The organism is Streptomyces tsukubensis, assembly GCF_003932715.1.
GTDB classification, from domain to species: domain Bacteria; phylum Actinomycetota; class Actinomycetes; order Streptomycetales; family Streptomycetaceae; genus Streptomyces; species Streptomyces tsukubensis.
On record NZ_CP020700.1, the window covers coordinates 7,878,974 to 7,963,742 of the forward strand.

Annotated in this window: 61 protein-coding genes and 6 pseudogenes (1 of these 67 only partly in view); 41 read left to right on the forward strand and 26 right to left on the reverse strand. The window is 72.6% G+C overall.

Annotated features, from left to right (window positions below):
* Window positions 1-364, reverse strand: the 5' portion of a protein-coding gene (locus B7R87_RS32345) for an IclR family transcriptional regulator (RefSeq protein WP_006344743.1). Its footprint begins 389 nt before the window's first position; the window shows 364 of its 753 coding nt (coding positions 1-364); it begins with the start codon at window positions 362-364; the stop codon falls past the left edge of the window.
* A gap of 97 nt (window positions 365-461) precedes the next feature.
* On the opposite strand from B7R87_RS32345, the gene B7R87_RS32350 reads away from it, so the two are divergent.
* Window positions 462-1,628, forward strand: a complete 1,167-nt coding sequence (locus B7R87_RS32350) for a pyridoxal-phosphate-dependent aminotransferase family protein (protein ID WP_006344742.1) — start codon at window positions 462-464, stop codon at window positions 1,626-1,628.
* 40 nt (window positions 1,629-1,668) lie between these two features.
* Window positions 1,669-4,683, forward strand: coding sequence for an FAD-binding and (Fe-S)-binding domain-containing protein (locus B7R87_RS32355; RefSeq protein ID WP_006344741.1), 3,015 nt, complete (start codon window positions 1,669-1,671; stop codon window positions 4,681-4,683).
* Here B7R87_RS32355 and B7R87_RS32360 read toward each other — a convergent pair.
* On the reverse strand, window positions 4,638-6,263 hold the full coding sequence (locus tag B7R87_RS32360) for an acyl-CoA synthetase (protein ID WP_006344740.1): 1,626 nt from the start codon (window positions 6,261-6,263) through the stop codon (window positions 4,638-4,640). The genes B7R87_RS32355 and B7R87_RS32360 overlap by 46 nt on opposite strands.
* 334 nt (window positions 6,264-6,597) lie before the next feature.
* Between B7R87_RS32360 and B7R87_RS32365 the strand changes: the two genes are divergently transcribed.
* The 5 genes from B7R87_RS32365 to B7R87_RS32385 are packed head-to-tail and all read left to right on the forward strand — an operon-like array spanning window position 6,598 to window position 11,313.
* Window positions 6,598-7,518 carry a crotonase/enoyl-CoA hydratase family protein gene (locus B7R87_RS32365; RefSeq protein WP_006344739.1) on the forward strand — a complete coding sequence of 307 codons (921 nt, stop codon included), beginning with the start codon at window positions 6,598-6,600 and terminating at the stop codon, window positions 7,516-7,518.
* A 27-nt stretch (window positions 7,519-7,545) separates the two neighbouring features.
* Complete coding sequence (locus tag B7R87_RS32370) at window positions 7,546-8,529, forward strand: Zn-ribbon domain-containing OB-fold protein (protein ID WP_006344738.1); 984 nt, start codon at window positions 7,546-7,548, stop codon at window positions 8,527-8,529.
* Window positions 8,526-9,587: a thiolase domain-containing protein gene (locus B7R87_RS32375; protein ID WP_006344737.1), complete on the forward strand. Its 1,062-nt coding sequence runs from the start codon at window positions 8,526-8,528 to the stop codon at window positions 9,585-9,587. Before B7R87_RS32370 ends, B7R87_RS32375 begins: the two co-directional genes overlap by 4 nt.
* 8 nt (window positions 9,588-9,595) lie before the next feature.
* The gene (locus B7R87_RS32380; protein ID WP_006344736.1) at window positions 9,596-10,762 is read left to right on the forward strand and encodes a thiolase domain-containing protein; all 1,167 of its coding nucleotides are present in this window, start codon (window positions 9,596-9,598) and stop codon (window positions 10,760-10,762) included.
* 50 nt (window positions 10,763-10,812) lie between these two features.
* Complete coding sequence (locus B7R87_RS32385; RefSeq protein ID WP_006344735.1) at window positions 10,813-11,313, forward strand: hypothetical protein; 501 nt, start codon at window positions 10,813-10,815, stop codon at window positions 11,311-11,313.
* 86 nt (window positions 11,314-11,399) lie between these two features.
* Here B7R87_RS32385 and B7R87_RS32390 read toward each other — a convergent pair whose 3' ends face one another.
* Window positions 11,400-13,583, reverse strand: a complete 2,184-nt coding sequence (locus tag B7R87_RS32390) for a terpene synthase family protein (RefSeq protein WP_006344734.1) — start codon at window positions 13,581-13,583, stop codon at window positions 11,400-11,402.
* Between the two features lie 455 nt (window positions 13,584-14,038).
* Here B7R87_RS32390 and B7R87_RS32395 point away from each other — a divergent pair, with 455 nt between their 5' ends.
* Window positions 14,039-14,614: a hypothetical protein gene (locus tag B7R87_RS32395; protein ID WP_130585122.1), complete on the forward strand. Its 576-nt coding sequence runs from the start codon at window positions 14,039-14,041 to the stop codon at window positions 14,612-14,614.
* A 112-nt stretch (window positions 14,615-14,726) separates the two neighbouring features.
* On the opposite strand, the gene B7R87_RS32400 is transcribed toward B7R87_RS32395, so the two are convergent.
* On the reverse strand, window positions 14,727-15,845 hold the full coding sequence (locus B7R87_RS32400; protein ID WP_006344732.1) for an aminoglycoside phosphotransferase family protein: 1,119 nt from the start codon (window positions 15,843-15,845) through the stop codon (window positions 14,727-14,729).
* A gap of 230 nt (window positions 15,846-16,075) precedes the next feature.
* Between B7R87_RS32400 and B7R87_RS32405 the strand changes: the two genes are divergently transcribed.
* Entirely contained in the window at window positions 16,076-17,572 is a 1,497-nt protein-coding gene (locus B7R87_RS32405; protein WP_006344731.1) for a DNA-binding protein NsdB, read from the forward strand.
* A gap of 48 nt (window positions 17,573-17,620) precedes the next feature.
* Here the strand turns inward: B7R87_RS32405 and B7R87_RS32410 are convergent, their stop codons facing one another.
* The 3 genes from B7R87_RS32410 to B7R87_RS32420 form a co-directional block, all read right to left on the reverse strand.
* Entirely contained in the window at window positions 17,621-19,129 is a 1,509-nt protein-coding gene (locus B7R87_RS32410) for a PP2C family protein-serine/threonine phosphatase (RefSeq protein ID WP_006344730.1), read from the reverse strand.
* 391 nt (window positions 19,130-19,520) lie between these two features.
* Complete coding sequence (locus B7R87_RS32415) at window positions 19,521-20,147, reverse strand: GNAT family N-acetyltransferase (RefSeq protein WP_006344729.1); 627 nt, start codon at window positions 20,145-20,147, stop codon at window positions 19,521-19,523.
* Window positions 20,137-22,227, reverse strand: coding sequence for a penicillin acylase family protein (locus B7R87_RS32420; protein WP_006344728.1), 2,091 nt, complete (start codon window positions 22,225-22,227; stop codon window positions 20,137-20,139). The genes B7R87_RS32415 and B7R87_RS32420 overlap by 11 nt, the downstream gene beginning before the upstream one ends.
* A 109-nt stretch (window positions 22,228-22,336) precedes the next feature.
* Between B7R87_RS32420 and B7R87_RS32425 the strand changes: the two genes are divergently transcribed.
* Together B7R87_RS32425 and B7R87_RS32430 are read left to right on the forward strand one after the other, a co-directional pair.
* Complete coding sequence (locus tag B7R87_RS32425; RefSeq protein WP_006344727.1) at window positions 22,337-23,065, forward strand: siderophore-interacting protein; 729 nt, start codon at window positions 22,337-22,339, stop codon at window positions 23,063-23,065.
* Window positions 23,066-23,122: 57 nt separating this feature from the next.
* Window positions 23,123-23,629 carry a GNAT family N-acetyltransferase gene (locus B7R87_RS32430; RefSeq protein ID WP_233168993.1) on the forward strand — a complete coding sequence of 169 codons (507 nt, stop codon included), beginning with the start codon at window positions 23,123-23,125 and terminating at the stop codon, window positions 23,627-23,629.
* Between the two features lie 147 nt (window positions 23,630-23,776).
* Here B7R87_RS32430 and secD read toward each other — a convergent pair whose 3' ends face one another.
* Both secD and B7R87_RS32440 read right to left on the reverse strand, forming a co-directional pair.
* On the reverse strand, window positions 23,777-26,119 hold the full coding sequence (gene secD, locus B7R87_RS32435; protein ID WP_006344725.1) for a protein translocase subunit SecD: 2,343 nt from the start codon (window positions 26,117-26,119) through the stop codon (window positions 23,777-23,779).
* A 264-nt stretch (window positions 26,120-26,383) separates the two neighbouring features.
* The gene (locus B7R87_RS32440) at window positions 26,384-26,800 is read right to left on the reverse strand and encodes a hypothetical protein (RefSeq protein ID WP_130585121.1); all 417 of its coding nucleotides are present in this window, start codon (window positions 26,798-26,800) and stop codon (window positions 26,384-26,386) included.
* 1,294 nt (window positions 26,801-28,094) lie between these two features.
* Between B7R87_RS32440 and B7R87_RS32445 the strand changes: the two genes are divergently transcribed.
* Window positions 28,095-28,934: a nitroreductase/quinone reductase family protein gene (locus tag B7R87_RS32445; protein WP_006344724.1), complete on the forward strand. Its 840-nt coding sequence runs from the start codon at window positions 28,095-28,097 to the stop codon at window positions 28,932-28,934.
* A gap of 84 nt (window positions 28,935-29,018) precedes the next feature.
* On the opposite strand, the gene B7R87_RS32450 is transcribed toward B7R87_RS32445, so the two are convergent.
* The 6 genes from B7R87_RS32450 to B7R87_RS32475 form a co-directional block, all read right to left on the reverse strand.
* Window positions 29,019-30,269: a glycosyltransferase gene (locus B7R87_RS32450; protein WP_078901992.1), complete on the reverse strand. Its 1,251-nt coding sequence runs from the start codon at window positions 30,267-30,269 to the stop codon at window positions 29,019-29,021.
* 286 nt (window positions 30,270-30,555) lie between these two features.
* On the reverse strand, window positions 30,556-31,827 hold the full coding sequence (locus tag B7R87_RS32455) for an MFS transporter (RefSeq protein WP_233168995.1): 1,272 nt from the start codon (window positions 31,825-31,827) through the stop codon (window positions 30,556-30,558).
* Between the two features lie 198 nt (window positions 31,828-32,025).
* Entirely contained in the window at window positions 32,026-34,506 is a 2,481-nt protein-coding gene (locus tag B7R87_RS32460; RefSeq protein ID WP_045852714.1) for a SpoIIE family protein phosphatase, read from the reverse strand.
* A gap of 298 nt (window positions 34,507-34,804) precedes the next feature.
* Window positions 34,805-35,920 carry a FecCD family ABC transporter permease gene (locus B7R87_RS32465; RefSeq protein WP_006344719.1) on the reverse strand — a complete coding sequence of 372 codons (1,116 nt, stop codon included), beginning with the start codon at window positions 35,918-35,920 and terminating at the stop codon, window positions 34,805-34,807.
* Entirely contained in the window at window positions 35,917-36,951 is a 1,035-nt protein-coding gene (locus B7R87_RS32470) for a FecCD family ABC transporter permease (protein WP_006344718.1), read from the reverse strand. The genes B7R87_RS32465 and B7R87_RS32470 overlap by 4 nt, the downstream gene beginning before the upstream one ends.
* Window positions 36,952-36,974: 23 nt before the next feature.
* On the reverse strand, window positions 36,975-38,021 hold the full coding sequence (locus B7R87_RS32475) for an iron-siderophore ABC transporter substrate-binding protein (protein WP_006344717.1): 1,047 nt from the start codon (window positions 38,019-38,021) through the stop codon (window positions 36,975-36,977).
* Window positions 38,022-38,253: 232 nt separating this feature from the next.
* Here B7R87_RS32475 and B7R87_RS32480 point away from each other — a divergent pair, with 232 nt between their 5' ends.
* Window positions 38,254-39,066 carry an SAM-dependent methyltransferase gene (locus B7R87_RS32480; RefSeq protein WP_006344716.1) on the forward strand — a complete coding sequence of 271 codons (813 nt, stop codon included), beginning with the start codon at window positions 38,254-38,256 and terminating at the stop codon, window positions 39,064-39,066.
* 72 nt (window positions 39,067-39,138) lie between these two features.
* Here the strand turns inward: B7R87_RS32480 and B7R87_RS32485 are convergent, their stop codons facing one another.
* Window positions 39,139-40,050, reverse strand: coding sequence for a helix-turn-helix domain-containing protein (locus B7R87_RS32485; RefSeq protein ID WP_040912764.1), 912 nt, complete (start codon window positions 40,048-40,050; stop codon window positions 39,139-39,141).
* A gap of 86 nt (window positions 40,051-40,136) precedes the next feature.
* Window positions 40,137-40,388, reverse strand: a complete 252-nt coding sequence (locus B7R87_RS32490; protein ID WP_040912762.1) for a DUF397 domain-containing protein — start codon at window positions 40,386-40,388, stop codon at window positions 40,137-40,139.
* A gap of 309 nt (window positions 40,389-40,697) precedes the next feature.
* On the opposite strand from B7R87_RS32490, the gene B7R87_RS32495 reads away from it, so the two are divergent.
* Together B7R87_RS32495 and B7R87_RS32500 are read left to right on the forward strand one after the other, a co-directional pair.
* Window positions 40,698-41,969 (forward strand): serine hydrolase domain-containing protein, encoded by a 1,272-nt coding sequence (locus B7R87_RS32495; protein ID WP_045852713.1) that lies wholly within the window; start codon window positions 40,698-40,700, stop codon window positions 41,967-41,969.
* Window positions 41,970-42,173: 204 nt separating this feature from the next.
* Window positions 42,174-43,286, forward strand: coding sequence for an amidohydrolase family protein (locus B7R87_RS32500; protein WP_233168997.1), 1,113 nt, complete (start codon window positions 42,174-42,176; stop codon window positions 43,284-43,286).
* 15 nt (window positions 43,287-43,301) lie between these two features.
* Here B7R87_RS32500 and B7R87_RS32505 read toward each other — a convergent pair whose 3' ends face one another.
* Window positions 43,302-44,645, reverse strand: a complete 1,344-nt coding sequence (locus B7R87_RS32505) for a helix-turn-helix domain-containing protein (protein ID WP_040912755.1) — start codon at window positions 44,643-44,645, stop codon at window positions 43,302-43,304.
* Window positions 44,646-44,837: 192 nt separating this feature from the next.
* On the opposite strand from B7R87_RS32505, the gene B7R87_RS32510 reads away from it, so the two are divergent.
* The 3 genes from B7R87_RS32510 (at window position 44,838) to B7R87_RS32520 (ending at window position 47,797) form a co-directional block, all read left to right on the forward strand.
* The gene (locus B7R87_RS32510; RefSeq protein WP_233168998.1) at window positions 44,838-46,172 is read left to right on the forward strand and encodes a M64 family metallopeptidase; all 1,335 of its coding nucleotides are present in this window, start codon (window positions 44,838-44,840) and stop codon (window positions 46,170-46,172) included.
* A 187-nt stretch (window positions 46,173-46,359) separates the two neighbouring features.
* Window positions 46,360-46,701: a hypothetical protein gene (locus tag B7R87_RS32515; protein ID WP_006344708.1), complete on the forward strand. Its 342-nt coding sequence runs from the start codon at window positions 46,360-46,362 to the stop codon at window positions 46,699-46,701.
* Between the two features lie 112 nt (window positions 46,702-46,813).
* The gene (locus B7R87_RS32520; protein ID WP_006344707.1) at window positions 46,814-47,797 is read left to right on the forward strand and encodes an aldo/keto reductase; all 984 of its coding nucleotides are present in this window, start codon (window positions 46,814-46,816) and stop codon (window positions 47,795-47,797) included.
* A 64-nt stretch (window positions 47,798-47,861) separates the two neighbouring features.
* On the opposite strand, the gene B7R87_RS32525 is transcribed toward B7R87_RS32520, so the two are convergent.
* On the reverse strand, window positions 47,862-49,406 hold the full coding sequence (locus tag B7R87_RS32525) for a glycoside hydrolase family 6 protein (RefSeq protein ID WP_130585118.1): 1,545 nt from the start codon (window positions 49,404-49,406) through the stop codon (window positions 47,862-47,864).
* A 202-nt stretch (window positions 49,407-49,608) separates the two neighbouring features.
* A complete protein-coding gene (locus tag B7R87_RS32530) occupies window positions 49,609-50,538 on the reverse strand; it encodes a hypothetical protein (protein WP_006344705.1) in 930 nt (309 codons plus the stop codon).
* Between the two features lie 270 nt (window positions 50,539-50,808).
* On the opposite strand from B7R87_RS32530, the gene B7R87_RS32535 reads away from it, so the two are divergent.
* Window positions 50,809-51,789, forward strand: a complete 981-nt coding sequence (locus B7R87_RS32535) for an alpha/beta fold hydrolase (protein ID WP_006344704.1) — start codon at window positions 50,809-50,811, stop codon at window positions 51,787-51,789.
* 109 nt (window positions 51,790-51,898) lie between these two features.
* On the opposite strand, the gene B7R87_RS32540 is transcribed toward B7R87_RS32535, so the two are convergent.
* A complete protein-coding gene (locus tag B7R87_RS32540) occupies window positions 51,899-52,330 on the reverse strand; it encodes a hypothetical protein (RefSeq protein ID WP_006344703.1) in 432 nt (143 codons plus the stop codon).
* A 148-nt stretch (window positions 52,331-52,478) separates the two neighbouring features.
* On the opposite strand from B7R87_RS32540, the gene B7R87_RS32545 reads away from it, so the two are divergent.
* From B7R87_RS32545 to B7R87_RS32555, 3 genes are read left to right on the forward strand one after another with little or no spacing between them, the layout of a single operon-like run.
* Complete coding sequence (locus tag B7R87_RS32545; RefSeq protein WP_006344702.1) at window positions 52,479-53,111, forward strand: class I SAM-dependent methyltransferase; 633 nt, start codon at window positions 52,479-52,481, stop codon at window positions 53,109-53,111.
* Between the two features lie 59 nt (window positions 53,112-53,170).
* The gene (locus tag B7R87_RS32550; protein WP_040912740.1) at window positions 53,171-53,512 is read left to right on the forward strand and encodes a PadR family transcriptional regulator; all 342 of its coding nucleotides are present in this window, start codon (window positions 53,171-53,173) and stop codon (window positions 53,510-53,512) included.
* The gene (locus tag B7R87_RS32555) at window positions 53,509-54,402 is read left to right on the forward strand and encodes a hypothetical protein (RefSeq protein WP_006344700.1); all 894 of its coding nucleotides are present in this window, start codon (window positions 53,509-53,511) and stop codon (window positions 54,400-54,402) included. The genes B7R87_RS32550 and B7R87_RS32555 overlap by 4 nt, the downstream gene beginning before the upstream one ends.
* Window positions 54,403-54,425: 23 nt before the next feature.
* On the opposite strand, the gene B7R87_RS32560 is transcribed toward B7R87_RS32555, so the two are convergent.
* The gene (locus B7R87_RS32560; RefSeq protein WP_040912745.1) at window positions 54,426-55,019 is read right to left on the reverse strand and encodes a GNAT family N-acetyltransferase; all 594 of its coding nucleotides are present in this window, start codon (window positions 55,017-55,019) and stop codon (window positions 54,426-54,428) included.
* Window positions 55,020-55,062: 43 nt separating this feature from the next.
* Window positions 55,063-55,341: a hypothetical protein gene (locus B7R87_RS32565; RefSeq protein WP_130585117.1), complete on the reverse strand. Its 279-nt coding sequence runs from the start codon at window positions 55,339-55,341 to the stop codon at window positions 55,063-55,065.
* A 384-nt stretch (window positions 55,342-55,725) separates the two neighbouring features.
* On the opposite strand from B7R87_RS32565, the gene B7R87_RS32570 reads away from it, so the two are divergent.
* The 4 genes from B7R87_RS32570 to B7R87_RS32585 all read left to right on the forward strand — a co-directional run bounded on the left by B7R87_RS32570 (window position 55,726) and on the right by B7R87_RS32585 (window position 59,936).
* Entirely contained in the window at window positions 55,726-57,363 is a 1,638-nt protein-coding gene (locus tag B7R87_RS32570; protein WP_006344697.1) for an ABC-F family ATP-binding cassette domain-containing protein, read from the forward strand.
* A 137-nt stretch (window positions 57,364-57,500) separates the two neighbouring features.
* Complete coding sequence (locus B7R87_RS32575) at window positions 57,501-58,184, forward strand: pyridoxine/pyridoxamine 5'-phosphate oxidase (RefSeq protein WP_006344696.1); 684 nt, start codon at window positions 57,501-57,503, stop codon at window positions 58,182-58,184.
* A 502-nt stretch (window positions 58,185-58,686) separates the two neighbouring features.
* Complete coding sequence (gene melC1 / locus B7R87_RS32580; RefSeq protein WP_006344695.1) at window positions 58,687-59,094, forward strand: apotyrosinase chaperone MelC1; 408 nt, start codon at window positions 58,687-58,689, stop codon at window positions 59,092-59,094.
* Between the two features lie 17 nt (window positions 59,095-59,111).
* Window positions 59,112-59,936 carry a tyrosinase family protein gene (locus B7R87_RS32585; RefSeq protein WP_006344694.1) on the forward strand — a complete coding sequence of 275 codons (825 nt, stop codon included), beginning with the start codon at window positions 59,112-59,114 and terminating at the stop codon, window positions 59,934-59,936.
* A gap of 19 nt (window positions 59,937-59,955) precedes the next feature.
* Here B7R87_RS32585 and B7R87_RS33950 read toward each other — a convergent pair whose 3' ends face one another.
* Window positions 59,956-60,477: an NUDIX hydrolase gene (locus B7R87_RS33950; protein WP_233168999.1), complete on the reverse strand. Its 522-nt coding sequence runs from the start codon at window positions 60,475-60,477 to the stop codon at window positions 59,956-59,958.
* Window positions 60,478-60,849: 372 nt separating this feature from the next.
* Between B7R87_RS33950 and B7R87_RS32595 the strand changes: the two genes are divergently transcribed.
* Together B7R87_RS32595 and B7R87_RS32600 are read left to right on the forward strand one after the other, a co-directional pair.
* Window positions 60,850-61,647: an endonuclease/exonuclease/phosphatase family protein gene (locus B7R87_RS32595; protein WP_006344692.1), complete on the forward strand. Its 798-nt coding sequence runs from the start codon at window positions 60,850-60,852 to the stop codon at window positions 61,645-61,647.
* 133 nt (window positions 61,648-61,780) lie between these two features.
* Entirely contained in the window at window positions 61,781-62,506 is a 726-nt protein-coding gene (locus tag B7R87_RS32600) for a hypothetical protein (protein ID WP_006344691.1), read from the forward strand.
* Between the two features lie 190 nt (window positions 62,507-62,696).
* On the opposite strand, the gene B7R87_RS32605 is transcribed toward B7R87_RS32600, so the two are convergent.
* Window positions 62,697-63,641, reverse strand: coding sequence for a hypothetical protein (locus tag B7R87_RS32605; RefSeq protein WP_040912737.1), 945 nt, complete (start codon window positions 63,639-63,641; stop codon window positions 62,697-62,699).
* Window positions 63,642-63,690: 49 nt separating this feature from the next.
* The gene (locus tag B7R87_RS32610; RefSeq protein WP_006344689.1) at window positions 63,691-64,611 is read right to left on the reverse strand and encodes a LysR family transcriptional regulator; all 921 of its coding nucleotides are present in this window, start codon (window positions 64,609-64,611) and stop codon (window positions 63,691-63,693) included.
* 227 nt (window positions 64,612-64,838) lie between these two features.
* Between B7R87_RS32610 and B7R87_RS32615 the strand changes: the two genes are divergently transcribed.
* The 13 genes and pseudogenes from B7R87_RS32615 to B7R87_RS34240 all read left to right on the forward strand — a co-directional run bounded on the left by B7R87_RS32615 (window position 64,839) and on the right by B7R87_RS34240 (window position 84,618).
* Window positions 64,839-65,522, forward strand: coding sequence for an NAD(P)-dependent oxidoreductase (locus B7R87_RS32615; RefSeq protein WP_006344688.1), 684 nt, complete (start codon window positions 64,839-64,841; stop codon window positions 65,520-65,522).
* Between the two features lie 698 nt (window positions 65,523-66,220).
* Window positions 66,221-67,051 (forward strand): proline iminopeptidase-family hydrolase, encoded by an 831-nt coding sequence (locus tag B7R87_RS32620; protein WP_233169000.1) that lies wholly within the window; start codon window positions 66,221-66,223, stop codon window positions 67,049-67,051.
* Window positions 67,052-71,773 (forward strand): annotated as a pseudogene (locus B7R87_RS34330) (type I polyketide synthase); the annotation flags it as partial. It lies immediately after the preceding gene.
* A gap of 696 nt (window positions 71,774-72,469) precedes the next feature.
* Window positions 72,470-72,550: pseudogene (locus B7R87_RS34530) on the forward strand (acyl carrier protein); the annotation flags it as partial.
* Between the two features lie 149 nt (window positions 72,551-72,699).
* Window positions 72,700-73,907 (forward strand): annotated as a pseudogene (locus tag B7R87_RS34535) (beta-ketoacyl synthase N-terminal-like domain-containing protein); the annotation flags it as partial.
* Window positions 73,866-77,326 (forward strand): annotated as a pseudogene (locus B7R87_RS34540) (KR domain-containing protein); the annotation flags it as partial. The pseudogenes B7R87_RS34535 and B7R87_RS34540, both read left to right, overlap by 42 nt.
* Window positions 77,309-77,961, forward strand: a pseudogene (locus B7R87_RS34470) (beta-ketoacyl synthase N-terminal-like domain-containing protein); the annotation flags it as partial. The pseudogenes B7R87_RS34540 and B7R87_RS34470, both read left to right, overlap by 18 nt.
* A gap of 36 nt (window positions 77,962-77,997) precedes the next feature.
* Window positions 77,998-78,810, forward strand: a complete 813-nt coding sequence (locus B7R87_RS33975) for a hypothetical protein (protein WP_408647347.1) — start codon at window positions 77,998-78,000, stop codon at window positions 78,808-78,810.
* A 34-nt stretch (window positions 78,811-78,844) separates the two neighbouring features.
* The gene (locus tag B7R87_RS32660) at window positions 78,845-79,510 is read left to right on the forward strand and encodes an acyltransferase domain-containing protein (RefSeq protein ID WP_157997834.1); all 666 of its coding nucleotides are present in this window, start codon (window positions 78,845-78,847) and stop codon (window positions 79,508-79,510) included.
* 7 nt (window positions 79,511-79,517) lie between these two features.
* Window positions 79,518-80,663 (forward strand): acyltransferase domain-containing protein, encoded by a 1,146-nt coding sequence (locus B7R87_RS32665; RefSeq protein WP_157997835.1) that lies wholly within the window; start codon window positions 79,518-79,520, stop codon window positions 80,661-80,663.
* Window positions 80,552-81,295 carry an SDR family NAD(P)-dependent oxidoreductase gene (locus B7R87_RS32670; protein ID WP_157997836.1) on the forward strand — a complete coding sequence of 248 codons (744 nt, stop codon included), beginning with the start codon at window positions 80,552-80,554 and terminating at the stop codon, window positions 81,293-81,295. Before B7R87_RS32665 ends, B7R87_RS32670 begins: the two co-directional genes overlap by 112 nt.
* A 163-nt stretch (window positions 81,296-81,458) precedes the next feature.
* Window positions 81,459-83,915: pseudogene (locus B7R87_RS32675) on the forward strand (type I polyketide synthase); the annotation flags it as partial.
* Window positions 83,916-83,988: 73 nt separating this feature from the next.
* Window positions 83,989-84,618: an acyltransferase domain-containing protein gene (locus B7R87_RS34240; protein ID WP_198965105.1), complete on the forward strand. Its 630-nt coding sequence runs from the start codon at window positions 83,989-83,991 to the stop codon at window positions 84,616-84,618.
* Window positions 84,619-84,769: the final 151 nt, after the last annotated feature.

Below are 84,769 nucleotides of genomic sequence, written 5' to 3' on the forward strand. Positions count from 1 at the left end.
CGATCCGTACCGGCTTGCTGGTCTCCAGCCGCTCGACCAGCACCACCTTTCCGCCCTCCGGCACCGCCAGATGCACGGTCTCGTCGGTGAGCCGGCGCAGCTCCTCCATCACCGGGACCGCGATATCGCGCAGGTCCAGCTCGCCCGTCGCGCGCCGGCCCACGTGCAGTGCCTTGGTGGTGACGGTCCATCGCGTGGGGGTTCCGGCGGCCGGCCGGATCCACCCCGCCTCGTGCAGCGTGACCAGCGCCCGCTGCACGGAACTCTTCGGCAGGCCGAGGGCCCGCGCCAGCTCGGCGACCCCCGCGGGCTGCCGCTCCGCGACCTCTTCGAGGGTGCGCAGGGCATTGAGAACGTTCTGCATCTATTGACTCCCGGGTAGGGCCGTGCCATTCTCCCCGTGCCATCCCACGGTACAGCGTGCCGCTACACGGCACAAGAGTTTTGGAGGAGTCCCTCCCATGACGGTTCGCACCGGCCGGCACTTCCTGCAGATCCCCGGCCCCACCAACGTCCCCGACCAGGTGCTCCGGGCCATGTCCGCCCCCACCTGCGACCACCGCGGCCCCGAGTTCGCCGCCCTGACCACCCGTCTGCTCGATGTGATCAAGCCGGTCTTCGGCACCTCGGGCCCCGTCGTGATCTACCCGTCCTCCGGCACCGGAGCCTGGGAAGCCGCCCTGGTCAACACCCTCGACCCGGGTGACCGGGTGCTCTGTTTCGAGACCGGCCACTTCTCGACCCTCTGGGAGGAGATGGCCCGCTCCCTGGGCCTGCGGACCGAGATCGTCCCCGGCGACTGGCGGCACGGCGCCGACCCCGAGGAGCTGGCGCGCCGGCTCGCCGCCGACACCGACCACTCCGTCAAGGCGGTCTGTGTGGTCCACAACGAGACGTCGACCGGTGTCACCAGCCGGATCGCGGACATCCGCCGCGCCATCGACGAGGCCGGCCACCCCGCCCTGCTGCTGGTCGACACCATCTCCTCCCTCGGGTCGATCGACTACCGCCACGACGAATGGGGCGTCGACGTCACCGTCTCCTGCTCCCAGAAGGGCCTGATGCTCCCGCCCGGACTGGGGTTCAACGCCGTCAGCGCCAAGGCGCTCGCCGCCCGCGAGCAGGCCGGACTGCCGCGCTCGTACTGGGACTGGGGGCCGATCCTGGAGGCCAACCGCCGCGGCATGTACCCCTACACCCCGGCCACCAACCTGCTCTACGGACTGGTCGAGGCCGTGGAGATGCTCAACGCCGAGGGGCTGCCCGAGGTGTACGCCCGGCACGCCCGGCACGCGGAGGCGACCCGCGCCGCCGTCCGCGGCTGGGGCCTCGAAGTCCTCTGCGCCGACGAGCGCGAGCACTCCGGGTCGCTCACCGCCGTCCTCCTGCCCGAGGGCCACGACGCCGACAAGGTCCGCAGGATCGTCCTGGAACGGTTCGACATGTCCCTCGGCGCCGGGCTCGGGAAGCTCGCCGGGAAGGTCTTCCGGATCGGGCACCTCGGCCACTTCAACGACCTCACCCTCGCCGGAACCCTCGCCGGGGTGCAGATGGGACTCCACCTCGCGGGAGTCCCCGCCGACCCGGCCGGGCTCCCCGCCGCGCTGGAGGTGCTCAGCACCCCGTGACGCCCCACCGCCCGACCGCATCCTTCCGGGAGCACCGCCCATGACCTCCGTCCACGAAAGCCCCGGAGCCGTGCCCCCGGCCCCGGCCGCAGACCGAACCACCGCCGACCGCGATCTCGAACACCGCCTGCGCCGCGAACTGGACGGCGAGGTCGCCTTCGACGACTACACCCGCAGGCTGTTCTCGCGCGATGCCAGCATGTACGCCATCACACCCCGCGGCGTCGTCTTCCCCCGACACGAGGACGACGTCCGGGCGGCCGTCGCCGCGGCCGCCGAACACGGCCTTCCGGTACTGCCCCGGGGCGCCGGCACCAGCCTCGCCGGGCAGACCGTCGGCCCCGGGCTCGTCCTCGACCTGTCCCGCCATATGAACAAGATCATCGAGCTCGACCCCGGCAGCCGTACCGCCCTGGTGGAGACCGGCGTCGTCCAGGACCAGCTCAACCGGGCCGCCGCCCCCCACGGGCTGATGTTCGGCCCCGACACCTCCACCAGCAACCGCGCCACCCTCGGCGGAATGATCGGCAACAACTCCGCGGGCAGCGGCTCGCTGCGCCACGGAATGACCATCGACCACGTCCGCGCCCTCGACGTCGTCCTCTCCGACGCCACCACGGCCCGCTTCGAACCCGTCGACGAGGCCGAACGCGCCCGCCGCGCCGGACGCGCCACCCTCGAAGGCCGGATCTACCGCGAACTCCCGGAGATCATCCGGGCCGACGCGGCGGCCATCGCCGACGGCTTCCCCCGCTTCTGGCGGCGCGCCTGCGGCTACCGCCTCGACCGGCTCGCCCGCGACGACATCCCCTTCGACCTGGCGAAGTTCGTCGTCGGTTCCGAAGGCACCCTGGTGATCGCCACCCGGGCCCTGGTCGATCTGGTGCCCAAACCCCGGCACACCGTCTTCGCCGTCGGCCACTTCACCTCCGTCGCCGGAGCCATCGGCGCCACCGAATCCGCCCTCTCCCTCAACCCGTCGGCCGTGGAGCTGATGGACCGCACGATCCTGGACCTGTCCCGCCGCAGGATCGAATACGCGTCCCTCGGCTCCCTCCTCGAAGGCGACCCCGAAGCACTCCTGTTCACCGCCTTCACCGGCGACGACGAGGCCGAACTGAAGGACCGGCTGGCCAAGCTGACCGAGCTGTGGCGGGCCGAGGGCCACGGCTACCACACCCTCCAGGCCGTCACCCCGGCCGAACAGACGGCCCTGCTGAAGGTCCGCAAGGCCGGACTCGGACTGCTGATGGCGGCGGGCGAGGGCACCCGGCGTCCGCTGGCCTTCGTCGAGGACACCGCCGTCGACCCCGTCCACCTCGCCGAGTACACCGCCCGCTTCAAGGACATCCTCGACGCCCATGGACTGACCGCCGGGTTCTACGGCCACTGCTCCGTCGGCTGCCTCCACATCCGGCCCTTCCTCGACCTCACCGACCCCGACCAGATCACCACCATGCGGACCGTCGCCGAGGAGATCAAAGACCTGGTCACCGAGTACGGCGGGGTCAACTCCAGCGAACACGGCGACGGACTCGCCCGCAGCGAGTTCAACCGGGAGATCTTCGGCGACGACCTGTACGAGGCGATGCGCCGGGTGAAGCGGGTCTTCGACCCCGACAACCGGATGAACCCCGGCAAGATCGTCGACGCCCCGTCGATGACCGACCATCTGCGCGATCCCGCCCTGCCGCCCGCCCCCGAACTCCGCACCCGCCTCGACTTCGAGGTGCTCGGCGGAATGCGCGGCGCCGCCGACCGCTGTATGAACATCGGACTCTGCCGCAAGAGCGGCACCGGCACCATGTGCCCCTCCTACATGGCCACCCGCAACGAGGAGGACTCCACCCGCGGCCGGGCGGGCGCCCTGGTCAAGGCGCTCTCCGAACCCGACCCCCGCAAGGCGCTCGGCGACGAACGCCTCCACGAGGTCCTCGACCTCTGCCTGATGTGCAAGGCCTGCAAGAGCGAATGCCCCCTCGGCGTCGATATGGCCACCCTCAAGGCCGAGGCCCTCTCCCACCACCACGACCTCCACGGCACCCCGCTGCGCTCCCGGATCTTCGGTTCGATCCGCTTCCTCAACAGACTGGGCTCCGCCACCGCGCCCCTGTCGAACCTGCCGGGCCGGATCGGCCCCGTACGGAAGCTGATGGACCGCCTGCTCGGCATCGCCCCCGCCCGGCCGCTGCCCCGCTTCGCCCGCCGCAACCTCGTCCGCTGGTTCCGCCGCCACCGGCGGACCGCGGCCGCCCCCGGCAGCCAGGGCGTCCTCACCTATCTCGCCGACTCCTTCACCACCTACACCGAACCGGAGATCGGCCGGGCCGCCATCGAAGTCCTGGAACGCGCGGGCTGGGACGTCCGGCTGGAGAGCGGGGGCTGCTGCGGCCGCTCCAGCCTCTCCAAGGGGCTGGTCGAGGACGCCGCGAACAAGGCGTTCGCCCTGGTGCACCTGCTCGCCGAGTCCACTCCACCGGGCTCACCCGTCGTCGGCTGCGAACCCTCCTGCCTGATGACCCTGCGCGACGAACACCGCGCCCTGCTCCCCGGTGACTCCGCCGTCGAGGACATCGCCGGCCGGGTCCAGCAGGTCGAAGAACTGGTCACAGCCGCCATCGACGACGGCAGGCTGACGCTCGGCGCCGACACCTGGCCCGCCGGACGGCGCCTCCTCTACCACGGCCACTGCCACCAGAAGGCGGAGGTCGGCACCGCCGCCACCGTCGAAATGCTGCGCCGCATCCCGGGCGCCGAGGTGGTCGAGGTCGACGCCGGCTGCTGCGGAATGGCAGGCTCCTTCGGTTTCGAGTCGGAGCACTACGACGTCTCCCTGACCGTCGGTGAGGACCGGCTCTTCCCGGCGGTACGGGCCGAGGGCGACGACACGGTCATCGTCGCCACCGGGGTCTCCTGCCGCCAGCAGATCTTCCACGGCACCGAGCGCACCGCCTGGCACCCCGTCCAGCTGATCCGCGCCGCCCTGGCCGAAGGCCCCGGGGACCCCGCTCACCCCGCGGCGGCCTCCGACGCCACCGACCGAGCCCAGCGGTAGTCCGCCTTTCCGCTGGGGGAGCGCCGGATCTCCCCCGCCACCACCAGTTGACGGGGGAGCTTGTACCCGGCCAGCCGGTCCCGGCAGTGGTTCCTGATCTCGTCCAGCGTGGGCGGCACCACCCCGTCGCGCACCTGGACGACGGCCGCGACCCGATGCCCCCACCGGGCGTCGGGTACCCCGGCGACCAGGGCGTCGTAAACACCCGGATGGGCCTTCAGGGCCTGCTCGACCTCCTCCGGATACACCTTCTCGCCACCGGTGTTGATGCACTGCGAACCCCGGCCCAGGACGGTGACCACCCCGTCTTCGTCCACCGTCGCCATGTCCCCGAGCAGCACCCACCGCTCGCCGCCCCGCCGGAAGAAGGTCTCCGCGGTCTTGGCCGGATCGTTGTAGTAGCCCAGCGGCACATGGCCGCGCTGCGCGATCCGGCCGGGTTCGCCCACCGCGACCGGTTCATACGTCACGGGGTCGACCACCGCCGTCCGCGCGTTGACCCGGAGCCGGAAACCCTTCTCCGGCCCCGAGTCCTCCGTGGCCGTCCCGTTGAAACCCGACTCCGACGAACCGAAGTTGTTCAGCAGCACGACGTGCGGCGCCAGCGCCGCGAACTCCGCCCGTACCGAATCCGACATGATCGCCCCCGACGACGAGACGCTGAACAGCGACGACAGATCCGTGCCCGCCATCGGCCCGGACAGCGCGTCGATGAGCGGCCGGAGCATCGCGTCGCCGACCAGCGACACCGTGCTCACCCGCTCCTTCTCCACCGTACGGAGCACGTCATCGGCCGTGAACCGGCGGTGCAGCACCACCCGCTGGCCGAAGTGGAAAGCGATGAACGCGGTCAGGGTGGACGTGCCGTGCATCAGCGGGGGAGCGGGGAAGAAAGTGAGCCCGTCACCGCCCGCGGCCACCCGCTCGGCCAGCTCCTCCGGCCGCCCCACCGGCACCCCCGTCGGCGCGCCGCCACCGAGCCCCGAGAAGAACAGGTCCTCCTGGCGCCACATCACCCCCTTCGGCATTCCGGTCGTACCGCCCGTGTAGACGATGAACAGATCGTCCGCCGACCGGGCGGGAAAACCGCGCTCCGGGGACGCCGCGGCCGTCGCTGCGGCGAAGTCCACCGCGCCCGGTACACCGCCCGCACCCGTGCCCGGCCCACCGACCCGCAGCAGATGCCGCAGCTTCTCCGTCCGCGGCAGCGCGCCCGCCACCCGCCCGCCGAACTCCGCGTCGAAGACCAGCGCCGCGAGATCCGCGTCCCGGTAGAGATAGACCAGCTCCTCCTCCACGTACCGGTAGTTGACGTTCACCGGCACGATCCGGGCCTTCAGGGCGCCCAGGAGCGTCTGCACATACTCCACGCCGTTGTACAGATGGAGCCCGAGGTGCTCGCCGGGCCGGATCCCCGCCGCGGTCAGATGGTGCGCGACCCGGTTGGCGGCCGCGTCCAGTTCCGCGTACGTCAGCCTGCGCTCCGCCCCCGTCCCGGGACGGTCGGCATAGACCAGCGCCTCCCGGTCCGGCACCGCGTCGACGACGGACTCGAACAGGTCGGCAAGGTTGTACTCCACCGTTCCTCCTGACCCTGGGCGCGTCCCGCGCGGCGCGGCGGACTCGGTCCGAGCCGCCCGCCGGAGTCCGGGTGCGCGTCCCGGCGTCCGGGACAGACGCCGGGACGCGCACCGGACGGTCGTCGGCCCGGACCGTCGGGCCGCGGGGCCCGGCCTTCGGGGCGGCCGGTCCGGGCGAACGCCCGGCGAGGCGCTCAGGCGGTCATTAGAGCGCCCGCCGCGGGAACTGGGAAGAGGCGCCGCACAAATTATCTGACTAACTGTCAGGAAACTATTGAACCGGCCGCCGGGCTCCTGCACCCTGTTCCCCGGTCCACGACGGGAGGCCCCGCGGATGGCACGGAACGGCGAGACACCGCAGCACCGGACCGGCAAGGAACACCAGGATTCCGGCACCGGAACCACGGAATACCAGGATTCCGGCGCCGGAGGGAACGGCGGGCAGGGGGCCGGCGGCCTCGGTACCGAGCATCTGACCGTCACCCGCGAGGGCGCCACCCTGATCCTCACCCTTGACCGCCCCGAGGCCAGAAACGCCCTCTCCCTGCCCATGCTCGTCGGCCTGTACGACGGCTGGCTGGCCGCCGACGCCGACGACTCCGTCCGCTCCGTCGTCCTCACCGGCGCGGGCGGAGCCTTCTGCGCCGGAATGGACCTCAAGGCGCTCGCCGGAGGCGGAACCGCCGGATCCGGGTACCGCGACCGGATGAAGGCCGACCCCGATCTGCACTGGAAGGCGATGCTCCGCCACCACCGCCCCCGCAAACCGGTGATCGCCGCCGTCGAGGGCCCCTGCGTCGCGGGCGGCACCGAGATCCTCCAGGGCACCGATATCCGGGTCGCCGGCGAGAGCGCCGTCTTCGGCCTCTTCGAAGTCCGCCGCGGCCTCTTCCCCATCGGCGGCTCGACCGTACGCCTGCCGCGCCAGATCCCCCGCACCCATGCCCTGGAGATGCTCCTCACCGGCCGCCCCTACACCGCCGCCGAGGCCCGGGACATCGGACTGATCGGCCGGGTCGTCCCCGATGGAACCGCCCTCGCCGCGGCCCTGGAACTCGCCGCCGCCGTCAACGCCTGCGGACCGCTCGCCGTCGAAGCCGTCAAGGCCTGCGTCTACGAGACCGCCGGACTGCCCGAAGCCGACGGCCTCGCCGCCGAACTGGCCCGCGGCCGACCCGTCTTCGACACCGAGGACGCCGCGGAGGGGGCCCGTGCCTTCACCGAGAAACGCGCCCCCGTCTACCACCGCCGCTGACCACCCACGACCCCTCACGGAGCCCGTATGACCAGCGCACCCGGGCCGCCCGGAACGAACCCCCTCACCGCCCCGCTGACCGTGGAGTTCCCCTTCACCCGCTCCCTCGGCCCCGTCCAGAGCGCCTTCCTCACCGGACTCCGCGAACGCGTCGTCCTCGGCATCCGCAGCAGCGCCGGAATCCTCGTCCCACCCGTCGAATACGACCCCGCCACCGCCGCCGAACTCCGCGAACTCGTCCAGGTCGGCACCAGCGGCACCGTCACCACCTGGGCCTGGAACCCCCGCCCCCGCCCCCGCCAGCCGCTCGCCCACCCCTTCGCCTGGGTACTGGTCAGGCTCGACGGCGCCGACACCGCCCTGCTGCACGTCCTCGACACCCCCGGACCCGAAGCCGTCCGCACCGGCATGCGGGTCAGGATCCGCTGGGCCGCGACCCGCAGCGGCGCGATCACCGACATCGCCTGCTTCGAACCCGACGACACCCCACCCGACGACACCCCACCCGCCCCCCGGCCCGTCCGCCCCCACGACGGCACCTTCGACTCCCCGGTCACCGGCATCACCACCCCCGCCCGCCTCGACTACACCCACACCCCCGGCCGCGCCCAGACCCGCTATCTCCAGGCCCTCGGCGGACGGAGGATCACCGGCGAACGCTGCCCCTCCTGCCACAAGGTGTACGTGCCGCCCCGCGGCGCCTGCCCCACCTGCGGTGTTGCCACCACCGGACAGGTCGAGGTCGGCCCCCGCGGCACCGTCACCACCTTCTGCATCGTCAACATCAAGGCCCGCAACCTCGATATCGACGTGCCGTACGTCTACGCCCATATCGCCCTCGACGGCGCCGACCTCGCCCTCCACGGACGCATCGGCGGCATCCCCTACGACGAGGTGCGGATGGGACTGCGGGTGGAACCCGTCTGGACCGACGGCGCCCGGCACCCCGACCACTACCGCCCCACCGGCGAACCCGACGCCCCTGACGACACCTACCGGGAGCTGCTGTGACACCCCCCGCGGACACGGCACCCGTCGCGGTCGTCGCCTTCGCCCAGACCGTCCACCGGCGGCGCACCGACGAACTGTCCGAAACCGAGATGCTGATGCCCGTCCTCCACGAGGTGCTCGCCGCCACCGGACTGCGCACCGCCGACATCGGCTTCACCTGCTCCGGCTCCTCCGACTACCTCGCCGGCCGGGCCTTCTCCTTCACCCTCGCCCTCGACGGTGTCGGCGCCTGGCCCCCGATCTCCGAATCCCATGTGGAGACCGACGGAGCCTGGGCCTTCTACGAGGCCTGGGTGAAACTGCTCACCGGCGAGACCGACACCGCCCTGGTCTATGCCTACGGAACCTCCTCCGCCGGAGACCTCAGGGACGTCCTCAGCCGCCAGCTCGACCCCTACTACACCGCCCCCCTCTGGCCCGACTCCATCGCCCTGGCCGCCCTCCAGGCCCGTGCCCTCATCGACGCCGGACACACCACAGGGCCGGCCCTCGCCGCGATCGCCGCCCGCAGCCGCGCCGACGCCGCCGCCAACCCGTACGCACAACTGCGCGGTGCCGTCACCCACGGCGACCCGCTCGTCCACCCCCTGCACACCGGAGACTGCCCGCCCGTCGGCGACGGCGCCGCCGCCCTGGTACTCGCCGCCGGGGACCGGGCCCGGGAGCTGTGCGCCCGCCCCGCGTGGATCACCGGCGCCGACCACCGCACCGAGGCCCATGCCCTCGGCGTCCGCGATCTCACCGACTCGCCCTCCACCCGGCACGCCGCCCGGCGTGCCGGGGCCTTCGACCGCCCCCTCGACCTCGCCGAACTCCACGCCCCCTTCACCTCCCAGGAAGTGGTGCTGCGCCGCGCCCTCGACCTCGACGAGAGGGTGAGGGTCAACCCGTCCGGCGGAGCCCTGGCCGCCAACCCCGTGATGGCCGCGGGCCTCGTCCGCATCGGTGAGGCCGCCGCCGCGATCCACCGCGGCGAGGCCGACCGCGCCCTGGCCCACGCCACCTCGGGCCCCTGCCTCCAGCAGAACCTGGTCACCGTCCTGGAAGGGGAGGCCTGATGCCCCGGGTGTCCAAGGAACCCGTCGCCGTCGTCGGCGTCGGCCAGACCGTCCACACCGCCGCCCGCCGCGACGTCTCCATTGCCGGACTGGTCCGCGAGGCCGCCCTGCGCGCCCTTGCGGACGCCGAACTGACCTGGGCGGACATCGACGCCGTCGTCATCGGCAAGGCCCCCGACTTCTTCGAGGGGGTGATGATGCCGGAGCTGTATCTCGCCGACGCCCTCGGCGCGGTCGGCAAACCGTTGATGCGCGTCCACACCGCGGGCTCCGTCGGCGGCTCCACCGCCCTGGTCGCCGCCCAGCTCGTGGCCGCCCGGATCCACCCCACCGTGCTGACGCTCGCCTTCGAGAAGCAGTCCGAGTCCAACGCCATGTGGGGCCTCTCCCTGCCCGTGCCCTTCCAGCAGCCGCTGCTCGCGGGCGCCGGCGGCTTCTTCGCCCCCCATGTCCGCGCCTACATCCGGCGCAGCGGAGCCCCCGCCACCACCGGCACCCTCGTCGCCTACAAGGACCGGCTCAACGCCCTCAAGAACCCGTACGCCCATCTCCACGAACACGGCCTCACCCTGGAGAAGGTCCGCTCGTCGCCCATGCTGTGGGACCCGGTCCGCTACTCCGAGACCTGCCCCTCCTCCGACGGCGCCTGCGCCATGGTGCTGACCGGCCGCGCCGGGGCCGCCCGGGCCCCCCGCCCGCCGGCCTGGCTGCACGGCGGCGCCATGCGCAGCGAGCCCACCCTCTTCGCGGGCAAGGACTTCGTCTCCCCCCGGGCCGGACGGGACTGTGCAGCCGACGTCTACCGGCAGGCCGGGATCACCGACCCCCGCCGCGAGATCGACGCCGCCGAGCTGTACGTCCCCTTCTCCTGGTACGAGCCGATGTGGCTGGAGAACCTCGGCTTCGCCGCCGAGGGGGAGGGCTGGAAACTGACCGAATCCGGCGCCACCGCCCTCGACGGCGAGCTGCCGGTCAACCCCTCGGGCGGGGTGCTCTCCACCAATCCCATCGGCGCCTCCGGCATGATCCGCTTCGCCGAGGCCGCCCAGCAGGTCCGCGGCGCGGCCGGGGAGCACCAGATCGACGGGGCCCGCCGGGCCCTCGGACACGCCTACGGCGGCGGCTCCCAGTTCTTCGCGATGTGGGTCGTCGGCACCGAACCCCCGGCCCGGTGAGCGGGCCGCCCGGCGTCCGGACCGTGCGTCCGGACACGTACCATGGCCGTATGTCCTTCCTCCGCCGCCGCAGCGCCGCCACACCCGCGGGCCCGGACTTCGACGTCCTGGCCATGGACCCGGGTGACTGGCCCGGAAACCTCGGTGCCGGGCTGCTGCCCGCCCCCGACGGCACCTGCCAGGGCGTCTTCCTCCGGTACGACCTGTTCGGCGGCCGCGGCCCCGCGATGATCATCGGCAATCTGCCCGAGGGCTCCCCGGCGCGGGAGCTGGAGGAGGGCCAGATCCCCTTCGAGGTCGCCCAGCTGCTCCTGGCCCTGGAGAACGACGAGCCCGTCGAGGTCACCGGCTCGGAGGACGTCCCCGTGATGCAGGGCGACAATCTGCTGATCGTCCGGCGGCTGAAGCTCACCGAGAGCCGGATCTCCTGCGTCCAGTTCGACCGCAGCGACAACGTCCTGGTCACCATCGCCAGCTGGGACCGCCCCATCACGGACGATCTGTACGCCCTGCTCAAGCCGCTGCCCGCGGAGCTGTTCCAGCAGGGCTGAGCCCGCCTCCGTACCTCCGGCGCGCCGCGTGACCACGGTGGATCACGCGGCGCGCCGCCGTATCCGGGAGCGGGCGGCGGTACGGCTCAGGCCGTGCGGGCCGTCGCGAGCCGGGCGGCCGCCGTCCCGAGGCCGGTGGGCCCGCCGATGCGGGCGGCCGGTGCGTCCGGGCGGATGTCCTCCGGGCCGTAGCGCCGGACGTGGCGGTGCCAGTTGAGGATGCCCGCCAGCCAGTCCTCCAGCTCGGTGACATAGGCGTCGAGCGCCTTCCGCTGCCGCTCGCCGAGCCCGAAGTCGGCGCAGACCACGGGCAGCTCGTGCTCCTTGATGTGGAGGAACTGCCGCAGCCGTCCCGCCATGAGGTCGTGGACGATCGCCACGGCCCGCGGATAGTCGCAGTCGAAGAAGGTCTGCACCACCAGCACCGCATTGTGCAGATCGCCCTCGGCCTCCACCTCCTTCCGGTACGAGAAGAGGTCGTTGATCAGACTGCCGTAGGTGACCGCGGCGCTCTCCAGCGCGGCCACGGGACCGCTCCCCAGCACCTCCGCGGGCAGCTCCGCGCGGTGTCGCAGCCGGCACAGCAGCAGCGTCAGATCCGAGCCGAAGGTGAACCGCCGCATCTCCAGATAGTCCACCGGATCCGGCACCCGGCGCTGGACGGTGTTGTGCAGCTCCCACAGCCAGCTCTCCAGCATCACCCCGACCGAGGCGCGCAGTTCGGCCCGGGCGTCCCGGTCCATGGGCCCGGCGGTACGCTCCCAGAGGTCCGCCAGCCCGCGCTCCAGAGGGCTGACCGCGAATCCCGGGGCCGAGGCGGGGGCGTCGATCGGCAGACAGGCCATCAGCCGCTCATTGGCCAGCGCGGCGCCCGCCGGGTTCCCGGAGCGGCCGAAGACCAGCGGATAGTAGTCGTCCGCATAGGTGCCCCAGGTCAGCCACTCGGCGCTCAGCTCCAGCTCCTCCGGCGTGGCGTCGGGGTCCAGACCGGCCGAGCAGAGCGCGAGGTCGAAGCCCCGGGCCATCGTCTCGTCCCAGATATCGTCCAGCAGCCCCGTCGCCCGCGCCCAGGCCACCGACTTCTCCCGGGCGTCCGCGTGATGGGGGCTGAGCCGCAGCGGGAACGGCAGCGCGAACTCCGGCAGCAGCAGCGGCCCGGCCGACACGTGCGGCCGGTGCGTCAGCGTCCGCAGCCGGGCCCGCGCCGGGCGGCCGAAGAGCGTCTTCACATCGAGCGCCGATGTACCGAGCCCGCTCACGGGTACGCCGCTCGGCCGGACGGCCTCGTTCATATAGCGGCTGGAGCGCAGATGCCACTCGTGGCCGCCGGACTGCCAGTCCTGGAGCCCCTTGGCGTACAGCGCGACCGCCGCGGACTCCTCCGGCGCGAGCCCCCGCTCCAGACAGAGCGCCGGGACCTCGGTGAGCGCGGTGTTCTCGAACTGCTGGAGCCGGGAGGTCAGCAGATCGTTGACGGCTTCCGCCGCCTCCTGCGTCGTACAGGACAGAAAGGTCTCCAGGACCAGCACACCGTTGCTCAGCTCGCCCTCGTCCTCTACCTCGCGCTGGTAGGAGAAGAGGTCGTTGCGGAGGTGCACCGCGTCGGCGAAGGTCTCCGTCAGCACCCGCAGGGGCCGGCTCCGGGCCACCGGAGCGGGCAGCTCGGCCCCTGCCGCGAACTCCACCAGCTGCGCCGACCAGGGCGCGCCGCCCACCTTGCGGCGCATCTCGACGTACTCGACGGGGTTGGCGATCCGGCCCTCGTTGATATTGGCCAGCTCCCAGTCCGACTCGTTCAGCAGATTGCGGGTGGACTCGGAGAACCGGGCGCGCCACTGCGGGCCCATGAACGGCACGGTCCGCCGCCACAGATCGGCGAGACCGGCCTCCACGGGGTTGGTCGGCTCCGGCATGCCGCTCTCCGGGTCCAGCGGCATGAAAGCGGCCAGCCGGTCCAGGTAGATCCGCCCGCCCGCACGGTTGCGGGGCCGTTTGAAGACCTCCAGGAAGTGGTCGTCGAAGAAGAACACCCACACGTACCAGTCGGTGACCAGCGACAGGACGTCCGCGTCGCAGTCGGGGTGGGTCCAGGCGCAGAGCCCGGCGTAGTCGTGCGCCTCCAGATCGCGCTCCTCCCAGATGCCGGAACCTTCCAGCATCCCCATCTCCCGGGCCCAGGCGCGGGTGTGCGTCCGTGCCGTCTCGGCATGGGGGTTGAGACGCGCCGGATACGGCACGTAGAAGTCGGGCAGGACGAAGGGCTGTGCCATACGTGCCGGGCCTCTCGGATCGGGCGGAACGTTTCCGGCCAGTCCTGCCCTTCCCCCGTACGGCCTACGCCCCGATCTGATGAGTCGTACCGGTATCCGAACGCCGGTACGGGCGTGCGCCCGCGCGCATCTGCGCTCGGCGCACCCCGTGCGACCAGCCGGAAGTCCCTCCGGAGGTGGGGTGAGGTCCGGCGGTCCGGCCGGAACTCCCGGTGCCGCGAACCACTCGATAGGGAGAAGCCTCGAACGGCTGTACCCATGAATATCTGTGCAGTGTCCCGCCGTCGTACGGCATGTCCCGGCCGGGCCCGGATCGGTACCGGGATCGGCACTCGGGGAGCGGAAATCCCGCTGCTGGCCGGTCCGTTCGGGGTCCGTTACGCTCGCCGGGGTTGTCCGTGGACCATCACCCGGCCGGACCGCCGGGCAGCGGGCAGCGGGGATCGGGGGAGCAGATGAAGAGGGTCCGAGTCCCGCGGGACGTGGCGGAACTGTTCGATGAGGCCACCGGTGAACGCGGCTGGGAGGGCCCCGTCCGGCATGCCGTCGGCGGCCGCGAAGGCAACGGCTCCTGGACCCAGGCCGGCGCCATCGGCGCCTTCGCCCTGCTGGCCGGCGCGCTGACGACCTGGGGGGTCCTCCACACCTGGGACGAGCTCGACGGCCGGCTGGTGATGGGCTTCGGCTTCGGCTATCTCATCACCCTCCTGGTCGGACTGGCCGCCGTCGCCCACCGCCCCGGACCCGAACGGCCCGCCGTCTGGTTCCAGCTGTACGACGACGGGCTCGCCCACTACCGGCAGGGCGCCCGCCGGCCCACCGTCCTCGCCTGGAACGAGATGGACCGCGCCGTCCACCACATCACCCGGGTCCAGGATTCCGCGGGCCGCGAGATCCGGCGCGTCCACTCCCTGAGCGTCATGCCCCTGCCGGATCCCGTCCACCGGATCCATCGCGGCACGGTCGCCCTGCCGCCCGGCTTCCCCGACGCCGAGGTGCTCGCCCGGTACGTCACCGCCCGCACCCGCTGACCCGCCACCCGCGCCGCGCCCTGACGACCGCAGCGGCGAACGGGCCGTAACGACCGCGCCGCGGCCCCGGTGCCCCCGCACCGGAACCACGGCCACAGCAGTACCTTTCGGCTCAGCGCGTACCCACCGCCGCCCGCACGGCCCGCCGCGCCATCGCGCAGTCGTCGTGCAGCCGCCGCAGCAGCAGCCGCTGCTGCTCACCGGTCGAAGGGCCGCCCGTGGCACCGCTCACCGGCGGCGCCTCCCGCATGGTCCGCTGGACGGCCGTCTCATAGGTACGGATCTCCCGGGTCAGCACCAGCATCAGATTCACCAGGAACGCGTCCCGGGCCGCGGGCCCCTTCCGGGTCGCGAGCTGGCTGATCCGCCGCCGCTCGGCGGGGGCGTCCCCGAGCACCGCCCAGAGCGTCGCCAGATCGTAGCCGGGCAGGTACCAGCCCGCGTGCTCCCAGTCGACCAGCACCGGACCGGCCGGGGACAGCAGCATGTTCGACAGCAGCGCGTCGCCGTGGCAGAACTCCCGGACCGCACCGCGCCCGCCCGCGGACCCCGGGCCCCGCAGCAACTGCCGCAGATCGCCGAGATCGCGGTCGGTGAACATCCCGAGCTCGTGGTAGCGGGAGATCCGGGACGCGTAGTCCAGCGGAGCCTCGAACAGCCCGGCGGGCGGCCGCCAGTCGTTCAGCCGGGTCACCGCGCCCACCGCCGCCCGTACGTCCGCCCGCGGCGGGGCCTCCACGGGGTGCCGGGCCAGCGCCGCAGCCCTCCCCGGCATCCGTTCGATCACCAGGGTGCAGTTCTCCGGATCCGCGGCCACCAGCCGGGGTACCCGGACGTCCTGGGGACGGTGCCGGACGAAGGTGCGGTAGACAGCTATTTCGTGCCGGAACCTTTCCTTCCAGACGGGGGAGTGGTCGAGCAGGCATTTGGCGACGGCCGTGGTGCGCCCGGTGGTGCCCACGATCAGCACGGAACGGCCGCTGCGGCGCAGCACCTGCACCGGATGGAACTCCGGGCAGATCCGGTGCACCGAAGCCACGGCCATCCGCAACTGGGTGCCCTGAGGGCCCGACAGGTCGATCCTGCCGCTGAGCGGCTGGCCCGCCACCGGCACGGCCGGCCGCCGCAGCCGGTTCGCGGGCTTGGGATCGAGATACGGCCCCGAACCGGCCGGCACGGCGGGACGCTGCGGCCGGGGCGGGGCGGACACGGAGGACGATGCTGCGTACATGGGGGTGACAGATCCCTTCGTGCGCCGACGGAAAGCGTGCGCCGCCCCGGCCTCACGGCCCCGCACCCTGGGGAGTGCGACCGCCCGCCGGGCCGGGGTGGCGCGTTCCTACGTCACACCAGCGCACGGGTGGCACACCATCTGGCGGACCCTGGCGAACCCTGGCGAATAGTCGCCACCCCCCTGGCGCGGGGCTACTGTCAACTCAGCCGAGAACCTGGGGGCTTTACGTGACCGGAGGACCCAACACCCGCCTGAGTGACCTGTTCGGCATGGCCGGCTGGTCCAAGGGTGAACTGGCGAGACTCGTGAACCGGCAGGCGGCGGCCATGGGCCATCCGCAGCTGGCGACCGACACCTCGCGGGTGCGGAGGTGGATCGACATGGGGGAGACCCCGCGCGACCCCGTTCCGCGGGTGCTGGCCGCCCTCTTCACCGAGCGGCTCGGCCGTGTCGTGACCACCGAGGACCTGGGCTTCGTCCGGAGCGGGAGAGCGGGCAGGCGCAAGGGCGCACGGGCCGCGGAACACGCGGCGAACCCCGAAGGCCTTCCCTGGGCCCCCGACCGGACGGCGTCGGTCCTCACTGAATTCACGGGAATGGACCTCATGCTCAACCGACGCGGGCTGGTGGGCGCGGGCGCGGCGCTCGCCGCAGGCTCCGCCCTCACCGGCGCCATGCACGACTGGCTGCACAGCGAACCCGCACTCGTGACCGACCCCCACCCCTTCACCTCCCACGCCGACACCGCCGGGTACGACCGCTATGAGGCCGCGCCCATCGGATCGCAGGAGATCGCCGCGCTGGAGCGCTCCGTCGAGGTCTTCCGGGCCTGGGACGCCTCCCGCGGCGGCGGACTCCAGCGCAAGGCCGTCGTCGGCCAGCTGAACGAGGTGGGCGGAATGCTCGCCTACCGCCATCCCGACCACCTCCAGCGGCGGCTGTGGGGCGTGGCCGCCAATCTCGCCGTACTCGCCGGGTGGATGTCCCACGACGTCGGCCTGGAGCCCACCGCCCAGAAGTACTTCGTCATCGCCGCCCATGCGGCGCGCGAGGGCGGCGACCGGCCCAGGGCGGGCGAGGCGCTGTCCCGTGCCGCCCGCCAGATGGTCCATCTGGGCCGCCCCGACGAAGCCCTCGACCTGATGAAGCTGGCCCAGTCCGGATCCGGCGACGAGACGCTGCCGAGGACCCGGGCGATGCTCTGCACCATCGAGGCCTGGGCCCAGGCGTCCCTGGGGCAGGGGCAGGCGATGCGGCGGAAACTGGGGGAGGCGGAGGAGCTGTTCGTCTCCGACCGGGGCGATGTGCCGCCGCCTAGCTGGATGCAGATGTTCGACGAGGCGGATCTGCACGGGATGGAGGCGCTGGCGTACCGTACCCTCGCCGAGCACGAACCGGCGGCGGCCACGATCGCCAGGGGCCATGCGAGAAAGGCCCTCCAGCTCCGTGAGGGCGGCCGGCAGCGGTCCAAGATCTTCGACTACATCTCGATGGCGTCGGCCTGCTTCATCGCCGACGACCCCGAGGAGGCCGACCGCTATGCCCGGCTGGCGCTGGTGTCGATGGGGGAGACCTCGTCGCACCGGACCTGGGACCGGCTTCGCGAGATGTACCGGCTGACCGGCCGCTTCGCCGGCCACAGCACGATCGGGGGGCTCAGGGAAGAACTGGAACGGGTGCTGCCGCACAGCCCGTCCGGGCGGGGCGGGAGCCTGCCGGTCTGACCGCCGTGTCCCGTGCTGCCGCCCGATGACGGTGCCTTCGGCGGTGCGTCAGGCGCTGATCCGTGCCACCAGTACGCAGGCGTCGTCCTTGCGTCCCGTACCGAAGGCCTCGGCGACCATCCGTACGCCGTCCTGGGCGTCCCGCGCGTCCGATAACCGGGGGGCGAGCGCGAGCAGGCCGGTGACCGCGGACTCCTCCGCCGCGCCCGTGCGGGTCAGCCCGTCCGTGTGCAGCACCAGGAGGTCGCCGGGGTGCAGTTCGACCTCGTTCTGTTCGTAGCGCGGGGTCGAGGTCGCCCCGAGCAGTACCCCGTCCGGCGGGGTCAGGGGGCGCCCCGTCCCGCCGCGGAACAGCAGCGGGGCGGGGTGGCCCGCCTGGGCCCAGGTCAGGGTGCGCCGCGCCGGGTCGATCCGGCAGCACACCGCGCTCCCGAGAGTCGGCTGTACGGCGGACTCCAGCAGATGGTTGAGATGCCCCATCACCGCCTCGGGCGCGATTCCGGCGACCGCCATCCCGCGCAGCGCGCCCAGCAGCATCGCCATCGACGAGGTCGCCGCCACCCCGTGGCCGGTGAGGTCGCCGACGCTCAGGACACAGGCGCCCGTGGGGAGTTCCAGCGCGTCGTACCAGTCGCCGCCGATCAGATCGGAGTTGTCGGCGGGGAAGTAGCGGGCGGCGACGTCGAGTTCGGTCGGGCCGCCGAGGGGGAAGGCGAGGGAGCCGCGCCACGGCGGCAGGACGGCCTCCTGCATCTCCACGGCCATCCGGCGCTCGGTCCGCTCCCGGTGCCGGCGCTGCCGGAGCGTCTCCCGGCTGTCGCGGACCGCCTCCTCACTGCGGCGTAAGGCGCTGACGTCCCGGAACACCGCCCACATGGAGGCCGTCGAACCGTCGGCGTCGAGGACCGGTTCGGCCATCATATGGACGGTACGGACCTGACGGTCGGGCCGGACGATCCGGAACTCCGCGTCGATGGGGCGGCCGTCGACCAGACAGCCCGTGACCAGGGCGGTGAGGAGCGACTGGTCGTCGGGGTGGACGACCGACGGCAGCTCGTCCAGGGTCATGGCGCCGCTGCCGGGACGGCGGCCCAGGATCGTGAACAGTTCGTCGGACCAGTTGACCGCATCGGTCAGCAGATTCCACTCGGCGCTGCCCACCCGGTTGAGGAGCGTCCCCGAACTCTGGGCGTGGTCGGCCTCGTACGCCGCGAGACCGGGCGTACGGGCGAAGGGGTCGGGCCCGCCGAGGTCACCGGTCCCGGACCACACCGGCACCGGAGGCCACGCGGCACCCGGGTCCCCGGGCAGCCCCTGGCGCAACTGCCCCAGATGAGTGCCGATGTCGTCGAGCTGATGGACGGCCAGATCGCACAGGGCCCGCTGCCACCGCCCCTGCGGATGGTCGTCGTCCGCCACCGAGTCCCGGCGGACCGCGTCCACGGCGCCCCGCAGTCTGCGCGCCCGGCTGATCAGCGCGTCCACGGCGACGGGGCCCGTGTCTGACCCGTCCTCCGGCAGCTCGCCGGGACGGTCCTCGAACACCTGGGAGGGCATGTCGTACTCCGATGCGGGGCGTGGCCTCGGGCCGGATCCGGGTCGGGTCGGAACAAGGGGTCATGACGACTGTTGCACAGGGAGCGGCGGCTCGTAAGGCGTTTGGCAACACTCGACCAGCGGGTGCCGATGGCATATGTCGTCGGACGGACGGGCCGGGTGCGGCGGCGGGTGATCAGCACCTGTCTACCCTGCCGGGCGCGCCGCGTGGAAGAGGCGCAGGCGCAAGACACCCGTGCGATCGACCGCCTCCGCAAGGGTTTTCGGCCTCCGGGTGCCTGTCCGGGAGGAAGTGTCCGGGGCTGCCCCCGCCGCCGTACGTCCTCCGCCCGGAGGGCCCGGATACCGCGCCCGCCCCCTCCGCGGGCGCGGCATCCGGGGCGGCCCCGGTTCAGCGGCCCGCGGCCTCCCAGCGCTCCCGGTTCAGGAACGCGAGCCTGGCCCGCTTCTCCGGCTTGTCGATCTCCGGGCCCGCCTCGAAACCGGCGCTGAGCATCCGGCCGATCGCCTTGTCGTTGCGGGCGTCGGGTTCGACGACGATCCGCCGGGCGGCCGGGTCGCCGAACACATAGCCGAGCAGCGCGGTCATCAGCCCGGCGGTGAAACCGCGTTCGCCGTGCGGTACGCCCCCGGCCGCCGGGCCGATCAGCAGATGCACGCCCACGTCCCCGGGGCGTACCTCGTAGCAGTCGCCGAGCGGGTCCGCGGCCGGATCGTAGGTCTGGAAGAGCGCGACGGGCTCACCGTCGCGCTCCACCAGGAAGGCGTGGTGGGTGGTGAGGGAGTCCACGTACGCGTAGATGTCCCGCACCTGTTCGCGGCTGTGCCCGAGCATGCCCCAGAACCGGGCCCGCTCCGCCGTGACCCAGGAGTGGACGGTGTCGAGGTCGGCGACCGGGTCGAGCGTCAGGACGCTCACGGTGCCGAAGCCCTCGACCTTCCGGACATGGACCGGTTCGCGCACGGCGGCACGGGCGGCCGGAGCCGCGGCGGGCGCGGCGGGGGAGTCAGCGGACATCGTTCGGGGTCTCCTCGGTGAGCTTGTTCCAGTCGGTGACGACGGGGGCGAGTTCCCCCGAGAGCCACAGGGGGAGCTGGTCGCGGCGGTGGGGGTCCCCCGGGACCCCGGAGGCCCCCAGCGGCACGCTCCAGAGGCTGTTGTCGCGGCGCGACAGATCCCAGACGTAGCGGGCGGCGGGGCCGCGCCAGCTCGTATCGGTGACACCGGGGACGCTGGTGGTGGCCAGGACGCAGTCGTGGTCCCCCGGCAGACCGGGCCAGCCGCCCTCCGGCGGGGCCTCGTGCGCCCCGCCGGGCAGCGCCTGCCACGGCGTGAGCCGGTGCCGGTCCCCCCAGACGTCGTCGGGCCGTCCGGCCCGGTCCTTCGCGACGTCCTCCAGCGCCTCCCGAACCGCCTCGGTGAGATCGGCGCGGGGCAGCGCGCGCGAGCCGAGCAGCCCTTCGAGGGCGAACGCGACGCGCGGCACGAACGCGGTCCACGGGCGCAGTTCATCGGGCCAGGTGCCGCCCCCGACGGCCTCGGCGAGGCCCCGGAAGACGGGATGCGCGGCGATCCGCAGGACCACGGCCGACCGCACGTCGGCGTAGCGGGCGGCGTCCGCGCTCTCCGCGTCCATCCGGAGGTCCCAGCCGGCCAGCCGGTCCCGGAGCGCCGCTGCGGCCGGGCTCAGCCCCTCCAGTCCCGCCAGCAGCGCCAGCAGAGGGCGGGCCGATGCGATCCGGGTGTCCATGTGCACCGCGGCCATGCCCTCTGCCGTCCACGCCCGCCGTCCGTACAGCAGCTCACGGATGCGCGCGGCCCGGTGCGGCGCGGCGAACTCCACGCCCAGCGGCTCCGCGAGCCCCCGCTCGTTCGCCATCACGGCGATCGCGCCGACGGCCGCACGGGGCGGGGGCCGCCAGCCGCGCCAGGCGTACCGGGGTTCCCACGCGGGCACGGTCCGCAGCAGGTTCTCCCGGTCCCGGTGGGGCACCCGGCCCGCGACCCGGTGCAGCAGCCCGCCCTCGGTATCGGCGGCGAGGACGACGTTGACGGGTTCGGCCCAGCCGTCCAGCGCCCGGTCGACGTCGCCGACGGTCCGCGCCCGCAGCAGCGCGGGGAGGGCGGCGAAGCCCAGTTCGGCGGTGACCCGCGGCGGGGTGCGCAGACTGAGCACCTCGGCGTCGCCGCGTCCGCCGGAGACCACCGGACCGCGGTCGGTTTCGATCACCTCGACGTCCACCGGCGCGCCCCCGGCGACCTCGACGGTTTCGGTACGGGCCCGGGCGGGGCGCCAGCCCTCGGGGCCGAGCGCCTCAAGACCGCCGTCCGGCAGCTCCCGCAGCCGCTCCCGGTACAGATCCTGGTAGTCGGCCATGGCGTTGGTGATGGCCCAGGCGACGCCCCCGGCATGGCCGAAGTGGGCGATGCCGGGCACCCCGGGCACGGCGAGCCCGACGACGTCGAACTCGTCGCAGGCCAGCCGGATCTGCTGGTAGACGCCCGGGTCCTCGACGGGCCGGTGCGGATCCCCGGCGATCAGCGGGGCGCCGTGCGCCGTCCGGTCCGCGCCGACCAGCCAGCCGTTGCTCCCCGAGCCGTTCGCACCCTCGGCGGAGAAGAGCCCGACGGCCTCGTCGCCGAGCGCCCGGGCCACCTCCTCGCGCCAGATCTTCGTGGGGAACCCGGCGAAGAGGATATGGGTGCTCAGCCAGATCCCCAGCGGCACCCACGGCTCCCAGGTGCGGGGCCGGAGCCCGGTCTCCGCGAACCGGGGATCCCGCCGGGCGCCCTCGGCCATCCCGGCGTTGACGCCGTCGACGTAGTGCCCCACCCAGGCGGCGGTGGCTTCGTCCAGCGACAGATAGCAGCGCCGTGCGGTGTCGTCGATGAGGGACCGCCGGGCGAACGCGTCCCAGCCCGCGGCCGCGGCACCCAGGAACGACGCGGACGTGCCCTGCGAACGGTGCCGTTCGACGTCGATCTGCCAGGCCCGGTCGACGGCGGCGTTCCACCCCTGGGCGCGGGCGAGCTCCGTCGCGCTCTCCGCCCGCAGATGCGGAATCCCCCGGTCGTCCCGGTAGACCCTGAAGTTCACCTGTCCCGCCCCTCGATGACGACGCCCCACCTCATTTAGGTTAGGCTCGCCTAAGTTACTGTACGGACGTTCGGATGAACAAATGCGAACGAACAGGAAGGAGTAGGGCGTGGGACATGGCTGGGAGGGTGTGGTCCTCAAGTTGATGCGGGGGAAGGACTTCCGGTTCACCGTCACCGGGAGCGAGGCGGTCGGCGACCGCTACCACCGCGTCCACTTCACCGACGGCGGCATGCTGGCGCAGACCGGAACCCACCCCACCATGTGGGTCCGCGTCTGGTTCGGCAACGCCGGCAAACCCCACCAGCGCGCCTACACCCTGGTCGACCCCGACCCCGCACAGGGCACCTTCAGCCTCGAATTCGCCCTGCACCCCGGCCCCGCCTGCGACTGGGCCCGGGCCGCCCGCCCCGGCGACACCGTGGACGCGACCCTCCAGGGCACCGGCTTCACCGCCCCCGACCCCCTGCCCGGCCGGCTCGTCCTCATCGGGGACCCCGCCTCCCTGCCCGCGATCAACTCCCTCCTCGACGCCCTCCCCGACACCCCGGCGACCGTCTTCTTCGAGACCGGCCACCCCTCCGACGAGCAGCTGCCGTTCCGTCTCGACCCCCGGCTGCACGAACTGCGCACCGTCCCGCGCACCGGCGGCGGTGCCGGTCTGGTGGCCGAGGTGAAGGCGGCCCTGCCCGGGCTGATCGGGGACCCCACGGCCGCGTACGTGTGGATCGCCTGCGACACCGTCACCACGCGGGCCCTCGCCTCGTACGCCCGGAAGAACCTCGCCCTGCCCAAGGACCGGGTCGACGCCCTCGGCTACTGGCGCGCGACGGCCTGAACCACGGGCCCGGTGGGCCCGGGGGACCGCCCCGCCGGTGCATGTAATACTCACTCCATGAGTTCACCCATGACGGGCGGTCGGGCCGCCGGCTCGGCAGGTCCGGCCCCGGACATCCGGATCCGCCGGGCGACGGGCGCCGACGCCCGGGCGCTGACCCGGATGGTCCGCACCTCGGGTGCGTACGACGGCCACTACGCCTCCGTCGTCGCCGGGCTCACCGTCGGCCGCGACTACATCGCGGCCCGCTGCGTCCATGTCGCCGTCGGTGCCGACGGAGCCCGGCTCGGCTTCTACGGCCTCCTGACCGACACCGCCGAACTGGACCTGCTGTTCGTCGCCGACCGCGCCCAGGGTCTGGGGATCGGACGACTGCTGATCGCCCATATGACCACCGAGGCCCGCCGCCACGGCCTGGACTCCGTCCGCGTCGTCTCCCACCCGCCCGCCGAGGGCTTCTACCGCGCGATGGGCGCCGAACGCACCGGCACGGCACCCCCCAACCCACCGGCGGTGGCCTGGCCCCGCCCCGAACTCCGCTTCCGCATCCCGGCCGCCCTCTGACGGCCCGGTCCCTGACGGCCCGGTCCCTGACGGCCCGGCGGCCCGGCGGCCCGGCGGCCCGGCGGCCGGGACCGGAGGCCGCCCACGGGTCCGTACCGGCGGGGGTACGGACCCGCGGGACCGTACCCCCGCCGGAGGCACCCGGCCTCAGACCACCGCCCCCGAAGGATTCCGGTCACGCGCGGAGCGCACCGGCTCCCGGCGCGGCCGGTCCCGGCGGCCCGAGGTCAGGATCACCGCCAGCGGCATCGCCGTGAACACCGTGGACGCCACCCCCGCCACGACCCCCGCCAGCAGCGCCACCGAGAAGTCCGCCAGCGAATCGCCGCCCAGCACGGCCAGGGCGGCCAGCACGAACAACGCCCCCATACCCGTGTTGACGGTCCGCGGCAGGGTCTGCGCCACCGCCAGGTCCGCCAGATCGGGCCACGCCGCGCGCGGCGCCGAACGCCGCAGCTCCCGCAGCCGGTCCAGCACCACCACCGAATCGTTCACCGAATAGCCGACGACCGTCAGCAGCGCCGCCAGGAAGACACTGTCCACGGGCTTTCCCAGCCAGGCGAAGAGCCCCACCACCAGCAGCACGTCCTGAGCCATCGCCGCCACCGCCGACACCGCGAAGGTCCAGCGGAACCGCAGTGCCAGATAGCCCAGCTGAGCCGCCACGGCCACCCCCAGCGCGATCAGCGCCTGAGTGCGCAGCTCGGCGCCGAGACTCGGCCCGATCCGCTCGTCCCGCTCCACCCGCGCCCCGTCCGCGACCTCGCCCAGCGCCGCCGAGATCCGCGACTGCTCCGCATCGCTCAGCTCCCCGGTCCGTACGGTGATCCCGCCCTCGCCGGACTCCTGAACCACGGCCCGCGGGAACCCGGCGTCCGATACGGCCTGCCGCGCGGTGTCCGCGTCGACGGTCCGCCCGGTCACGTACTCCGTCTGACGCCCCCCGGTGAACTCGACGCCGAATTCGAGACCGCGCACCCCGATCCCGACCACCGCGGCCAGCAGCAGCCCGCCGCACAGCCCGAGCCACAGCTTCCGGCGGCGCATCAGCCTCGGCGGACGCTTCTCCAGCCTGGTCCGCAGCCTGCCCTTGGACGCGATCCCGGTCAGACCCGGCCGCCGTCGCACCCACGGCCGGTGCAGGATCCACTCGGCGAACAGCCGTGTGATCACCATGGCCGAGACGAGGGACGCCAGCACGCCGATCGCGAGCGTCACCCCGAAGCCCTTGACCGGGCCGACCGCGAAGGCGAACAGCAGCCCCGCCGCCAGCAGTGTCGTCACATGGGAGTCCGCGACGGCGCTCCACGCCTTGCGGAAACCGGTCCGCAGCGGTTTCCGGGGATCCACCGCGTCCCGTTTCCCGCGCGGGAACTCCTCCCGGGCCCGTTCGAAGACCAGGACGTTCGCGTCGACCGCGATCCCGATCGCCAGCACGAACCCGGCGAGCCCGGGCAGGGTGAGCGTCGCCCCCAGCGCCACCACCGCGGCGTACGAGATCAGCCCGTACAGCGCCAGTGCCACCGTGGCCAGCAGCCCCAGCAGCCGGTACACGACGACGATGAACACGCCCGTGCACACCAGCCCGATGACCGCCGCCCAGAAGCTCGCCCGGATCGCGTCCTCGCCCAGCGTGGGCCCGACGGTGCTCTGATGGAGGGTGGTGACCGGCACGGGCAGTGCGCCGCCCTTCACCAGCGCGGCCAGCTCCCGCGCCTCGTCCCCGCCGAACCCTCCCGTGATCTGCGCCGAACCGCCCGTGATGCCCGCGCCGCAGGCCACCGTGCGTTCCATCCCCGGGGCCGAGACGATCCGGTCGTCGAGCACGATCGCCACCCGCCGCGCCGGATCGCCCGGCGCGGCACAGGCCGCCTGCCCGGTGATCCGTGCCCAGTCCTTCGCCCCGCCGCCGCGGAACGCGAGATCGACGGTCCAGCCGCGTCCCGACGCGGGGTCGAGCACCGCCTCGGCGTCCTTCACCCCGTTCCCGGTCAGTGCCGGAGGCGCCAGGGCCAGGAAGCTGCCCGGTGCGTCCGGGTCGGGCAGCACCCGCGACCCGTCCGCCGCCGGAGCGGCCGCGGGCCCGGCGGTCGCGCCCCGGACGGGGTGGAAGGTGAGCTGGGCGGTCCGGCCGATCGCCGCCGCCGCCTCACGGGGGTTGTCGACACCGGGAAGTTCGACCACGATCCGCCGGTCCCCGGAGCGCGCGAGGGACGCCTCGGCCACCCCGAGCGCGTCCACCCGCTGGCGGAGCACCTCCAGGGTCCGGTCGGTGGCGGCGGCGTCGGCCCGCACGGTGGGGGAGTCCCGGGTCTCCAGGACGATCCGGGTACCGCCCCGCAGGTCGAGCCCCAGCCGCGGGGCCGAGGTCAGGGCGATCAGCAGGGAGACCGCGACGACGGCGAACGCGGCGAGTGCCCGCCACAGGTTGCCGCGGGGTGCGCGCGAGGTACGCGATGCGCGCGATATGGGTGAGGTACGGGAAGACATGGCTGCTCCACGGGCAGTCCGCGGACGTGACGCGTCCGCGGACACGGGAAGGAGTCCGGGCCCGGTCGGACGGCCGCACGGGGGCGGCAAGGGACCACGGCACCGGAGGGCGCGCGTCCGGCGGCCCCGGCCGGCTGCTGCCTGCGGGGTGCGGGGACGCGACGGACGGCGGCGGCCGCCGGGGGAGTGTCCGCGGAGCGGTCCCGTCCGCCGCTGGGCCGGACGGGAGGCGCCGGACACGACCGAAGGGCGGTCGCCGGAGCGTCAGTTGCCGTGGGGAGAGGGAGGAGCCCTGGTACGAGGGGTGTCGACGCCGCGGGCGGGGGGCGCGCGCTCCTGCCGCGGGCCGACGGCCTCGCGGCCCGTCACCGGCTGCGGCAACCCCGTGGTCACGGGCCCGGACGCCGCCGTCGGCGGACCGGCCGGACGGTCACCGCTGTCCGCCGCCACCACCGTCTGCACGGGGGCGACGGGAGTGCGGCGCGGATCGGAGCGCGTGGCGGAAGCGGCCCGCTGGAGCGTGTCGGCACGGACCGGGGTGACCGCGTTCGCCCCGACGGCCGTGGCGCTTGGAGCGCCGGACACCGGGGACCCGCCGGTCAGTGCGGCGAAGGCGGTCCACAGGGCGAGCAGCAGGACCGGCAACAGGGTCGACAGCGCGATGCGTGAGTACCGCCGCACACCGACCCCCTCCCGGCCGTGGACCCTCTGCCGGTCACAGCCTAGGGGACGCCACCGGCGGGCGACCCGGTGGCCCGGCGGTGGAGCGGAGCCGGGGCCGGTGGTCCCCCGCCGACAGGGGACCACCGGCCGCGGCCGTCAGGACCGCACCCCCGGGGGTGCGGGCACCCGGTGGCGGCCCAGCCGGGCGGTGGTGTCTGGGCGCCACCGCCCGGCCCGGCCACCGTGGCGGGAGCGGCCGGTGCCGTCACGGCCACCCCGGCGGCGCGGCCGTCCGGCCGTGCCGCCGGAAGGTGCCGCTGTGGGGGGACGAGCGCCGGAACTGCACCGCTTCCTCCGGGTGGATACAGGGCCCGTTGGGGGGCGGGCCCGTTGAGAACGCCGGAGAAGGCAGGACCCAGGGACTCAATCCAGGTCATGACCCTGACAAGCGGCGCGCTAGGAATCCTGGACTCCGGGTGCCCGTCGGAACAAGAACGTCTTTTGGCCGTGCTACGCGCGTCCCGCACGGGTGAAGCCGGACGCCGGTACCGGGCCCCGCGGGCCGTGCCGGGGCCGGGGTCTCCGGTCGGCGGCGGTACCGCAAGGACCCCCGCCGGCCGTCCGCCGTTCCTGTGCGGGCGTACCGGGCGCCACAAGGGCCGGAGCCCCCGCCGTGTTCGATCAGCGGCCGATCGCGGGGCAGCTCAGCGCGGGCGGTGGAATCGAACGGAATTGGGCGCAGAGCGAAGTGACGCCCTCTCATATTTCTGCAGGATTCCTGTGTAATGCCCGGGTCCGGAAGCTGCTCCCGTGCCTTCCGGTGTCACGCTTCTGACCTGCTGTTCCCTCGGGCCGGTCGGCCGTCCGGCCGTGCCGGGCGCGCCGCCGTCGCCCGCGAGGGGATCCGGAATTCCGTCAAGCCCGAGCGGTATGGCGGGCTATGTCCGTTGTCAAGGTGTGGCCGGAAAGGGTTGGTGGGCGCTTCCGGCCCGCAGTCGGAGGCGGGAAGTTTCGTCACATGTCGCCGTAACGGCATCGGCACGCGCATCCCCGAGTGATCGAACGGAAGTGCGTTGCGACCCTCGCGGCAGGTCGGTTACTGTCGGCGACGTGACTACCGGGTCGGCCTCGCGCCATGATCACAAAGGGTTCCCGGCCTCGGAGTGACTCCGGGGCGGGCACGAGCCCCGCCGCACCTTCTTCCTCCCCCGAGCACCATCGCCCCGGGCCGTTCCGCAACGGCCCGTCCGGACGCGCCGGAACACTCCGGCCGACCGGCCGCGGGCGTCATCGGATTCCACGGAAGAAGAGCATGGCCAACGATTTCAACCAGAAGATCATCGAAGAGTTCCGGGCCAACGACGGCAGGGTCGGCGGTCCGTTCGAAGGCGCCCGGCTCCTGCTGCTGACCACCACCGGTGCCCGCAGCGGCGCCCCGCACACCACACCCCTCGGCTATCTGCCGGACGCCGACGGGCAGGTCCTCGTCATCGCCTCCGCCGCGGGCGCCCCCCGTCACCCCGCCTGGTACCACAACCTCGTGGCGCACCCCCGCGTCCATGTCGAGACCGGCGTCTTCACCTACGAGGCGGACGCCGTCGTCCTCACCGGCGAGGAGCGCGAGGCGGCCTTCGCCCGGGCCGTGGAGAGCGACGACGGCTGGGCCGATTACCAGAGCCGTACCACCCGGACCATCCCCGTCGTCGCCCTCCGGCCGGTCGCCCACGACGGACCGCCCACCATCAGCGGCTCCCAGTCCTTCGGGGACGTCCTCGTCCGTATCCACGGGGTCCTGCGCCGTGAACTCGCACTGATCCGGCAGGAGGTCGCGGCCTCCGGCGCGAGTCTCGGCGCCCAGCTCCGGCTCAACTGCCTCAGCCTCTGCCAGGGTCTGCACAACCACCACGAGGGCGAGAGCCAGGGCATGTTCCCGATGCTGGCGCAGCAGTTCCCCGAGTTGGCGGACGTGCTGGCCCGGCTGGAGGACGAGCACCGGAGGGTCGCGGAGCTGATCGGCGAACTCCAGCGGGCCGTCACCGCGGAGAAGCCCGACGCGGCGGCCACCCTCGCCGAGGTCGACCGGCTCTCCGCCGAACTGGAAGCACATCTCGTGTACGAGGAGAAGCAGCTCATACCGCTCTTCGACCGGTAGGCGCCGACGGATTCCGTACGGTCTCCCCGCCCGGGCCGGTTGGCCGGGGGAGGCCGTACCCTCCGGTCCCCGCCCGGCCCGGTCTCAGCCCCCGGCGCGGGCCTCCACCGCCTCCAGCACCGGCCCGATCCCGTCCTCCCGGGCCAGCAGCGCCGCCAGCGCCCGGGCCCGTACCCGATAGGTCTCGTCACCGGTGGCCTTCCGGAGCGCGGCGGTCAGTGCGGGGGCCGTCAGCCTGCGCAGCGGTACGGCGCCGGGCGCGACGCCCAGGGCGGTGAGCCGGGCCGCCCAGAACGACTGGTCGAACTGGACGGGCACCGGCACCGCGGGGACACCGGCCCGCAGTCCGGCCGCCGTGGTCCCGGCGCCGCAGGCGTGGACCACGGCGGCCGTCCGGGGGAAGAGATCCCGGTGCGGCACCTCGCCGATGGTCAGCATGTCGTCGCCGTCGGCCCGCAGTCCGGCCCAGCCGGACTGGATCACCCCGCGCAGGCCCGCCGCGCGCAGCGCCCGGACCACCGTCGCGCCGACCTGTTCGGGATCGGGCGTGGTGGCACTGCCCAGGCCCACGAAGACCGGCGGCGGTCCGGCACCGAGGAACGCGCTCAGTTCGGCGGGGAGCCCGGCGGTGGGGGAGTCGTACGGCCACCAGTAGCCCGCGACCTGCAGCCCGGGCCGCCAGTCGGCGGGCCGGGGCACGATCCGCTCGCTGAAACCGTGGAGCACCGGCCAGTCCATGGCCTCCCGGGACCGCCGGGCGGCCCGTGTCCCCGCGCGGGGCAGCCCCAGCCCGGCCCGCAGCTCATGGACCGCATCCGTGAAGATCGCGTCGACGGCCGCGTTCACCGCCCGTGCCGCCAGCCGGTTCCCCGGCCGCCCCAGGGACCGCGTTCCGATCATCGGCGGCGCGAACTCCCCCGTGACGGCATGCGGTTGGAGATACACGCCGAGGCTCGGCAGTTTCAGCCCCTCGGCGATCGCCAGGCCCAGCGGAGCCACCGAAACGGAGAGCAGCAGGACGTCGCTGTCCTCGGCCGCCGCCTGCAGGCCCGCCGCCAGCTCCCCCGCCACGGCCCGCGCCAGCGCGACCACCCGCACCAGCTTTCCCGCCCCCGTGCCGCTGCGGTGCAGTCCCCGCCCGGCGGTCGACTCCAGTTCGGCCCGCGGATCGACGGGCAGCGGACGGAAGCCGATCCCCGCCGCCTCCGCCAGCGGCCCGAACCGTTCGTGGGTCACCAGGGTGACCTCGTGCCCGGCCCGCGCCAGACCGTGCCCGAGTCCGGTGAAAGGAGCCACATCGCCCCGGGAGCCCGCCGTCATGACCGCCACTCGCATGATCGCAGTATGGCCCGGCGGGAACCGCCCGAGCGGCCGCACCCGGTCCGGCCCGTCCGGATCCGGCCAGAGCGGAAAGCCCACCCGGACCGGACTGCCGGGCCTACCGATCGACGAGGACGCATCCGGTGCCGGGACCGGTCCCGTGCGGCACCCGCGGGCAGCCCGGGTGGCGATCCGGCCCCCCGGCCGGATCGCCCGTATCCAGGGACGGCGCGCAAACGGTACAGCCACGGGCAACCCGCCCGCAGCGGCGCCGGTGCCTTCCGGCCACCGCCCGCACCCGCTAGGGCCCGCCGCGCTGCGCCCGTACCGCCAGAGCGGCCGCGAACACCACATACGGAACGGCGAACAGCGCGAACAGCGTGCCGTGGTCTGCGTGTCCGGACGCGGCGCCGTACAACCCGTACACCAGCAGCGTCGTCAGCTCGGTCCCGAGCCCCGCCAGCGACGTCACGGTCGCCCGCGCCCGGCCGGTCAGGGACTCCTGGAGGCGGGCGTCGGCGACCACATCGGTCAGCTGGAACACCAGGAACGCCGGGGCCAGCAGCGCGAAGCCGAAGGGGGAGCCCGACAGGGCGCCGACCGCCATCAGCAGCGCCGCCCCGGCGAGGAGCCCCGCCGTCGCGCCGGCGCCCCACCGCCGGGCCCGGCCGGCCAGGACACCGCCGACCGCCACCCCCGCGTACACCACCAGGACCAGCAGCGGGACGTCACCGACGGCCGTCCCCGTCGCGGCGGCCAGCAGGGGCACGTACTCGTCGAGCGAACCCCAGACGGTCGTCAGCACGATCACCGCGAGAACGGCGTACCGGACGGCCGGAATCCGCCGTACCTCACCGAGCCCGGCCCGCAGCGTCGCACCGTAACCGACGCCCGCACCCCCGCCCGCGGCCTCGCCGTCGTCCTCGCCGTCGTCCGCGAACCGTGCCGGACCGCCGCGCCGCTCCGGCAGGGCCGCCGCGGCCCCCGCGCACAGCAGACACGCAGCCGTGCTCGCGGCCCCCAGCGCCGTGAAACCACCGGCCGCGAACACCGGAGCTGCGGCCGCGGTCGCCACCGCGGTGGCCACCGTCGCGACCGCCGCCGCCCGGCCCGTCAGCCCCGCGTACCGGTCCGTGGCACCGAGCTGCTCCAACTCCTCGTACACCAGCGCCTCCAGCGCCCCCGAGCCCAGCGCACCGCCCAGCCCCCACAGCGCGAAACCCGCGGCGAACGCCGCGTACGACGGCACGGCCACCCACAGCCCGAACCCGGCACCCGTCAGCAGGGCACCGGCGACCAGGGCCGAGCGGCGCGAGACCGTATCGGCCCAGACACCCGACGGCACCTCGGCCACCACCCCGGTGACCGACCAGATGACGAACAGGGACGAGATCTGACCCGTACTCAGCCCGTGTCCGGCGAAGAGCAGGGCGTAGACGGGATAGAGGAGGACGAGATCCTTCAGCGCGGCATACGCGTACAGCCACCGCTCCAGCCGGCGCAGCGCACGGCCGGGCGGCAGCGGCCCGCGGGCTTCGGCGGAGAGCGACGGATCCGTGGAGAACAAGGGCACGACGACGGCTCCGGAGAGATGAGGACGGACGGCGGGCGGCACGGGCACGCACCACCGGCGGTCCGCGGCAGCACGCTCCGGCCGCCGCACCGGCACTCTCCGGTCCGGGAAGACGGACCGCCGCGGGGTATCAATGTCGTCGTCTCATGCACCGATCGTACGAGGGACGGCTCCCCGCAGCGGGGTATCACGGCATGATCACCCCGGCCGCTCCGCACCCCCTGCCCCGCCCAGCTCCACCGCCGTCTCCGCCCACACCCGCTTGCCCCCGGCGAAGGGCAGCGAACCCGACGCCGTCGCCAGCGCCTTGACGAGCAGCAGCCCCCGGCCCGAGGTCGCGTCCGGGTCCAGCACGATCGGCCGCATCGGCCCGCGCGGCGACGAGTCGTTGACCGAGATCCGCAGCTTCGCCCCGGTCAGCGTCAGGTCGAGACCCACCTGCCCCCGGGTGTGCGCCACCGCGTTCGTCACCAGCTCGGACACGATCAGCAGCGGTACGTCCAGCGGTCCGGCCGCACCCCACGACCGCAGGGTGCGCTCGGTGAACCGGCGGGCGTGCACGATCGCGTCCGGCAGCCGCCACACCGCCCAGCGGGCCCGCTGCGGCCGGACGTCCGTACCGTCGTACCGCAGCAGCAGCACCGCCACATCGTCGTCCCGCCGCTCCACATTGGTCAGCAGCTCGTCGGCCGCCCGCCCCGGATCCGCCGGGTCGATCGCCGACAGCAGGGTCCGTAACCGGGCCATCCCGTCGTCCAGCGGCAGATCCGCCGCCTCGACCAGACCGTCCGTCAGCAGCGTGAGGACCGTCCCCGGCTTCAGCCCCGCCTCGGTCATGGGGTACTGCGCGTCCGGTACGACCCCGAGCGGCGGCCCGCCGCGCACGGCCAGCTCCTCGGTGGCACCTTCCGGATGCCGCAGCAGCGGAGACGTATGGCCCGCCCGCACCAGCAGCGCCGATCCGTCCTCCAGGTCGAGGTCCACATAGCAGCAGGTCGCGAAGAGATCGGTCTCCATGCCCGTCAGCAGCCGGTTCGCCAGGCTCAGCACCACATCGGGCGGATGGCCCTCCACCGCGTACGCCCGGATCGCCGTCCGCATCTGCCCCATGATGGTCGCCGCCTCCGCGCTGTGCCCCTGCACATCGCCGATGACCAGGGCCACCCGCCGGTCCGGCAGCGGTATCACGTCGTACCAGTCGCCGCCGACCTCCAGTCCCTCCGTCGCCGGCAGATAGCGGGCGACGGCCCGCGCCCCCGGCAGCCGGGGCAGGGTGCGCGGCAGCAGACTCCGCTGGAGCGTACGCGCCAGCTCCGTACGGGCGTCGAGGGTATGGGCCCGCATCAGCGCCCGGCCCACCAGACTGGCCGCCGCCGTCAGCAGAGACCTTTCCTCGGGGCCGAACCGGTGCTCCTCGTCCCAGCCCACCAGACAGACGCCGACCACCCGGCCGTCGGACTGGAGCGGCAGCACCGCGAGACCGCCGGGACCGACGTCCACCAGCCCCGGTTCGAGATCGGCCCCCGGCAGCCAGGCGGTGACGGCCCCCTCGCGCAGCGCCCGGCGGAGCGTGGGCAGCGCGCTGCCCGCCGCGTCAGGCCACTCCGAACGCCATTCCGTACGCCACAGACCGGGCCAGGCCTCGGGTTCGGGCGGGTCGAGCAGGGTGACGAAGAGCCGCTCCGCGACCACCTCCGCCACCGCGACCCGGCTCGCGCCCAGCGGCACCCGCAGCGCGGCCACCGCCGTCTCGCTCACCTCGCGGACCGTCGCCGCCCCCGCCAGCGCCGCCGACAGCCGCTGGACCTGCGAGACCTCGTCGGCATTCGGCCGCAGATAGGCGGCGTCCGCGACGACCCCCAGCAGCCGGCCCGGGGTCCCGTCGGACGCCACGAGGATCCGGCAGCGCAGCCCCAGCCAGCGCAGCTCACCGCTGAGACAGCGGACCCGGAACGCCAGCTGGTGCTCCGGGGGCGCCCACGGCCCCGGCTCCACCACCGACATCAGCGCCGGAATATCGTCCGGCACGGCACAGGCGATCAGCGTCGCCGCCCGCCCGTCGAACTCGCCGGGCGGCAGACCGAGGAGGTCGAGCACCTGATCGTCGGCGGTCATCGCGCCGGTCGCCAGGTCGACGACGAACGCCCCGCTGCGCACCGGCACCAGACCGGCCCCGCCCTCGGGGTGCGGCTCCCCGCGCCGTACCAGCCGGGACTCGAAGGCCTCGACCCGGGCGGCCACCTGGTCCGCGTACAGCTCCAGCAGTAATCGGTGGTCGGCGTCGAAACCCCCCGGCGCGAACCCCGCCACCACCAGACAGCCGCGCCGTCCGGCGTGCCCGCCGAGCGGCAGCACGGCCAGGGAGGTGTCCACGGGCCAGCCCGCGGCCGACTTCGCCAGCGCGGCCGTCTCGTCGTCCGCTTCCTCCCACCCGGCCGCCCCTGCCGCCCCGGACTCGCCGGGGACGGTGAGCGCACCGGGTCCCAGCCAGTGGGGCCGCCCGGTGCGGAAGGCCTCGGCGACGGGGGAGCGGTCGGCGAGCCGGAGGGACGGCGGCATCCCGTACCCGGCACCGGGTCCTTCCGCGGCCTCGGCGAGCCGCAGCCGGTCCCCTCCCTCGTCCAGCAGATACACGGCCGCACAACCGGCCCCGCAGAACGTAAAGTCTTGCCTGGTCAAGGCCCGTATCGCCCCCAAAGCCACGGCCGTGCTCAGCTGCCACGGCGCCCGGGGCGGCCGGAACCGGCCGGACAGAGGCCCCCGCCGTGGTCGCCCACTCTAGGGTGCGCGACGCGTACTGGGGGAGGGTTGGCACCACCACGTACCGGGAAGCGCGCCGGTCCCCGCCGCCCGGGCCGCCCGGCGGCCGCCACCGGCAGGGCCCCGGCACCTCAAGGCCCCGGTCAACACCCCTGCTCAGAGCCTTTCCGCGCCGCGCGAACGGCCCCGTCCGGAACCTCGCGGAGACGGCCGCTGCTCAGAGCCTTCCGCGCCGCCGCTCCTGCAACAGCAGCAGGCCGAGATACGCCCCGCCGATCGCCATGGTGTAGATCCCGACGGGCAGATTGTCGAAGAGCGGCAACTGCTGCGCACAGAGATCGGCCAGCACCAGCAGCAGCGCCCCCGTCAGCCCCGACAGCACCAGATGCGGACCCGGCAGCCGGGTCAGCCGCTTCGCGACCTGCGGCGCGGTCAGGGCGATGAACGCGATCGGGCCCGCCACCGCGACCGCCCCCGCCGCCAGCACGATCGCCAGCACCACGGCCAGCGATTTCGTCCGCCGCGGTTCGGCCCCCAGCCCCTGGGCGATGTCGTCACCCATTTCGGCCGCGCCCAGCGGACGCGCCAGCAGCGCCAGCGGGACCACCGCCGCCAGCAGCACCAGGCCGATGGTCGTCGCGTCCTCCCACGACCGCGACGACAGACTGCCGTTGATGTACGCCGTCAGCGCGGACGCGTTGTCCCGCTCCATCGCGTACACGACGTACTGCGTCATCGCCTGGCAGATCGCCGCCACCCCGATGCCCGCGACCACCAGCCGCGCCGGATTGCGGAAGCCGGTGCCCGTCGACACATAGACGAGCACCATCGCCAGGACCGCCCCGAGGAGCGCCCCGACCGGGACCGGGAGGGTGCCCGGTAGGAACAGCGCGGCCATCGCCGCTCCCGCGCCGGCCCCCGCGGCCACCCCGATCACATCCGGACTGCCCAGCGGATTGCGGGTGGCCGACTGGAACAGCGCGCCGGACAGCCCCAGCGCGATCCCGGTGCCGACGGCGACCACCAGCCGGGGCCCGCGCAGCCGCTCCAGGACGAAGGCGTCCCGGCCCTCGGCACCGCCGCCCAGCGCCGTACCGAGTTCGGCGAGCGGGATCCCGAGCCGGCCCATCGAGAGGGTCGCCACCGCGGTGGCCGCGGTCAGCAGCAGCAGACCGAGGGCGACGAGGACGGCGACGGGACGTACGGACACGGTGGCGTACGGACCGATCCGCAGCAGCCCCTTCGGGCGTCCGGCGGCCCGCGGCACGGCCGGACCGGGGAGCGGTGTCTCCAGCGGTGCCCGGTCGCGTACCCGGGTCTCCGGGGCGGTCATGCGTTCCCCCTCATCCGTCGCACCGCGACCAGCAGGGCCGGTGCGCCGACGAATGCGGTCACGACCCCGACCATCAGTTCCTGCGGGCGCAGCACGATCCGTCCCACCACATCGGCGATCAGCAGCAGTGCGGGCCCCGCCACGCACGAGAACAGGATCTGCCGGTGGAAGTCGACCCCGACGACGGCCCGCACCACATGCGGCACGGCCAGCCCGACGAAGGCGATCGGCCCCACCGCCGCCGTCGCGGACGCGCTCAGCAGGGTCGCGGCCAGCAGTCCGCCGGAGCGGACCAGCCAGGGCCGGGCGCCCAGTGCGGCGGCCGTGGCATCACCCAGCGCCAGCGCGTTCAGCCCGCGCGCCAGCAGCAGGGCCAGTACCAGGCCCGCGCAGGCGAAGGGCAGCATCGCCCGGAACACCTCGAAGTCCCGGCCGCCGAGCGCGCCGACCACCCAGTACCGGTAGCTGTCGAACACCTGCGGCCGGGTCAGTGTCACGGCCTGGATGAACGCCATCAGTACGGCGGAGAGCACCGCCCCCGCCAGGACCAGCCGCACCTGGCTGCGGCCCGAGCCCCCGGAGCCGATCGCCAGGACGAGCACGCCCGCCAGCAGGGCGCCGGGCAGCGCCCACCACATGGTGGCCGTGCCGCCGCTCGCGCCGAGGAAGGCGGTCGCGGTGACGATGCTCGCGGAGGCGCCCGCGTTGATGCCGAGCAGCCCCGGCTCGGCGAGCGCGTTACGGCTCACGCCCTGCATCAGGGTGCCCGCGACGGCGAGTGCGAGCCCGGCGAGCACCCCCAGCGCGGTCCGCGGATAGCGGCTCTCGACGACCGCGGTGAGCTGGGCGTCGGCCGTGCCCGAAAGCACGTCCACCACATCCCCGAACGAGGTCGTCCGGCTGCCGAACATGATGCTGGCGAACAGGGCGAGGGCGAGGAGCAGCAGCCCCGCGGACATGCCGACAACCCGCCGGGCGGTGCCCCCCGTACGGGAGACACCGCCCGGCGGTGCCGGTGAGATCGTGGCCATCTGGCGGTACGGTCCTTACGGTCCTACTTCTTGGCCGCGGCGACGGCCTTGTCGATCAGCGGCAGGTAGCGGTCGACGACCCACGGCACGGTCAGCGGGTTGATGATGGACGACGCGGTGACGAAGGAAGGCGTGTCACCGACGACGACGGCGCCCTTCTTGACCGCCGGGATGCCCGCGTACAGCGGCTGCTTCTCGATTTCCTGGCGGTTCTTCTCGTCCGTGTAGAACGTGAAGACCAGGTCGCTGTCCTTCAGCTTCCCGGCGTTCTCCAGACCGATCAGCGCCGAGTCGGTGCCCTTGGTCTCCGGGAACTGGTTCACCACCGGGTCGACCGTGAGGCCGAGGGAGGAGACCATCTTGACCCGCTGCTCCTCGGGCTTGAACACGCCGAGGGTGCCGGGACCGCTGTTGTAGATGTACGAGAACTTCAGGTCCTTGTACTGGGGGCGGGTGGCCGCGGCGTCGGCGAGCTGCTTCTCGATGCCGGCGACGAGCTTCTTCGCCTCCTCGGGCTTGCCCATGGCCGTGGCGATGGTCTCGATCTGCTGGTCCCAGTTCGTGCTCCACGGCAGGTCCGGGTAGGCGATCGTGGGGGCGATGTCCTTGAGGACGTCGAACTGCTTCTGGGTGATGCCCGACCAGGGCGCCAGGATCAGATCGGGGTCCAGCTCCAGGATCGCCTCGGTGTCCAGTTCCTCGCCGCCCGTGAACTGCTTGGGCAGCTTCTCGCCCTTCTTCGTGACGGCCTCGTGGATCCACGGCAGATAGCCGGTCTTGTCGCTGCCCCAGGGGTAGCCCTCGATGCCGACCGGCGTGGTGCCGAGGGCTATCGCGGTCTCGGCCGAGCCCTGGCCCAGGGTGACGATCCGCTTCGGCGCCTTCTTGATCTCCGCGGAGCCGAGGGCGCTCTTGATGGTGACGGGGAACGCACCGCTGCTCTTGTCCGCGGAGCCGGAGGACTCCTTGCCGCCGTCGTCCTTCGAGCAGCCGCCGACGGTGAGGACGACGGCAGCGGCCGTGGCCGCAGCGGCGAGGGCGCGACGACGTACGCGAGTGAACCCGAGCATGGATGTTCCTCAAAGGGTTGTGAGAAGTGCAGAACTGATGGCCGAAGCGCCGATCAGGGTCGGACGCGGTCGAGTTAGGCAAGCCTAAGCTAATAATGTCTTGATGTTCAACTCTGGCCGGAAACAGCCTTTGCCCGCCCGGTACGGGCCACTCATCCGGACCGGACACCGCCTGCCGGACAGCCCCTAGCATGGCACCGCTGAAGCGACCGAGGATGCGGGTGAGTACCGGATGCAGACCACGTCGTGGCGCCCCGACGCCGTCGACACCACCGTGCCGAGCGTGGCCCGGATGTACGACTACTACCTGGGCGGCAGCGATCACTACGCGGCCGACCGCATCGCCAGCGAGGAGCTTCTGAAACAGGTGCCCAGCACCCGTGTCCTGGCCGTCAACAACCGCCGCTTCCTCCAGCGCGCGGTGCGCGTCCTCGCCCGCGACTACGGCATACGCCAGTTCATCGACCACGGCTCGGGCCTGCCCACCCGGGACAACGTCCACCAGGTCGCCCAGGCGGTCGACCCCGCTTCCCGGGTCGTGTACATCGACAACGACCCGATCGTCCTCGCCCACGGCCGGGCCCTGCTCGAAGAGGACGACCGCACCGCCGTCGTCCAGGCCGATCTGCGGGACACGGACGGCATCCTGCGCCACGAGGAGACCCGCCGGCTCATCGACTTCGACCGGCCCGTCGCCGCGCTCTTCGTCTCGGTCCTGCACTGCATCCCGGACGAGAGCGACCCGGCGGCCCTGCTGCGCCGGGTCGCCGGATCCCTCGCGCCCGGCAGTTTCCTCGTCGTCTGCCAGCTGGTCAGCGACCGTCCCGAGATCCGCGGCTACGTCACCGACTTCATGGCGGAGGCGACCGGCGGTGCCTGGGGCCGGGTCAGGGAGGAGCACGAGGTCCGCGCCTACCTCGACGGGTTCGAGATCCTCGCACCGGGTCTGGTCGAGGTGTCGAAGTGGCGGCCCGACAGCGATCTCGCCCCCGTGCAGCAGACCGACGAATGGCTCGAATGGGGCGGCGTCGCCCGGATCGGCTGACGCCGCGTACGGCTCCCGCGCTCTCTCCGGCCTCCGGTCCGCGGGGCGCGGGGAGCCGGACACCGGCAGCCCTCAGGGCGTACTCAGCACCCCGAGCTGTCTGCGCAGGACTTTCGCCGATTCGACAGGGGTGAGCGCACAGGCCCCCAGCCGGTCCAGCATGTCGCGGTACTCCTCCACCACCCGGGGCTTCTGGCTGAACGTCGAGTCCGTCAGATGCTCGACGTACACCGCGTCCTTCAGATCGCCCAGCGCGAACCGCAGAAAGGTCACGCCGGTGCCGATCCCGATCGCCCCCGACACATCCAGCGGCGCCACCTGGAGCGTGACCCGCGGCCGCTCCATCATCTTCAGCAGATGCTCCAGCTGAGACCGCATCACCTCCCGGCCGCCCACCGCCCGCAGCAGCACGGACTCGTCGACGATCGCCCACAGCCGCGGTGCGTCCGGCAGGTCGAGCTGCCGCTGCCGCTCCTGCCGCAGCTCCACCCGGCGGATCGCGTCCCGGGCCGGCAGCCCGCCCGGGCCCGCCTTGATCACGGCATGGGTGTACGCGGGCGTCTGGAGCAGCCCGGGCACATAGAACGGCTCATAGGTCCGGATCCGCTCCGCCGCCCCCTCCAGGGCGACGAGCGGGGTGAAGAAGTCCGAGAGCACATCGCTGTACGAGCGCCACCAGTCCGACCGGTGGGACTGGTCGAGGAGCCGCATGAACTCCCCGACCCGCTCCTCGCCCTCCACCCCGTACAACCGCAGCAATGCCAGGGCGTCGGGGCGTTTGCAGCCGTGCCGGCCGAGTTCGATCCGGCTGGTCTTCGAACGGGAGAAGCCGAGCCGGGAGTCCACGTCCGCGGGCTCCAGGCCCGCCGCGATCCGCAGTTCGCGGAGTTTGCCGCCGAGAATCAGCCGCAGCGCCGTCGGATTGTTCTCCACCGGGCCCAAGGGCCGGAGAAACCACGGCTCATGAGGGTCGGCTGCAGCCATCGGGCGCTCCTGCGGATGCGGGGAAAACGCCAGTATTCACCATGCCGCGGCCGCCGGCCGGAGCCCCCGCGCCCGCCCGGAGGTTCTCAGCCGATAACCGCGTCGAAATCGCCTGCGCGGGCACCCGCCACAAACGCGGCGACCTCGTCCCGCGTATAGATCAGCGCCGGGCCGTGGGGGTCGCGGGAGTTGCGGATCGCCACCGCGCCGTCCGGGAGCGCGGCCAGCTCCACACAGTTCCCCGTGGCATTGCTGTGACTGCTCTTCGTCCAGGTCACCGAGGACAGTGCGGTCGCCCGCACACCGTTGTAGATCTGTTCCACTGCGAGGCCCCTCATCGAACACGTCATTCAGCTTCCGGTCCTTGCGGGAACCGGTCCGTCCACTCTCCACCGAAGCGAAACCCGGATGCAATCCCATATGCAATTGCACGCCGCCGGACGGCCGGACTCCGCCCCCCGCTCGCACGGGCCCACGCGGGCGGCCCGGGCTCCGGGCTCCGCCCCGGACGGCCGCCGCCCCGCCGTGCGGGCTCACCCGGACGGGCCTAGCCTGGACTGGCCCCTGTCCCCGTCAGGAGGAGGGGCGCCGTGAAGGGTCCGTCACCGCACCGGCGCACCGTGTGGGTGAGTGCGGCGGTCGCCGCGATGCTGGCCGTACCGGTGTCCTCCGGCCTCGCGTACGCCGCCCCCGCCCCCGCGCCGTACGCCGTCGCCGCCGCCGAGGGCTCCGCCCGTACCCCGTCACCCTCACCGAGCGCCGCCTTCCCCGACCTCGACGCGTCCGTCGCCGCGAAACTCGACGACGCCGTCCGGAAGGTCCTGAAGGAGACCTCGGTGCCCGGTGTGACGGTGGGTCTGTGGGCACCCGGCAAGGGCAGCTACGTCCGCTCCTTCGGCGTCGCGGACAAGACCACCGGCGCCCCCATGGACAGCGGCCTCTACACCCGGATCGGCAGCCTGACCAAGACGTTCACCGTCACGGCCCTCCTCGAACTCGTCGACGAGGGAAAGGTGGGCCTCGACGATCCGATCGGCCGGTACGTGTCCGGGGTCCCCAACGGCGACACCATCACCCTGCGCCGGCTTGCGGGGATGCGCAGCGGGCTCTTCAACTACTCCGAGGACCCGGACTTCTACCAGGCCCTGACCTCCGACCCGGAGCGGCCCTTCACCCCGCAGGAGCTGCTCGACTACTCCTTCAAGCACCCGGTGCTCTTCCCGCCCGGCGAGCGCTTCGACTACTGCAACACCAACCTCATCCTGCTGGGGCTGGTCGTGGAGAAGGCCGGCGGCACCACCCTCGGCCGCTATATCCAGGACCATGTCCTCGACCCGGCGGGACTCGACCGCACCCTCTTCCCGGTCGGCGCCGAGTTCCCCAGCCCGCACGCCCACGGCTACACCGACCAGACCGCATCCGGGAAGGTCGAGGACGCCACGGACTGGAACCCCTCGTGGGGCTGGGCCGCCGGGGCGATGATCTCGGACCTGGAGGATCTGCGGAGCTGGGCCGGGACCCTGGCCACCGGCACCCTGCTCACCCCCGAAACCCAGGCCCAGCGGCTCGACTTCGAAGGCACGTCCGATCCGGGCACCGGCTACGGGCTGGGCATCTTCAAGAGCAACGGCTGGATCGGCCACAACGGCTCCCTGCCCGGGTACGAGGCGGTCGCCGTCTATCTGCCCGAGGCACAGGCCACGATGGTCATCGTCCTCAATACGGACATTCTGCACGACGGTGCCGAGCCGAGCACCCTCTTCGCCACGGCCGTCACCGAGATCGTCACCCCCGGCCATGTCTACGCCCTGCCGTCGGCCACCACCCAGACCACCCAGGGGAAGGAATCGGCACCGCCGTCCGCCACGTCCCCCGCACCGGCCGACAGCCCGGAGCCCAGCGGCACCCCGTCACCCTGACCCGCGGCACCTCCCCGCGGTGACCGGTGGCCCTGTTCTCCCGGCTCGCGGCGCGCCGCGCAGGTCACCCGCCCGGCCGCCCCCGCCGTACGGGACCGCCCGCATTCGGGCGATCCCGCCGCCGTACCGGCGTGTGCCCGGAGCCGGCCGGCCGTCACCGGCCCACAGTGGAACCCCACCTCCCGCACCGACCAGGGAACGGACATGTCCTACGAGTCCCCGGCCGTGGGCCGCCGCAGTCTGCTGCTGATGGCCCCCGCCGCCGCGGCGGTGACCGTCGCCGACCCCACCGGGGCCGCCGCCCGCGCCGCCGGACGTACCGCGTCCGACTACGCCGGCGCCGACGCCCGGTCCGCCCGCATCGACGTCCACCACCACTACACCGCCCCCGAGTGGCTCGCCTGGGCCGAGCGGAAGGAGATGGTGTCAGCCGCCCAACTGCCCTGGTGGACCCGGTGGGAAGCGGCCGGCACCCTCGATGTGATGGACCGGGCCGGGATCGCGACCGCGGTCGTCAGCCCCGCCATGCCGGTCCGCGGTTTCGAGTCCAGTGCCCAGCGCCGGGAGAGCGTCACCGTCGCGCTGGACGCCGTCGCCGGACTGACCGCCGCCCACCCCGGCCGGTTCGCCTTCTTCGCCCCCGTCTTCCCCGACGACCTCGAAGCCTCGCGCCGGTCCTTCACCCGCGGCCTCGACGACCTCGGCGCCGTCGGGGTCCAGGTGCGCGCCAACACCCGCGGCGTCTATCTCGGCGACCCCTCGCACGACCGGCTCCTCGCCGAACTGAACGAAAGGTCGGCGGTCGTCAACACGCACCCGCACGAGCTGCCCGGTACCGACCCCGCCCGGCCCGCCGTCCCCGGAGTGCCCGCCTTCTACTGCGACTTCCCCCTCGACACCACCCGCGCCGCCGTCAATCTGATCCTCAGCGGCACCCTCGACCGCTACCCGAACCTCTCCTTCATCCTGCCGCACGGCGGCGGCTTCCTCCCCTTCATCGCGGACCGGATGGGCGCCTTCGCCCACTTCCTGACGCCGAAGGTCGAGGCCGCGCGGGTACGGGACTATCTGCACCGCTTCTACTACGACACCGCCGCCCCCCTCGGGGAGGCCGCCGCAGCCGCCCTGCTGGCCACCGCCGATCCGGCCCGTATCCTCTACGGCAGCGACTGGCCCGCCACTCCCGCCGACACCCTCACCGGAGTCGCCGTGCCCGCGCTCGACCGGGCGAGCGGGCTCACCCCGCTCCAGCGGCGGCGCGTCAACCGGGACAACGCCCTGCGGCTGATGCCGTCCCTGAAACGCCCCGGCTCCTGAACCGGCGCCGCTCCCTCACTCCTCCGGGCGCGGGGGAGCGGCGGGCGGCGGCCCCAGCGTCGTCGTCCCGGGCGTGGCCCGGTAGCCCAGACCCGTACGGTACGCGTCCATCGCCGCCTCCACCCGCCCGGACCGCCGCAGCAGATCGCCCAGCAGCCGGCAGAGGTCCGCCAGATCCCCGCTGGCGCCGCTGCGCTCCAGCAGTGCCAGCGCCTTCACATAGTGCTCCTCCGCCGACTCGGTCTCCCCGCGCTCCTCGGCGATCAGCCCGAGCAGCCGGTGCGCCCCGCCCGCGTGCACCGCGCCGTGGCGGGCATCCAGCCTCAGCAGGGTCCCCGCCACCTCCGCCGCCTGGTCGTAGCGGCCCATGCGCCGCAGGACGTCCGCCAGTTCCACCTCGACCTGCGCGGTGAACAGCTCCGCGCGCCGGGCCCTGAGCATGTCCCGCGCGGTCCGCAGCTCCGCCTCGGCCAGCGCGAGTTCGCCGCCCTGGGCGTGCACATAGCCCCGCATCCAGTGGCAGTGGGCGAGATCGGTGCCCAGTCTGAGCTGCCGGTATATGGCCTGGGCCTTGGCCAGTGAGGCATCGGCGTCCGCGATCCGGCCCTCGGCGAGGAAGGTCCGCGCCACCTGCCGATGCATTCCCGCCACCAGCGCCGGATCGCTCACCCGCGGCGCCAGCGACAGGGCGAGTTCGGCCGCATGCGCCGCCCGGGCATGCGCCCCCATGTCGATATAGGGCCCGATGACGGCCGCGTACAGCAGGACCAGCGCCTCCGGATCGGCGAGGCCGCTGGTGCTCAGCTCCTCGATGGCCGACTCCAGCAGATAGCAGGCGTACCGCAGCTCACCGGTGAGCAGATGGGCCACCGCCCGGCCGCGCACGGCCCGCGCCCGCCGGGGCAGCGGGGCATCGGCCAGCAGCCGTTCCGCCTCCTCGAAGTGTTCGAGGGCCCGGTCCAGATCCCCGGTCTCCAGCGCGCAGTCCCCGAGCCCGAGGACCGCCTCCGCCTGCTCGGGGCCGAGGCCGAGCCGCTCCGTATCGGCCGCCACCCGCTCGAAGGCACCGGCGGCATCCACCGCGGAGCCGGTGGCCAGCTCGCGCTGGGCATCGGTGAGCGCGAGCCGCAGCTCGGTGGCGAGCCGGGCGGGCCGGCCGGTCGTCAGCTCTTCGACGGAGGTGTTGAGCCGGCCCGCGAGGAACCGCAGCGCCGCCTCCGACGGCCGGACCCGCCCGGACTCGACGATGGAGATGTACGCGGGGGTGTACGACGGCTCGGCGAGCTGACGCTGAGTCATACCGAGCTGTTTGCGCAGCCGTTGCACCCGGCGCCCGATGCCGGTCTCTTGGTCTTCCATGGAATCCCCCTGCACCCAGACCCCCGTGTTGACTCGGACCCCCAGTATCGACGGTCGGCCGACCATTGCGCAGTCGGGTCCCGGACCCCTAGCTTAAGCACGCCATTAAGTGGAGTTAACTCCTCACTTAACTCGACTTGAATCGTCTCAGGGGAGGGGACCCGAATGCCCTCGTTCATCCGACGCGGAGCCTTGACCGCGGCCGGCGCCGCCGCCGTCGTCACCGCCGCCCTCGTCGTCGCACCCGGTGCGCTCGCCGATCCGGCGACCGCGGGACCGACCGTACCGCCGAGGGTCGAGGTCGAGATACCCGGCCCGGAGTCCGGCACCGCGGCCGGCTCCGGCCACACCCTCGTCCCGGCCGCGGGCCAGGACCGGCCCCGCCCGAAGCTGTCGGCCGCCGAAGCCGCCGACGACGGCCGGGTCACCCGCCTCACCGGCGACGGCACCACCGCCGACCGCCTCGACATCGTCGTCATCGGCGACGGCTACACCGCGGCCGAACTGCCCCGCTTCCACAGCGACGCCCGCGCCATCTGGGACCAGACCGCCGCCGTCGAGCCGTACACCACCTACCGCGGACTCTTCAACGTCTGGGCCGTCGACGCCGTCTCCAACGAGACCGGCGTCACCGGCGACCCGGACCGGGCCACCGTCCGCGACACCGCCCTCGGCTCCTACTTCTGGTGCGGCGACATCGAGCGACTGCTCTGCGTCGACCAGGCCAAGGTCGACCGCTACGCCGCCAAGGCACCCGAAGCGGACCTGGTCATCGTCCTCGCCAACAGCGCCAAGTACGGGGGCGCGGGATACAACGAGCCCAGCCAGAGCCTCGGCTACGAGGGCATCGCGACCGCCTCCGCGGGCAACCCCAAATCCGGCCAGGTCGCCATCCACGAGACCGGGCACTCCCTCGGCAAGCTCGCCGACGAGTACTTCTACCCCGGCTACCCGGGCTACGAGCAGTACACCGGCCCCGAGCCCGCCGACGTCAACATCTCCACCCTCACCGCCGCCGGTATCGGCGCCGGACGCGTCAAGTGGCACCGGTGGCTCGGCGAGACCTCGCCCGACGGCGGCACAGTCGGCGCCTACGAAGGCGGCGGCTACTTCGTCAAGGGCCTCAACCGGCCCACCGAGAACTCGATGATGCGCTCCGTCGACAAGCCCTTCAACCTGCCCGGCACCGAGGCGATGATCGCGGGCTTCTACCGCCATGCCAAGCCGGTCACCGCCGTCACGCCCACCACCGGCGTCCTCCGGCTGCGCCACACCGCGAAGGCCGCCCCGGTGAAGCTGACCGGTGCCGACGGCCGGCAGCTGGCGCTCCGCTGGTACCTCGACGGCAAGGAACTGACCCGCTTCGCGGGCCGTACCGAGGTGAAGGTCGCCCACCTCGCCCCGCGCCTGCTCGACCGGCGCGTCCACCAGCTCACCGTCACCGCCGAGGACCGCACCCCCTCGGTCCGCGACCCGAAGATCGCCGCCACCCTGAAGTCGTCGGTCACCTGGTCCGTCCGCTTCTGACGCAGTTCTCCGTGCGGCGCCCCTTCCCCGGCGCCGCACGGAACACCAGTCCACTTCCGGGCGCCCGTACGGCCCCGCCCGAGCCGCCCCCGTCCCACAGGTAGCGCCTCACCCGTTTCCCCTCCCCGGCCCGCCCGGCTTCCGTACCGTGGCATCCGGCGGAAGACACCGCGGACGGGGAGGTCGCGTGGACAGGGAAGTGCGCCGGCGGATGATCGCCGAGGTCCAGGCCGAACGGGAGCGGCTGCTGCCGCTGCGCGCCGAGGCGACCCGTACCACCATCGCCCTCGTCCGGCAGAACACCGAACAGCCGCCGGAACTCGTGCCCTATCTGAACCTCGCCTTCCTTCTCGGCGTCCGCCGCACCCAGGGCCCCGACGCCGTGCTCGCGTTCGCGCTCTCCCTCGCCAACTGGGCCGTCGCCACCGTCGACGAAGTCGCGCGCTACACCGGCCGGACCGCCGAACAGGTCGTCGACCAGTACGAGACCGACATCATGGCCGCCCACGCCGAACCCGACGAGGACTGACCGGCGGGGCTCCGGAACACCGCTTGACGTGGAGTGCGCTCCAACCGGAATGCTCCTCATCAGGCCCGGCGAACAGCACGGGCCGGCGACCTAGCGCACCGAGGGGCCATCCATGAAGTACCGTCAGATCGGCAGCGACCCGGCCACCAGCCGCACCGTCAGCGTGCTCAGCCTGGGCGCGATGCTCTTCGGCACCCGCACCGACGAGAAGACGGCGTACGCCCTCCTCGACCGCTACACCGAAGCGGGCGGCACCTTCGTCGACACCTCCAACAACTACGCCTACTGGCTGGACGACAGCCAGGGCGGGGCCAGTGAGGAAGTCCTCGGCCGCTGGCGCCGCAGCCGGGGCATCGGTGACGAGATCACCATCGCCACCAAGCTGGGCGCCCGCCCCCGGACCCTCGGCACCGGCTGGGTGGAGAACGGCGACGGACTGTCCGCGGAGAACATCCGCATCGCGTCCGAGCAGAGCCGCGAACGCCTCGGCTTGGACCGGCTCCCCCTGCTCTACGCCCACGTCCAGGACCGGGCCACCCCGCTCGCGGAGACCGTCGAAGGCTTCGCCGCCGTCGTCGCCGACGGCACGGTCGGCCTCCTCGGCGTCAGCAACCACTGGGCCTGGCAGATCGAAAGGTCCCGCGCCGTCGCCGCGGCCGCCGGACTCCCCGGCTACGAGGTCCTCCAGTACAGCCACAGCTATCTGCGCCGCCGCACCGACCGGCCCGCCGTCGCCTCCCAGGACGGCCCCTTCGGCCTCGTCGGCAGCGACCTCCTCAGCTATCTCCGGGAGGAACCGCAGCTGGCCATGGTCGCCTACACCCCGCTCCTCGGCGGCGGCTACACCCAGGAGGACCGTCTCGGGCCGGACTTCGACCACGCCGGGACCCCGGTCCGGCTCGCCGCCCTGGACGCGGTCGCCGAGGAGACCGGCGCCACCCGCAACCAGGTCGTCCTGGCCTGGCTGATCGGCGCTGAGATCCCGGTGATCCCGCTGGTCGGAGCGTCCTCGGTGGCCCAGCTCGACGAGAGCCTCGCCGCCGTCGACCTGGAGCTGACCGAAGAGCAGCGGGCCCGTCTCGACGGCGCCCACTGACCGTGGCACCCCGCGTGGTACGGCCGGTGGGGACCGGCCGTACCACGGGCGCAGCGGTCCGGCGTCAGCTGCCGTCGATCAGCCGCAGCGCCAGCTCGGGGGAGAAGTGCCCGGCCTTGGGCACCCCCGCCTCGCAGCGGGGATCCTCCTCCCGGCGCCCGTCCGAATCGCCCGGATTCTTGATCCACAGGTAGTACGCGGCAGCCGTGCCGTCGCCCTGACGTGACGTCAGCCCCAGCGTGCGGCCGCGCGGATTGCAGAAATCACCCGGAGCCGTCGGCTGCACGGTGCCGTTCCGCCCGGTGTCCACCACCCACGTGGTGGTGATGCCGAGGGTCTGGAGGGCCCGGGCCGCCAGCCTGCTCCCGTAGTCGTCGGAGACGGCGTTCGACTGGAAGTTGGCCACGTTGACCGCCACACCGTCGGCGAGAGCCAGCCCCGACCTGCCCAGCATCTCCACCATCTCCGCAAGGCCCATCGGCCCGGTGTCGTCGAGCTGCTCCCCGAGGATCCACCGCGCGTTGCCCGCATCGAGGTACGTCCGCACCAGCGGGCCCTGCGCGTCCAACTGCCAGGTGGCGTAGGAGAGCATGTCGAAGCGGGCCGTGCGCTGGATCTCGGTCAGACACGGCGTGCCGTCGTGTTTGCGGTAGTCCCGGTCGGCCTGGGCGACCGCGTCCGGTTCCAGGACGACGATCGCGGGCCGCCCCCCGATCCCGCGGCTGAAGGCCGCGATCCAGTTCTTGTACGCCTGCGCCGTCCCCGGCACCGACGGATCGGCCGACGCGCCGCCGCAGTCGCGCCCCGGAACGTTGTACGCCACCAGGGTCGGGATCCGGCCCGCGCCCGCCGCCGCCGTGACATAGCTGTCCACGGCGGCCTGCACCTGCGCGTCGGTCGCCCCGGACCAGTTGCCGAACCACTTCACCGTGGTGTTGTCGGCGATCTTCGACCGGATCTCCGCCTTCCGCGGATGCCCGGTCGTATCACCGTCCACCCACCGCCGCGCCGTGCTGTCCGGATCGGTGTAGAAGCCCTCGCGCGGCGTCGACGTGGTGAGGGAGACGTTGTCGAAGGTGAAACCCGTGTCCGCGGACTGCCCGCCGACCTGGAAGGTGATCTGGCCGGTCGGCGTCGAAACGGAGGAGCGGAACGTCCACTGGTGGCGTACGGATCCGGGCCCCAGGGTCACCGTCCGGTCCAGCGGAGCGGTGAAGGCCCCGCTGTTCTCCTGCACGGTCACCCGGATGTCCGAGGCCCGGGACGCCGATGCGTCGAACGACAGTGTGTACAGAGCACCGGCCCTCAGCCGGATCTGGTTGCGCCCCACCATCGCGTCCCACACCCGGGGCTTGTCGGTACCCACGGAGGTGGTGAGCGCCCCCGGCCCGAAGGAGGTGGGACGGCCCGTGGAGGACCACCACAGCCCGGCAGCGGGCGGCGCGGCGAAAGCGCCCTCGGGGGTCAGCTCCCCGTACGTCCCCGCCGGTACGGCGAGCGGCGCGGGCGGGGGAGCGGAGACCGCGGCGGCGGGCGCGGCGCCCGGCAGGACCAGCGGGAAGGCCAGCAGCGGCACGGCCGCGGCGCACAGCCTTGTTCGTATGGACACGTGTGATCGGAGTCCCTTCGTACGGCGCCGGGAACGGGACCGGCTCCCCGTCGGGCGCAAGGGGCCGCGGTGGCGTCCCGTCCGCCGCCCCCGGTCCGCGCCCCCCGCGCGCCGTGGCCGCAGAAACGCTCCGGCCGTGGAACCCCATGATCCCACGGCCCACGACCGACCCCTCCGGAACTCTCGCCGTTCACCTGCGCGTTCAGCCCGCCGTGCCCGGCCCGCACAGTCCGTCCCGGCGCACCCAGCCGCCCAGGTTCTCGTCGTCCGAGCCCAGCACCGAGCCCGGTGCCTCCGCGGTGCAGGCCAGCGCCTCCGCCTTGTGCCCCCCGAACACTCCGAGCCGCAGCGGCCGCGCCCGCTGCTCAAGACCGGGCTCCCCGTCCGTGCGGAGCACCACCCGGCCGAGGTCGTACACGGCGCTGCGGAACGGGCCGTCGTCCCCCGGGTCGGACGCGGCCGTGGTGATCAGCCGCCCGGACGCCGTCACCTCCGCGGCGCTGATATGGCGCACACGCTCCGCCGGATACGGCACCGTCACGGCCGCCGAGCGCCGCGGCCCGAAGACGAGCGTCCGCCAGTCCAGCCGGGCCAGCCGCACCACGGCCGGATCCCCGTCCTGGCCGCGGTGCGCCCAGACGGCCACCAGCCGGCCCGACCGGCGGGTCAGCTCGAAGCCCTCGTAGTTCTCGCCGGACGCGGCGTCGGGCACGGTGAACTCCCGTACCACCCGGACCGCATCCGGCTGGAGCCGCAGATGGTAGCCGCGGCCCGAACTCTCCAGGGCGACGAACTCGCCGGGCTGTCCCGGGACTTCGGACAGCGCCTCCAGATCCACCGGCAGCCGCGGCCCCCGCCACTGCAGCACCCGCACCGCGGGCGCTCCGCCGGGTTCGATCCGGATCCGGGAGACCCGTGGTTCACCGGCCTTCTTGTTGTCGTGCACGGCCAGCAGATCGGCGGTACCGCCCGCCGCGGGGGTCGCCACCGCGAGCCCGCTGATGCCCGCGGTGATGCCGGGGCCGGTGGACAGCCAGCCGTCCTCCGCCGCCGCGGGGGCCGAGGGAGCTGCGCAGACCAGTGCGGCCACGGCGGCGACGGCGGCCCGGGCGGGGGTACGGAAAGGTCTCATGCCGGCACGCTAGGAGGTCCGCCGGGGGCCCGGCGGCACCGGCCCGCGGTGGTCCTCCGGACGGCCCCGCCGTATCACCCGGCCGCCTCCGCACCCGTCCGGCGCCCTCCGCGATCACGCCACGGCTGCTGTGCGGGGACCCGGCGGGCGCGTACCGTACCCGCGGGGCGTTCCGCCGGTACGGGCAGCGGTGCCGCGGCACCGGAAGCGGGCCCGGCGGACAGGCCCTTGGGGGCGGCGTACGGCGGAACGACAGTCCTGGAGGGACGCATGGCGCAGCAGGCACGGGAGCTCACCCACCGGCTGGTGCCCTCCCCGGGCGGCCGGATCCACCTGGTGGAACAGGGCACGGGCCCGCTGGTGCTGCTGCTCCACGGCTTCCCCGAGTGCTGGTATTCGTGGCGGCACCAACTGCCCGCCCTGGCGGCCGCCGGATACCGCGCGGCGGCCGTCGACGTCCGCGGCTACGGGCGCTCCTCCCGGCCCGCCGGAGCGGCGGCCTACCGGATGGTGGAGCTGGTGGCGGACGCCGCGGCCGTGGTCCGGGCGCTCGGCGAGGAATCCGCGGTCGTCGTGGGCCACGACTGGGGTTCGGCGATCGCGGCGAACTGCGCGCTGTTGGAGCCCGAGATCTTCCGCGCGGTGGGGCTGCTGAGCGTGCCCTACATCCCGCGGGGCGGTTCCCGCCCCGGTGCGGTGTTCGCGTCGCTGGGCGGGGACGAGGAGTTCTACATCACCCGTTTCCAGCGGGAGGGGCGGGCCGAGGCGGAAATCGAGCCCGATGTACGGGGCTGGCTGGCGGGCTTCTACGCCGCGCTGTCCGCCGACACCATGCCCCCGCCCGGTGCCCCCGATCCGCTGTTCGTTCCCGTGGACGGGCTGCTGCGGGAGCGGTTCCCGGCCGGCGGACCGCCCGGCTGGCTGGGCGAGGACGATCTCGACGTCTACGCGGGGGAGTTCGAGCGGACGGGATTCACCGGCGCGCTGAACCGCTATCGTGCCATGGACCGGGACTGGGAGGATCTCGCCGCCTTCGACGGCGCCCCCGTCACCCGGCCCGCCCTCTACATCGGAGGCGCCCGGGACGCCGCGATGTCCTGGCTGGCCGCCGCGATCGACGCCCAGCCGGCCGTACTGCCGGGGCTGGTCTCCTCCCATCTCCTGGCGGACTGCGGCCACTGGGTCCAGCAGGAGGCCCCCGGCGAGGTCAGCCGTCTCCTCGTCGACTGGCTGGACGCGCTGCCCCGCTGACGGGCCGCCCGTCCACTACCGCACTCAGGTCCCCGGGCTCCGGAACGGCCGTGCGCGGCCCCGGCCGGGACCGCGCACGTGTAGACCTGTAGAGCCGTAGACCCGCGGGTCAGCGCAGGTTGTCGCCCCAGCCGCCCTGGATCATCGTCTGGAACGCCCACTTCCCGTTCTGCTTGACGAGGATGTCGGCGTACCGCAACTGCTGGGTGGTGCCGTTCGCGGTCATGGTCGAGTCGGTGAAGACCACGGCCATGGCCGCACTCAGGAAGACGGGCGTGCGGACCGAGTCGAAGGTGATGTCCTCGGATCCGTCTCCCATCACATGGGTCATGGTCTCGACGAACTGCCGCCGGTCCCACTGGGCGGCGGCACCCTCGCCCCGGGAGTCGTCGCTGACCAGATTGAGCGGGAAGACCGCCTGGTCGGCCATCGCGTCCACATCGCGCCGGGCGGCGGCGGCGTCGTACCCGGCGAACCACTCCTCGATCCCGGCGAGGTCCTCTGCGGTCGGGGTGTATCCGGCGTCGGGCAGCAGGGCCACGTGCTCTCCTCAAAGAAGCTGTTCAAACTTGACTACAAGGACTGTACTGCCCGTTTGTCTTCTAGTCAAACTTGATTACGGTGATCGGCGCGTCCTGCCCCGCCCGGCCGGGGTTTCACCGGGCGGCCCGGCGGGGACGGGCTCCCGTATGCCCGCCACCCCCGCCCCCGATCCCGCAGCCGCGTTCGACGCGATCGGCGCCTCCTACGAGGACGCCTTCGCCGGATCGCCCGCCCGCCGCGCCTCCCTCGACCGGCTGCAGGAACACCTCGCCCCCGGCAGCCGGATCCTGGACATCGGCTGCGGTACGGGCCGGCCGACCGCATCGACCCTGGCCGCCGCCGGACACGACGTCCTCGGCATCGACGTCTCGCCCGTCATGGTCGCCCTCGCGGTCGACCGGGTCCCCGGCGGCACCTTCCGCCGCGCCGACATCCGCGAACTCCCCCTGGAGGAGGAGAGCTACGACGCGGTCTGCGCCTACTTCTCCCTGCTGCAGATGGACCGCGCCGACCAGATCCGGGTACTCCACCGCATCACCCGGGCCCTCGCCCCGGGCGGTCTGCTCGCCGTCGGGACCGTCCCGCTCGACGTCGAGAACTTCGACGCCGAATTCATGGGCAGCCCGATCCGGTTCACCAGCTTCGGCGCCGAACCCTTCAAGGACCTCCTCGTCCGCTCGGGACTCACCGTCCTATGGGAACACCAGGGCCACTACACCCCCCGGCTCCCCGACGCCGAACCGGAAGCGGAACAGTTCCTCGTCTGCCGCCGCACCTGACCGCAGGAGCCCCCGCCCGCTGTTTGCCCATATGCCGATGACCGTCATATGTTGACGGGATGAGCGAACGGGCCATGCAGGAACCCACGCTGCTGGTCCTCACCGCCTTGGCGGACCGGCCGCGTCACGGATACGCGATCATCCGGGAGGTCTCGGCGATCAGCGACGGACGCGTCAGGCTCCGGACGGGCACCTTGTACAGCGCCCTGGAACGGCTGCTGGCGCAGGGGCTGATCGCGATCGACCGCGAGGAGATCGTCGACGGCCGGCTGCGCCGCACCTACGGCCTGGCCGAACCCGGCCGCGAGGCCCTGGCGGCGGAAGCCGCCCGGCTGACCGCCACGGCCGGCGAAGCGATCCGGCGACTCGGCGGGCTCGGCGCGAAGGGGGCCACCGCGTGATCGCCCGTCTCGTACGGCTCTATCCGCGCCGCTTCCGGACCGCCTACGGCGACGAGATCGCCGCCGTCTACCAGGAGATCACCGCGGACGCGGGCCCCGCCGAACGCCTCCGCGAGGCGGGCGGGATCGCGGCGCACGCCCTGCGGCTGCGCCTGGGTCTCGGCTCCGTCCAGGGACCGGGCCGGCTGTGCGCGGCGGCCGCCCCGATCGTCCTCGCCGTCTCCGCGGCCGAAGCCGTCCGGGAACTGGCCGAAACGGCCCGCTACGCCACCGCGATCCGCGCCGAGGGGCGCATCCCGATGTTCTTCCCGACGGACATGGTCCTGGCGGCCGCCTGTGCGGCACTGGTCGCCGCTGCCGTGGTCGCCCTGAGCGGGCGGTGGACCGTCGGCCGGCTCTGGGCCGCGGCCGCCCAGACGGTGTACGCCGTCACCGTCGCGACCGCCGGACACAGCGCCGCGGACACGGCCGCCGCCGTGGGCACGAGCGCGTTGGCCGTCACCGTCCTGCTGGCCTGTCCGCCGGACGAACATCCCGCGCCGCGGCTCCGTCTGCTGGCGGCCGCGGCCGGGACCATGATCGCGATCCCGCTGGCCGCCCTCACGCTGGACCTGCTGCCGGTGACGACGGACTACGGCCTGTGGCCCTTCCTCGTCCTGGCCCTCACGGGCGGCCTGCTCGCCCTCGACCGGGGCCGCCCGGCGCCCGCCCTGGCGGCCTCGGCCCTGGCGTCGGTGCCGTTCTTCGACGCGGCCTTCGGCTGGTACCCGCCCGCGGTCCCGGGGTTCGTCCCCGCGCTCCTTCTCCTCACCGCGACCGGCGGGGCCCTCTACCTCGCGGCCCGCGGTCTGCTCCCGGGCCGTACGGGAAGCAGGCCGTCCGGCCACTGATCACCCGAGCCGGCCGGGGGTCCTCACCGGGCCTGACCGGCCGGCGGTTCCGCCCCGAGCCCGCCGAGTCCGTACCGCCCGGCGAACTCGTCGGCGAGCAGCCCGAGCATCATCAGATCCCGGTGCCGTCCGGCGAGAAAGGCATAGTCCCGCAGCCTGCCCTCCTCGGTGAAACCGAGCCGCCGGTGGAGCGCCAGGGACGCCTCGTTGTACGCGTACACCCTCGCCTCGCACTTGTGAAAGCGCCGCTCGGCGAACATATAGCGCAGGAACAACACCGCGGCCTCCGCCGCGTACCCCTTGCGCTGATGCGCGGAGCCGATCGCGATCCCGTACATGAACCGGCCACTGCGCGCATCGGCCTCGTGGGAGCCGACCGTGCCGACCAGCTCCCCTCCGTCGACGGCCTCGACGGCCAGTCGGAAGCAGTCCCCGTCGGCCTCGGCGGTCGCCTGCTCCTTCGCCCATGCCCGGTATCCCTCGGCGGAGCGCGGCGGATGCAGCACATCTCCGGACCGCTGGTCACCGGAGTGCTCGTCGAAGCGCATGAAGGCCGCCCAGTCACCGGGTTCGATACCGCGCAGGCGGACCCGCTCACCCGTCCAGAACGATGTCATGACACCCATTTGATCATCGCGATACCCCCGCCGGCCAGCGCTTTTACCGGTCCCCAAGGGCGTCGGCCGCCTGCCGGACGCCCTCCCGGCCACCGGCGTGCGTACGCCGCTCGTACCGTCTTCCGACGGCCCCGACCGCGAAGACGGCGGCCATCACCGAACCGGCCACCACCGGTCCGAGCGGCCACCCGCCCAGCACGAAGACCGTGAACAGCACGGCGCACAGCGCCATCAGCCCCCAGGGGCGCGTCAGCCGCCGATCGACTGCCAGCACCACCCGCAGCACCGGACCCGGACCGCCCTCGTTCATCCCGCCACTCATCCCCGACTCCGCCTCCCCGCCCGGCTCCCGGGCCTCCTGTACGCCCCCATTCTTCCGCCCCGCCCCGCGCGCCGCCGGGGCGACCCCCGGGCAGCGGAGACCGCCCCGGCCGGACACCGCCCCCTCAGGGCATCTGCACCACCTCGGGGACCGGCGGAGACGCCCCGTCCAGCAGCCCGTCCCCGAAAAACCCGTACCCCGTCCGCAGCCCCCTCTGATAGCGTGCCGACATCCATGACCCGTGCAACGAGGAGCGGCAGTGTCCACAGGAGACGACGACATCTCCGGGTGATACCCGGAAGTCCGCAGGCCGTCGGCGGCATCAGCCGTACCGGCCTCACAGTCGTACCCTGTCCCCTCGCGCACACCTGAGGTCACTTCACCATGTCCGACGCCTTCGTCGTCTGCACCGGCCTGTCGTTTTCCTGGCCGGACGACACCCCCGTCTTCACCGATCTGTCCTTCGCCTTCGGCACCGGCCGCACCGGTCTCGTCGCACCCAACGGCTCCGGCAAGACCACCCTGCTCAAACTCATCGCCGGTGAACTCCGCCCCACCGCGGGCACCCTCGCCGTCTCCGGCACCCTGGGCTACCTGCCCCAGTCCCTCCCCCTGACGGCAGGACTCACCGTCGCCGAAGTCCTCGGCATCGAGGCGACCGTCCGCGCCCTGAACGCAGTGGAATCCGGCGACGTCGCCGAGGAACACTTCACCGTCATCGGCGACGACTGGGACATCGAGGAACGCACCCGTGCCCACCTCGACCGCCTCGGCCTGCCCGGCCTCGCCCTCGACCGCAGGCTCGGCGCCCTCAGCGGCGGCCAGGCCGTCCTCCTCGGCATCGCCGCCCAGATGCTGAAGAACCCCGACGTCCTGCTCCTCGACGAACCGACCAACAACCTCGACCTCGACGCCCGCCACCGGCTCTACGACGTCCTGGAGGGCTTCACCAACTGCCTCCTCCTCGTCAGTCACGACCGGGCCCTCCTCGACCGCATGGAGAGCATCGCCGAACTCGGCCCCGGCGAACTCCGCCTCTACGGCGGCAACTTCGCCGCCTACGAGGACGCGGTGGACGCCGAACGGGAGACGGCCGAGAAGAACATCCGCAACGCCGAAGCCGAACTGAAGCGGGAGAAGCGCGAGTTGCAGCAGGCCCGCGAACGCGCCGAACGCCGCGCCGGAAACGCCGCCCGCAACCTCAAGAGCGCCGGCCTGCCCCGGATCTTCGCCGGAAATATGAAGCGCGGCGCTCAGGAGGCCGCCGGACGCGCCGGCCGTATGCACGCCGACCGGGTCACCGAGGCCCGCTCCCGGCTCGACGAAGCGGGCCGCGCCCTCCGCGACGACCAGCGCATCACCGTCGACCTGCCCGAGACCGACGTCCCCGCCGGACGCACCCTCTTCACCGGCGAACATCTGAGGGCCCGGCTCGGTGACCGCACCCTTTTCACCGGCGACGGGGTCGACCTCACGATCCGCGGCCCGGAACGCATCGCCCTCACCGGCCCCAACGGCGCCGGAAAGACCACCCTCCTCCGGCTGATCGGCGGCGATCTCACCCCCGACGGCGGGCAGACCCGGCACGCCGACGGCCGGACCGCCTACCTCTCCCAGCGACTCGACCTGCTCGACCCCGACCGTACGGTTGCCGAGAACTTCGCCGACGCCGCACCGCACCGCACCCACGCCGAACGGATGAACCTCCTCGCACGGTTCCTCTTCCGCGGCGCCCGCGCCCATCTCCCCGCGGGCGTCCTGTCCGGCGGAGAACGGCTGCGCGCCACCCTCGCCTGCGTCCTGTGCGCCGAACCCGCCCCCCAGCTCCTGCTCCTCGACGAGCCGACGAACAACCTCGACCTGGTCAGCGTGGGCCAGCTGGAGAGTGCACTCGCGTCCTACCGGGGCGCGTTCGTCGTCGTCAGCCACGACGAACGCTTCCTCGCCCGGATCGGCGTGAACCGGTGGCTGCGGCTCGCCGGCGGAGAGCTTGCGGAGACGGGAGGCCCGGAGCAGGAGTGACCCGTACCGGCCCCGCGGGCCGCCGAACCGGTCGGCCCGCGGCGTGATATCCGTGCCCTTGCTACCGTGCGCAGAAAGTGTCGTGGGCCCGGGCGCCGGGCACGGGACACCGGAATCCCGGACACCCTGGAGGACGTATGCCGGACGGAGACCCCGCGAACACCGGGTCGGTACGGGAGTGGCTGCGAGACCTGGAGGTGTTCGCCGGCCCCCTGGCGCACTTCGACCCCGCCGCGGCACCCGGCGATCCGGTCCCCCTCTTCCTCGACTGGCTGAGGGAAGCGGTGGCCGCCGGGGTGCCCGAGGCCCAGGCCATGACGCTCTCCACCGTCGGCCACGACGGCGTCCCCGACGCGCGGGTCCTCATCCTGAAGAACGTGGACGCCGACGGCTGGCAGTTCGCCGCCCACGCCGGATCCCCCAAGGGCCGCCAGCTCGGCGAACGGCCCGGCGCGGCTCTCACGTTCTACTGGCCGCTGCTCGGCCGCCAGGTGCGGATCAGGGGCACCGTGTCGCCCGACACGCCGGAGCGCAGCGCCGCCGATCTGCTGGCCCGTTCGCCCTCGGCCCGTGCCGAAGTCCTGCTGGCCCGGCAGAGCACCCCGCTGGAGAGCGCGGCAGCCCGTACCCGGGCGATGGCGGGGGCCCGGGCCCGGATCGAAGCGGACCCCGACCTGGTCAGCCCGGAATGGACCCTGTACACGGTGGTCCCCACCGCGGTCGAGTTCTGGCAGGCGGACAAGGACCGCGTCCACACCCGGCTCCGCTACGAACGCCCGGCGCCCGGCACCCCCTGGGACCGGCAACTGCTGTGGCCGTGACGACGGCCCGTACCGGCCGCTGATTCCGGGACCGGAGCCGGCACCCGCCTCCGGTCCCGGAACACCGGCACCCTCCGGGCCGGCTCGTCAGCCGTCCCGACCATCCCCGCAGCTACCGTTCCCGCAGTCACCGGCCTCGCAGTCACCGGCCCCGAAGGTTCGGCCCCGAAGGTTCGGACCCGTCCGGAACGCCGTTGTTTCCGGCCGTGTTCGATACGTGTCCCCTGAACACGACATCTCCCGGCCCACCGAAAAGATCTTCACATCCATGGCACGTACACCATGGAATCTTCGGTTCATGATCGGCAGACGCTGACACGCAGTGAGATCAGAGCCCGCCACGGCCCGGCGCGCCCCTTGTGGCCTGCGTAAACGTGTCCGTATGGCAGCCAACCGAACGCGTGGTCCTTCTGTGCCGGATCCCTTCCGGGTACAGATGATCACGGCGGTCCGCAAACAGCCTGGGGGGCCGCCTCAGCCATGTTCAGGGGGTTCATTCGCCATGTCCGGATTCACCCGTCGGCAGGCCATCGGGGCCGTGGCCGGCGTCGCCGCGGGCACCGCACTCATCGGTGTCGCCAGCGCGACCGCAGACAGCGCACGGACCGGGACCGGTGCACACGGAGCCAAGTCCGCGGGGCCCGCACCCTTCGACGAGGTCTTCCAGGGCCGCCGTATCCAGGGCGCACCCGCCGAAGGCGGTCACCACGCCCACGCCCGCACCGGTGAAGGCGCCGTCTACCGCGTCCTGATCGACGGCCGCGAACTTCACGTCATGAACCACGGAAAGACCGGCTGGAGCAGCGCGATCAACCACTACGAGAGGTTCAGGACGCCTCTCGACGCCGCGCGCACCGCGGTGGTCACGCTCAAGGGCGCGGCCGTCGTCCCCTTCAACCCCACCGCCTGAGCCGGGAGCAGTCAGCCATGACCGTACGGAAGAACCAGGCGAACCTCACCGCCGCCGAGAAGAAGGCGTTCGTCGACGCCGTACTGGAGGTCAAGCGGAGGGGCATCTACGACGAGTTCGTCGCCGCCCACCGCCTCCGGTTCGCGCTGGACATGAACACCGGGATATACGTGGGCCACTTCGGCCCGTCGTTCCTCCCCTGGCACCGCAAGTACCTCATCGACTTCGAGCGGGAGCTCCAGAAGATCAACCCGCAGGTGTCGATCCCCTACTGGGACTGGACCGCCGACAACACCGTCGGCGCCTCCCTCTGGGCCCCGGACTTCCTCGGCGGCACCGGACGCCCCCTGGACGACCAGGTCATGGACGGCCCCTTCGCCTACGCCGCCGGCAACTGGAACATCAACATCCAGGTCGACAGCCGTCCCTTCCTCGCCCGTAACCTCGGATACCGGGTGCCGACCCTGCCGACCCGGGCCCAGGTCGACGCGGCGCTCGCCATCCCCTACTACGACTCCGCCCCCTTCGCCAGCGGCTCGGACGGCTTCCGCTCCACCCTCGAAGGCTCCAACGGCTACATGAGCATGCACAACCGGGTGCACACCTGGGTCTGGGGCCAGATGGAGTCCAGCGTCTCCCCGAACGACCCGGTGTTCTGGCTGCACCACGCCTTCGTCGACAAGCTCTGGGCCGACTGGCACGCCCTCCACCCCACCAGCGCGGAGTACCTTCCGGCCGCCGCCACGCCCGATGTGATCGACCTCAACGAGACCATGCCGCCCTGGACCAACACCACCCCCCAGAGCGTGCTGGACCACACCCAGTTCTATATCTACGCCTGACCCGCACCGGGCCACCGCCTCAGCCCGAGGCGGTGGCCCGTCCACGCGGCACCGCACCGTGTCTGCCGCCTGCCGGGGTGGTCCAGCGTCGGTCGATACAGCCCAGCCAGGTGTCCTGGGCATCGGCCAGCGGCCGCTCCAGGGGCAGCGGGAGGAAGCGGCAGCCGAAGGCGAGACCGCTGTCCTCGCCGTCACCGCGCACCTGATGCACCCAGGTGTCGGGGGTGTCCGCGGGGACCCGGAGATAGAAGTAGGTGGTGCGCCGCGGCTGCCCCGTTCCGGGATGTGCCCGGTTCTCCGTGGCGATCTGCCGGACGACCACCGACCGGAGCCCCGTCTCCTCGAACACTTCGCGGAGCACCGCGTCCTCCAGGCTCTCGCCCGGCCGGACACCACCCGCGGGTACCTGGATCCCCGCCTCGGGCATGCCGAGGTGGTCGAAGACCAGCAGTCCGGGCTCGGCCCGCTGCCTGATCACATAGGCAGCGACGCGGATTCTGGGGCGAATCGTTCCGGCGTGGTCCGTCGCGGTATCCGTCACGGTCCCATGATGATCAGCGAGCCGGGCGATCGGCCAGGGTTTCTTCGGACAGAAGAACCGAATCCCTCCCACGCACCCGATTCCTCCCCTGTATTCGATCCCTCCGGCGAACCCGATCCCTCCGGCGAACCGATTCCTCCAGCGAACCCCGAACCCCGAACCCCGATCCCCGATCCCCGCTCGTCCGACAGCGCGCCCGCAGAGGCGGGTGCCTCCCGCCGGCCCTGCCGCCTCCGGCGGGCCCGGCCGCAGATCGGGCACACCGCATACTCTGCTCACAACTTTGTCCCATAACCTCTCCCGGGAGAGACAGGGCATGACGGTGAGGAGGCGGTAGTGCTCGGAAGGTGTACGAGGTTGCTCGCGGGTGCCATGACCGTGATCTGCATGGTGCTGATCGGGCCGAGCGCTCCGGGCGCCGACCTCATGGCGAGGCCACTGCCTCCCGACGCGGTCAAGGACGTCGTACCGAACCGGGTCATGACCTGGAACATCTGCAACCCCTGCAAGGAGAGCAACGCCGGCCGGGCCGCGGAGATCGCGAAGTACGCACCGCAGGTCATCGGCCTGCAGGAAGCCTGCGTGCGGGACGTCGAGAGGATCCGGGAGTATCTGAGGAACCTCCACGGGCTGGTCTACCACGTCGAGTACGGGATGGTGCTCCGCAACCGGGGGCGCTGCGGCGGAGCGCCCTGGAGCCCCGGGTCCTTCGGCCAGGCGATCCTCTCGGCGGCGCCGATGACGGACCGTGTGAACGTGGAGTATCCCGACGGCGGGTCGGAGGACCGCGGTTATATGGCGGTGACCACCACGGTGGGCGACCGGCCCGTCCGGGTCTTCAACACCCATCTCGCCCAGCGTCGTCAGGAGACGGTCCGGGCGGGCCAGACCCGGGTCCTCGCCGAAGAGGTCGCCCGGCACGGCCGGGCGATCGTGCTCGGCGACTTCAACGCCGTGCCGGACTCTGCGGAACTGGCCGGAATATGGTCACTGGCAGTGGACACGGACCCTCAGTGCCACCCCGCGTCCACCGGTTCCTGCAAGCCGACGACCGACTGGCAGAGCAAGTTCGACTACGTCTTCCTGCGGGGCATCGTTCCCCTCCGCCACGGTATGCACCCCTCGCCGTACTCGGACCACCATCTGCTCCACGCCGACCTGCCCGCGTAGCACCGGCCGGCCCGTGCGGTACCCGGCTCGCGGTGCCTGCCCGAGCCGCTACCGGAGCCGACCCGGCGTCTCCGTTCCTCATTTCCCTTTCCCTGTTTCCGTTCCGCTCCTTCCGTGATCGGCAGCCCAGCACATGAGCGACAGCGCACCCGGATCCCGACCCGCGTACACCTGGACGTCCGCCACCGTGAACTCCCTCGGCGGACCGCTCCTCGTCTGCGAGGCCGACGCCTTCGCGCACTGGGGCGGTGCGGAACACGGTCCCGGCGGCGAACCGGACCCCGCGTGCGACTACGGCAGGGCGCTCTCGGCCGTCGACGACGAGGAGACGGGCTTCATACGCTTCGGCGACCGCGGGGAACACAAGGGTCTCCTCTGGGACATGGAGGGTGAGGGCACGGCCGAGGTCGCGCTCTCCGCCGATGGATTCCTGCTCCTGCGCTCGTGGCTGCCGCAGGGCGGCACCGCCGCACCGCGCAGGCGCGCCGCCGGGGCGTCCCCGGCAGAGGAGACGGAGGTGGGGGACCTGGAGCTCCCCGGCGGCCGTGTCGTCGTGGCGTGGGCGGCGGCGGGTTCCCGTGAGAACGACATCGGCTCGTTCGCGGATCCAGGGGAGAGAGCCGCGGCGCTCCGGGCCCTGGCCCGGCTGCACCCCCCGGTCCCGCTCCATCTCGACCACGTTCTCCATGTCGGCGCGCTGCTGTCGACCGAGCCGGGCATCTACCGCGTCAGCAGCGGATGGCACGAAGGAACGCGGGGCCGGTCCATGCCTGCGGAGGAGAGACACGGACCACCCCGGGCCGCGGGCGACGACGACTGGAGCTGCCTCTGGGTCCGCTTCTCCCGCCGCGGGCACTGAGCACCTCCCTGTGCCTGCATCCCTCCCGGCGCTTCCTGCCGGGAGCACGGTGACCGCAGGGCCTCCCTTCGGGGCGGCCCGGAGCAGACGCCGCGCGCCACCCGCCCGGCCGTGCCGAGGCCGGGGCGGTTCCCGTTCGTTCAGGGCCGTCGGAAGCGGCCCCTCCGGCCTGTCGCCCTCCGGTACCGGCTCAGCCGTCGGACCAGCGGACGGGGTGGCCGGAGGCGTCCGTGGTGAGCCAGGTGCCGTCACCGAGGAACTGAATGCCGCAGGGGTCGTCCGTACGCGCGTCGAAGGTGCCTCGGACCTGACCGGAGCGCGCATCGACGCGGTAGTGACGGAACCACTCCTGTTCGTCCTCTGTTTCGCCGAGGAGTGTGACGATGACCGTGTCGCGGTCCAGATAGCCGCCGCTCCACTCCGTATAGACGCTGTCCGGATCGTGCCCGAAGGCGTCGACGGTCAGGACGAACGCCGTATCGCCCTCCGGGTAGGTGTGGACGGCGGCGTTGAGCTGCTCATGGTCGACCGTCAGGAAATGCCGGCCGTCGGGTGACAGGCCGATGAGGCAGCGGTCGATCCACGGATAGCGGAAGAGGTCCATCCGGTCGCCGGTCGTCGACGCGCGGTAGACGACCGAGCCGTCCTGCCCCTCTCCCACGTCGAGAAGCACGTGATCGCTCTCCGGGTGCAGCAGTTGCAGACCGCCCTGCCCGGCGGTCTCCAGATCCGCCTGTGCGATCAGCGCGCCGGTCGCGGCGTCCAGCGCGGCCCACTGGTCGGGGCGGTCGCGGCCGGCCATGACGTCGGGCCGGTAGACCCAGACCACGAGCCCGTCCGCCGACAGCACACAACAGGGGTGGTGTCCGTACCGCTGGTCCGACTGCGGCTGGAACTCCCACCGCCAGACCGCGGTCCCGTCGGGCGTCACACAGACGACTGCATCGAGAGTCGTGTAGCAAGCGTGCCGAAGGTCCGTCGCAACGGCGGGGGAGACGACCTCGTCCCCGGCGGCCGGACGGCACATCACGACGGGTGACAGCACGCCACGGCGATCGGTGTCGAGGTCGTAGGCGCAGATATCACCGTCGACGAGCCGTGTGACGACCCGGCGGGGGCGAGTGGGGTGAACCATGCCCAGGAGGTTAACCCCAACGGATCACCGGCTCCCCGGCCGTTCCGTGTCACGTCCGTTCCGTCCCGTTGGCGTGGGTGCGCCGACGTGCGCCGACCCCCAGGACGTTCAGGAGGGCGAGGGTGGCCGGGCTCGGATTGAACCGGTTCCACGCCAGATACTCGACGCGCCGCGGACCGCCCACGACCATGACCAGCGCCAGTTCGGGATTGCCGTCGACGAGGGGGCGGACGAACGCGGAGGGCAGCAGTGCCACCCCCAGTCCTCGGGCGATCAGCCGGGTGATCAGCTCCACGACACCGGCCTCGTAGGCGACGTCACGGACCAGACCGGCGGCGGTGAACGCCAGGTCGGTCTGGTCCCGGGCGGGCGTACCGCGCATGAAGTCCACGAACACCTCGTCGGCGACATCGGCCAGCGCGACCCGTGCCGCCCCCGCGAGCCGGTGGCCCGCCGGGACGACCAGGACGTGTTCGTCGTCGTCGAGTACGAGGGCCTCCACCCCCGAGGGGCGCACCCCTTCCGGGAGACCGAGGAAGGCGATGTCGAGCTCGCCCCGCCGGATCGCCTCGGCCAGCTCGTCGCTGCCTCCTGCACGGAGTTGTACCCGCACATCGGGGTGCCGGGCCCGGTAGCGCTGGAGGAGTTCGGGTACGTCCACGGCTGCCGTGGTCACCAGCACCCCCACCGCGAGGCGGCCCCGGACGATCCCGGCCGCGGCCGCGGCGTCGGCGGCGGCACGATCGGCCGCGGCCAGACACTCCCGGGCCCCGGAGAGGAACGCCTCCCCGGCGCTGGTGAGTTCGGTGCGGCGACTGGAGCGGGCGAACAGCCTCACGCCCAGCTCCCGTTCCAGATCCGCGATGCGGTGGCTCAGCGACGACTGGACCACGGAGCAGCGCTCGGCGGCCCGGGTGAAGTTACGGGTCTCGGCGACGGCGACGACGTACCGCATCTGCTGGAGGTCCATCCGGCCATCGTTTCTGTTCATGGCTGTGATGACAAGCATGCTTTGGAGTCATCAATGGTCGGACTCCAGACTGGGCCCCGTACCCGAAGTCACCTTCCACGACCGGCCGGTACTGCCCGTACCACCCGTACTGCACCCGTACTGCCCATACGACAAGGACGGACCTGATGACCGAGCACGCAAACTCCGGTATCCGCACATCCACTGCCCCGAGGACCGAAATGCCCATGAAGTCCCTGACCATTGCCGTACTCGGTGCCACGGGAATGGTCGGCAGCCGGGTGATCGCCGAAGCCGGTTCGCGCGGCCACCGAGTGCTCGCCCTGTCCCGTAAAGCCACCGGTGGCGATGCGGGCGTGATACCCGTACCGGTCGACGCCCACGACCCGCAGGCCCTCCGCGGGGCGCTCACCGGTTCCGCCGCGCTTCCGGTGCCGGACGCGGTCGTCGTGGCCGTCCGGACCGATCCGGTCGACCGGACGTTCCTGGTCGAGACCACCCGCACGGTCCTCGACATCGCGGCGGAGCTGAAGATCCGGGTTCTCGTCGTCGGTGGTGCCGGGGCCCTGCAGAGTCCCGGAACTCCGGGGCTCCTGGTCGCCGACGACCTCGCCTACGTCCCGGAGGAACTGCGGCCCGTCGCCGCAGCCGGGGTCGCCCAACTGCGGGCCGGACAGGCCCACGGTCACGCTGACTGGGTCTACCTCAGCCCGCCCGCCCTGCTCCAGCCCGGCGCCCGGACGGGTCGCTACCGCCGGGGTACGGACACCCTTCTCACTGCCGCCGACGGCCGGTCCTGGATCAGTGCCGAGGACTTGGCGATTGCCGTCGTGGACGAACTGGAGTCCCCCGGCCAGGACCGGCACGTCACGGTCGTCCACCGGGACCGGGAGGAGTCCCTGGCCGCCTGATGCGGCAACGGAACGGCGCCGGGAAGTCCGGCCCGGGTGCCTGCCCGGCCGGGGCCGGATCGGGTCCGGACTCCGGACCCGATCCGGCAATGACGGACGAGCTGTCGTTCTCCGGTTCCTGGGGCTGTCTTGTGGTGCTTCTTTGCCGGAGGAGGGGCCTTGTGGTTGTGGTCTGTGTTGTGGGGGCGTTGCTTGTGTTGGGTTGAATTCGGTTTGTTTGTTTCGGGGGTTGGGGTGTGGGGGTTAGGGGGTGTTGGGGGTTGGGGGGTGTTGGGGTGGTGTTTAGGGTTTGGGGGTGTGGTTTGTTCGTCATGTCGTTTGTGTCGTCTTTTTTGGGGGTGTTTGTGTTTTCGTGTTGTGGGTTGGGTTGGGTGTGTGCCGGTACTGGCTTCGGTGCAAGGGGTAGTGCCGGCGCTGGCGCCGGTGTGGGTGTGGGTGTGGGTGTGGGTTGGGGGGTGGTGTGGGGTGTTGGGGGTGAGGGTGGGGTGGGTGTGGTGCGGGGGGTGGTGGGGTTTGGGGGTTGGTCGACGTGGTTTCGGGTGACGGGTGTGGGGTTGGGTTCTGGTTCTGTTGGGTCGGGTTCTGTTGGTTCGGGTTCTGGTTCTGTTGGGTCGGGTTCGGGTTCGGGTTCTGGTGTTGGTTCTGTTGGTGGTTCTGGGTTGGGTGTTGGTGGGTTGGGTTTTGGTGGTGGTGGGTCGGTGTTGGTGGTGGTGCATGGGGGTCCGGGGGCGACGCATGATTATTTGTTGCCGTTGTCGGTGTTTGCGTCGTGGGGTGTGCGGGTGGTGCATTACGACCAGTTGGGGGGTGGTGGGTCGTCGCGTGTTCCGGGTGTGGGTGCGGGGTTTTGGAGTCCTGAGTTGTTTTTGGAGGAGTTGGATAATTTGTTGGCGGGGTTGGGTGTTGATTCGGATTATGTGTTGTTCGGGCAGTCGTGGGGCGGGATGCTCGCGGCGGTGCATGCCGCCCGGCGGCCGGCGGGTTTGCGGGGTTTGGTGATTGCGAATGCTCCGGTGTCGTATCCGTTGTGGCGGGCGGAGATGGAGGTGTTGCGGGCGGAGCTTCCGCCGGGTGTGGATGAGGTTTTACGCCGGCATGAGGCGGCGGGGACGACGGATGGTGAGGAGTATCAGGCGGCGATGGGCGTGTTTTATGGCCGTCATTTCTGCCGGCTGGATCCTTATCCGGGGCCGTTGATGGCCACGTTTTTGGAGATGCATAGTAATCCGGTTGTTTATCATGCGATGAACGGCCCGAATGAGTTTACGGTCACGGGGAGTTTGCGTGATTGGTCGGTGCGGGATGTCCTGCCGGATATCGAGGTGCCGACTCTGGTGATTTCGGGTCGTTATGACGAGGCTACTCCGGCTGCGGTGCGGCCGTTTCGGGAGTTGATCCCGTGTTCGGGCTGGACGGTTTTCGAGGATTCCAGCCATGTCCCGCATCTTGAGGAACCGGATCGGTTCGTGAGGGTGTTGGGCGGTTTTCTGGACTCGGTCGGCGCGACCGCGCGCGACTTCTCACGGTGAGTGGAGGCTGAACCGGCGATGGATGCCAGGGCCGAAGAGATCATTAACGCGCTGCGGGGCTCGCTGATCGAGAACGAGCGGCTGCGCCGTGACATCGAGGGCCTGCGTGCCGTTGCCGAGGTTGCTGCGGAGCCCGTTGCGATTATCGGGATGGGGTGTCGTTTCCCGGGGGGTGTGACGTCTCCGGAGGAGTTGTGGGAGCTGGTGGACCGGGGCGGGGACGCGGTCGGTCCGTTTCCCGGTGACCGGGGCTGGGATGTGGAGGGGCTGTACGACCCGGTGCCGGGGACTGCGGGGAAGAGTTATGTCCGTGAGGGGGGTTTCCTCTATGACGCGGGGCGGTTCGATCCGGAGTTTTTCCGGATCAGTCCGCGTGAGGCTCTGGCGATGGACCCGCAGCAGCGGCTGTTGCTGGAGATTGTGTGGGAGGCGGTGGAGCGGGCGGGTGTGGATCCCCTCGCGTTGCGGGGGAGCCGTACGGGTGTGTTCGCGGGGGCGATGTATCACGATTACGGGGTCACCAGCAGTGACGGGAGTCTGGTGTCCGGGCGGGTCGCTTACACCCTGGGGCTGGAGGGTCCCGCGGTCACGGTCGATACGGCGTGTTCGTCGTCGCTGGTTGCTCTGCAGTGGGCGGCGCATGCTCTGCGGACGGGGGAGTGTTCTCTGGCTCTGGCCGGCGGGATCAGTCTGATGGCGACGCCGGAGACGTTTGTGGAGTTCTCCGAGCAGCGGGGTCTGTCGCCGGACGGGCGGTGCCGTTCGTTCGCGGCCGGGGCCGACGGCACGGGCTGGGCCGAGGGTGCGGGTGTGCTGCTGCTGGAGCGGTTGTCGGACGCGCGGCGCAACGGGCACCGGGTTGTGGCGGTGATCCGGGGCAGTGCGGTGAACCAGGACGGTGCGTCGAACGGGCTGACCGCTCCGAACGGGCCGGCTCAGCGGCGGGTGATCCGGGATGCGCTGGCGAACGCCGGGCTGTCGGCGGCCGATGTCGATGTGGTCGAGGCGCACGGCACGGGGACCGTGCTGGGTGACCCGATCGAGGCGCAGGCGCTGCTGGCGACCTACGGCCAGGAGCGGGAGGCAGGTGACCGTCCGCTGTGGCTCGGTTCGGTGAAGTCGAACATCGGGCACTGCCAGGCCGCGGCCGGGGTGGCGGGCATCATCAAGATGGTCGGGGCGATGCGGCACGGTGTCCTGCCCCGGACGCTTCATGTCGATGCCCCGTCACCGCAGGTGGACTGGTCGGCGGGGAACGTGCGGCTGCTGACCGAGCCCGTGGCGTGGCCGGAGCGGGCGGGCCGCCCGCGGCGTGCGGCGGTGTCGTCGTTCGGTGTCAGCGGTACCAACGCGCACGTGATCATCGAGGAAGCCGCCCCCGCCGCCCCCGCCGCCCCTGCCGCCCCTGCGGGCCCGGGTGGTGCTGTCCCCGGCAGCGGTGCCGCGAAGCCGTCCGGTGAAGGCGGCGGCACCGCCCCCGCCACCGGCAAGACCACCACCACCGCCCCTGCCACCGCCCCTGCCGCTGGTGAGCCGGGCGCCGGTGTGTCGGTTGCCGGTGTGTCGGGTGGTGCTGCTTCTGCCCCTGCGGAGCCGGCCACTGCTGCTTCTGCCGCCGCTGGGTCGGCTGTCGGTGAGCCGGGTGGAAGTGTCCCGGCTGCCGGTACTCCTGGCGCCGGTGTGTCGGGTGTCGGTGTGTTGGGTGCTTCTGCTTCTGCTTCTGCTTCTGCTTCTGCTTCTGCGGAGCGGGCTACTGCTGCTTCTGCCGCTGTTGGGTCGGCCGGCGGTGTGTCGGGTGGCGTTGTCCGGGCTGCTGGTGAGCGGTCTGTCGCTGGTGGGTCAGGTGTTGGTGGGTCGGGTGTTGGTGTTCCGGTGGTTGGTGGGCGGGGTGTGGTGTTGTCGGCCGGGGTGTCGGTGTGGTTGGTGTCGGGTCGTAGTGCGGCTGCGTTGGCAGGTCAGGCGGGTCGTCTGGGTGAGCATGTGGTGGCCCGGCCCTCGCTTCCGGTGGAGGATGTGGCGTGGTCGCTGGTGACGAGCCGGTCTGCGTTCGAGCATCGTGCCGTGGTGGTGGGTGGTGGGCGGGGCGAGTTGCTTGCGGGGCTGGGGTCGGTGGCTGCGGGGCAGGCCGCGTCCGGTGTGGTGGCGGGTGAGGTCGTTCCGGGTGCGACGACGGGGACGGTGTTCGTGTTCCCGGGCCAGGGCAGTCAGTGGGTCGGTATGGGCCGCGAACTCGCCTCCCAGTCACCGGTGTTCGCTGCCAGGCTGGCGGAGTGTGCGGCAGCCCTGGCTCCGTATGTGGAGTGGGAGCTGGACGATGTCCTCGCCGGACACCACGGTTTCGAAGCCGCCGAAGTGGTGCAGCCCGCTCTGTGGGCCGTCATGGTCTCCCTGGCCGCCGTCTGGCAGGCCGCCGGAGTCACCCCCGACGCGGTCGTCGGCCATTCCCAGGGCGAGATCGCCGCCGCAGCCGTCGCCGGGATCCTGTCCCTGGACGATGCGGCGAAGGTCGTTGCTTTGCGGAGCCGTACCCTGTCCGCCCTCGCCGGGCGTGGCGGCATGCTGTCGATAGCCGAGCCTGCCGATGCGGTCCGGGAACGGATCGCGGGCTTCGGTGACCGGTTGTCGGTTGCTGCGGTCAACGGCCCCTCCGCAACGGTGGTCTCCGGCGAACCGGATGCCCTGCGTGAACTGCAGGACGCCTGTGGTGAAGCGGTGCGCACCCGGATGATCCCGGTGGACTATGCCTCGCACGGTCCGCAGGTCGACGCCCTGCGCGAAGACATCCTCACCGCCCTCACCGGCATCACCCCCCAGCCCGCGGCCGTTCCGATGGTGTCCGCGATGAGCGGGCAGTGGCTCACCGGCCCCGAAATGGACCCTGCCTACTGGTACGCATCCCTGCGCGAGCCGGTGGAGTTCGACCGCGCGATCCGCGTCCTGGGCGAGGCGGGTCACGGTGTGTTCGTCGAAGCCTCCCCGCACCCGGTCGTCGTCCACGCGATTGCCGACACCCTCGAAGACCGCGACCCGGTTGCGGTGGGCACCCTGCGGCGCGACGACGGCGGCCCCGAGCGGCTGCTGACGTCCCTCGCCGAGGCGTATGTCCGTGGTGTGGCCGTCGACTGGGCGGCGGTTCTGGGCGGCGGGGACACGGTCGATCTGCCGACGTACGCCTTCCAGCGGCGCTGGTTCTGGCGCGAGCAGGCTTCGCCGCCGGCTCTTCCGCAGGCGGGGGGCACTCCTGCGGAGGCCGGTTTCTGGGCGGCGGTGGAGCAGGGCGACGCGGATACCCTGGCCCGGCTTCTGGGTGTTGATGCGGCCGAGTCCACGCTCGGTGCGCTGACCGACTGGCGCCTGCGGGAACGCGCTGATGCGACGGTCGCGGACTGGCGCTACCGCATCGGCTGGGCACCGCTTCCCGATTCCGGCATGTCTTTGTCGGGGACGTGGCTGGTCGTCGGCGAGGGCCCCGACACGGATGCCGTCGCGGGAGCGCTGGCCGCACGCGGCGCGCGGACGGTGACCGTCACCGGCCCGGACCGGCTCGCCTTCACCGATGTCTCGGAGGTGGCCGGTGTCGTCTCGGCCCTGGCCCTGAACGATCACCTGTGCACCGGGCAGGGCACCGGCACAGCCCTGGTGCCGGACCCTGCTCCCTCCGCCGGGCAGGGCACCGGCACAGCACCGCTGTCGGGTGGTGTCCCCTCCGCCGGTGAGGGTGGCGGCATGGTGCCGTTGCCGGGGCGGGGGGTTGTTTCTGCGGGTCTGGTGGCGACGGTGGAGCTGGTGCGGGTTTTGGACGGTGCCGGGGTGTCGGCTCCGTTGTGGGTGCTGACCCGGGGCGCGGTGGCCACGGGTGCCGGTGAGCCGGTGGTCAGTGCGGTGCAGGCGCAGGTGTGGGGTCTGGGTGTGGTGGCCGGTCTGGAGTTTCCCGGGGTGTGGGGTGGTCTGGTCGATCTGCCTGCGGTGTGGGATGCGCGGACCGCGGGCCGGCTGGTGTCGGTTCTTGCCGGTGGTGGTGAGGATCAGGTCGCCTTGCGTTCCCGCGGGATTCTGGGGCGCCGTCTTGAGCCGGCTCCCCGCCCGGCCTCCGGCCCGGCTTCTGGCCTGGAGTCGGGCCCGGCCTCTGGCGTGGGGTCCGGCCTGGAGTCGGGTGGGGTTGCCGGTGGGGCGTGGGTTCCTGGTGGTGCGGTTCTGATCACGGGTGGTACGCGTGGGGTGGGTGCGGTTACGGCCCGCTGGGTGGCGGGGCGTGGTGCCGGGCGGGTGGTGCTGACGAGCCGTTCGGGGCCCGGTGCGGGGGGTGTTGCGGTTCTGGCGGCGTCGATTGCCGGGGCCGGGGCGGCGGTTGATGTGATTGCTGCGGATGCTGCGGTGCGTGAGGCGACGGGTGCGCTCCTGGACTGGATTGATGCCGGTGGTGTGGGTCTGTCGTCGGTGGTGCACGCGGCCGGGTGTGCTGCCCGGGTGCCGGTGGGGGAGACCGACGGGGAGGTTCTGGCCCGGGTGCTGTCGGTGAAGGCCGGGGGTGCGATGTTCCTGGACGAGCTGACGGCGGGCCGGGATCTGGATGCTTTCGTGGTGTTCTCTTCCGGTGCGGGAGTCTGGGGCGCCGGCGGGCTGGGTGCCTGCGCGGCGGCCGACGCTTATGCGGACGCGTTGTGCGAGGAGCGCCGTTCGCGGGGTCTGCCCGCCACGTCGGTCGTGTGGGGCAAGTGGGCCACCACCCCCGACACCACCCCCGGCGCCACCGCCACCACCCCCGTCGCCACGGCCTCCGCCGTCGCCGCGGACGGCGTCACCGGTATCGGCGCCACGGCCACTGCCTCCGGCGGTGCCGCGGACGGCGTCACCGTCGCCGGAGCCACGGCCGCGGTCACTGCCGATGCCGATGCCGATGCCGATGCCGATGCCGACGGCGCGGCCGGCGTTGCCGTCGCCGCGGCCGGCCCGACCGTGACTGCCGCTGCCACGGCTGCCGGTACCGGTGTTGGTGCCGCTGCCACGGCTGCCGGTGCCGGTGTTGGTGTTGGTGTTGGTGGGGTGTGGGGTGGTTCTGGTCTGGAGGGTATTGACCCGGAGCGGGGTATGCGTGCTCTGGGCCGGATTCTGGATGCCGGTGAGAGTGGTCTGGTGGTGGCCGGGTTCGACTGGGACCGGTTCGTCCCGGCGTTCACGGTGCGCCGTCCGAGTGCGCTGTTGTCCGCTCTGCCCGCGGTGCAGCGGATCACGGCCGCGGCCGCGGCGGGGTCCGGTGACGGGTCCGGGTCCGGGTCCGGGGCCGTGGTGGGTGGGTCGGGGCTGGCTGCCCGGCTTCTGGGTATGCCGGAAGCGGACCGGGGGTCTTTCCTGACCGATCTGGTGCGGGGTCATGCGGCGGCGGTGCTGGGCTATGGGGCCGGCCGGGACGTGGTGGCGCAGCGGGCGTTTCGTGAGCTGGGTTTTGATTCGGTTGCTGCTGTTGAGCTGCAGAACCGGCTGTCGGCTGCGGTGGGGGTGCGGCTGCCGTCGACTGCGGTGTTCGATCATCCGAACGCGGTGGCGCTGGCGGGGTTCATCCTGGGTGAGCTGATCACCCCGCCCCGGGGGTGGATGGCGGGGTGCGGGTGGTGGCCGCGGCCGGTGGTGAGCCGATCGCGATTGTGGGGATGGGCTGCCGGTTCCCCGGGGAGGTCCGCGGGCCGGAGGAGTTCTGGGAGCTGCTGGCCGAGGGCAGGGACGCGATCGCGGGGTTCCCGGCGGACCGCGGCTGGGAGTCCCCGGACACCAGGCGGCCGGGGCGGGTGGTTCGTATGTCCGGCAGGGTGGTTTCGTCTACGATGCCACCGATTTCGATGCGGGTTTCTTCAATATCAACCCGCGTGAGGCTCTGGCGATGGATCCGCAGCAGCGGCTGCTGCTGGAAACGTCGTGGGAAGCGGTCGAGCGGGCCGGTCTGGCCCCGTCCGCGCTGCACGGCTCGGCGACCGGGGTGTTCATCGGGACCAGTGGTTCCGGCTACGAGAACAGTCTCCCGGCCGGTGACCGGAGTCTGGACGGCTACCGGCTCACCGGCAGTATCCCGGCGGTGGCCTCGGGCCGGATCTCCTATGTCCTGGGTCTGACCGGGCCGGCGGTGACGGTGGATACCGCCTGTTCGTCGTCGCTGGTGGCGCTGCATCAGGCGGTGACCGCGCTGCGCGGGGGTGAGTGCACGATGGCGCTGGCCGGCGGGGTGGCGGTGATGACGTCGCCGGGTGCGTTCACGGAGTTCGCGGAGCAGGGCGGGATGGCTCCCGATGCGCGCTGCAAGGCGTTTTCCGACGGTGCCGACGGCATTGTGTGGGGCGAGGGCGCGGGCATGATGCTGCTGGAGCGTCTGTCCGATGCCCGGCGTAACGGGCATCAGGTGCTGGCGGTGATCCGGGGCAGTGCGGTGAACCAGGACGGTGCCTCGAACGGCCTGGCCGCTCCGAACGGGCCGTCGCAGCGGCGGGTGATCCGTGCCGCGCTGGCCAATGCCCGGCTGTCGGCGGCCGATGTCGATGCGGTGGAGGCCCACGGTACGGGGACGTCGCTGGGTGACCCGATCGAGGCGCAGGCGCTGCTGGCGACGTACGGCCGGGAGCGTCCGGCGGGGGACCGGCCGTTGTGGCTGGGGTCGGTGAAGTCGAACATCGGGCATCTGCAGACCGCGGCGGGTGTGGCGGGTGTGATCAAGATGGTGCTGGCGCTGCAGCACGGGCAGTTGCCCCGGACGCTGCACGCCCAGGCTCCTTCCACCCGTATCGACTGGTCGGCGGGGAACGTGCGCCTGCTGCAGGAGGCCCGTGAGTGGCCTGCGGGGGACCGGCCGCGCCGGGCGGGTGTGTCCGCGTTCGGTGTCAGCGGCACGAATGTGCACGTGATCCTGGAGGAGACCCCCGCCCCTGCCGGGCTCCCCGCCCCTGCCGGGGCTCCCGCACCTGCGGGGGCTCCCGCACCGGGCGAGTTCACCGCCCCTGCGGGGGCTCCTGCAGGGGCCGGGGCCCTCGTGGCGCCTGGGGCTCTTGTGGCGGCCGGGGGGCTGCTGGGTTCTTCCGGGGACGGTGTCATCCCGGCGGGGGCGGTTCTGGCGCCGGTGTCCGGTCTTCCGGTCTGGCTGGTGTCGGGCCGCAGTGCGGCGGCGCTGGCCGGGCAGGCGGGCCGTCTGCGCGAGCACCTCGTGGCCCGGCCCGAGTTGCCGGTGGGTGATGTGGCGTGGTCGCTGGTGACCGGCCGGTCGGTGTTCGAGCACCGCGCCGTCGTCCTCGGCGCGGGCCGGGAGGAACTCTTCACCGGATTGGCATCGGCCGCTACGGGTCAGGCAGCGCCTGGTGTGGTGACCGGTGAGGTCGCTCCCGGCGGCACCGGCCGGACCGTGTTCGTCTTCCCGGGCCAGGGCAGTCAGTGGGTCGGCATGGGCCGCGAACTCGCCTCCAGCTCACCCGTATTCGCGGCACGGCTGGCGGAGTGTGCGGCCGCCCTCGCCCCGTACGTGGAGTGGGAGCTGGACGACGTCCTCGCCGGACACCACGGCTTCGAAGCCGCCGGTGTGGTGCAGCCCGCCCTGTGGGCTGTCATGGTCTCCCTGGCCGCGGTCTGGCAGGCGGCCGGTGTGCAGCCGGACGCGGTCGTCGGCCATTCCCAGGGCGAGATCGCCGCCGCAGCCGTCGCCGGGATCCTGTCCCTGGACGATGCGGCGAAGGTCGTCGCCTTGCGGAGCCGTACCCTGGCCGCCCTCGCAGGCCGCGGCGGGATGCTGTCGATAGCCGAACCGGCCGACACCGTCCGGGAACGGATTGCGGGCTTCGGTGACCGGTTGTCGGTTGCTGCGGTCAACGGCCCCTCCGCGACGGTCGTCTCCGGCGAAACCGATGCCCTGCAGGAGTTGCAGGACGCCTGTGGTGAAGCGGTACGGACCCGGATGATCCCGGTCGACTATGCCTCGCACGGTCCGCAGGTCGATGCCCTGCGCGAGGACATCCTCACCGCCCTCACCGGCATCACCCCCCAGCCCGCGGCCATCCCGATGGTGTCCGCGATGAGCGGGCAGTGGCTCACCGGCCCCGAAATGGACCCTGCCTACTGGTACGCGTCCCTGCGTGAGCCGGTCGAGTTCGACCGCGCGATCCGCGTCCTCGGTGAGGCGGGTCACGGTGTGTTCGTCGAAGCCTCCCCGCACCCCGTCGTCATCCACGCGATTGCCGACACCCTCGACGAGAGCGACCCGGTCACCGTCGGCACCCTGCGGCGCGACGACGGCGGCCCCGAAAGGCTGCTGACCTCCCTCGCCGAAGCCCATGTCCGGGGCGTCCCCGTCGACTGGACCACCATTCTCGGCAGCGGGACGGCGGTCGGTCTGCCGACGTATGCGTTCCAGCGGCGCCGGTTCTGGCCCGAAACCCCCGAAACTCCCCGAGGTCTCGAAGGCGGGCGGTCTGCCTGGTCGGTCGACGACTGGCGCTACCGCATCACCTGGCAGCCGTCCGGCCTCCACCCCGACAGCACGGTGCCCGTGCTGTCCGGGACGTGGCTGCTCGTCGGGCACGACCCGCAGGCCCCGGCGATCGCCGGCGCCCTGACCCGCCACGGCGCCGACGTCCTCACGGTTGCAGGCCCCGGGGACCTCGACCCCGCCGTGCTGGCGAACGCCGCCGGCGTCGTGTCGCTCCTCGCCCTCGACGAAACCCCCGACACCCGCCACCCCTGGGTGGCGTCCGGTACCGCAGCCACCCTGGACCTCGTCCACGCACTGCACCGGGCCGCCTCCACCACCCCGTATGGCTGCTGACCCGCGGCGCCGTCCGGACCGGTACAGCCGACGCCACCACCAGCCCGGCCCAGAGCGCGGTGTGGGGCCTCGGGCGCGCCGTCGGCCTGGAACACCCCGGACTGTGGGGCGGACTGGCCGACCTCCCGGCCGAGTTCACCGCCGAAACCGGCACCCGGCTGGCCGCGGTCCTCGCGGACCCCGGCCACGAGGACCAGATCGCCCTGCGCGGCAACGCCGTCCTCGTGCGGCGCCTGTCCCGGGCCCTGCCCGCCCCCGCCCCCCGCCGCCCCTGGTCGCCCCGGGGCACGGTGCTGCTGACCGGCGGCACCGGATCCGTCGGCACCCACATCGCCACCTGGCTCGCCCGGCAGGGAACCCGCCGCCTGGTCCTGACCTCCCGCTCCGGCCCCTCGGCCCCGGGGCAGCCGCCCTGGCCGCAGCCGCCGCCACCAGCGGCACCGACACCGACATCATCAGCTGCGACCTGAACACCCCCGACCAGGTCAGCCGTCTCGTCGCATGGACCCAGGCATCCGGACCCGCCCTGTCGACCGTGTTCCACTCCGCGACCGTGGCAACCCTGGCCCGCGTCGAAGACACCGACCACGACAACCTCGCGCAGGCCCTGGCGCCAAAGCCGCCGGCGCCGTCCACCTCGACCAGGCCACCACCGGCCTCGACCTCGACGAGTTCGTCCTCTTCTCGTCGATCTCCGCCACCTGGGGCAGCAACGACCACGGCGCCTACGCCGCAGGAAACTCCTTCCTCGACGGATTCGCCGAAGCCCGCCGCTCCCGCGGCCTCCCGGCGACCTCCATCGCCTGGGGCGTATGGAACACACAGGACTGGGACGCCGTCGACGCCGCCATGGACCAGGCCCCCGGCCGGATCACCCCCGGCCGCCTGCGCCGCCAGGGCATGAACTTCATGGACACCGACCGCGCCCTGACCCCCTGGGCCACATCCTCACCACGACGAAACGTTCATCGCCGTCGCCGACATCACCTGGGACACCTTCGCCCCCGTCTTCCGCGCCGCCCGCCCCCGCCCCCTCCTCGACACCATCCCCGAAGCCCGGGAAGAACCCCCCACCCCCACCGGCCCGGCGGCCAGGGAGGCCAGGGAGGGGCCGAACACGGCCAGTACGCCACCCTCCTGGCCCGCATGCCCCACACCGAACGCCACCGCACCCTCACCGAACTCGTCGCTCCCACGCCGCAGCCGTCCTCGGCCACCCTCGGTCACCGACGTACCCGCCGAACGCCCTTCCGCGACATCGGCTTCGACTCCCTGACCGCCGTCGAACTCCGCAACCGCCTCAACACCACCACCGGCACACGACTGCCCGCCACCGCCGTCTTCGACCACCCCGACCCCACCACCCTCGCCGCGAAATCCTCACCCGCCTCCTGGGAACCACCCCCCACCAGCCCACCACCACCCTCATCACCCAAGCCCCCACCGAACCCATCGCCATCGTCTCCATGGCCTGCCGCTACCCCGGCAACATCACCGCCCCCGAAGACCTCTGGGAACTCATCACCACCGGCACCGACGCCATCACCCCCTTCCCCCCCGACCGCGGCTGGGACACCGAAGCCCTCTACAACCCCGACCCCGACGCCGACGGCACCACCTACGTCACCCAAGGCGGCTTCGTCACCGCCGCCGGGAACTTCGACGCCGCCTTCTTCAACATCAGCCCCCGCGAAGCCCTCGCCATGGACCCCCAGCAACGCCTCCTCCTCGAAACCACCTGGAACGCGCAAACATCGCCCCACCACCCTCAAAAACACCGGCACCGGCGCTTCATCGGCGGCACCACCTCCGACTACCTCACCGCCGTCGGCAAAACCCGACGCCCAGGCACACCTCATCACCGGCAACGCCCTCAGCGTCCTGTCCGGACGCCTCTCCTACACCCTCGGCCTCACCGGCCCCGCCGTCTCGTCGACACCGCCTGCTCCTCCTCCCTGGTCGCCCTCCACCAGGCAGCCCAGGCCCTGCGCTCCGGCGAATGCACCCTCGCCCTCGCCGGCGGCGTCATGGTCATGGCCGACCCCAGCGAATTCACCGGCTTCTCCGACTGCGCGCCCTGTCCCCGGACGGCCGCTGCAAAGCCTTCGGCGACGGCGCCGACGGCATGGGCATGGCCGAAGGCGCCGGCATGCTCATGCTGGAACGACTCTCCGACGCCGCCGCAACGGACACCCCGTCCTCGCCGTCATCCGCGGCAGCGCCGTCAACCAGGACGGCGCCTCCAACGGCCTGTCCGCCCCAACGGCCCCTCCAGCGCGCTCATCCACGCCGCCCTCGCCAACGCCCGGCTCTCCGCGGCCGACGTCGACGCGTCGAAGCCCACGGCACCGGCACCACCCTCGACCCCATCGAGCCCCTCGCCACCACGGCCGCCAGCGCCCGCCCCGGCCCCTGTGGATCGGCTCCGTCATTCGGGCACGCCCAGGCCGCCGGTGTCGCCGGTGTCATCAAGATGGTGATGGCCCTGCAGCACGGCGTCCTGCCCGCACCCTGCACGCCGACACCCCCCCCACCCATGTGGACTGGACGGCCGGCAACGTACGCCTGCTCCAGGAGGCCCGCGCTGGCCGCCCCCCCGCGGCAGGAGTGTCCGCGTTCGGGATCAGCACCAACGCCCACGTCATCCTCGAAGAAGCCCCCGCCCCGAACCCCCCCCGAACCCGACCCCGCCGCCCCTGCCTCCGGGGCGGGCGCACCCCGGCGCCGGCGGTCCGCCCCGGCACCCGGCCTCCCGGCCTGGCTGGTCTCCGGCCGGGGCCGCCCTCGCCGGCCAGGCGGGCCGTCTGCGCGAGCACCTCGTAGCCCGCCCTCCGGCGGAGGATGTGGCGTGGTCGCTGGCGCCGGTCGGTGTTCGAGCACCGCGCCGTCGTCCTCGGCACCGGCCGCGACGAACTCCTCACCGGACTGGCATCGGCCGCCACCGGTCAGGCAGCGCCCGGTGTGGTGACCGGTGAGGTCGCCCCCGGCGGCACCGGCGCACGGTGTTCGTCTTCCCCGGCCAGGGCAGCCAGTGGATCGGCATGGGCCGCGAACTCGCCGCCAGCTCACCCGTATTCGCGGCACGGCTGGCCGAGTGCGCGGCCGCCCTCGCCCCGTATGTCGACTGGGAGCTGGACGACGTCCTCGCCGGACACCACGGCTTCGAAGCCGCCGGTGTGGTCCAGCCCGCCCTGTGGGCCGTCATGGTCTCCCTGGCCGCCGTCTGGCAGGCCGCCGGAGTCACCCCCGACGCCGTGGTCGGCCATTCCCAGGGTGAGATCGCCGCCGCAGCCGTCGCCGGGATCCTGTCCCTGGACGATGCGGCGAAGGTCGTCGCGCTGCGGAGCCGTACCCTGTCCGCCCTCGCAGGCCGCGGCGGCATGCTCTCCATAGCCGAACCCGCCGACACCGTCCGGGCCCGGATCGCTTCCTTCGGTGACCGGTTGTCGGTCGCTGCGGTCAACGGCCCCTCCGCAACGGTCGTCTCCGGCGAACCGGATGCCCTGCGCGAACTTGCCGAGTCCTGTGGTGAAGTGGTGCGGACCCGGATGATCCCGGTGGACTATGCCTCGCACGGTCCGCAGGTCGACGCCCTGCGCGAAGACATCCTCACCGCCCTCACCGGCATCACCCGGGCGAGGCCCGGATTCCGATGGTGTCCGCGATGAGCGGGCAGTGGCTCACCGGCCCGAAATGGACCCCTCCTACTGGTACGCATCCCTGCGCGAGCCGGTGGAGTTCGACCGCGCGATCCGCGTCCTCGGTGAGGCGGGCCACGGTGTGTTCGTCGAAGCCTCCCCCCACCCCGTCGTCATCCACGCGATCACCGACACCCTCGACGAGAGCGACCCGGTCACCGTAGGCACCCTGCGCCGGGAGGACGGCGGCTCCGAAAGGCTGCTGACGTCCCTCGCCGAAGCCCACGTGCGGGGTGTGGCCGTCGACTGGACCACCGTCCTGGACACCGGCACGACCGTCGGCCTGCCGACCTACGCCTTCCAGCACCGGCACTACTGGCCGCGGCCGGCAGTACCGCCGGCCCTTCCGCAGACCGCGGGCACACCGGCGGAGGCCGGGTTCTGGGCGGCCGTCGAGCAGGGCGACGCGGACACCCTGGCCCATCTCCTGGGCGTCGACGCCGCCGAGTCCACCCTCGGTGCGCTGACCGACTGGCGCCTGCGGGAACGCGCCGACGCAACGGTCGCCGACTGGCGCTACCGCATCGGCTGGACACCCCTTCCCGACTCCGGCACCTCCCTGTCCGGCACGTGGCTGATCGTCGGCGACGGACCCGACACGGACACCGTCACCGCAGCGCTCGCCGCACGCGGCGCCCGCACCGTCACCGTCACCACCCCGGACCTCCTTAACCCGTCCACGGTCACCGGCGCAGCGGGCGTGGTGTCGACCCTGGCCCTGTCCGGGGAAAACCCCCAGCACCCCGTCGTCCCCGCCGGCCTGATGGCCACGGTCGACCTGGTACGGGCTCTGGGCGATGCCGGGGTGACGGCTCCGCTGTGGGTCGTCACCCGGGGCGCCGTGGGCACCAGTACGGCCGAGCCGGTTACCAGTGCGGTGCAGGCGCAGGTCTGGGGCCTGGGAGTCGTCGCCGGACTCGAACTCGCCGGACGCTGGGGCGGTCTGATCGACCTCCCCCCGACTGGGACCCCCGTACCGCCGCCCGCCTGGTGTCCGTTCTCGCCGACGGCGTGGAGGACCAGGTCGCCCTGCGCGCCCGCGGCATCCTCGGCCGCCGCCTGGAGCATGCCCCCCGCCCCGCCGCAGGCCAGGCCTGGAACCCGTCCGGCACCGTCCTGGTGACCGGCGGCACCAGCGGCGTCGGCGCGATCACCGCCCACTGGCTCACCGAACGCACCACCGCACGCATGGTCCTCACCAGCCGCTCGGGCCCCCACGCCGAGAACGCCGCGGCTCTCGCGGCGTCGATCGCCACCGCCGGAACAGCCGTCGACGTCATCGCCGCCGACATCGCCGCCCGCACCGCAACAAGCACCCTCCTGGACTGGATCGACACCAGCGGACCGGCGCTGTCGTCGGTGTTCCACGCCGCCGGCGTCGGCACCCGCATGCCCGTCGAAGAAGTCGGCGCAGAAGACCTCTCGTACGTCCTGGCGGCGAAAGCCGGCGGCGCGACGCTCCTGGACGAACTGACCGCAGACCGCCCACTCGACGCCTTCGTCCTCTACTCCTCCGGCTCCGGCACCTGGGGCAGCGGCGGACTGAGCGCCTACGGGGCGGCCAACGCCTACCTGGACGCCCTGTGCGACCAGCGCCGCTCCCGCGGCCTTGCCGCCCTCGATTGCCTGGGGCCTGTGGGCCGGCGTCGGGATGGCCGCCGGAAACGACGGCGACCGGCTGCTGGACTTCGGCATGGCAGGCATCGACACCGAACGCGGCACACGCGCCCTGGGCCAGGTCCTCGACGCCGGTGAAGGCGCCCTGACGATCGCCGGATTCGACTGGCCCCGGTTCGTACCCACCTACACCCTCCGCCGCCCCAGCCCCTTCCTGTCCGCCCTGCCCGAAGTCCGCGCCGTCCTCACCACCGACACCACCGGCACCGGCACCGGGAGCGGGAGCGGGAGTGGGGAGCCGGGCACCCGGGGCGGCGGCTCGGAACTCGCCGCCCGGCTGCACACCATGCCCGCCGGCGAGCAGCGCCAGCTCCTCGCAGAGCTGGTCCGGGGCCACGCGGCCGCCGTACTCGGACACGAGTCGGCCGAAGCCGTCCTGCCGCAGCGGGCGTTCAAGGACCTGGGCTTCGACTCCGTCGGCGCGGTCGAGCTCCGTAACCGCCTCTCTACCGCCGCCGGGGTCCGCCTGCCCTCGACCCTCGTCTTCGACTACCCCAACTCCGCCGCCCTCGCGGACTTCATCCACGGCGAACTCCTCGGCTCCGCCCAGGCCGACAGCACGGTACGGGTGGTGGCCGCCGCCGGCGGCGAGCCCATCGCCATCGTCGGCATGGGCTGCCGCTACCCCGGCGACGTCCGCGGACCCGAACAGTTCTGGAAACTGCTCACCGAAGGCACGGACGCCATCTCCGGCTTCCCCACCGACCGCGGGCTGGGAAGCCTTCGAAGCAGAGTTCGGCAGCGAAGCGGTCCGGGCCGGCAACGCCTACGTCCGCGAGGCGGCTTCGTCTACGACGTGGCCGACTTCGACCCCGGCTTCTTCGGCATCAACCCCCGCGAAGCCCTCGCCATGGACCCGCAGCAGCGCCTCCTGCTGGAAACCTCCTGGGAGGCCATCGAACGCGCCGGCCTCGCCCCGTCCTCGCTCCACGGCTCGGCCACCGGCGTGTTCATCGGCGTCAGCCACTCCGGCTACGAAAGCAGCCTCCCCGTCGACGACCAGAGCCTGGACGGCTACCGCCTGACCGGCTCCGTCTCCTCCGTCGCCTCCGGACGCATCTCCTACGTCCTCGGCCTCACCGGCCCCGCGGTCACCGTCGACACCGCCTGCTCCTCCTCCCTGGTCGCCCTCCACCAGGCAGCCCAGGCCCTGCGCTCCGGCGAATGCACCATGGCCCTCGCCGGCGGTGCCACGGTGATGACCTCACCCGGCGCGTTCATGGAGTTCTCCGAGCAGGGCGGCATGGCCTCCAACGGCCGCTGCAAGGCGTTCTCCGACGACGCCGACGGCATCGTCTGGGGTGAAGGGGCCGGTGTGGTCCTGCTGGAGCGCCTGTCCGACGCCCGCCGCAACGGCCACCAGGTCCTGGCTGTGATCCGCGGCAGCGCGGTCAACCAGGACGGCGCCTCCAACGGCCTGTCCGCCCCCAACGGACCCTCCCAGCAGCGCGTCATCCGCGCCGCGCTCGCCAACGCCCAGGTGTCGGCCGCCGACGTCGATATCGTCGAAGCCCACGGCACCGGCACCTCGCTGGGCGACCCGATCGAAGCCCAGGCGCTGCTGGCCACCTACGGCCAGGAGCGTCCGGCGGGGGACCGGCCGCTGTGGCTGGGCTCGGTGAAGTCGAACATCGGCCACCTGCAGTGCGCCGCCGGTGTCGCCGGGATCATCAAGATGGTCCTGTCGCTCCAGCACGGCCGGATGCCCCGCACCCTGCACGCCGAGACCCCCTCCACCCATGTGGACTGGTCGGCAGGCAACGTACGGCTGCTGGACGAGGCCCGTGACTGGCCCGCCGGTGACCGGCCGCGGCGGCGGGTGTGTCCGCGTTCGGCGTCAGCGGCACCAACGTGCACGTCATCCTGGAAGAAACCCCGGCTGCCCCCGAAACACCGCAGCCCTCTCCCGGGACCGGCGGATCCCCGGCGCCGGCGGTCCTGGCACCGGCGTCCGGCCTCCCCGCATGGCTGGTCTCCGGCCACAGCCCGGCCGCCTCGCCGGCCAGGCCGGCCTCCTGCGTGACCATCTGCTGGCCCGCCCCTCACTGCCGGCCGGTGATGTGGCGTGGTCGCTGGCCACCGGCCGCTCCGCGTTCGAACACCGCGCCGTCGTCCTGGGCGCCGGCCGCGGCGAACTCCTCACCGGCCTGGCATCGGCCGCCACCGGACAGGCCTCCGCCGGTGTGCTGACCGGCGAAGTCGCCCCGGCCGGCGCAGGCCGCACCGTGTTCGTCTTCCCGGCCAGGGCAGCCAGTGGATCGGCATGGGCCGCGAACTCGCCGCCACCTCTCCCGTATTCGCGGCACGGCTGGCCGAGTGCGCGGCCGCCCTCGCCCCGTATGTCGACTGGGAGCTGGACGACGTCCTCGCCGGACACCACGGCTTCGAGGCCGCCGGGATCGTCCAGCCCGCCCTGTGGGCGGTGATGGTGTCCCTGGCCGCGGTCTGGCAGGCCGCCGGTGTCGAACCGGATGCCGTGGTCGGCCATTCCCAGGGTGAGATCGCCGCCGCAGCCGTCGCCGGGATCCTGTCCCTGGACGATGCGGCGAAGGTGGTGGCGCTGCGGAGCCGTACCCTCGCTGCCCTCGCAGGCCGCGGTGGCATGCTGTCGATAGCCGAGCCCGCCGATGCGGTACGGCGCAGGATCGCCCCCTTCCGCGACCGGCTGTCGGTCGCTGCGGTCAACGGCCCCTCCGCGACGTCGTCTCCGGCGAACCCGACGCGCCCTGCAAGAGCTGCAGGACGCCTGTGGTGAAGCGGTACGGACCCGGATGATCCCGGTCGACTACGCCTCGCACGGTCCGCAGGTCGATGCCCTGCGGACCGACATCCTCACCACTCTCACCGGCATCACTCCGCACGAGGCGGCCATCCCGATGGTGTCCGCGATGAGCGGGCAGTGGCTCACCGGCCCCGAAATGGACCCTGCCTACTGGTACGCGTCTCTGCGGGAGCCGGTCGAGTTCGACCGCGCCATCCGCGTCCTGGGCGAGGCGGGTCACGGGGTGTTCGTCGAAGCGTCCCCCCACCCCGTCGTCATCCAGGCCATTGCCGACACCCTGGAGGACCGCGACCCGGTCGCGGTGGGCACGCTGCGCCGGGAGGACGGCGGCCCCGAGCGGCTGCTGACCTCCCTTGCCGAGGCATATGTCCGCGGCGTCCCCGTCGACTGGACCACCATCCTCGGCAGCGGCACCACCGTCGACCTGCCGACCTATGCGTTCCAGCGGCCGGTTCTGGCCCGAGACCCCCGAGGTCAAGCGCTCCGGCCGGCCGGCCGACGACTGGCGCTACCGCATCACCTGGCAGCTCTCCGACACCCACCCCGGCACCACCGGGCCTGCGCTCTCCGGCATCTGGCTGCTCGTCGGGGACGACCCGGACGCGCCCGCGATGGCTGAAGCGCTGACCCGCCACGGTGCCGACGTCCTCACCGCCACAGACGTCGGGGACCTCGACCCGGGCACGGTCGCGGAAGTCACCGGCATCGTGTCGCTCCTCGCCTCGACGAGACCCCGGATGCGGAGTTTCCCTGGGTGCCGTCCGGTACGG

Coding starts and splice junctions, on each gene's coding strand:
- B7R87_RS32350 (WP_006344742.1), top strand. CDS start 462: ATGACGGTTCGCACCGGCCGGCACTTCCTGCAGATCCCCGGCCCCACC.
- B7R87_RS32355 (WP_006344741.1), top strand. CDS start 1,669: ATGACCTCCGTCCACGAAAGCCCCGGAGCCGTGCCCCCGGCCCCGGCC.
- B7R87_RS32365 (WP_006344739.1), top strand. CDS start 6,598: ATGGCACGGAACGGCGAGACACCGCAGCACCGGACCGGCAAGGAACAC.
- B7R87_RS32370 (WP_006344738.1), top strand. CDS start 7,546: ATGACCAGCGCACCCGGGCCGCCCGGAACGAACCCCCTCACCGCCCCG.
- B7R87_RS32385 (WP_006344735.1), top strand. CDS start 10,813: ATGTCCTTCCTCCGCCGCCGCAGCGCCGCCACACCCGCGGGCCCGGAC.
- B7R87_RS32390 (WP_006344734.1), bottom strand. CDS start 13,583: ATGGCACAGCCCTTCGTCCTGCCCGACTTCTACGTGCCGTATCCGGCG.
- B7R87_RS32395 (WP_130585122.1), top strand. CDS start 14,039: ATGAAGAGGGTCCGAGTCCCGCGGGACGTGGCGGAACTGTTCGATGAG.
- B7R87_RS32400 (WP_006344732.1), bottom strand. CDS start 15,845: ATGTACGCAGCATCGTCCTCCGTGTCCGCCCCGCCCCGGCCGCAGCGT.
- B7R87_RS32410 (WP_006344730.1), bottom strand. CDS start 19,129: ATGCCCTCCCAGGTGTTCGAGGACCGTCCCGGCGAGCTGCCGGAGGAC.
- B7R87_RS32415 (WP_006344729.1), bottom strand. CDS start 20,147: ATGTCCGCTGACTCCCCCGCCGCGCCCGCCGCGGCTCCGGCCGCCCGT.
- B7R87_RS32430 (WP_233168993.1), top strand. CDS start 23,123: ATGAGTTCACCCATGACGGGCGGTCGGGCCGCCGGCTCGGCAGGTCCG.
- secD (WP_006344725.1), bottom strand. CDS start 26,119: ATGTCTTCCCGTACCTCACCCATATCGCGCGCATCGCGTACCTCGCGC.
- B7R87_RS32445 (WP_006344724.1), top strand. CDS start 28,095: ATGGCCAACGATTTCAACCAGAAGATCATCGAAGAGTTCCGGGCCAAC.
- B7R87_RS32450 (WP_078901992.1), bottom strand. CDS start 30,269: ATGCGAGTGGCGGTCATGACGGCGGGCTCCCGGGGCGATGTGGCTCCT.
- B7R87_RS32465 (WP_006344719.1), bottom strand. CDS start 35,920: ATGACCGCCCCGGAGACCCGGGTACGCGACCGGGCACCGCTGGAGACA.
- B7R87_RS32470 (WP_006344718.1), bottom strand. CDS start 36,951: ATGGCCACGATCTCACCGGCACCGCCGGGCGGTGTCTCCCGTACGGGG.
- B7R87_RS32475 (WP_006344717.1), bottom strand. CDS start 38,021: ATGCTCGGGTTCACTCGCGTACGTCGTCGCGCCCTCGCCGCTGCGGCC.
- B7R87_RS32480 (WP_006344716.1), top strand. CDS start 38,254: ATGCAGACCACGTCGTGGCGCCCCGACGCCGTCGACACCACCGTGCCG.
- B7R87_RS32485 (WP_040912764.1), bottom strand. CDS start 40,050: ATGGCTGCAGCCGACCCTCATGAGCCGTGGTTTCTCCGGCCCTTGGGC.
- B7R87_RS32490 (WP_040912762.1), bottom strand. CDS start 40,388: ATGAGGGGCCTCGCAGTGGAACAGATCTACAACGGTGTGCGGGCGACC.
- B7R87_RS32495 (WP_045852713.1), top strand. CDS start 40,698: ATGCTGGCCGTACCGGTGTCCTCCGGCCTCGCGTACGCCGCCCCCGCC.
- B7R87_RS32500 (WP_233168997.1), top strand. CDS start 42,174: ATGTCCTACGAGTCCCCGGCCGTGGGCCGCCGCAGTCTGCTGCTGATG.
- B7R87_RS32505 (WP_040912755.1), bottom strand. CDS start 44,645: ATGGAAGACCAAGAGACCGGCATCGGGCGCCGGGTGCAACGGCTGCGC.
- B7R87_RS32520 (WP_006344707.1), top strand. CDS start 46,814: ATGAAGTACCGTCAGATCGGCAGCGACCCGGCCACCAGCCGCACCGTC.
- B7R87_RS32530 (WP_006344705.1), bottom strand. CDS start 50,538: ATGAGACCTTTCCGTACCCCCGCCCGGGCCGCCGTCGCCGCCGTGGCC.
- B7R87_RS32535 (WP_006344704.1), top strand. CDS start 50,809: ATGGCGCAGCAGGCACGGGAGCTCACCCACCGGCTGGTGCCCTCCCCG.
- B7R87_RS32545 (WP_006344702.1), top strand. CDS start 52,479: ATGCCCGCCACCCCCGCCCCCGATCCCGCAGCCGCGTTCGACGCGATC.
- B7R87_RS32550 (WP_040912740.1), top strand. CDS start 53,171: ATGAGCGAACGGGCCATGCAGGAACCCACGCTGCTGGTCCTCACCGCC.
- B7R87_RS32560 (WP_040912745.1), bottom strand. CDS start 55,019: ATGACATCGTTCTGGACGGGTGAGCGGGTCCGCCTGCGCGGTATCGAA.
- B7R87_RS32565 (WP_130585117.1), bottom strand. CDS start 55,341: ATGAGTGGCGGGATGAACGAGGGCGGTCCGGGTCCGGTGCTGCGGGTG.
- B7R87_RS32570 (WP_006344697.1), top strand. CDS start 55,726: ATGTCCGACGCCTTCGTCGTCTGCACCGGCCTGTCGTTTTCCTGGCCG.
- B7R87_RS32575 (WP_006344696.1), top strand. CDS start 57,501: ATGCCGGACGGAGACCCCGCGAACACCGGGTCGGTACGGGAGTGGCTG.
- melC1 (WP_006344695.1), top strand. CDS start 58,687: ATGTCCGGATTCACCCGTCGGCAGGCCATCGGGGCCGTGGCCGGCGTC.
- B7R87_RS32585 (WP_006344694.1), top strand. CDS start 59,112: ATGACCGTACGGAAGAACCAGGCGAACCTCACCGCCGCCGAGAAGAAG.
- B7R87_RS32595 (WP_006344692.1), top strand. CDS start 60,850: ATGACCGTGATCTGCATGGTGCTGATCGGGCCGAGCGCTCCGGGCGCC.
- B7R87_RS32600 (WP_006344691.1), top strand. CDS start 61,781: ATGAGCGACAGCGCACCCGGATCCCGACCCGCGTACACCTGGACGTCC.
- B7R87_RS32605 (WP_040912737.1), bottom strand. CDS start 63,641: ATGGTTCACCCCACTCGCCCCCGCCGGGTCGTCACACGGCTCGTCGAC.
- B7R87_RS32610 (WP_006344689.1), bottom strand. CDS start 64,611: ATGGACCTCCAGCAGATGCGGTACGTCGTCGCCGTCGCCGAGACCCGT.
- B7R87_RS32615 (WP_006344688.1), top strand. CDS start 64,839: ATGAAGTCCCTGACCATTGCCGTACTCGGTGCCACGGGAATGGTCGGC.
- B7R87_RS33975 (WP_408647347.1), top strand. CDS start 77,998: ATGCTGGAACGACTCTCCGACGCCGCCGCAACGGACACCCCGTCCTCG.
- B7R87_RS34240 (WP_198965105.1), top strand. CDS start 83,989: ATGATCCCGGTCGACTACGCCTCGCACGGTCCGCAGGTCGATGCCCTG.